We start from the raw sequence: 83,240 nt of genomic DNA, 5'->3' as shown, positions 1-83,240 counted from the left end.
CCGCGCGCGACGGCGGTCGGTCATCAAGGCGAGCCGCCGTCGCGCGTAGGAGCCGGTCGCGCGTCTACCGCACCGGCAGCAGGTCGGAGGGGCGTTCGGCCTCGTAGCGTCGGCGCTCCAGCTCCTCGCCCTCCTCGCGTTCGACGACCTCGGCGGCGATGCGGTCCAGCAGGCGGCTGACCGGCGCCTTGTAGATCACTTCGTCGAAGGAGCGTCCGTCGCGGTTCACGGCGTTCGGGTTGCGGTCGATCTCCTTGAATCCGAGCGACTCGTACATGTGGCGGGCGCGCAGGTTGAACGACCACACCTTGACGGTGATGGTCTTCGCTCCGAGCTGTTCGGCGGCGAGCCTGATGCCGAGCTTCATGGCCTGGCTGCCGTAGCCGTGGTCCTGGAAGTACGGTCCGATGAGAATCGCCATCGTGGGGTTGCGGTCCGGGTCGACGGAATCCCACGCGGCGATGTGCCCGACCGGGTTGCCGTTCGGGTCGAGGATCGTCCGGCCGAAGCGGTGGTCGGAATCCTCGTCGCTGAAGGAGTGGAACAGCTTGTCGACGGCGTCGCCGGGGATCGGAGCGGTGTCGGCGCGCGCCCCGTTGGCGACGTTCTGGTCGTTCCACCACTGCTCGAGCAGCGGGTAGTCATTCGGTTCGGTCTTGCGCAAGGTAACGGCGTTGTCTGTCATGATGACTCCCTTCGTGCGGCCATTGTATGCAGGGTGACGGCTCCGGCACGACGGCGTTAACCGGCTATTCACGTGCGGTTTGCAGCGAACCATTCTCAATATCGAACGTGTGAGGATTGACATTTCGTCAATCGCACACGAACAGTCGTCAAACGCCGGAATCTTAATGATTTCGGCCTATGTGCGATTGTTCGGAATCGTTCGGTTGGCTCACACTTTCATTATTGAGAACGGTTCGCTGTAATGACTGTTATGTTCTCGACCTTGACAGTTGGTCATAATAGATATACTGTTATATATAACAGCTAAACAGCTGGACGATAATCACACCTATGGAAAGAGGGCATGAATGAAGCTGATCATCTCATCCGTGTCCGGCGAACCCATCTACGAGCAGATCAAGACCCAGATCCGCACCGCCGTCTTGGACGGCGAGCTCAAGGCGGGGGAGGCGCTGCCCTCCCTGAGGAAGCTCGCCAAGGAACTGCGCATCTCCGTGCTCACCGTCACCAGGGCGTACAACGAACTGGCCGACGAGGGCGTGGTGCAGAACATCCAGGGCAAGGGCACGTTCGTCATGGACAAGGGCAACGAGCTGATGAGACGTCAGCTCGAAACCCGGGTGCGGGCGAGCCTCGCCGAGGCGGTCTCGGCCGCCAAGGCCGCGGGCCTGCCACTGGAACAGGTCGGGTCGATGCTCGTTCAGGAGTATCGCAGGCAGCGGTGACCGCGCCGCGCGCGCCACTGGCGTCGTGCGGGGTGGACACAGTCATATGAAAGGAGATACGCGATGAACACCGCGAATGTGAACGTCGTGTCCGGCGGTCCGGGCGGCGGGACGCCGATCCTGTCCGTCACCGGCGTCACGAAACACTATGATTCCGGGTTCACGCTCGACGGCGTGACCTTCGACCTGCCGGCCGGCTACATCATGGGACTCATCGGCCCGAATGGCGCCGGCAAGTCGACCCTCATCAGGCTCATCCTCAACATGGTCCGCCGAGACGCCGGCGAGATCCGGGTGTTCGGTCTCGACAGCATCGCCGACGAGGAGCGAGTCAAGGACCGGCTCGGCGTCGTCTTCGACTCCAGCTATCTCGTCGACCAGTGGCGTGTCGGCAAAGTCGGCCGCGCGATGGCGGATATGTACTCGACGTGGGACGCCGCCAAGTTCGACGGATACCTGAAGCGATTCGGCCTTGACCCGAACAAGCGCGTCAGTGAACTCTCCCGCGGCATGCAGATGAAGCTCATGCTCGCGATCGCCCTGGGCCACGACGCGAGACTCCTCATCCTCGACGAGCCGACCGCAGGACTCGACGTGCTCGCCCGCGACGACCTCATGGACCTGCTGCGCGACTTCGTCGCCGACGGCGAGCGCAGCGTCCTGTTCTCCACGCACATCACCGCCGACCTCGAACGCGCGGCCGACTTCATCACCTACATCACCGGCGGGCGGCTCTACTACACCGGCCCAAAGGACGAGTTCGAGGAGTCGTTCCGCATCGTCAAGGGCGGTCCCGACGATCTTGACGACGCGATGCGCGGCGCGGCCGTCGGCATCCACGCCTATGAGACGGGGTTCGACGCGCTGCTGCGCGCCGAGGGTGTCGACCGCGCGGTCCACGGACGGGTCGATCTCGGTGTCGAACCCGCGTCGATCGACGACATCATCAGACTCACCAACACGCGCGACGCGGAAGCCGCAGGGAAAGGATCGGAGCAATGAACCCCACGATGCGATCGGTTCTGCGGGCGTACCGCATGGACTGGCACAAGGTCTCCTCCCAGGGGTGGATGTGGGTCCCCGCCGCCGTGCTCGCCGTGCCGGTGCTGGTCACGGTCGGCGCCGCGGCCCATATGGAGTCCCTGACCGGCGGCGTGTTCGGCGCCGCCATATACATCTACGTGCTCATCCTGATGTACCCGTTCATGTACGAGCAGCAGGGTCATGGCGGCTGGCTGAACGGTCTGATGCCGGTGGCTCGCCGTCATCAGGTGATGGGGCGGTATCTGCTGTTGCTGACCTCCGCCGGCCTGCTGCTGGTCTCCTGTCTGCTCACGTGGGCTGGTCTGGCCGTCGTCGGTGCCGCGGGCGCGGGGTACTTCGGCGGGATCTGCGTCTGCCTGATATGGGTGTATCTCATCATGGTGTCCCTGCTCTGCCCGCTGATGTACCGGTTCTCCATCCAGAAGGTCGGGATCTGGTTCATGGTCGTCGTTCTGGTGCTCTGCTTCGCGGTGGTGGGCGGTCTCGCCGCGGTGGCGGCGCTGGTTCCCAAGGCCGTGCTCGACCGCGCCCTCGACGGGGTCGTTGCGTTGGCCGACAACATGATGCTGATCCCGATTCTTTACGTCATCGGCATCGCCACGGCCGTACTCGCGCTCGCGGTCTCGTTCCGAGTCTCCTGCCGGTTCTATCTCGCCAAGGAGCTGTAGTCTGGAGCTGTAGATTGACGTCAACGGTCAGCGATCAAGGAGAATACGATGAAGCGTGAACGCGGCTGGACGGCGACGGGGGCGAAACGCATGGCGGTCGTCGCCGACGACACGTTCGCGCGGCCGCTGTCGCTGTGGTGGGATCTCGTCTACGTCGTCATCATCGTGGCGACGATCGTCATCGGATATGCGGGGTACGGTGGCATGCCGCAGCGTGTGCCGATCCATACAAACGCCGCCGGGGTCGTCGACGGATGGGCCGATAAAAGCCCGTTCGTGATCTGGCTCGCGCCGCTTACGGAGCTGATCCTCGCCGCCGTGATGGTCGGCGCGCATGCGGCCGTCCTGCATGCGAATCGTCCGGTCGACGCGGACTCGCCGGTGCGTTCGGCGCGGCGGTACGCGGCGATGCTACGCGCGTGGAGCGTGTACGTGCTGGTCGTCGGCGTGGTCGTGACCGCGGGGATCGGCATGACCGTGCAGCTCGGCACGATCGGCGTGCTCGATCTCGGCACGGTCGGGCTGGCCGGTACGTTCGCCGGCATGCTCGCGCTCGTCGGCGGCATCGTGGTCGTGCTGTTCTACGGACAGAACGGCTCGCGGGTCGACGCTGGGGGAGCGGACGACGAGACGATGCCGTGGGACGAGGACCGTTACTGGTACGGCGGCGTCATCTACGCAAACCGTGACGACCCGGCAGTCTGGGTGCCCAAGCGTTTCGGCGTCGGCTGGACGGTCAACATGGCCCGTCCCGTCGTCTGGGTCGGCGCCGTCATCCTCCTGCTCGTCGTCATAGGCCTCCCCTTCGCCCTCAGCGCTTTGCTGTGAATGTGGGAGGGAACGGCATATCATAAAAGTGTCCATTCCCTCCCACGGAAAGGAGACGATGATGCCCGAGGAGAACGTGTTCATCATTGATGGGATCAAGACCCAATGGGACGACGACACGATGGTCGTCTCCGAATTGGGCTTCGATCGCACGGCGACATTGGACGATGATGGCAACATCCTGTCGTCCACGTTCGGCAAAGAGGGGGAGTCCTTCCTTCACCATTGGTTCGGCAAGATGAAGCCGATGATTGATGATTTCCGCGCCATCGACAGGGAATACACCAATGCCTGAGGTGTTCTTCCTCGCCGGATACAGCATCTATTTCAGCACGTTGGATCGTGATCATGGCATGCACGTGCATGTGGCGCGGGGAAACCAGCGGGATATGGCCCGGTTCGTCCTACACGAGGATCGGACCGTGACGCTGGCCCATAATCATGGGAAAATCCCCGCCAAACACATCCGCCTGATTCAGGCGGCCCTCGTCAGGGGTTTCGACGAAGTCGTCGATGCCTGGACGAGATTATTCGGCGGGGATATTCACTTCGATCGGTGATCGATCACAGGGCCTTGGCGGACTGCTCGACGAAGGACTCCATGCCGTCGATCGGGACGACCGTGTCGAAACGCACGTCGGCGGTCTCGAGGCCTCGCAGCGCGGCCGGGGCGGTGGTGCCGGTCTCGCGGGCGAGCACGTCCATGCACTCGAAATCGGTGCCGGTCGCGTCGAAGCCGAGCGCCTCGTTGACCACGCGCGGGAACTTGTACGGGCTTGCGGTCGCGAGGATCACGCGCGGGGTGAGCGGGTCGCGCGGCATCTGCTGCGCCACGAAGTACGCGCACGCGGTGTGCGGGTCGATGACGTAGCGGTTCCGCTTCCAGCAGTCGGCGATCATCTCGCGCACCTGGTCCTCGTTCGCCCAACCGCAGCCGAACAGCTGGCGGATCTTGGCCAGCAGGTCCTCCGGGATCTCGTACGTGCCCCAGTTCTTGAGGTCGTTCATGAGCATCGTGATCAGGCGCGTGTCGCCTTCGGAGAAGTAGTACAGCATGCGCTCGAGGTTCGAGGAGACGAGGATGTCCATCGACGGGCTGATCGTCTGGTAGAACGGGCGCTGGCGGTTGTACGTGCCGGTCGTCAGGAAGTCGAACAGCACGTTGTTCTTGTCGGAGGCGACCACGAGGTGCTTGACCGGCAGGCCGAGGAGCTTGGCGTAGTAGCCGGCGAGGATGTCGCCGAAGTTGCCGGTCGGCACGACGAACTCGACCTCGTCGCCCACGTTGATGATCTGGCGCTCAAGCAGCTGCGCGTACGCGGAGAAGTAGTAGACGACCTGCGGCACCAAACGGCCCACGTTGATCGAGTTCGCCGAGGAGAGCACGACGTGCGAGTCGGCGGCGAGGCGCGCGGCCAGCTCATGGTCGCCGAAGATGTTCTTGACGGCCGTCTGCGCGTCGTCGAAGTTGCCCTCGACCGCGGCGACGTTCACGTTGGCGCCCGACTGCGTGGTCATCTGCAGTTCCTGGACCTGGCTGACCTTGCCCTGGGGGTAGAAGACGGTGATCGCGGTGCCCGGCGCATCGGCGAAGCCCGCCAGCGCCGCCTTGCCGGTGTCGCCCGACGTGGCGGTCAGGATCATGATCCTCTCGTCCGCATCTCCTCCGGCCGGTGTGGTGTGTGCCATGAAGCGCGGCAGGATCTGCAGCGCCACGTCCTTGAACGCGGAGGTCGGGCCGTTGAACAGCTCGAGGATGTAGTCCTCGCCCAGCTCCTTCAGCGGGGTGATGCGATCGTCCGACCACTGGTCGCCGTACGCGTCGGCGATGCACTGGCCCAGCTCCTCGGCCGTGAAGTCGGGCAGCAGGGCGCCGAGCACTTCGGCGGCGATCTGCTGGTACGACTTGCCTGCGAGCGAGGCGACGTCCACCTTGGTCTTGCCCAGCTCGTCCGAGACGAACAGGCCGCCGTCATCGGCGATTCCCTTGCGGATCGCCTGCTTGGCGGTCAGCGAGTCGGTGGTGGAGCGTGTGGAATGGAAGGTGGTTGCCACGGTTGAATCCTTAATCCTTGAAATGACGAAAAGCCTTAAGGGGTGAACGAATCCCCACCAGTCTAGCGTGCGGCATGGGCGTAGACGGCCCGGCGTCTCGCATGACAGATCGTCCGGCAGACCGGATGGTCAACCGGCGTCAAGGAACGGTCAAGTCCATATGCCGAGACGGCATGTCCCGTGGTTTTCTGCCAATCGCCGGGACAATTCGTCCGATTCGGCACGTGCAGGAAACAGCATGGCCACAAACACGTCGTACACTCGACGCCCAAACGGCATGCCAGTCGTTGCCCACACCGACAAAGGAGCACAGATGACCGCTTCACCACTCGCCCAGAAAGCCACCGACGCCTTCAACGCGCCCATCAGCGCCGCCGACCCCGAGATCGCCGAGCTGCTCGACTCCGAGCTGCACCGCCAGCAGGACGGCCTCGAGATGATCGCCTCCGAGAACTTCGTGCCGCGCGCGGTCCTCCAGGCCCAGGGCTCCGTGCTCACCAACAAGTACGCCGAAGGCTATCCGGGACGCCGCTACTACGGCGGCTGCGAGTACGTCGACCAGATCGAGACCATCGCCCGCGAACGCGCCAAGAAGCTGTTCGGCGCCGAATACGCCAACGTCCAGCCGCACTCCGGCGCGCAGGCCAACGCCGCCGTTTACCAGGCGCTCGTCAAGCCCGGCGACACCGTCCTCGGCCTCGCCCTCGACCACGGCGGACACCTGACCCACGGCATGAAGATCAACTTCTCCGGCCGCTTCTACCACGCCGAAGCCTACGGCGTGAACCCCGAGACCTTCCGCATCGACCCGGAGATCATCCGCCAGCGCGCCCTCGAAACCCGCCCCGCCATGATCATCGGCGGCTGGTCCGCCTACCCGCGCATCGAGGACTTCAAGGCGATGAAGGAGATCGCCGACGAGGTCGGCGCCAAGTTCTGGGTCGACATGGCCCACTTCGCCGGACTCGTCGCCGCGGGACTCCACCCGAGCCCCGTGCCATACGCCGACGTCGTCTCCTCCACCGCGCACAAGACCCTCGGCGGCCCGCGCTCCGGCTTCATCCTCGCCAAGCAGGAGTACGCCAAGAAGCTCAACTCCTCCGTCTTCCCCGGCCAGCAGGGCGGTCCGCTCATGCACGTCATCGCCGGCAAGGCCGTCAGCTTCAAGGTCGCCGGCACCCCCGAATTCAAGGACCGCATGCAGCGCACCCTCGACGGCGCCAAGATCATCGCCGAGCGACTCCTCGCCGACGACGTCAAGGCCAACGGCATCACCGTCCTGACCGGCGGTACCGACGTGCACCTCGTCATGGTCGACCTGCGCAACAGCGAAATGGACGGCAAGCAGGGCGAGGACCTTCTCGCCGCCTGCGGCATCACCATCAACCGCAACACCGTGCCGTTCGACCCGCGCCCCGCATCCGTCGCCTCCGGCCTGAGGATCGGCGCCTCCGCGCTCGCCACCCGCGGCTTCGGACCCAAGGAGTACGAGGAGGTCGCCGACATCATCGGCACCGCGCTCGCCGCCGGCCCGTCCGCCGACGTCGACGCGCTGAAGGCCCGCGTCGACAAGCTCGTCGAGGACTTCCCGCTCTACCCGGATCTCGACCAGATCCACTGATCCACCGAGGCTCCGGTCACCGGGATTCCGGCCGATCCGTAGCCGATCGACGAGGCTCCCGTCAGCAGACGGGGGCCTCGCGGCATATTCGGCCCGACATCGGTGCATCAGGCCTCATACTGACCTCAACGTGCGCTAAGGTGGATGGTTATGACGAACAGTGAGGAAGCCATGATTCCGTCAACCGTGTTCGACGCGGTATGCGCCCGTGCCGACGCCGCCGCCCGCGCCCAACGATCGCTCGCGCAGGCCGACACCGACTCCAAGAACGCCCTGCTCAACGCGATCGCCGACGCGCTCGATGCCCGGGCCGGCGAGATCGCCGCCGCCAACGCGCTCGACATGGATTCGTCGCGCGAGGCAGGCATGGACGCGGGCAAGCTCGATCGTCTCCGCTTCGACGAGGCGCGTGTGAAGGCCGCCGCCGACGGCGTGCGCCACGTCGCCACGCTGCCCGATCCGATCGGCGAGATCGTGCGCGGCTACACCCTGCCCAACGGCCTGCGCCTCAATCAGACGCGCGTGCCGATCGGCGTCATCGGCATGATCTACGAGGCGCGACCCAACGTCACCGTCGACGTCGCGTCCCTGTGCCTCAAATCCGGCAACGCCGCGATCCTGCGCGGCGGCCACGCGGCCGAACGCACCAACGCCGCCACGCTCGCCGTCATCGGCGACGTGCTGCGCGCGCACGACTACGATCCGGCGCTCGTCGGTTCCGTCGACGATTTCGGACGCGACGGCGCCACCGCGATGATGGAAGCGCGCGGCCACATCGACCTGCTCGTGCCGAGGGGCGGCAAGGGTCTCATCCAGGCGGTCGTCGCCAACTCGAAGGTGCCCGTCATCGAGACCGGCGCCGGCAACGTGCACATCTACGTCGACGTCTCGGGCGACCCGGCCAAGGCCATCCCGATCCTCATCAACGCCAAGACGCAGCGCGTCGGCGTGTGCAACGCGGCCGAGAAGCTGCTCGTCCACGCCGACGTCGCCGACGTGTTCCTGCCCTACGCGGCCGCCGCCCTGTTCGAGCGAGGCGTCGAGATCCACGCCGACGAACGCGCCTACGCGATCATCGACGCCTCCGACCACCCGGCGGGCCTGCTCGTCCACGCGAATGACGAGGACTGGGACACCGAATACCTGGCCCTGAAGATCGGCGTCAAGGTCGTCGACTCGCTCGACGAGGCCATCGACCACATCAACATGCACTCCACCGGACACACCGAATCGATCATCGCCGAGGACTACACCGCCATCGAGGAGTTCACCTCGCGCATCGACTCCGCGGTCGTCATGGTCAACGCGTCCACGCGATTCACCGACGGCGGCGTGTTCGGCTTCGGCGCCGAACTGGGCATCTCCACGCAGAAGATGCACGCCCGCGGGCCGATGGGACTGACCGAGATGACCACGACGAAATGGATCGGCTACGGCCGGGGGCAGGTACGCGCATGAGCGGCAACGACACGACCACGACCACGACCACCAACGATATGAACGACGTGAGCGACAAGAACGACATGAACGATACCAACGGAACCGCTATCGACAATGCCGACGACGGCATGAGCGTGCCGATCACCGAACTGCGCACCGACCTCGATCTGGACGATCCGCGCTGCGGACTCAAGATCGCGGCCGAACGCCTGAGCATCGTACGCTACGTCTTCCTCGTGCAGATCGAGGACGGCATCGCCTCCGCCTCCCAACGTGCCTCCCTCGAGTACGCCGACGCGGTGCTCATCGGCTGGCCCGACGAGGACGCGCCCGACGTCGTCGACCTCGACGACGCCCAGCTCAAGGCCATGCGCGGCCACATGGAGATGATGGAGGAGTACATCGCCCGATTCTCCGCGCTCGAACGCGACGGCGACGTCGACGGCATGACCGACACCCTGATCCGCGTCACCGAACGCGTGGCCGAGGTGCGCCGCATGTTCCAGCCCGACTTCCCCCTGCCGACCTTCGCGGAGATCCGCCGCGTCGTGCAGGACGAATGGGACGAGGACATGGGCAAGATCGACCCGAAGGACGACGATCCGACGGCCGCCGACATCGAACAGGAGACCGAACAGGCCGAGGAGCGCGAATCGGACGGCACCACGGCAGGAGACGGCATCTACAAGGGGGAGCGAGCGTGAACGAGGAACGCCGGATGGCCGATCTGTCCGCCGACTCCGTGTCCGCCACGGCCAACATGTCCAGCGTCGGAGCACCCGGCACCGGTGGAGCCGAAGGCGTGGCTGGGCGTGCGGGCATGCGGCGCTCCGCACGCGGCAACTGGCACGCCACCCCGCGCATCGGCATCATGGGCGGCACCTTCGACCCGATCCACAACGGCCACCTGGTCGCCGCCTCCGAAGTCGCATGGGTGTACGACCTCGACGAAGTCATCTTCGTACCCACCGGACGGCCGGTGTTCAAGCTCGACAAGCACGTCACCAACGCCGAGGACCGCTATCTGATGACGGTCATCGCCACCGCCTCCAACCCGAAGTTCACCGTCAGCCGCGTCGACATCGACCGGCCCGGCGTCACCTACACGATCGACACGCTGCGCGACATCCGCGACCAGCATCCCGACGCCGACCTGTTCTTCATCACCGGCGCGGACGCGGTCGCCGAGATCATGCAGTGGAAGGACGCGGAGAAGATGTGGGATCTCGCACACTTCGTCGCGGTCACGCGTCCGGGCTACTCCTCGCCGGAGGGCGTGAAGCTGCCCGAGGGCAAGGTCGACACGCTCGAGATCCCGGCGCTGGCGATCAGCTCCACCGACGTGCGGCGGAGGGCCGAGCACGACGAGCCGGTGTGGTATCTCGTGCCCGACGGCGTCGTGCAGTACATCGGCAAGCACGGTCTGTATCGGGCGTAGTCGCGTTTCTACTCTACGTAATGATTTCGTACGTGGACGTGGCGGTCGGGCGTTCATCGTATTGCGACACGCTCCGGGCCGCTCTGGCCAAGTCTTTACGGTCTCAACACGATGAACGCCCGACCGCCACTTCGTTGGTCCCGGATGTTGCGTTTTTCCGCTAGGCCAGTCCCATTTGCACCTTAAGCCGCATGACGCGGGTGGCGGATTCGGTGACCTTCTGTGCGAACGTTTGATCCGCCTTCGCCCTCGCATTGAGGCCATCGAGGATGGGCGTGATGTCGGCGCTCTGACCGATGCAGGCGAGGTCGCCGCCGGCCTCGATGAATTTGACGCCCAGCTGGTCGGTGGGGATGTGGCCCACCGCTTCGGCCGACAGGGAGTCGGAGGTGACGACGCCGTCGAAGCCATGCGTGCCACGCAGCAGCCCGTCGACGATCGTCGGGGAGAACGCGGCCGGATTGTCGGGATCGATCTGCTGATAGGTTGCCAGCGACATCATTACCATCGCCGGTTTCGCCTGATCGAGCACCGTATGAAACGCGCCGATCTGCGTGCCGTCTGCGGTGGTGGTCGTGTCCAGAATGCCGTTCGCGGTGAAGTCGGTGTTACCTTGGACTGCGCCCAACCCCGGATAGTGCTTGATCGACGATTGGACGCCAGCGTCGCGCAACCCTTCCACGAACGCCGCGCCATGCGCCGCGTTGCCGGCGGCGTCGAGACCGAAGTCACGGTTCAGCGCGCCGACCGGCGCGTTCGACTTCCTCTCGATCGTCACCGTGCCGAGCACCGGTGCCAGGTCCACGTTGATGCCGGCGTCCTTGAGCTGAGCGCCCCAGACGCCGGCCGAACGGCGCAGCTCGTCAACCGGCATCGCGCCCTGCCTGACCGGACTCGGCATCGTGTCGAACCCCGCGCCTTTGAGATGCTGGACCAGACCGCCCTCCTGATCGGTGGCCATGATGAGCCGGTTGGTCTGCGGTGCATACGATTGCAGCGCGTCGGTGGCCTTGCGCACGCCCGTGACGCCGGATTTCCAGTTGCCGATGATCAGCACCGACCCGACATGACGCTCGGCGATCGCCGTCTTGAGCGTCGACGCATCGTCTCCGGCGAACAGTGGGGCCATCACCAGTTGCCCCACCCGTTCCTCGAGGCTCATATCCGCAACCAGCCTCCTCGCCTTCGTCAGAGCGGGGTCGGTGGGGGAGGGGACGGCGTCGCGCGATACGTCCGCGTTCGCCGTGCCTGTCGTGCCCGCGTTCGCGCCCGACGACTGGGATGACCGTGCCATGGCATCGGCGGCATCACCCGCATCGGCGAGGTCGAGCGTCCGACGCAACCCCGGCGAGACAAGAAACGCGACCACCAGCGCGACCGCGACGAGTGCCGCGACCAGCGTCAGGACGATTGCCACCCTGTGGCGGCGCGCGGGCCGACGGCGGCGTCCTGCACCCGTGCCCGCGATTCCGCGGACCTGCCGTACATGCCGTGGACGATCACCGTCGCCATCGTTGCCGGCGTACCTGCCGTCGCTCCTTCTACGCCCCGCCATACTTCGACCCCTCCCGTTCATTCCGTCTGCTCGTGGCAACGACGATACTCCGTCCCCTATTCCGTGGGCGATCGCAGTCCCATCAACGGCGGGCCTGACGTGCGGGCGCGGGGCCGTCGTCGCCTCCTTACCGAGCGTCATGTGGAATGTATCGTGTCTTGATGGACCTTGCCCGCGGCGAACGGCACATTATTGACATTCCTGACCTTTTTGTAGGCTGTAGTCATGTCTTTCTCAGATTTTCTCGGTATGTTCGATCCCGATTTCGATCCGCGTAACCCCCGCGGATCGCGCGGACCGCACGGGGGACGCAGCGGCAGCGGCAACGGACAGGCCGACGACGACCCCATCATCATCAACGTGGAGGCTGACGGCGACGAGCATCACGCCTCCGGCAATGCGAACGGCGGCGGTCGGCCTCCCCGCGGGCCGCAGTTCCCGCGCATCACGCGCCAGCCGAGCCGACCGTCCGGTTACGGCTCGAGCCGTGGCACGAAGGTCCTCATCGGACTCGTGCTCGTGCTCGTCATCCTCGTCGGACTCTTCTTCGGCCTCTCCCGCTTCATCACCGACCTCATGTGGTACGGCCAGCTCGGCTTCCAGTCGGTCGTGTGGGTCGAACTGGGCGTGAAGATCGGCCTGTGGGCCGCCTACGCCCTCGTCATGGCGATCGTCGGATTCGTCTCCGCATGGCTCGCCATCCGCGCCCGTCCCGACGCCTCCGACGGTTCGACGATCCGCATCAACGGCGACGTCGTCGAGGTCAAGCAGACCGTCAGTTCGAAGACCGCCCGACGCGTGGCGGTCGTCGTCTCCGCGATCGTCGGCGTCATGTTCGGCGCCCAGTTCAACGCGAACTGGTCCGACGTGCTGCTCATGTTCAACGCGCAGTCCTTCGGCGTGAAGGACCCCCAGTTCGGACTTGACAACGGCTTCTACGTGTTCATCCTGCCGGGGCTCAGGCTTGCTATCTCCGCCGTCTCGATGCTGCTGTTCATCGGCATCGTCTTCTCCGTCGCCACGCACGTGATGATGGGCGGCATCCGCCTGACCATGCCGGTCAAGGGCCGCGGCCTGTTCGCCATCACCAAACGAGCCCGCCGTCAGATCGGCATCTGGCTCATGCTCAACATGTTCGGCCTCGCCGCGCAGATGATCGTCGGCGTGTTCGCCAGCCTCACCGAACAGGGCAGCCGCATCACCGGTGCCACCTACACCACCGTCCACGCCACCATTCCGGTCACGTTCGTCATGGCCGCGCTCGTCGCCATTCTCGGCGTCGTGCTCGGCGTGTGGCTCATGCGCTCGCATGCGCTCGAAGGCAGCGCGCCGATCGGCGTGCGCGCCGCCGCCGCGCTCAGGGCGTGGCGCACCCCGGTCGTCGCGATCGCCGTCGTGGCCGTCGTCTCCATCGCGCTCACCGTGGTGTGGCCGACGCTGCTGCAGCGCTTCCGCGTCAACCCGAACGCGCAGGAGATGGAATCGACCTACATCCAGCGCAACATCGACGCCACTCGCGCCGCCTACGGTCTCGACAAGCTCAAGACCGAGAACTACAAGGTCGCCACGAAGGGCGAATCCGGCGCGCTGAGCTCCGAAGGCGAGACCACCGCGCAGATCCGACTGCTCGACCCGCAGGTCGTCTCCCCGACGTTCAAGCAGCTGCAGCAGTCCAAGCAGTACTACACCTTCGCCGACTCGCTTGCCGTCGACAAGTACGAGATCGACGGCAAGAGCCAGGACACGGTGATCGCCGCCCGCGAGCTCGACCTCGCCGGCAACGACAACCGCAACTGGGTCAACGACCACACCGTGTACACGCACGGCTACGGCATCGTCGCAGCCTACGGCAACAAGGTGACCCCCGACGGACAGCCGCAGTTCTTCGAATCCGGCATCCCCACCCAGGGCAAGCTCACCGAATCGCAGAAGTACGAGCCGCGCATCTACTTCTCTCCGAACATGAGCGAATACTCGATCGTCGGCGCGCCCAAGGGCACCGCCGCATGGGAGTTCGACTATCCGACCGGATCCAAGGGCGCCACCAACACCTTCGACGGCAACGGCGGTCCGTCGGTCGGCAACTTGTTCTCCCGCCTGCTCTACGCGATCCGCTTCGGCTCTGACCAGATCCTCTTCTCCGATCGCGTCACCAGCGAATCGCAGATTCTCTACGATCGCTCCCCGCGCGAACGCGTCGCCAAGGTGGCCCCGTATTTGACGCTCGACGGCCGCGTCTACCCGGCGGTGGTCGACGGGCGCGTCAAGTGGATCGTCGACGGCTACACCACCTCCGACGCCTACCCGTACTCCCAGATGACCGAACTCGGCTCGGCCACCAAGGACTCCACCACCGTCTCTTCGAACACGGTCAGGGGACTGGGATCGCAGCAGGCCAACTACATCCGCAACTCCGTCAAGGCCACCGTCGACGCGTACGACGGCTCGGTGGACCTGTACGTGTGGGATCAGAACGATCCGGTCATCAAGGCGTGGGAGCAGGTCTTCCCCGGCCAGTACCACCAGCTGTCCGAGATCTCCGGCGACCTGATGAGCCACATGCGCTACCCGGAGAACCTGTTCAAGGTGCAGCGCGAACTGCTCTCCAAGTACCACGTCACCTCCGCCAGCCAGTACTACTCCGGCGAGGACTTCTGGCAGACGCCGGTCGACCCGACCGAATCGCAGTCCCAGCAGAATCAGGACATCCTCCAGCCGCCCTACTATCTGACGCTGCAGACCGGCGGCACCAAGGAGCCGGTGTTCTCGCTGACCTCCTCGTACATCCCCGCCGGCACGTCCACGCGTGAGATCCTCACCGGCTTCCTCTCCGTCGACTCGGACGCCGGATCCACCAAGGGCAAGATCGGTCCGAACTACGGCACTCTGCGACTGCAGGAGCTGCCGAAGGACTCCAACGTGCCCGGCCCCGGACAGGCGCAGAACAACTTCAACGCGGACGCCGACGTGTCCAAGGAGCTGAACCTGCTGCAGTCCGGATCCACGCAGGTGGTGCGCGGCAACCTGCTGACGCTGCCGCTGGGCGGCGGCCTCGTCTACGTGCAGCCCGTGTACGTGAAGTCGTCGGGCGCCACGTCGTTCCCGCTGCTCAAGAAGGTGCTCGTCGCATTCGGCGATCAGGTCGGCTTCGACGACACGCTGACCGGCGCGCTCGACCAGGTGTTCGGGGGCGACTCCGGTGCCGCCGCGGGCGATGCCGAGAACGAGACCGGTGACGAGGGCTCGTCGTCGGCCGGCGATGACAAGACCGACGAAAAGACCGACTCCGGTTCCGAATCGTCGGCCGCCCGTAGTCCTGAACTCCAGCAGGCGCTGACCGACGCCTCGCAGGCGATGAAGGACTCGCAGGCCGCGATGAAGGACGGCGACTGGGCCTCCTACGGCGAAGCCCAGAAGCGTCTCGAGGAGGCCCTCAACAAGGCCCTCGAACTGGACAAGTGACCCTGATCTCGGGAGTCATGTCCGTGTCATCGCCGCCGTACCATTTCCGGGCCGCGGGGTCGGAGGACCTCGCGGCCATCACCGCCATCTACAACGCCTCGGTCATCGAGGGCGGATCCACCGCCGACCTGACTCCCCGCACCTTGGAGCAGCGCCGCCAGTGGGTCGAATCCCACAAGCCGCCCTATGGGGTGTTCATCGTCGAAGCCGATGACGGAAAGACCATCGCCTTCGGCGCGTTGTCGGTGTTCTACGACCGCGCCGGGTACGACGGCGTCACCGACCTCGCCTACTACATCGACCCCGCATGGCGAGGCAGGGGGGTGGGCACGTTCCTCTTGAGCCATCTCCTCGACGAGGCGAAGGGCCGGGGCATGCGCAAGGCGATCGGCGTCATCTTCGCCGACAATGCCGGATCGATCGCCCTGATGCGCCGGTTCGGCTTCACCGGATTCGGCGAACTGCCCGCCGCAGCCACCGATGCGAGAGGCGTGATGCACGATATGTCGTATTGGTATCTCGATCTCTAACGGGTTTCCGACGCTATGGGTACAATCCTTAAGGTTTTCAAGGAACATAAGGAGTGACATGGCATCGGATTTCTGGCTGATCGCAGGACTGGGCAATCCCGGCAAGAAATATGAGGGCACGCGCCACAACATGGGGTTCATGGCCGCGGACGTGCTGGCCGAACGCTGGTCGGTGAACTTCGCCGACCACAAGGGGCTCGCGATGCTTGGCCGTTCCGTCATGAACCTCGACGGACGCACCGTCAAGTTCTTCCTCGCCAAGCCCCTGACGTACATGAACGAGTCCGGCAACGCCGTCGCCTCGATCGCCGCCTACTATCAGATCGAACCCGACCACATCGTCGTCATCCACGACGACATGGATCTCGAGTTCGGCCGCATCAAGGTCAAGGCCGGCGGCTCCGCGGGCGGACATAACGGCATCAAGTCCATCGACCGCTCCCTCGGCACGCCGAAGTACGCGCGCGTGCGCATGGGCGTCGGCCATGCCAAGCGCGGCGCCAACGCGCACGACAACACCGTCAACTGGGTGCTCGGCGGCTTTGGCCCCGACCAGCGCAAGCAGCTGCCCGACTTCCTCGCCGACGGCGCCGACGCCGCCGAGGAGATCATCTTCCACGGACTGGCCAGGACCCAGGAGAAGTTCAATGGCCGCTGAGTCCGGCATCACTCCCGAGCAGACGCTCGTCAACGGCTCGCTCGCCGGCATTCTCGAATCCCTGAATCGAGACCCCGTCTTCGGCAAGGTCGTCTCCGGCGGCATCGACGAGACCGATGACATCGACGGTTCGATCGTCGTCGGCGCGCCCGAAGGCGTCCGTCCGGCCATCGCCGCCGCCATCGCACAGGGCGGCGCCGTCAAGCCCCGCCCGGTCGTGCTCGTCGTCGCCTCCGGCCGCGAGGCCGAGGAGATGGTCGGCTCTCTACGCTCCTGGTACGACGGCGATCCGAACGACATCGCCCAGCTCGAGGCGTGGGAGACGCTGCCGCATGAGAGGCTCAGTCCCCGCGCCGACACGGTCGCCGGCCGCATGGCCGTCTTCCGCAGGCTGAGGCATCCGAGCGACACGGATCCGATGTTCGGCCCCGTCCGCATCCTCGTCATGCCGGTCCGCTCGCTCATCCAGCCGGTCGTTTCGGGTCTCGCCGACGTCGAACCGCTCGTCTTCACGCGGGGGAATGACCTGCCGCTTGACGAGGCCGCGAAACGCCTGATCGAGAACGCGTACACGCGCGTCGACCTCGTCATGGACCGCGGCGAGTTCGCGGTGCGCGGCGGCATCCTCGACGTGTTCCCGCCGACCGCCCCGCATCCGGTGCGCATCGAGTTCTTCGGCGACGAGATCGACCAGATCAAGGAGTTCCACGCCTCCGACCAGCGTACGTACGGTGATGGCCTCAAGACCATCTGGGCGACGCCCTGCCGCGAGCTGCAGCTCACCGACAAGGTGCGCGCCCGCGCCAAGGCGCTGATCGGGTCGATCCCGAACGCCGAGGACATGCTCGAATCCATCGCCAACGCGATTCCCGTCGAAGGCATGGAATCGCTGATGCCGGCGCTGATCGACGACATGGAGCCCGTCTCCGCCATGCTGCCCGGGACGGCCGTCATCCTTCTGTCCGATCCGGAGAAGCTGCGCCGTGCCGCCGACGATCTGACCAAGACCGCCAACGAGTTCCTCGCGGCCAGCTGGCACGTCGCCGCCTCCGGTCACGGCGCGGGAGCCCCGATCAGCTTCGACCAGGCGAGCTTCCTCGACTTCGAGGAGACCGTGCGCAGCCTCAACCTCACCGGTCACGACGTCATCGACCTGACCAGCTTCACCGTCGACTCCACACGTCCCGGCCACGTGCAGATCGACGCCAAGAACCCGGCCGAGTACCGCGGCGACGAGTCGAAGGCGGCCGCCGGCATCGAAGGCCTGATCGACGAGGGGCTCAAGGTCGTCATCACCGCGGGCGCGAAGGGCACGCTCGCGCGTCTCAAGCGCGCCATCAACGAGACCGGCATCACCCGCTTCGAGACGATCCGCTCGCAGGCGCTCGACGGCTTCGTCGATCGGAGCGCCGGCGTCGCACTGCTCACCGAACGCGATCTGACCGGCCGCACGTCGGCCGTGGGCGTCGCGAAGACGCCGAAGCGCCGTCGCAAGGCCATCGACCTGATGGAGCTCAAGGCCGGCGACTACGTCGTACACGAGCAGCATGGCATCGGCCGGTTCGTCGAGATGCGCCAGCGCACGATCGGCACCGGCGCCAACAGGACGACGCGCGAGTACCTTGTCATCGAATACGCGCCGAGCAAGCGCGGCGCGCCGCCGGACAAGCTGTTCATCCCCACCGACCAGCTCGATCAGGTCAGCAAGTACATCGGCGCCGAAACCCCGAAACTCAACAAGCTCGGCGGCTCCGACTGGGCGGCCACCAAGGCGAAGGCGCGCAAGCACGTGCAGGAGATCGCCGACGATCTGGTCAAACTGTATTCGGCCCGTCAGCGCACTCCCGGATTCGCGTTCAGCCCGGACACGCCGTGGCAGAAGGAGCTGGAGGACGCGTTCCCGTATCAGGAGACGCCCGACCAGCTGACCACCATCGACGAGGTCAAGGCCGACATGGAGAAGCCGCGTCCGATGGACCGTCTGATCTGCGGCGACGTGGGCTTCGGCAAGACCGAGATCGCGGTGCGCGCCGCGTTCAAGGCCATCCAGGACGGCAAGCAGGTGGCCGTGCTCGTGCCCACCACGCTGCTCGTCCAGCAGCATTACGAGACGTTCACCGAACGCTACGAGGGGTTCCCCGTCACCGTCAGGGCGATGAGCCGCTTCCAGAAGCCCAAGGAGATCCAGGAGACCATCGACGGACTCGCCTCGGGCGGCGTCGACATCGTCATCGGCACGCACAAGCTGCTCAATCCGAAGATCAAGTTCAAGGATCTGGGACTCGTCATCATCGACGAGGAGCAGCGATTCGGCGTCGAGCACAAGGAGACGCTCAAGGCCCTGCGCACCAATGTGGACGTGCTCTCGCTCTCCGCGACGCCGATCCCGCGCACTCTGGAGATGGCCGTCACCGGCATCCGCGAGATGTCGACGCTCGCCACCCCGCCGGAGGACCGTCTGCCCGTGCTCACCTACGTGGGCGCGTACGAGGACGCGCAGGTCACGGCCGCGATCCGACGCGAGCTGCTGCGCGGCGGTCAGGTGTTCTACGTGCACAACCGCGTCGAGGACATCGCGCGCGTGGCGGACAGGATCCACACGCTCGTGCCCGAGGCGAGGGTCTCCGTCGCGCACGGCAAGATGGGGGAGAAGCAGCTCGATCAGGTGATCCGCGACTTCTGGCATCGTGACATCGACGTGCTCGTGTGCACGACGATCATCGAGACAGGACTTGACATCTCGAACGCGAACACGCTGATCGTCGATCATGCGGACCGCTTCGGTCTCTCCCAGCTGCATCAGCTGCGCGGTCGCGTCGGCCGCGGCCGCGAACGCGCGTACGCGTACTTCCTGTACGATCCGAGCCGGACGCTCACCCAGCAGTCGCACGACCGTCTCGCCACGATCGCGCAGAACACGGCACTCGGCTCCGGCTTCGACGTGGCGATGAAGGATCTGGAGCTGCGCGGCACCGGCAATCTGCTCGGCGATCAGCAGTCCGGACACATCGAGGGCGTTGGATTCGACCTGTACGTGCGCATGGTCTCCGAGGCGGTCGAGGCCTACAAGGAGCCGGACAAGGCTTCCGAACCGCTCAACGTATCCATTGACCTGCCCGTCGAGGCGTCGATCCCGGTCGACTACATCGACTCGGACAAGCTGCGTCTCGAGGCGTATCGCAAGCTCGCCGCCGCCCGCGACGAGCAGGATCTCAAGGAACTCGCCGAGGAGCTCACGGACCGCTACGGTCCGCTGCCGGAGGAGTTCGAGATGCTCTTCGGTGTGGCGAGGCTCAAGTTCAAGGCACGAAAGCTCGGCATCTCGGAGATCCTCGCCCAGTCGAACCGTCTGCGCGTCGGCCGCGTCGACCCGCCCGAGTCGATCCTGATGCGCATGTCTCGCATCTACAAGGGATTCCAGTACCGTCCGGTCACGCATCAGATGATCATCCCGACCCCGTTCGCCGGCACTCTCGGCGGCAAGCCCATGCCCGGCGAGCAGGTCATGGACTGGGTGAGCGACCTCCTCAACGACCTCGCATGGACACCGGCGTCAAGCAAACGGCAGAGCCGTTTGTAGCCGGTGTGTGAGGCGACAGCCGAGCCGGCAGGATGCGCGCGTAGCGTGTCCGAAGTTGCCGGACCGCCGGCGTCAAGCAAACGGCAGAGCCGTTTGTAGCCGGTGTGTGAGGCGACAGCCGAGCCGGCAGGATGCGCGCGTAGCGTGTCCGAAGTTGCCGGACCTCCGGCGTCAAGCAAACGGCGATGATCATTCGGCCTTGTCCGCGATGCCGAGCCGGGCGACCAGCGAGTCGGTGAGGGCGAACGAGCCGTCGGCGTTCCTTGAGACGGACGGCTCCTTCGCCGTCCTTCCCGTCACCGGGAACACGCTCAGGGCCGGCGTCATCTCGTAATATCCGTCTGCTTCCCCGGCTCCCGCGTCGAGGAAGAACACGTACCGTTCGCCGACAGTGAGCCTGCCCGCGCCGGATCCCTCGGCCGTGTACCCCCGAATGACGATGGTCTCGCCCGCGGGAGGCGGGTCGATCCGATCGGTCCGTTCCTCATCGTCTGCCGAAGCGCCGCCGAGCACCGCGGCGTTGATCACCGTGTCGTAGCCGGCGGTGTCGGTGTCGTCGCCTGCGCCGTCCGGCGCGGTGCATCCGGTGATCATCACATACGCGATGACGTCCGAAGCCTGCTCCAACTCATTGAGGGAGTCGTACCACGGCCAGTCGTACTGCGCGTCCGACTTCCGGCCGGTGCAGTACTCGTTGTCGACCAAGACGCCGCTGTAATCCTCGGCGCATCCCGTCAGGGCGGCGAGGCACAGGACGGCCGCCATCGTCGCGCCGATCGCCCTTGTAATGATGCCGGCTGTCGTTTTCGGGCCGGTCCGACCGGTTGCGTGTCTCATCGCCGTCTCCCTTCAGCGCGCGGATGGGTGGCATCTGCGTTGATGCCGTTCTCTTCCCATTATCCCGCGGAATGTACGCTTCCCACGCCCGCGTATGCATGCAGCCATCATGCGGTGTGAGAGTACATGAAGCGGTGAAATACCCATCAAGCGGTGACCGCATTTTGTGAATTGGCGGAATTAAGCCGTTTTGCGTCACCGCGTCATGGGCCAAACACCGCTCCATGGGGATTTCACCGCGTGATGTGGCGCGTTACCGCGGGATGGAAAACACCCGCGGGAGACACCGACGGAATTACAGGATCGTCTCCATGCCGATCTTGTAGGGCTTCAGGCCCATGGCCTCGTAGAACGCCTGCGCGCCGGGGTTGCATGACCACACGTTGAGGGTCACGTTGTAGCAGCCGTTCGCCTTGGCGAAGTCGATCACGTGCCGGTAGACCGCAGTGCCGACGCCTCGCCCACGCGCCGTCTCGTCGACGCAGATGTCGTCGATGTAGAGCGTCGTGATGTCGGTCAGGACATGATTGTGCTGCGGGCGCTGGAACACGCAGAACGCGTAGCCGAGCAATGTCGCGTCGTCATCGTCCGAGAAGACGCCGAACACGGGCGTCTCGTCATCCGAGACGATACGGGCCAGCTCCTCGTCCGTGTACTTCGTCGCGTTCGGCCTGAACAGGTCGGGTCGTCCGTTGTGGTGTACGTCGGCGACCTGACGCAACAACCGGTGCAGTTCGGGGATGTCGCGCTTCTGCGCGCGGCGGATATGCGATTCGTCCATATGGCCCAGTGTACCGATCGTATATCGGTGAACCGGCATTTTGCACCGGGAGGCACGCATTCATCGACCACCCCTCAGATCCGTTTCACGGGCCGGCTCCACTGATAAGAGGGGCTTGAACCTGATCGTCGAATGCTCGGCTTTGCCGTCATGTCCTTACCCCATCCAGACGAACGGCGAGGTAACATTAGGCGTAGTTTTGGTGTATTTCCAATAACTGTGAGCGCTCACAACACGCTTTGCGCCCCTCTTGCGCGTAGTCCACAAATCGCACTATTCTTGACGATGTCATCACAACATAACGTTAAAGGAGCAGTTGTGGCAGCAATTGAAAGCGTGTACGCGCGTCAGATTCTCGATTCCCGCGGCAACCCGACCGTCGAGGTCGTTCTCGACACCGAGGATGGCGCCCGTGGTCTTGGCCTGGTTCCGTCCGGCGCCTCCACCGGCGAGGCCGAGGCTTGGGAGCGTCGTGACGGCGACAAGTCCGTCTACGGCGGCAAGGGTGTCCTCAACGCGGTCAAGGCCGTCAACGAGGAGATCGCTCCGAAGGTCATCGGTCTGGACGCTTCCGACCAGCGCGCGCTCGATGATCTCATGATCGAGCTCGACGGCACCCCGAACAAGGGCCGTCTCGGCGCCAACGCCATCCTCGGCGTCTCCCTGGCCGCCCTGTACGCCTCCGCCGAGTCCGCGGACCTGCCGCTGTACCGCTACATCGGCGGCACCAACGGCCACATCCTGCCGGTCCCGAACATGAACATCATGAACGGTGGCGCCCACGCTGACTTCGCCACCGACATCCAGGAGTACATGATCTCCCCGTACGGCTTCGACTCCTTCCACGAGGCCCTGCGCGCCGGCGTCGAGGTCTACCACACCCTCAAGAACGTTCTGAAGAAGGAAGGCCTGAACACCGGCCTCGGCGACGAGGGCGGCTTCGCCCCGAAGCTGAAGTCCAACAAGGACTCCCTGAACTACATCGTCGACGCCATCTCCGCCGCCGGCTACGAGCCGGGCAAGCAGATCGGCATCTGCCTCGACGTGGCCTCCTCCGAGTTCTACAACAAGGAGACCGGCCTGTACCACTTCGAGGGCGACGAGCGCGACGCCGAGTACATGCTCGACTTCTACGAGCAGCTCATCGACGAGTACCCGATCGTCTCCATCGAGGACCCGTACCAGGAAGAGGGCTGGGACGACTGGGCGAAGATCACCGCCAAGCTCGGCGATCGCCTCCAGTTCGTCGGCGACGACCTGCTGGTCACCAACCCGAAGCGTCTGCAGAAGGGCATCGATCTGGGTGCGGCCAACTCCCTGCTGGTCAAGCTCAACCAGATCGGCTCCGTCACCGAGACCCTCGACGCCATCGAGCTGGCCACCGCCAACGGCTTCACCTCCATGGTTTCCCACCGTTCCGGCGAGACCCCGGACACCACCATCTCCGACCTCGCGGTTGCCAAGAACACCCGCCAGATCAAGACCGGTGCCCCGGCCCGTGGCGAGCGCGTTGCCAAGTACAACCGCCTGCTCGAGATCGAGGAGGAGCTCGGCTCCACCGCTCAGTACGCCGGCTACAGCGCCTTCAAGGCCTGCAAGAAGTACATCGCCAAGTGAGTCTGTGACGACTCGCCGAGCCGTACTCCGGCCGACTGAATAAGGCATCAGGTACCCGTCGCATTCGCCCGTCGAATGCGACGGGTATTTTTATATGCCATGAGCACACGGAACCGAAGCACACCGAAGGACGGCAAGGCCTCGAACGTGAAGAAGCGCCAACGCTCGGGCAACTTCGGACCGATCGCCTTCTTCGTCTCGCTGTTCATCGTGGCGGTCGGAGCGATCCAGCTCGTCTCCACGTTCAACACCTACGCCACCGATCTGGCGCATCTCAACAGTCTCAAGCGCGAGGAGGCCGCGCTCATCGCCCAGAAGCAGGAGCTCGAGAACAACATCTCCCGCTGGAACGACAAGAACTATGTGGCGGCTCAGGCCCGGGAACGCCTGGGATTCGTCTTCCCCGGCGAGCAGTCCGTGCTTGTGCAGCATCCCGAGGCCGTGACGGGAGACGACGCGGCCGAGGACGGCACAAGCGGGGAATCAGCATCGACAGGCACGGACACGTCGAAGCAGCTGCTTGGTACAGTGAACTGGCATATGCGTTCAAGAAGGCCGACGAGCCGGATGACCAAAGCGATCAGAACGACGATCAGGCCGATGGCCAGTTGGACAGCAGCCAGCAGACGAAGACCTCGAACAACCAGGACACGAAGGGACAGTAAGCAGTGAGCCACATCGATCCGTCCGCTCTGGCGGACGCCATCCTCGAGCACCCCGCCACCGACGAGGACTACGCCATCGTCGAACGGCAACTCGGGCGCTATCCGCGCGGCATGGTCGCCGTGGGCGCCCGGTGCGCGTGCGGCAGGCCGCTCGCGGTCGTCACCAGGCCCCTGCTGCCCGGGGGCGTGCCGTTCCCGACCACCTGCTATCTGACCAGCCCCGAGGCCGTCAAGGCCGCCTCGCATGTCGAGGCCGACGGCGCGATGCGCGACTACACCGAACTGGTCGAGCATGACGAGGACGTGAAGGCCGCCTACGAGCAGGCCCACCAGTACTATCTCGCGTTCCGTCACGAGATCGCGGTGAAGCTCGGCGACAGCGAGGAGCACATCGAAGGCACCTCCGCCGGCGGCATGCCCGTGCGCGTCAAGTGCCTGCACGCGCTCATCGCCCAGTCCCTCGTCATGGGCCCCGGCGCCAACCCGATCGGCGACATGGTCCTCGAGCGCGTCAGGGACGAGTTCGATCCGTCCGTATGCCGCTGCAGCGTGGAGTGATGCGGGGCGTCGGCAGACACTAGGTCATACGAACGAGAAAGCAATAGAAAAAGCAACGGCAAAGCACATAGCATAACCCATTACAGGAGGGCTCATCATGGGCAAGGCGGTAACCGTCGCAGGCGTCGACTGCGGCACCAACTCCATCCGGCTCAAGGTCGTGCGCGTCGACGAACACGGCATGACCGAGATCGTTCCGCGCGTACTGCGCGTCATCCGTCTCGGACAGGACGTCGACAAGACCCATCGATTCGCCGACGAGGCGCTCGAACGCGCCTACACCGCCGCCCGCGAGTTCGCCGGGATCCTCGCCGACCATCCGGTCGACGGCATCCGCTTCGTCGCCACCTCGGCCACGCGCGACGCCGAGAACCGCGAGGAGTTCGAGGACGGGATCGAACGGATCCTCGGCGTGCGCCCCGAGGTCATCCCTGGCACCGAGGAGGCCGATCTGAGCTTCCTCGGCGCCACGTCCGTCGTCAACCGCGGCGATCTGCCCGCCCCCTACCTCGTCGTCGATCTCGGCGGCGGCTCGACCGAACTGGTCCTCGGCGGGGATGGCGTGAACGAACCCGCCACGCGCGTCGAGGCCGCGTTCTCGATGAACATCGGATCGGTGCGCATGACCGAACGCCATCTCAGGACCGATCCGCCCACGCAGGAGGAGATCGACGAAGCCGTCGCCGACATCGACGAGCACATCGACGAGGCGTTCCGCACCGTTCCGGCCGGCCGCGCCCGCACCATCATCGGCGTGTCGGGCACCGTCACCACGATGACGGCGCTCGCCATGGGATTGAGGCAGTACGATCACACCGCCGTCGACGGGCATCGCATGTCGCTTGCGGACGCCTACGCCATCGACGACCGGTTCCTCAGGATGACCCGCGCCGAACGCCGCGAATACAAGACGATCCACCCCGGGCGCATCGACGTGGTGGGCGGCGGCGCGCTCGTGTGGAACCGCGTGCTCGCCAAGGTCAGCGAGGCCGCGAAGCGTACGCATGGCGAGACGATCGACTCGTACATCGCCAGCGAGCACGGCCTGCTTGACGGCATCGTCCTCGACTACGGTCGCCGTCTGCTCGCCGCGTAGACCGCAGTCGGAGTGTGACGTCGAGCACGAGCGTACGGTAGCGTACAATAGAACGGTTGGCCCTCGCGGCCAGCGCCTCCATGGCGAAATCGGTATACGCAGTCGACTTAAAATCGATCGCTTCGGCTTGCGGGTTCGAGTCCCGCTGGAGGCACCCAAGACCCGGACGGCCGCGTACATCACCGTCAACATACGTCGTCGAAACAATGGACGGATAACCTGCTGGCAGCTTCGTTACGAGAAAAAAGGAGAGACCCGCCATGCCGTCCAGCTGGACCACCGTCGACAAGGACACCGTCACCGGACTGCCGATCATGCTCGCGCAGAACATCATCGCCGGCACCGTGCTGAGCGTAGGGGCGATCGCCTGCTCCGGCTTCTACCTGTCGATGATCGGCAACGTGGCCTCGCTGGTGCCGTGGGCGCTCATGGTCGTGCTCGTCGCCGTCGCCTTCACCTACATCGTCGGATTCGCCCTGCTGTGGTGCGTCGAATCGTTCACGCTGCGCATGCGCGAGAAGTTCAGGCCGATCGCCTACGGTGTGGTCGGCGCGCTCGGCTACGGCGTGTGGGGCATGCTCGTGATGAGCAGCCTCATGAACTCGCTCGACCAGCCGCTCAACGGGGTCGTGCTCTCCAACGGCGACATCGCCGCCCTGACCGTCAATTACGCGGTGTTCGGCTTCATCGCCTACATGCTTGCGCAGGCGTACGGCAGGAGTCTCGCCTCGCGCAGGGGACTGGCCGTGGGGCTGCTCGTCGTGCAGATCGTGCTGGCGGCGCTCGGCATCGTCGTCGGCGCGATGATGTTCTCCGCGCTGGCCAGCTAGCCCCCGAGAAGAGACCGTCCAATCCCGTTCATCCCGTTAGTCCCGTCATCGGATTGAAAAGGAGGATCGCCATGTTCAGCGTGCTCGACATGTTCAAGATCGGCGTGGGGCCGAGCTCCTCGCACACCGTGGGGCCGATGGTCGCGGCCCACGCCTTCGTCTCCTCGATGCGGGACTCGGATCTCATCGACCGCACCGCCCGGGTCAAGGTCACGCTCTACGGATCCCTGTCCCTGACCGGTCTGGGCCACGGCACCGACCGCGCCGTCATGGCCGGACTCGAAGGCAACGTTCCCGCCACGGTCGATACGCAGCACATGCTGCGCATCCGCGAGACCTGTGCGCTTGACGACACGCTGAACCTCGCCGGCGTCAGACGCATCGGCTTCGACTACGACCGGGATATGGTCTTCGACCGCTGGCGCCGCATGGCCGCCCACCCCAACGGCATGCGATTCCAGGCGTTCGACGACGACGGCAACCTCGTCGACGAGCAGGTCTGGTACTCGATCGGCGGCGGATTCATCCGCCGTGGCGCGCCCGACGATCTCATGATCGGCATCCATGACAAGCCTCCCGAGGGCACGTCGTTCGCCGACCGGGACGAGGGCTCGTCCACCGACTTCGGCCCCGACGCCCCCTACCCGTTCTCCTCGGGCTCCGAACTCGTCGCCCTGTGCCGCGAACACCACCTGAGCATCGCCGAACTCGTCTGGGCCAACGAGACCGCCACCCGCTCCGCCGTGCAGGTCCGCGCCGACATCGACACGGTGTGGAGGGTCATGCGCGAATGCGTCGACCACGGATGCACATCCGCCGAACAGTCACTGCCCGGCGGACTCGACGTGCCGCGCCGCGCGCCGCGCATGTACGAGCGGCTCGCCTCCAACTCCGACGTGCTCAAGCGCGGACGCTCCCGGCGCGATGCCGTGCTCGAATCCTCCGACGCCGCATGGGTGAACCTGTTCGCGCTCGCCGTCTCCGAGGAGAACGCCGGGGGAGGGCGTATCGTGACCGCGCCCACCAACGGCTCGGCGGGCATCATTCCCGCGGTGCTCCACTACTACTGGCATTTCATGGACGACGCGAACGAGGAGGGCGTCGTCACGTTCCTGCTCACGGCAGGTGCGATCGGGTACCTGTTCAAGCGCAATGCCTCGATCTCCGGCGCCGAGGTCGGCTGCCAGGGCGAGGTCGGATCGGCCTGTTCGATGGCCGCGGCCGGACTCGCCGCCGTGCTGGGCGGGACCCCCGAGCAGGTGGAGAACGCGGCCGAGATCGGCATCGAACACAATCTGGGCCTGACCTGCGATCCGGTCGGCGGACTCGTGCAGATCCCCTGCATCGAACGCAACGCGATGGCGGCGAACACGGCGATCAACGCGGTGCGCATGGCCATGCTCGGCGACGGATCGCACATCGTCACGCTCGATCAGGCCATCGAGACGATGCGCGAGACCGGCGAGGACATGATGGCCAAGTACAAGGAGACGTCCAAGGGCGGTCTCGCGGTCAACGTAGTCGAATGCTGAACGGTTCGTCGATGCGGATAATCCATGGGCCGAAACGGTGCGGACCGTGCCGTTCGGTGCTATTATGAGCGACATTATGTCCAGTCGAGGACGCCATCCAAAGGCATCCTAAGGAGGAAACCCATGGCTGATATGCCTTCCGTGCAGGCCGAGTTCGGCTCCACGCCCGTCATCGAGTTCCCGGCCACCGAAGCGCCGGCCGGTCTCAAGGTCGTCGAGGTCGTCGAGGGCGACGGTCCGATCGTCCGTCGCGGCGACACCGTCACCGTGAACTACCACGGCGTCGTGTGGGGCAAGGACAAGCCGTTCGACTCCAGCTTCGATCGTCACCAGCCGGCCAGCTTCGGCATCGGCGTCGGACAGGTCATCAAGGGCTGGGATCAGACCGTGCCGGGTCACAACGTCGGCTCCCGTCTGATCGTCTCCATCCCGCCGGAGTACGGCTACGGCTCCCGTGGCGTCCCGCAGGCCGGCATCGGCGGCGGCGACACCCTGGTGTTCGTCATCGACATCATCTCCACGCGCTGAATTCGGGCCCATACAGCCGCATATCGGATTCGCTAGAAGTTTTCAGGGAAGGCGCCGGGAATGACATCCGGCGCTTTCTCGTATTGGTACGCATATCCACTTTCAAGAGAGGACAATCACGACTATGACCGAGGAAAAGACGATCCTGCTCACGCAGGAGGCCTACGACAAGATGAAGGAGGAGCTCGCCTGGCGCGAGGGCGAATACCGCGACGAGATCCTCGCCAAGGTGTCCGCGGCGCGCGCCGAGGGCGATCTGAGCGAGAACGGCGGCTATCAGGCCGCCCGTGAGGCCCAGCGCGTCAACCAAGGCCGCATCGACGAGCTCACCGTCAAGCTGCGTAACGCGAAGATCCTGACCGCCCCGCCGGAGGGCAAGGTCGGCGACGGCTCGCTGGTCACCCTCGACGTGATGGGCCGCGAGAAGGTCTTCGTGCTCGGCACGCGCGACCTCGCGATCGCGACCGACCACGACATCATCAGCCCGGAGTCGCCGATCGGCGCGGCCATCAACGGCGCCAACGCCGGCGACACCGTGAGCTACAAGGCCCCCAACGGCCGTGAGATCTCCGTGACCATCAAGGCCTCCAAGCCGCTGGTCTGATCGGCTTATTTCGGCCTATCGCATGAACCCCCGCCACCTGAAGGTGTCGGGGGTTCATGCGTATGCATCTGCCTATGTCGGCTTACACCTGCCGACTCACACCCACAGCGCCACGATCACCATGTAGATCGCGACCATGTGGCATGCGTATCCGGCGACGGTGCCGCAGTGGAAGATCTCGTGGAAGCCGAACACCTTCGGCCACGGGTCCGGCCGACGCAACGCATAGACGATCGCGCCGAGGATATAGCAGGCGCCGCCCGAGCACAGCAGGACCACGACGGCCGGGCCGGCATACGGCGAGGTCCAGAACAGCGCCATGAACGCCAGACCGTAGATGCCGAACACGATGTACACCAGCGTGTACAGCCATCGCGGCGCGTTGATCCAGATCACGTGGATGATGATCGCCACCGCCGTGCACGCCCACATCGAGATGATGATGAAGTTGCGCCAGAACGGCTGCAGCGCGAACGAGACCGGCGTGTACGTGCCGGCGATGAGCAGGAAGATGTTCACGTGGTCGATGCGTCGCAGCACGTCGGTGACGCGCGGGCTCCAGTCGCCCAGATGGTAGCAGGCCGAATTGGTGAACAGCACCAGCGAGGCGACCATGAACACCGCGCACGCCCACTTGAGCCCCGTCCCTTGCGCGAGGCAGATGAGCACGATGCCGGCCGCCAGCGACAGGGGAGCGGCGACCGCATGGATCCAGCCGCGCATCGCGGGCTTCGGACGGCCGTGCACGTCGAGACGGATCTTGCGCTCGACCTCGGCCGGCGCGATGCCCTCGAGCCGTGCCGCGCGCTCCTCGCCCTTGGCGATGATGTGCTTGGCTTTGGCCTCCGCCTTCGAACGGATGCGTTCGGCCTTGAGCTTCGCCTTCAGCCGCGCCGCATCGGCCCGGGCCTTGAGCGCCTGTTCCCTCGCCTCGGTCACCGCCTGCCGCCGTGCCTGGATCTCCTCGTCGGTCATCATCGTGTCGTCGCCTCCGGACTTGTCGTGATGTTGACGTTTTCGTAACTTACGTTACCGTAACCTACGATACCGTAGGTTACATCAAAGTCAAGCAGTGATCTGCGAACACGCAGGCCTCGCGTATCGTACGCAGCCTGTTGAACGTAACCCTATCGAACCGTGCGACGACGACGAGGAACGGCATGCGTATGATGGACGCATGGCAGATTTCTCACAGATACTCGCAACGCGCCCTGACCTCGATGACAGGGATCGTGAATGGCTGCACCAGCTGGTGGCCGACTGGCAGGTGATCGCCGACCTGAGCTTCGCCGACCTGCTGCTCATCATGCAGAACGGCGACGGCAGGTACGTGGTGGCGGAACAGTGCCGTCCCTCCACGGTGATGACCCTGCGCACCGACGACGTCGTCGGCGACATCATGCCCGAATCGATGACCGGCGAGCTCGACGCCGCCATGGAATCGGCGGTCGTCTTCCGCTCCACGGTGCTCAGGACCGTCGGCAAGTCCACCGTGTGCAACGTCTACGCGCCCGTGCGCCACAACGGCAAGACCCTGGGCCTCGTCGTGCGCGAGACCAACATGGCCACCCGCGAATCCAACGGCCGCTACGAATCCGAAAGCATCAACGCGGGCAAGCAGCTCTACGAGATGATCCCCCGCGGACAGTTCCCGTACTCCGATTCGGTGATGAGCCAACGCCATGTCGCGCGCGTCGCCGACGGCTTCATCGTCCTGACGATGGACGGCGTCGTACGCTACGCCTCGCCCAACGCCATCAGCTGTTTCCGCCGTCTGGGCCTGCTCATCACCATGCAGGGCCACTACCTGAGCGAACTGGGCACCGATCTGCTCGAGGAGCAGAAGGAGCAGGTCGACGAGCAGCTGCCGCTCGTGCTCAGCGGCAAGGCCGCCGTCGACTCCGAGATCACGACGAAGCGCTCCGCCGTCTCCGTGCGCTCGCTGCCGCTGTACGACATGAACGGACGCGTCGGCAGCATCGTGCTGTGTCGGGACGTCACCGAGCTGCGCCGGCGCGAACAGGAGCTGCAGACCAAGGACGCGGCGATCTCCGAGATCCACCACCGTGTGAAGAACAACCTGCAGGCCGTCTCCGCGCTGCTGCGACTGCAGGCGCGCAAGACCAAGTCCGAGGAGGTGCGCAAGGAGCTCAAGGAGGCGCAGCGCCGCGTACAGACCATCGCGATGGTGCACGAGGGCCTGAGCCAGACCGTCGACGAGGTCGTGGACTTCGACAAGGTGATCGCCGGGCTGCTCAAGATGGCCGTGGACGTGGCCACGATGCGCGACCAGCACATCTCCATCGACTTCGTCGGCAAGTTCGGCATGATGCCCGCCCAGGACGCGACGCCTCTGTCGCTGGTCCTCACCGAGCTCATCACCAACTCCGTCGAACACGGGTTCGAGGGACGTACGCAGGGCCATATCACGATCTCCGTGGGCCGTTCCGGCTCGAACCTCAACGTGGTCGTGGAGGACGACGGTACCGGTCTCGGCTCCGAATCGCAGGGCGGCATGGCCAAGTCCTCCGGTTCCGGCCTCGGCACGCAGATCATCAACACCTTCGTGACCAACGACTTCGGCGGCACCGTCAACTGGGAGCCCCGCCGCGGCGGCGGTACCCGAGTGGTCCTCAACATGATCCTCAGGGCCGCTCAAGCGGAGTAAGGAGTAAGTAAAAACCAAGGGGCTCCCGGTTCATCGGAACCGGGAGCCCCTTGACGATCCGTCAGCAGCTGTAGTGGCTGTGAGGGCGGATGTCAGACCTGCATCTGCATGGCCTGAGAGCGACGCAGGCGCATCGCCTTGCGCTTGAGCTGACGACGCTCGTCCTCGCTCAGGCCTCCCCACACGCCGTAATCCTGATTCGTGTCCAGTGCGCACTTGAGGCATGCGTCGATCACCTTGCAGGTACGGCACACGGCCTTGGCCTCCTCGATCTGCTGATAGGCCGCACCGGTGTTCCCCACCGGGAAGAACAATTCCGGATCCTTGTCACGGCACGCAGCCTTGGCACGCCAATCGAAAGCACTGCTCATCGTCGTTTCCTTTCCTGTCCGAGCCCTGAAATTCGCATCCAGTACGTACTACCTAAGCACGTTCAGGGTCGTTTTTCAAGACTTTCCCTTAAAAGAGATATTTCATGCGCCTCCCCGGGCGCGCCGGGCGGTTCGCGATTCGTCCGGCGCGCCCGGGGAGCGCCGCCGTTCACGCTGCCGATCCGGAGGCGGTCTGGCTCTCGGCGAGTGTGCCCACTGTGCCCGCCTTGTGCTTGCCGGAGGAGAGCTGCGAGAACAGTTCGAGGTTGCGCGAATCGTCCAGCAGCACCGAGGATCCGACGCCGGAGACGCGATAGTCGGGGTTGCTCCAGTACACGCTGCCGGTCACGCCTCCCGAACCGGTGGCCCCCTTGAACGCGATCGCCATCTGCACGAGCGTGAACGGGGACGTCGTGTCGTCCACGGTGAGCGCCGTGAGTCCCGCATCGGCGACCTTCGTGAGTCTGGCGGGGTTGGCGATCACCTCCGAGGAAGCGGCCTTTTTCACGATCGCGGCGATCACCTGACGCTGGCGCTGCGCACGGCCGAAATCGCCGTTCGCATCGGAATAGCGCATGCGGGAGAAGGCCAGTGCGGTGCCGCCATCGGCCATATGGCATCCGGACGTCCAGTTCAGGCCCGAATCAGGGTCGTTGACCGTGTGGTCATAGCACAGGTTCACGCCGCCGATCGCGTCCACCACGTTTTTCAGTCCGCCGAACTGGATCTTGGCGATGTGGTCGATGTGCTGTCCGGTGATCTGCTCGACCTCGCCGACCAGAGACTTGTACCCCTTGATCTGCGCGACGGCGTTGATCTTCATGTAGAGACCGTCCACCTGCGTCAGGGAGTCGCGGGGGATCGAGATCAGGGAGCTCGGTCCGTGCGAGGGCTTGGTGAGCACAAGGATCGTGTCGGTGCGGAAGCCCGGCGTGTCGTCGGCGGAGCCGCCGGCCGTGCCGTCGCGCTCGTCCGAGCCGAGGATGAGCCAGGATTCGCCGGTCGTGTTCGAGGAGCCGGTCAGCCAGCCGTCTTCCTTGTTGAGCCGTGAATCCACCCAGTGCCATGTGCCGAACATGGTGAGCAGTAGTGCCGCGACGAGCACCAGAATCACCATGCGGATGATCCTGCCGACAGGCACCGTACGGATCGGATGGACCTCTTGGTCGCCCTGTCTGAATGCGGATACGCCTAAAGCCGATGATCCGCCGGCGGGGCGGGAGAGGGACGGCCTTGCCGAGGGCGTTGCGCTGGTCGAGCCGGATGAGCGGCGTGGCGTGCGTGCGGGGGGTACCGATCCCGGCATGGACGAAGCCGAGGACGATGATGCCGACGCGCGTCCGGCCATGCGAGGAGAGGCGGAGGAGCGGTGCGCCCCCGATCTGCGGCGCGGGGTGAACGAGGCCGGCATCGCAGATGCGGAGGCGCCATGTTCGGCGGGGGAGTCCGCTGCATGGGTGCCTTGCGCGGCATCATGCGTGGTGCGCGTCGCATGCGTGCCCTGGGAGGTCCGCCGTGACTGGCCGGATCGGCGTGATCCGCGCGCGTCGGGGTTGAAGCTCGGCGGATTCGAGGTGATCGGGGCCGGCTCGTCCTCGGGGGTTCCGGCGTGGCGGCCCCCGGAGGCGTTGAGGGAGCCCGAGTCGATGATCGGACCGGTGGGCTGGGAGCGGCGGCGGGAACCCGAGGGGATGAAACTCGGAGGAATCTCCTGAGGGTTGGACCTATCGCCTTGCTGCACGCTATGCCTCCCCGTAACGAATCTGGACTTCTGTCACTGTTGCACATCGCGCCGCGCGGGAGGGCGACGCGATGGGTATTTTCTCATTTCCGGCACAAGTATGCGCCACGTGATCGGTGTGTGATTGGTCTGCGAGCGGCCTGTTCGGGAATCGGTCTACTTGACCTTGCACACCACGTTGTTGAGGTACGAGTCGGAAATGCCCATGACCACATTCGTGGTGGCGTTGTGGATGATGCCAGTCTTCGCGTCGATGATGCCGCCGGTGGCGGTGTCGATGAGCTGACCCTGCGCATTCTTCTCCACGCCGTCGGCCACCTTGGTGTTGGCCTGGGCGGGGGTCTGCGTCTGTGCGGACTGAGACTGGTCGGCACCTGACTGGCCCGACTGGTCGGCCTGCGTGGAGTCGGCGTTCTGCTGATCGGTGCTCTGCTGATCGCCGGAGGACTGGTCCGTCTGCGCGGAATCGCCCTTCGACGCGGAATCCGAGGAGTCGACGAACGGCTTGTCGTTGCGCATCTTCGCCCACAGCGTATCCGCCTCGGAGGTCCACACGACGCGGTTCGCGTCCCGCACCCAGTCGGTGACGGGCACCGTGCGCGTGTACAGGTTCGAGGTCTTGAAGTCCTTCATGCTCATCGCCAGACCGGCGAGCGTGGTGGTGTTGGCCAGACCGGTGGAGATGTTGAGCGACTTCAGCGCCGCCTTGGCGAGCTGGTAGAGGTCGCCCGATTGGGTGAACAGGTTCTTGGAGAGCGCCTGCGCGAGCAGCTGCTTGACCAGATACTGCTGGCGGGCGGTGCGTTCCATGTCGGTGCCGTCGGTGTCGGCGCCGTGGCGGCGACGCGCGTACTGCGTGGCGGTCAGGCCGTCGAGGTGCCTCCATCCGGCGTCGATGTTGATGCCGGTGTAGCCGTCGTAGACGTGCGTCGGCAGACAGACGTCCACGCCGCCGATCGCATCGATCATCGAGGTCAGTCCGGCGAAGTCGACGACGACGAAGTTCTGGATGTCGAGGCCGGTGAGCGAGTTGACGGCGTTCACCGTGCAGCTGGCCGCCGAGGCGAGATCGCCGCCGGTCTCGTAGGCGTTGGCGAAGATCGTGTTGAACATGACGTTGCGCTGCGCCTTGATCTCGCCCTTGGTGGTCGTGCAGCTGGGCACGTCCACGATCGAGTCGCGCGGGATCGACACCAGTTCGATGAACCTGCGGTCCGCGGAGACGTGCATCACCATCGCGGTGTCCGAATTGTGGTTCGATTCGAGGGTCGTGTCACTGCCGCCGATCGCGAGGTTCTCCTCGCCGGATCGCGTGTCCTGTCCGAGAATCAGGATGTCGAGCGGCTGACCGGCGTTCGGATCCACGATCGACGTGGCCACCGCCTCGCCGTTCTGTCCGATGAGATCGACCTTCTGCCCGTGGATGATGCCGTCGATGTTGACGTAGGTCGCCGCCGCGGCGGTGCTGACGAACACGAGCAGGGCGACGACGACGCATACCAGCGTGTTGCGCAGACGGTGCTGCACGCGGAACGCCGTGCCGCTGTGGCGCGGGGCTCCGTTCCAACTGTTGATATTGGGGACACCTGGGGCGGATCGCTTCGAACTCACGGGACGAAAACCTTCCTATCGGGGTCAAATCCTCTCGATTGTACGGCAGACGAGAGAAAACGACGTCTGAACGGGCGTTGCCTCGCGGATGCGGGAATCGACCTTCACCGAATTTCCCCGAAGTACGCAATACCGCCACCTTGTTCGATACCACATCCAAGAACGCCGTCCCGGACAGGCGTATGCGTACCGCGCCGGACCGTATTACAGTGGACAGACCGCACTCAAGCGGTGACGCCCGGGCTTATACCACACATCATGCCGAATGGTCGTACCAACACGGGTCCACTTGACAAACGGGAAATCGCATGTGTGTAATTTAGTGGCGTGAACAGGCCCGGCGAGGCTAAGGAGGATGATGCGCATGTGGGGGATTGCCGATGATTCCGCCGACGAGCCTTTGAACGAGCTACTGTGGGGGTTGTTCTCACCGGACGGCGACATCTCCTGGCAGCACAAGGCGCTATGCTCGCAGACCGATCCGGAGGCGTTCTTCCCCGAGAAGGGCGGCTCCACGCGCGACGCCAAGCGGGTGTGCGCGCAGTGCGAGGTACGTGAGCAGTGCCTCCAATGGGCCATCGACCATGACGAGCGCTTCGGCATCTGGGGCGGCATGAGCGAACGGGAACGCCGCCGGTACAAGAAGACCCACAAGGAGCAGGCGTGAGCGCGGATCGAGATGATCTCGGCACCGAACCGTCCGGCATTACCGGTATCAGCGGTATCAGCGGTGCGGACGGATCGAACGAAACGAACGGAGCCAACGGCGTGGCCGAACCCGGCATCGCGGCCGCAAGCGTGCGTCGCATCGTCAACGACGCCCTGTCCTCACGCCCCTACACGCATACGCAGAGCGTCGAACGATCCGTCGCCGCGCTGATCACCGTCGAAAGGGACCTACGCTTCCTGCCGGCCACACTGGCGGCCGTACTGCGTCAGAGCGTGCTTCCCGGCGCCATCATCATCGCCGACTGCACGGGAGAGACGTCGCATCCGATCGAACTGTCGTTCGAGGTCGTCTCGGCCGGTTCCGAACCGCTCGACAGCTTCCCGGAGGCCTCGTCCATCAGCGTGCAGCTGGTGCGCGCGCAGGGGGCGCGCTCCTTCGGCGAGGCCGTCTCACACGCGATCGAGCAGGCGAGGATCGACTACTCCACGCAGATGCTGTGGCTGCTGCACGACGACTCGCGTCCCGCCGACGACCGTTGCCTGGAGCAACTGGTCGAGACGTGGCGCAACACGCCGGGTGCCACGCTGATCGGCGCCAAGCAGCTCGACTGGGAGGGCACCCACCTGCACAACGTCGGCGCCTACGCGGCCGGTCACGGCACGCACACGCTCGTCGTGGACGGCGAACCCGATCAGGAGCAGTACGACACCCGAACCGACGTGTTCCGTGTCTCGATGGCCGGCGCGCTCGTCCCGCTGGACATCGCCCGATCCTCGAGGGGCCTGTCCAACTGGTTCACCACATACGCGCAGGGCGCGGACCTGTGCCGCAGAATCTGCCGTTCGGGAGGCCGCGTCGTCGTCGCCCCGCGCGCACGCATCGCCCACCGCCGCGCACGCTTCGAGGGACTGCGCACCCGCAACGGCGAGCCCGCCCAGGACGGCGAGCTCAACCCCTCGATGAGGGTGCTCGGCGCATGGCAGCGCTACCGCTACACCGACATCCCCATGCCCCTATGGCCGTTGGTGTGGGTGATTTCGCTCGTGACCGCCATCGGCCGGGCGCTCAGACGCTTTGCCGCGAAGCAGCCGTACGAGGGACTGTGCGAACTGTGCCTGCCCTGGCGTGCTCTGGCCGGCGTGATCGGCGGCGTCAACGCACGCCGGGCCGTGGCGTTGCAGACCTCGGTGACACATCGTCAGCTCGCCGTGCTGACCGTTACCCGCGACCAGCTGGCCCGCTGGCGCGAACGCGCACGCGCACTGGAGGAGCAGCGCGGCACCGTGCTGCTCAGCCCGCTGGTCCGATCCCATCTGCGCATGCGCCTGATCCGACGCTGGGGACTCGCCTGCGCGATGGCCGCCGTGGCGTTCCTCGTCGTGCTCGCGCTTGACTGGTCCCTGTTCCGTTCCGCGATGGGCGGCGGATCGCTGCACTCGGCGCAATGGCTGCCGACGAACGTCCCCTTTGGCGCACTGGCCGAGGCAGCGACGACCCAATGGGTGTGGGGCATCGGATCCGGCATCGCCGCCCCGCCCGCACCATGGCTGTGGGTGCTGCTCGCCGCCTCCGTCCTCACCGGCGGGCACGTCGCCGCGGCCACCACGCTGCTCTTCTTCCTGTCGGCCCCCATGGCCGCGTTCGCGTTCTGGGCGCTGGCGGGCATCTTCACCCGCTCCGACGCGGTACGCGTCATCACCGGACTCATGTGGGTGTCGTTCGCCCTGGCGCTCGGCCTGTACACGACCGCCAACCTGCCGATGCTCACCGTGATGGTGTTCCTGCCGGCCGCATTCGCCTTCACCTTCCGCGCCGTGGGCCTCTACCACACCGAGGACCGAATCCACCCGCACCGTTCCGTGCAGGCCGCCGCGGCCGCCGCACTGTGCTACATGCCGACGGTCGCCGCCGAACCCCAGCTGCTCATCCCGCTGCTGGCGGTCTTCCTCGTCTTCCTGCTGTTCGTGCCGCGCCACCGCCCGATGCTGCTGCTCATGCCGCTGCCGGCGGCCCTGCTCGCCGCACCCACGCTCGTCAACGCCATCCGCCACGCCGAAGCGGGCGAATGGCGCCAGCTGTTCGGCGACATGACGCTGCCGTTGTCCGATGTGAACGGACACCCGGCCGCACTGAACCTCACCGACGTCATCGTGCGCGCCTTCGGCTTCGACGAACACGCCGGATTCACGTGGACGGCGTTCATCGCCGACCCCTTCGCCTCCGCCACGTTCGTCGCGCTCGCACTGCTCGTCGCGCTCGCCGTCGTCTCGCTGTTCCTGCCGTTCGCGCTGCGCGCCTCCCGCATGATGTGGATCGTGATCGTGGCGGGCGGCGCTCTGAGCCTGCTGTCGGCGCGCGTCGCGATCGGCGTGGACCAGCGCGGTGCGATCGCCGGATCGGTGGTTCCCGGATTGGTGTTCGCGGTGCTCGGCGCGCTCTCCTGCGTGTGTCTGGTGGCCGGGGGCGCCGTACGACGCTTCGTCGAGCTGCGTGAATCCTCCACGCACGAGTCGACTCGCGTGGAGACACGCAGGAAGTCCGTCGAACGGGTCCGTCACGGATTCGTCGTCGCCGGACGCACACTGCTGTGCTGCGTGTTGGCCATAGGAACCGTCTCGTGGATCGGCTTCTCCACTGCGCGCCATATCTCCGGTGCGGTGTCGGTGAGCGATTCGGGACTGCCGATGGTCGCGATGGACGCGCTCGAACGGACGCCGAACCAGCGTGTGCTGGCGCTTGACGCCGAATCGCACACCGATGTCAGCTACGCCATCATGCACACCTCGCGCGGCGACCTGGTCGACTCCTCGCCCGCGTGGAGGGCGCGTCAGGCGGTCGGCCAGTATGACGGCGACGACCTGAAGATCGGCGAGCTCGCCTCGCGTCTGCTGTCGAACAGCGATTCCGATGCAATCAACGAGCTGACCGCCATGGGCTTCGGCGGACTCTTCGTCGTCACCGACGGCGCCGGTTCGTCCCAGCTGTCCACCAACATCACCGCCTCGGACGGCACGCAGGCCGTCGTCACCGACACGGACGGCACCTACTATCGTCTCACCGCCGCCGAAGGCAACGCGATAGGCGTCGACGAGACTCATCTCAACGAGATGCGCCGCAGCCCGTGGCGGTTCGCCTGGCTGACGAGTCTGGGCGTGATCACATTGCTGTACGTGCTCGTGGCGGCGCCACGCCGTCACGATGAAGCGCTCCGTCAGGAGCGTGAGGGGGAGGCATGAACCAGACCACATCACCCATCGCCTCGCGCCTATGGCGTGTCGCACGTGTCGTCCTCGCGACGTTGACCAGCGTCGTGCTGATCGCCGCCTTCGTCTGGCTGTCCATCGGGTCGATGCCGCAGTGGTTCGTCGATCGCGCCACATCGGGCGTCGTCGCCTCGCACCGCATCATCCAGCAGACGGTGCAGTCGTATTGCCCCGCCCGTATGACGCTGCCCGACGCCACCGATTGGGGCGACAGCGAATACCGCGCCTCTGACGGCGACCTGACCACCTCGGCGTCGTTCGCCGCGTTCGGATCGGTCTACGCCTCCACGGCCTCTCCGTTCAGCGCATCCTCCTCGGACGCCGTCCTCTCGCTCAAGGCCCCCGCCAATCCGCGCAGCACGGATGCCATGGTGGGACGCGACAAGGTCGACTCCGACCGTCTGCTCGAGACCAACCTGCTCGAGGCCTCCGAGGGATCCGGCCACGCCGGCGTCATCGCCTCGCACGCCTCCAAGGGCGACCTGCGCGGCATCTCCGCCGCCACCTGCGTCACTCCGTCGATGAGCAGCTCGTTCCTGCTGCCGGGTACCGGTACCGGTGCCAGCCGCCGCATGACGATCGCCAACCCGTCTTCGAAGGCCACGACCGTCTCGCTCAAGGTGATCGGTACGTCGTCCTCCGGCACGATGAGCCTGTCCACCTCCGGCACCGCCACCGTGGCGGCCGGCGGCACCACCGTCGTCGACCTGTCTGCGGCGGCCCCCGATCAGGACGGTCTGTATGTGACCATCACCAGCGACGTGATGCCCGTGGCCGCATACGTGGCCTCCGTCAACGCCGATGGGCTGACGCCGAAGGGCTCCGATTTCACGATGCCCTCCTCGGCCGCCTCGACGCTCAACGCGATTCCCTCGGTGTCGCAGGATGACGAGATCACACTGTATGCCTACGGCAGCAAGGCCGGGGATGTGAATCTCTCGTGGGTCACCGACGACGGCCTCTCCTCGATCGGCAGAAAGGCCCTCAAGGACGGGCGCGTCACCGTCCTCGACCTCGGCAAGGCCCCCAAGGGGGCCCGTGGCATCCTCGCCACCGGCGACGACGATTTCGTCGCCTCGGCCCGCGCCATCCGGTCCGGGGCCGACGGTCAGGAGGACTTCGCCTCCCTCGCCGCGGTCCCCGTGTCTCACTTCGACGGCGCCGCCCTGCCCGACGGGCTCGACGCGACGATCACCCTCATCAACACCACCAACAAGGAGACCACCGTCACGCTGACCTTCATGGACGACACCGGCAAGGCCGGCGACGCGAAGGACGTGACCATCAAGGCCAACGGCGCCTCCACGCTCAAGGGCGAGGGCGATGCCGTGCTCGTCGAAAGCGCGGACAGGGCGGTCGCATGGGGCGTGCGGCTGGGCGGCGGCGGACTCGACGGCGCCAAGGTGGCGGGTCTTGCCGCCTACGAACCGAGTTCGCTCACCGTGCGCGAGGCGACGATCCGCTCCACCCAGGACAACACCATCGTCCGCTAGACCCTACCACTCGAAGTCCGGATCGATCTCCTCGGGCCTGCGCCCGTACAGCTCCGCCAGCCGGATGACCAGTTCATCGCGGATCGCCCACTGCAGCTCATCGCGCCCCCGCGTACGCGACTGCAGCGGCATCCGGTAGAGCACGATACGCGCCGGCGCGCCATGATCGGCCGGGAACGCGCGCGAATTGAGACTCGGCTCCGTCTCCCACGGCACCGGATCGGACGGCGGCACGTCCTCCACGGCGAACTGCACCGGCTTGATCAGGTCCGGCCACGCCTCCGCGAGACGGCGGATGTGCGCGGCGACCAGATCGTCGAATATGCCGGAACGCGTACGGTATCGTGGCAAACGTGTGCCGAACATGGGGGTACGCGTGCCGCGTCCATGACGATTGCGGTAGACTCGTTCATTCCAAGGGGCATCAAGCATGCCCTCCACTGTAGGTCAAGGCGGCGAGGAACGCCCGATGCCGGTGCGGTTGCGCTAGGATACCGTTACAGCGGTGCAATCGCACGATGACACTGCGGGCGGTGGCGTTGCGGGTGGTGGCGTTGTGGATCGCGCCGGGAACCGGATGGGAGGTACGGTCGATGATCAAGCCGTGGAACGAATGGGATCTGGATGCTCTGGCTGCCCATACCCGACTTGTCGGATTCGATCTGGACAACACGCTTGCCAATTCCAAGCTGCCGATGAAGCCTCAGATGGCCTCCCGGTTCTCCGAACTCACCCGTCGCATTCCGGTGGCGGTCATCACCGGCGGACGATACTCACTCGTCGTCAGCCAGATCCTCGACGTGCTGGAGGATCGGGCGATCCTCGCGAATCTTCATCTGATGCCCACCAGCGGCACCCGATATCTGCGCTGGAACGGGCACGAGTGGTCCTGCGTCTTCAGCCATGATCTCGATGCCGACCAGCGTGCCCGCGCCGCCGCCAGTCTGGAGCGTCACGCACGCGAGCAGGGACTGTGGCTCGAGCACGTCTGGGGCGAACGCATCGAGGACCGCGGCTCGCAGATCACGTTCTCCGTGCTCGGCCAGCAGGCCCCGCTCGAGGCCAAGCAGGCATTCGACCCGACCGGTGAGCTCAAGGAGCGTCTGGCCCGGGCCGTGGCCGACGACCTGCCCGATCTCAAGGTGCATGCGGGCGGCTACACCAGCGTCGACGTGGCTGGCCGTGGCATCGACAAGGCGTTCGCCATTCGCGAGCTCGCCGCATGCACCGGCATTCAGGTGGCGGATATCGTCTTCGTCGGCGACCGTATGACGCCTGGCGGCAATGATTACCCCGCCGCCGAAGCAGGTGCGATGGGCGTCGCAGTCTCCTGTCCGGCCGATACGATCCGCTTCGTCGACGGTCTGCTCGAACGTCTGCCTGAATGGCATCCCGAACAGCCGCCGCGTCAGGCGTAGTCGCTGATCATGAACGGGGGAAGCGGCGTATCCGGCAGAACATCCGGCGTGTTCGTGAGCATGCTGGGATTGCTGCTGCCGCGCGGATGCGCAGGCTGCGATCGGCCCGACGAAACGCTCTGCCCCTCATGCCGAGACCTGTTCGACCAGGTGATCGCCCTGCCGTTCCCCGCAGCCGTGACGGGATATGCCTACGCCGGCGCCGTCTATGGCGGAAACGTCCGTCGTGCGATTCTCGCATGGAAGGATCACGGCGATGAGGAATGCGACCGCGAGTTCGCGCAGTGCATCGTCGCGCTCGCACGTCGCGCGCTGCCGATCGAGGGGGTGGCCTTGGACGGCGCGCTGCTCGTCGTTCCCGCGCCCTCATCGGCCAGTTCCTTGGCCGAACGCGGACGGCGTCATCTGATGCCGCTGGCGAGGGCCGTCGCGGCCTACTACCGATCGTCGGGTCTTGATGCACGGGTGGATCCGGCATTGCGGATCGCCGCCCGCGTCGTCGACGGCAAGGCCGTGGAGACCGCCGGCGCGGATCAGCGCGCCTCACGAATGGGCGGGCGATTGACGGTGCGCAATCGTTCCTTGAGCCGGGTGGCTGGACGAACGGTCGTCATCGTCGACGATATCGTGACGACTGGTGCCACGATGCGCGCCTGTGCCGTCGCATTGGAGACGGCGGGCGCGCGGGTTCTGGCGGGGTTGGCGCTGGCCGCGACCCCGCACTATGACTCCGACTCTCCCGCGTCGTGATGCTTCGGCAGGACGATCTCGAAATCGGCGCCACGCACGTCATCGACCACCCGTACGGTGCCACCGTGCAGCTGCGCGGCCCATCGTGCGATCGACAGTCCCAGACCGGTGCCGCCTGACTCGGTGCCGGGACCGGATTTGCCCTTGACGAACCGGCGGAAGATGTCGGAACGGATCTCGGGAGCGATACGCGAGCCGAAATTGACGACGTTCGTGACCACGGTGCCGTGTCCGACGTCCTCGTGCACCTCGACAAGCACCGTCGTGCCGTCGGGGGAGTGCTTGAGCGCATTGCCGATGATATTGGTGAACAGCTGCCTCAGACGGTCCTGATCGCCCTCCATCTCGATGTCGTCGTTCACCCGTACGTGGATGTCGTGCGCGTGCCCGCCGTCCGCCAGCTCCAGCGGTTCGATCGTATCGTCGAGGAAGTCGGCGAAGTTGAACCGTTCGATCTCGAGGCTCGCGGCGCCCGCCTCCATACGGCTCAGATCGAGCAGGAAGGCGATGAGATCGGTGAGCCGCTGCGTCTGGTCGAGGATGCCTTCGAGATTCGCGGGCGTGGGGTCGGTCACGCCGTCGGCCATGTTCTCGACCTGAGCCTGCAGGGCGGAGACCGGCGTGCGCAGCTCGTGGCTGACGTTGGCGATGAGGTCGCGGCGGGTCTGATCGGCGTGCTGGAGTTCGGCGGCCATCTCATTGAATGATCGGGCCAGCTGGCCCACCTCGTCGTGGCTGGACTCGTCCATGGGAACGCGCACGGTGTAGTCGCCGTCGGCCATCGCCTCGGCGGCGTCGCGCAGCTGGCGCAGACGTGCGGTGAGCCCGCGTGAGAAGTAGTAGGTGATGCCGAGCGCCACGATGAGGGCGACTGGCATGGCGATCCATCCGCTCCAGCCGAATTTGAGCAGGAACCAGCACATCGCGAATGCGATGGCGGTGGCGATGACGATCAGTGCGCCCAGTTCGAGCTTGAGCGAGGAGAACATGCCGAGAGGGCGCACGCGGCGAACGCGTGCGCCCTCTCTTACGGGGTAGTGTGGTGCGGCCATGGGCTTGGAGCTCACTTGCCGGGCTGTTCGGATGCGGTCTCGGTCTGCGGTGCCGGAGGCTCGAAGGCGTATCCGACGCCGTGGACGGTGCGGATCATGTCCGGGCCGAGCTTGTGGCGCAGTGCCTTGACATGGCTGTCGACGGTGCGGGTGCCCGAGGCATCGACCCAGTCCCAGACCTCCTCGAGCAGCTGTTCGCGCTTGAGGACCGACTTGGGCTTGCGCGCCAGCGTGGCCAGCAGGTCGAACTCGGTGGGGGTCAGGTGCACGAAGGTGCCGTTGACGCTCACCGTACGCTGCGCAGGATCGATGACCAGCGAGCCGAAGTCGAGGATCTTCTCGTTCTCCGCGTTCTTGGCGATGACCTTGGCGCGTTCGACGCGGCGCAGCAACGCCTTGCATCGGGCGATGAGCTCGCGCATCGAGAACGGTTTGGTCATGTAGTCGTCCGCGCCGGCGCCCAGACCGATGACCTTGTCCGCCTCGTCGTCGCGGGCGGTGAGGATGAGCACCGGCACCGGACGGGCGGCCACGATGCGCTTGGTGGCCTCCAGTCCGTCCATCACCGGCAGCATGATGTCCATGATCACCAGATCGGGCTTGAGCTGACTGGCCGCCTGAACGGCGCTGGCGCCGTCACCGGCAACGCGTGCGGTCCACCCTTCGGTGGCCAGGCGTTGCGCGATGGCGGTCGCCAGCGTGGGTTCGTCCTCGACGACCAGCACGGTGCGCGGCGTTGTCTGTTGACGTGCCGTGGTATTGAGCATGGTTTCTGTTTCCGCCTTTCGACTGTGTATGAATCAGTCTTCTGGCTTCAAGAATACAGCTCCAAGCGCGGGGACGGTGATTTTCGCCGAGGCCGGACGCGAATGGTATTCGCCGGCATCCGCCTCGAAGGTGCCGTTGGAGATGCCTGAACCGCCGTACTTCTTGTCGTCGGTGGTGAACACCTCGGTCCACTTGCCGCCCTTGGGCAGGGCCACCTGATAGTCCTGCCACGCCTCGCCGGCGAAGTTGACGACCACCGCGAGCTGCTCGCCCTTCGAACCGATGCGCAGGAAGCTCAGCGTGTTGTGGTCGGCGTCGTCGCTGGTGAGCCACTGGAAGCCCTCGGGGGTGAAGTCCTGGGTCCACAGGGCCGGGTGCTTCTTGTAGAACTCGTTGAGGTCGGCGACCATCTGCTGCACGCCGATGTGGTCCTGCCAGTCGAGGCACGCCCAGTCGATGGAGTTGTTGTAGTCCCATTCGCCCCACTGCGCGAGCTCGTTGCCCATGAACGTGAGCTTCTTGCCCGGATGCGCCCACTGGTAGGCGAACAGGGAGCGCACGCCGGCGTACTTGTCCCAGCCGTTGCCCGGCATCTTGCCGTACAGCGAGCCCTTGCCGTACACGACCTCGTCGTGGCTCAGCGGCAGCACGTAGTGCTCGGAGTAGGCGTACACCATCGAGAAGGTGATTTCGTTGTGGTGCCACTTGCGGTTGATCGGCGTCTCGTGCAGGTACTCGAGCGTGTCGTGCATCCAGCCCATGTTCCACTTGAGGCCGAAGCCGACGCCGCCGGCGCTCGTCGGGGCGGTGATGCCCGCGTACGCGGTGGACTCCTCGGCGATCATCATGATGCCCGGGTTGTTCTTGTACGCGGTGGCGTTGGCCTCCTTGAGGAAGTCGATGGCCTCGAGGTTCTCGCGGCCGCCGTAGATGTTCGGGTGCCACTGGCCGGGCTGGCGGCTGTAGTCGAGGTAGAGCATCGAGCTGACGGCGTCGACGCGCAGCGCGTCGACGTGGTATTCGCCCAGCCAGAAGCAGGCGTCGGCCACGAGGAAGTTCCTCACCTCGTTGCGCCCGAAGTTGAAGATGTAGGTGCCCCAGTCCGGGTGCTCGCCACGGGTCGGATCCGGATCCTCGTACAGCGGGGTGCCGTCGAAGCGTCCGAGCGCGAAGGAGTCCTTCGGGAAGTGGGCCGGGACCCAGTCCATGATCACGCCGATGCCGGCCTCGTGCAGCTTGTCGACGAGGTACTTGAAGTCGTCCGGGGAGCCCAGACGGGAGTCGACCGCGTAGTAGCCGGTGACCTGATAGCCCCAGGAGCCAGTGAACGGGTACTGCGTCAGCGGCATGAACTCCACGTGGGTGAAGCCGAGCTTGGTGACGTAGGGGACCAGCTTGTCGGCCAGCTCGCGGTAGTTCTTCACGTCCTTGCGCCAGCTGTGCGCGTTCATCTCGTAGATCGCGATCGGACGGTCCATCGGATCGGTGACGCGGCGGTGGTCCATCCATGCGTCATCGCCCCATTCATGCTGCGATTCGACGACGATCGAACCGGTCGCCGGCGGCACCTCGTGGGAGCGCTCCATCGGGTCGGCCTTCTCGACCCATTCGTGGTTGGCGTTGAGGATCTGGTACTTGTACACCTCGCCGGCCTTGACGCCCGGGATGAAGATCTCCCACACGCCGGAGGAGCCGAGCTCGCGCATCGCGTGGCGGCGGCCGTTCCAACCGTTGAAGTTGCCGATCACGCGCACCGCGTGGGCGTTCGGCGCCCACACGGCGAAGGAGACGCCCTCGACCTGCTCGCCGGGCGTGCCGTCGGCGCCGCCCATCGGATCGTCATAGCGCAACACGTGCGCGCCGAGCATGTCCCACAGACGCTCGTGGCGGCCCTCGCCGAACAGGTACATGTCCATGTCGCCGACGGTGGGCAGGTAGCGGTACGGATCGTCCTCGACGTGCTCGACGCCGTCCTCGTACGAGTACTTGATGCGGTAGACGGGCACGCCGTAGCCGTCCTCCGTCTTGAGGGACGGCACCACGGCCACGAATACGCCGTTGTACTCGTGCACGGCGGGGAATTCGGCGTTCTGGGTCAGGACGGAGACGGACTTCGCATTCGGGCACAGGACTCGAATGGTCGTGTATGCGGCGAACTTGTCCTCTCCCAGATGTCCGCCGAGGACCTCGTGGGGGTTGTAGTACTCCGCGTTGCTGACCTGGGTGAGCGCACCCTGGTCAACGGGCACTGCAAAGGAATCGTCATTGATGTTTGTGTTAGTAGCCATGCCCATAGTGTACGGCTACAAACGTTATCATCGTGGAATTGGCGCGTCGCATCGTGGACGTTTCCGGCTCAATACGCAGGTCCACGGGGTGTGGCATACTTTTTCAGGTTTTTTCTGCAGTCTGCTCCAGCGGAGGTTTCATGGGTTACAAGGTCGGCGATATGGTCGTCTATCCGCGTCATGGCGCGGCGAGGGTCGAGGCGGTCACCGAACGAACCGTGAGAGGGGTCACCCGCGAATACCTGCAGCTGTCGGTGCTGTCCTCCGACGGCCTGGTGATCAACGTGCCGGTCGACAACGCGAAGAAGGTCGGCGTCCGAGACATCGTCGACGCGAACGAGGTCGCCACGGTGTTCGAGATCCTGCGCACCCCCATCGTCGAGAAGGAGATGAACTGGTCCCGTCGCTACAAGCTGAACGTCGAGAAGATCGCCACCGGTGACGTCAACAAGATCGCCGAGGTGGTGCGTGATCTGGCGCAGCGCGACGTGGACGAGCACGGTCTGTCCGCGGGCGAGAAGCGCATGCTGACCAAGGCCCGTTCCATCCTCACCTCGGAGATCTCCCTGTCCGAGAAGATCGACGAGGAAGAGGCCCAGCGTCTGCTCGACGTGAATCTGGGCTACAGCGAGCCGAAGCCCGGCGATGAGAAGCATCACACCAAGGCCCCCGAGGAGGCGGCCTCGGAGACGATGGCCCGCATCGACGCCGAGAAGAAAAAGACCCGCAAGCGCTGATGCGCATCGGTCAGGGTTTCGACGCCCATCGTTTCGCCTCCGCTGACGCCGCGGAGGCCGTTGTACGCCCGTTGTGGCTCGCCGGCATCGAATGGCCCGGCGAGGGCAGCGGCATCGAGGGGGATTCCGACGGCGACGTAGCCGCGCACGCGCTGATCGACGCGCTGCTGTCGGCTTCCGGGCTCGGTGATATCGGTTCGTTGTTCGGCGTCGGGTCGAACGCTCACGGTGCCGGCATGCATGGTGTGGCCATGCTGCGCGAGACCGTCGCCTATCTTCAATCACATGGCTTCACGCCGTTCTCGGCGTCCGTCGCCATCATCGGCAACCGTCCGAAGATCGGCCGTCACCGTGCCGAGGCCGTTCGCGCGTTGTCCGAAGCGGTCGGATGCCCGGTATCCGTAACTGCCACCACCACCGACCGCATGGGATTCACCGGCCGAGGCGAAGGCATCGCCGCCATCGCCTCGGCTCTGGTTGAGGAGTGCGAATAACCTACCTGTGCCGCGCCGATTCGATCGCCTTGGCCACGGCCCAGATCAGGGTGGAGATCGTCACGATGATGAAGCTCGGGGGAGCGGGGAACATCGCGGCGAGCGCCAATCCGCCCCAGATCGAGATCAGGCAGATCACGCCGGAGACGATCATCGCCTTGAGCGGCGAGGCGACGAGGATGTTCGCCGCCGCCGCCGGGGTGATCACCAGCGCGAAGATGAGCAGCGTGCCCACCGCTGGCACGGCGATGGTGATGACGCCGGCCATGATCGCCATGAACGCGACGTTCATCCAGCCGATCGGCACGCCCTTGGCCTGCGCCACCTGCTCGTCGAGCGAGCTGAACAGCAGCGGACGGTAGATGATCGCCAGTGCCGCGAGCAGCACGACGTCGAAGATCGCGAATCCGAGGATCTGACCGTTGGTGATGGTCAGAATCGAACCGAACAGGATCGACTGCATCTGCTGGGATGCGGACGACGACAGTCGGGCGAAGAACAGGCCCAGACCGGTGGCGAACGCGAGCACCGTGCCGGTGGCGATCTCGCGTTCCGAAACGCGTTTGCCGAGCGCGCCGATGACGAGCGCGCCGCCGAGCGCGAACGCGCCCAGACCCACCGAGACCGGCAATCCGAGCAGGACCGCGCCAGTCGCGCCGGGCAGGCCGATGTGGGCCAACGCGTGCGCGGCGAACGTCGAATGGCGGGCGATGGTGAAGTAGCCCATCACGCCGGCCGCGAACGCGATGCACAGGCCGGCGAGAAACGCGTTGGTCATGAACGGCGCGGTGAGCGTGTCCATCCAATTGGGGTCGAAGCTGAAACTGATATGGCTCATCGTCACTCCTTTATGATGCCCTGATGTCAGATGCCCTTGATGCCCTTGATGTCTTGAGTGGCGTCCTGCGACGCGTCGTGCTCCGCGTACTGCGCATGGTGCATCGACGGCGTATGCGCGTGATGGTGCAGCTCGGCCACCTCGTCGACCGTGTGCATGTCCATCGGCTGGCCTTCCGGCTCGTCGAGCGAGGGGGTGACGAACATGTCGCCCTGCGGAGTGGTCACGACCTGCACGTTGGTGCCGTACAGGTGAGTGAGCAGCTGTGAGTCGAGCACCTTGCGCATGTCCGCGTAGTGGGGGTGCCCATCCAGCAGATAGACGGCTCCCGTCAGGATCGGCAGCAGCATGTTGAGGTCATGCGCCACGATCTGGATGGTCATGCCGAGCTCCTGGTTGAGACGGGCGAGCAGATGGGCCACCGAATGCTGGGACGCCAGATCGAGATTGGCAAGCGGCTCGTCGAGCATGAGCAGCTTGGGGTCGGAGACGATGGCCTGTGCGATGGCGACGCGCTGGCGCAGACCTCCCGAGAGCTCGGACAGACGGTATCCGGACTTGTCGTCGATGCCGACGAAGGCCATCGCCTGATGCGCCCGCGCACGCTGGGCTCTGGTGATCGGATGGATGCCGAAACGCGTGCCGGTCAGACCCAGCAGCACCGACTGTTCGGCCGTGAGGTTCGAGTCGATACCCGATGTGTAGCTCTGCGGCACGTAGCCGATGAGCCGGTTCGCCTCGCCCGCCGGTTTGCCGAGCACCGTGACCGAGCCCGAGGCGAGTGGGATCAGTCCCAGCTCCGCCTTCATCATCGTGGTCTTTCCCGTGCCGTTCGTGCCGACGATCGCGGTGACAGATCCGGCGGGGATGGCGAAGTCGCCATGCTGCCAGATCATCCTGTCACCGCGCCTGATCGCGGCGTCACGGAACACGATGGCGTCGGTGGGTGTGCTGGCGCCGGCGTCGCTGTGCCGATCGTTCATGCGATTCTCCTTCGCGGATCTGCCAGCGAATTCCTGCCGCTGGTCACTGTCCTGCCGAAAGGGGATTATCGCAAATGATGTTGACAACCGTTCTCAATAGCCCTGCTTGAGCCCTACTTGCCGGGGTCCTGCTGGCCGGCGTTGGAGCCGTCGTCGCCTCCGGTGCAGTCGCCGGTGCCGTCGCCGTTCGAGCAGCCGGTGGTCGCCGATCCGTCCGACTGGTCCTGGCTGGACTGGTCTCCGGACTGGTCCTGTCCGTCGGCTGGCGCGTCCGGATCGGTCTGCCCGTCGTTGGAGTCGTCGTCGTATTCCGGATCGACGGCCGTGAAGATCCTCTCGGTCAGATCCTCGATCCAGTCATCGAGCGTGTCGTACTTGTCGGGCATCTGCTCGCTGACATCCACCACCGGCACATCGGCCCTGCCGGCGGCGCCGGTGAGCATGTTCGTCGCGTCCGTGGCCTCCTGCGTGTTGTTGATCAGCACGTCGAGCTTCTTGTCCTCGACAAGCTTCTGGAAGGTCTGCAGATCCGCTGGCGCGATCTCGCCGCCGTTGGCCACCGCCTGCTCGTATCCGCGCGGGGTGACGTCCTCGAAGGACATGTCGCTCATCAGGTAGTAGACCACCGCCTCGGTGGCTGCGTAGCTGGCGTTCGGATGCGCCTTGGCGAACTTCGTCATCGCGGCGTCGAGATCGTCCTCCTCGGCCTGCCACGCCTTGAGACGCTTGGCGAATTCGGCCTTCTTCTTCGGCCGCGCCTTCGAGAACGCATCCGCCAGCTCCTTGGCCATGCCGCTGCGCGCGTCCTTCGAGAACCACAGATGCGGATTGTCGCCGTCCATCGCGCCGACGATCTGCGCCGCCGAGACGAGCGTGGAGTCGGAGGCGCGCGATTTCGTGGCCCACGTGTCGTACCCGGCACCGTTGGCCACGACGATCTCCGCCTTGCTCAGCGCGGCGAGATCCGAGGTCTTCGGCTCGAAGTCGTGCGCGTCCACGCCCGTCGAACTGAGCACCGAAGTGACCTTCACGTCGTCGCCGCCGATCTCCTCGGCGAGGGATCCCCACTGGTTGATCGATGCTACCACGGTGATTGCGCCGGTCTTCTCCTGCGTCTTCGTCTGGGAATCCGGCTGCTCGACCTGCGTGGTGTTCGAGGTGCCGCACGCTCCGGCTGCGAACAGCAGCGCCGATGCGATCAGCGCGGCCAGCGCCCCTCTCGTGGCCCGAGTGCGATGATTCCTGCTCATGTCTGCCGCCCTTTCCGATACTTGGAGTCCACTTCGACGAAACCGATCCGATACCTTATGGTCTTTATCGTAGTAGCATCCCGGTCCGTTCGATGGAGGTTTCCCGGTGAATCCGAACCGACCTGACAATCGACCTGAAAACCAACCTGACAAGAGGTGAGCGAGATATGGCCATACGACTTGACGGCAAAGCGGTGTCGGCGCAGATCAAGGAAGGGCTCCGGGCGCGCGTGGAACGGCTGAAGGCCGCCGGCGTCGAGCCGGGGCTGGGCACCCTGCTGGTGGGATCGGACCCCGGTTCGGTCAAGTACGTGGCCGGCAAGCACGCCGACTGCGCCGAGGTGGGCATCCGATCGATCAAGCACGAGCTGCCAGCCGACGCGAGCTTCGACGACATCGCCGCAGCCGTGAGGGACATGAACGAGGACCCCGCATGCACCGGATACATCGTGCAGCTGCCGCTGCCGCGCGGGATCGACGAGAACGCGATCATCGACCTGATCGACCCGGCCAAGGACGCCGACGGCATGCACCCGTACAATCTGGGCGAACTCGTGCTGCACGTGCGCGAGGACGTCACGACCCCGCTGCCGTGCACGCCGCGAGGCGTCATCGAACTGCTCGGCGCGTATGACATCGATCTCGCCGGCAAGGAGGTGTGCGTGCTCGGCCGCGGCATCACCATCGGCCGCACCATCGGGCTCATGCTCACGCGTCGTGCCGTCAACGCCACCGTCACGCTGTGCCACACCGGCACGCGCGACGTCGTCGACCATATGCGCCGCGCCGACGTGATCGTCGCCGCCATGGGCTCCGCCGGATTCGTCAAGCCGGACATGATCGCCGATGGCGCCGTGCTGCTCGATGTGGGCGTCTCTCGCGTCTACGACGATGAGGCCGGCCGCTGGCGCGTGAAGGGCGACATCGACAAGGCCTGCTACGACAAGGCCTCCGCCTACTCGCCGAACCCCGGGGGAGTGGGCCCCATGACCCGCGCCATGCTCCTGGCCAACGTCGTCGAGATGGCCGAACGGCAACTGCGACACGCCTAGGATTTCGCTCATATTTTGGGCAGGGCTGGCGGTATTGTAGACGTTTGTGTGCCTTTAGGGGTGCGCGAATAACTTAAGAACGAGTAATTATCCATCCAACTATTAGAAACCATACATTTACATGGCAGAGAACAACACTGAGGTCACCAAGGTCGCCATCAACGACATCGGCACCGAAGAGGACTTCATCAAGGCAGTCGATTCCACCATCAAGAACTTCGATGATGGTGATCTGGTCGAGGGTACCGTCGTCAAGATCGATCACGACGAGGTCCTCCTGGATATCGGCTACAAGACCGAGGGCGTCATCCCCTCCCGCGAGCTTTCCATCAAGAAGGACGTCGATCCCGACGAGGTCGTCAAGGTCGGCGACACCGTCGAGGCCCTTGTCGTCACCAAGGAAGACAAGGAAGGCCGTCTGATCCTGTCCAAGAAGCGTGCCCAGTACGAGCGCGCCTGGGGCGACATCGAGAAGATCAAGGAAGCTGACGGCGTTGTCGAGGGCACCGTCATCGAAGCCGTCAAGGGCGGCCTCATCGTCGACATCGGTCTGCGTGGCTTCCTGCCGGCTTCCCTGGTCGAGATGCGTCGCGTCCGCGACCTCTCCCCGTACATCGGCCAGAAGATCCAGGCCAAGATTCTGGAGCTCGACAAGAACCGCAACAACGTGGTCCTGTCCCGCCGTCAGTACCTCGAGGAGACCCAGTCCGAGGTTCGCGAGACCTTCCTGTCCCAGCTCAAGAAGGGCCAGATCCGCGAGGGTGTCGTGTCCTCCATCGTCAACTTCGGCGCCTTCGTCGATCTCGGCGGTGTCGACGGCCTCATCCACGTCTCCGAGCTGTCCTGGAAGCACATCGACCACCCGTCCGAGGTCGTCAAGGTCGGTGACAAGGTCACCGTCGAGGTCCTGGACGTCGATCTGGACCGCGAGCGCATCTCCCTGTCGCTCAAGGCCACCCAGGAGGATCCGTGGCAGCGCTTCGCCCGCACCCACGTCCCCGGCCAGATCGTCAAGGGCAAGGTCACCAAGATCGTCCAGTTCGGCGTGTTCATCTCCGTCGAGGACGGCATCGAGGGCCTGGTGCACATCTCCGAGCTCGCCAACCGTCACGTCGAGAACCCGGAGACCGTGGTCAAGCCGGGCGAGACCGTGTTCGTCAAGGTGATCGACGTCGATCTCGATCGTCGCCGCATCTCCCTGTCCCTCAAGCAGGCCAACGACTCCGTCGATCCGGCCTCCGAGGACTTCGATCCGGCGCTGTACGGCATGCCGGCCGAGTACGACGAGCAGGGCAACTACAAGTACCCCGAAGGCTTCGACCCGAACACCAACGAGTGGATCGCTGGCTACGAGAAGCAGCGTGAGGAGTGGGAGGCCCAGTACGCGGCCGCCCACCAGCTGTGGGAGGAGCACAAGGAGTTCGTCGCCAAGGAACTTGAGCACGCGGACGAGTCCGCTGCCGCCGACGGCCAGGCTCCGAAGGAAGAGAAGGTCGAAGAGGTGTCCAACTACTCCTCCGAGTCCACTTCCGCCGGCACCCTCGCCGACTCCGATCAGCTCGCCGCCCTGCGCGACCAGCTCCTCGGCAAGTGAGTTCCGCCTCGTCGCTGAACTTGTGGCGTAACGCCTAGGAAAACCCCGGTTCTTCCCGAAAGGGAGCCGGGGTTTTCTCGTATGCTCGTACGTTTTTCTTCGTAGAATGGCGAGTCATGATACGAATCGGACTGACCGGCGGCATTGCGGCGGGCAAGAGCACCGTCGCCGCGCATCTCGTCGAGCTCGGCGCGCTGCACATCGACTATGACGTTCTGGCGCGCAGGGTCGTCGAGCCCGGGGGAGCGGCGCTGCCGCGGATCGCACGGGAGTTCGGTCCCGACGCGCTCAATCCGGACGGGTCGATGAACCGTGCGTGGGTGGCCGAGCACGTCTTCGGCGACACCGCCGAACCCGGTGCGCGTGAGCGGCTCGACGCCATCGAGCATCCGCTGATCTATAAGGAGGCTGCACGCATCGAGCGTGATCACCCCGAGGCGCGCGTCGTCGTGCATGATGTGCCACTGCTCGCCGAGGTGATCGGCGAGATCCCGTTCCGGTTTGACTGGATCATCACCGTCGAGGCGCCGGTCGAGACCCGGATAGAACGCATGGTCTCGACGCGAGGCATGACGCGTACGCAGGCCGAGGCGCGTATCCGCAGCCAGTCGACCCGTGCCGAGCGCGAGGCCATCGCCGACGTCGTCATCGATTCTTCGCGGCCCGTGGGCGAGATGATGGCCGCGGTTGATCGGTGGGCGAACGCGGAACAGCTACTATAAGGCCTTATGGGATTCAACATCGAGCGCACGAACAAGCCGTTCGTCGTCAAATCACCGTACAAACCGTCCGGCGATCAGCCTCAGGCCATCGAGGAGCTCGCCAGACGCATCGAGGACGGTGAGAACGACGTCGTGCTCATGGGCGCCACCGGCACCGGCAAGACCGCCACCACCGCGTGGCTCATTGAACGTCTCCAGCGGCCGACCCTCATCATCGAACCGAACAAGACGCTCGCCGCGCAGCTGTGCGCCGAATTCCGCGAGCTCATGCCCGACAACGCCGTCAGCTACTTCGTCAGCTACTACGACTACTACCAGCCTGAGGCGTACATCCCGCAGACCGACACCTATATCGAAAAGGACTCCAACATCAACGACGATGTGGAGCGACTGCGTCACGCCGCCACCGCGAACCTGCTCACCCGACGCGATTGCGTGGTCGTCGCCACCGTCTCGTGCATCTACGGCCTCGGTACGCCCGAGGAATACGCGGGGCGCATGCTGCTGCTTCGCGAGGGCATGCAGATCGACCGCGACCAGCTGCTGCGCCGGTTCGTCGACATGCAGTACAAGCGCAACGACATCGCCTTCACCCGCGGCACGTTCCGCGTGCGCGGCGACACCGTCGAAATCATCCCCGTCTACGAGGAGCTCGCCGTGCGCATCGAGTTCTTCGGCGACGAGATTGACCGCATCTCAACGCTCCATCCGTTGACCGGCGACGTCATCGCCCATGAGGAACAGGTCCACATCTTCCCGGCCTCGCACTACGTGGCCGGCCCCGAACGCATGGAACGGGCGCTGAAGACCATCCGCGAGGAGCTCGACGAGCGCGTCGCCGAACTCAGGAAACAGGGCAAGGATCTGGAGGCGCAGCGGCTGACGATGCGCACCACCTACGATCTGGAGATGCTCACGCAGGTGGGCGTGTGCTCCGGCATCGAGAACTATTCACGGCACTTCGACGGCCGCGCCCCCGGTACGCCTCCGCACACGCTGCTCGACTTCTTCCCCGACGACTTCCTGCTTGTCATCGACGAAAGCCACGTGACCGTCCCGCAGATCGGCGCGATGTACGAGGGGGACGCCTCACGCAAGCGCACGCTCGTCGAACACGGCTTCCGCCTGCCCTCCGCGATGGACAACCGTCCGCTCAAATGGCCGGAGTTCCTGGAGCGCGTCGGCCAGACCGTCTACCTGTCCGCCACCCCCGGCGACTACGAGCTTGGACTGTCCGACGGGGTGGTCGAGCAGATCATCCGTCCGACCGGCCTGCTCGATCCGAAGGTCGAGGTGCGGCCGACCAAGGGGCAGATCGACGATCTGCTGGCCGAGATCAAGGACCGCGTCTCGCGCAACGAGCGCGCGCTGGTGACGACTCTCACCAAGAAGATGGCGGAGGATCTGACCGACTACCTGATCGAACGCGGCATCAAGGTCGAATACCTGCATTCCGACGTGGACACGCTGCGCCGCGTCGAGCTGCTGCGTATGCTGCGCGAGGGCAAGATCGACGTGATCGTCGGCATCAACCTGCTTCGCGAGGGCCTCGACCTGCCGGAGGTGTCGCTCGTCGCGATCCTCGACGCCGACAAGGAGGGCTTCCTGCGCTCCTATCGCTCACTCATCCAGACGATCGGCCGCGCCGCGCGAAACGTGTCCGGCACCGTCATCATGTACGCCGACGAGACCACCGACGCGATGCGCAAGGCGATCGACGAGACCGAACGCCGCCGCGCCAAGCAGATCGCGTACAACAAGGAGCACCATATCGACCCCAAGCCGCTGATCAAGAAGATCAGCGACGTCAACGACATGCTCGCCAAGGAGGACGTCGATACCCAGACCCTGCTCGAAGGCGGCTATCGCAACGCCGGCAAAGCGGGCAACACGCATCTCGGCGTGCCGGTGTACGACCCGACAGAGGCGGACAGGCGCCATGAGGAGATCCTCAAGGCGGGGCTGCCGGCGCAGGATCTCGCCGATCTGATCCGCCAGCTGAGCGAGCAGATGCACACCGCCGCCGAGCAGCTCCAGTTCGAGCTCGCCGCGCGCCTGCGCGACGAGATCCGCGACCTCAAGAAGGAGCTGCGGCAGATGACCGAGGCCGGCAAGTAGGTTTCCGGAAAGGCCCGGCCGGGAGACCTCAGGTAGCTCGCCGGGAGATCGGGATGGAGGTCGAGATGATGGGCATGAGACGGGGTGGAAGACGGGGTGGAACAGGACACATAGGCGTCAACATGATGGGTTAGGGTAGTGAATCATGGCCGAAACCCCTCTTGCTTTTGAAATCGCCACGTTCGTGGTGCTTGCCCTGTTCTTCATCGTCGACCTGTTCGTCATCGGACGGCGGCCGCATGTACCCTCCACGAAGGAATGCGTGCAGCATATCGCCTTCTTCGTGGTGATGGCGCTGATCTTCGGCGGATTCATCTGGTACTTCGCCGGTTCGAAGCCCGCCATCGAGTTCTACTCCGGATGGCTCACCGAATACTCGTTGTCGGTCGACAACCTGTTCGTGTTCGTCATCATCATGTCGAACTTCGCCGTGCCGAAGCAGCTGCAGAAGTTCGTGCTGTCGGTCGGCATCACCGTCGCGCTGATCTTCCGAGGCATCTTCATCCTCATCGGCGCCGCGCTCATCACCCGCTTCACTTGGGTGTTCTTCATCTTTGGCGTGTTCCTGATCTACACCGCCATCAAGCTCATCGCCGGGGGAGACGATGACGAGGAATACAAGGAGAACGGCATCATCCGCACGCTGCGCAAGGTGATCCGCATCTCCAACGAATACGACGGCGAGAAGCTGCGTACCACCAAGAACGGCGTTCGCTACTGGACGCCGATGCTCATCGTCTTCCTCGCGATCGGCACCACCGACGTGATGTTCGCGTTCGACTCGATCCCCGCGATCTTCGGCCTGACCAAGGACCCGTTCCTCGTGTTCACCTCGAACGTGTTCGCGCTGTTGGGTCTGCAGCAGCTGTACTTCCTGCTCGGCGCACTGCTCGACAAGCTCGTCTACCTGCCCGCCGGCCTGTCGATCGTGCTGGGCTTCATCGGCGTCAAGCTCATCATGGAGGCCCTGCACGGCAACACCCTGCCGTTCATCAACGGCGGTCAGGGCGTCCACTGGGTGCCCGAGGTGCCGACCTGGCTGTCGCTGGCGGTCATCGTCGTGGCGATCGGCGGCGCCGCGATCGCGTCCGTCGTCAAGATGAAGCAGGTGGAGGGGAAGTCCGCTGCCTCGTCCAAGTGACGGCGTGGCCGGAGGCGGAACCGCCGCCGGCCAAGGGACGGATGCGATGTTTACCGCATCGTGAACGCTATGGGAACGCTCACGGAATTGCCTTGGAAGGGCTGATTCCGTGAGCGTTCCCATTGTTGCGGCCATTGGGTTGTGAGCGCTAACAACACGCCTTGTGAAAAACTGGATTCACCGGAGGGAACCTAGTACACTGCTGTAGTGGAAAACGGAGCCATTCCGGTTCCGTCCGTTGCAAAGTTAGGAATAGGCAACATGCGCAAAGCCAAGATCGTCGACACCATCGGCCCCGCCAGCGAGTCCCTTGAAGGCATCACCAGCCTCGTTGAGGCCGGCATGGACGTGGCCCGTCTGAACCGTTCCCACGGCACGCCTGAGGACCACCTCAAGGTCTACAACAACGTGCGTCAGGCCTCCAAGGCCGCCGGCCGCAACGTGGCCGTGCTGGTCGATCTGCAGGGCCCGAAGATCCGCTGCGGCTGGTTCAAGAAGAACGCCGAGGGCGAGGACAAGGTCGAGCTCAAGGAAGGCCAGGAGTTCGTCATCACCACCGACGACGTCGAGGGCGACGAGCACATCACTTCCACCACCTTCAAGGGCCTGCCGGGCGATTGCCACCCGGGCGATCCGATCCTGATCGATGACGGCAAGGTCCGCCTCGAGGTCACCAAGGTCGAGGGCAACAACGTCCACACCAAGGTCGTCGTCGCCGGACCGGTCTCCTCCCACAAGGGCATCAACCTGCCGGGCGTCGCCGTCTCCCTGCCGGCTCTGACTGAGAAGGACGAGGAGGACCTGCGCTGGGCCATCCGCACCGGCGCCGACATCATCGCCATGTCCTTCGTGCGCTTCGCCACCGACATCGACCGCGCCCACGAGATCATGGACGAGGAAGGCCGTCGCATCCCGATCGTCGCCAAGATCGAGAAGCCGCAGGCTCTGGAGAACCTCGAGGACATCGTCAAGACCTTCGACGGCATCATGGCCGCCCGTGGCGATATGGCCGTCGAGTGCCCGCTCGAGGAGGTCCCGCTGGCCACCAAGCGCATCATCGAGCTCTCCCGCCAGTACGCCAAGCCGGTCATCGTGGCCACCGAGGTCCTCGGCTCCATGGTCCACTCCCCGGTTCCGTCCCGCGCTGAGGCCTCCGACTGCGCCAACGCCGTCCTCGACGGCGCCGACGCCACCATGACCTCCAACGAGACCGCCGTCGGCGAGTACCCGGCCGTCACCGTCTCCACCATGGCCCGTATCTCCGGCTTCGCCACCGAGCACGGTTTCGACCGTATCCCGGCTCTGAAGAACCTGGACATGTCCTCCACCGGCGCCGTCTCCTCCGCCGCCGTCGACCTGGCCGACAAGCTCAACGCCAAGGCCATCGTCGCCTACACCCAGACCGGCAACACCGTGCACCGCGTCTCCCGCGAGCGTCCGGCCGCCCCGATCTACGGCATCACCAACAACGAGCACACCTACCACTGGCTGGCTCTGTCCTGGGGCACCGAGGCGTTCCTGCTCGACGAGGACTACCACGACAAGTCCCGCAAGGATCTCATGGTCTTCACCGACAAGATCCTGCGCGAGGCCGGCAAGGTCTCCGACGGCGACAAGGTCGTCATCCTGAGCTCCGCCCAGGGTCTGCACCAGCCGGGCAGCACCGACTCCATCTACGTCCACACCGTCGGCGCCTGCGACTGATCAGCGCCAACCGCACCGCCGTCAGTCAGACCGGAGGAATGAGCCGTCTGCACTGACTGCGGTCCGCATGATCTGATGGATATGAGTGATCCCCCATCCGTTAGGGTGGGGGATCACTCGTTGATGCGTTGATACGCACGCACGTGCACGCCGTCAGTGTACGACGGTCACGGTCGACTCGGCGAAGTTGACGATCTGACGGGAGACCGATCCAAGGAAGTGCGCGTCCAGACCGCTCAGGCCGCGCGAACCGACCACCAGATGGCTGGCGTAGCGCGAGGCGGCGATCAGGCCCTTCGAGGCGGGGATGTGGAACGCATGCGTCTGGACGGCCAGTCCCTCCGGCACCGCGGTATCGCTCATCAGAGCATTGAGCAGCTCCTCGGCTCGGCGCTGCCCGACCTCGATCGGGGCCACCGAGTTCTCATACCCTTCGATGTGGCCGAGATCGCGCAGCTGCCAGCAGAACAGCACATGCAGCGGCGAATCGTGGACCTGCGCCTCGTGCATCGCGAACTTCAGCGCGCGCTTCGAGGTTTCGGAGCCGTCCACGCCGACCACGATCGGACGACGCGACTCCTCGACCACGCCCTCGCTGGGCACGTAATGCACCTTCTCCTCGACCGGCGTCAGGGCGTTGGCGATGTCGTCGGTCACGGTCTCGTCCTCGCTGCCGGCGATACGCACCACCGTCACCGGCACCTCCGCCTCCTCGGCGAGCGAGGCGGACAGGGATCCCATGAACCAGCGCGCCACACGTCCCAGCGAACGACGGCCGACCACGATCTGCTGCGAATCCTTGCCGATCTGCAGCAGCGCGGACGTGCTGGACGCCTTCACCGAGGTGAGCTTCAAATGCTCGGGATCGAAGTCGATGCCCTCAGACGCCTTATCCACCCACTGCCGCAGCTGGGTGGCGATGTCGTGGCGCATCTGGGCCCACGCCTCCTCGCTGTCCGGCTCGGAACCCATATCCCACGATTGCGTCCAGCCGAACACGGCGTTGATCGTCTGCCCGGTCAGAGCCGCTTCGCGCATCGCCCACTTCAACGCCGCGAACGACTCGTCGGAGCCATCGACACCGACGACGATGTCGGCGTCAAACTGCTGTGTGGTCATCATGTGCCTCCTATCAATGTGGCTATACCATCAGCATAATGGCCGTGGATACGTTTTGAGCGGAATATGGGCGGTAAGTCGCCAAACGTCATCGCGAATCGCTAGAGTGAACCACAGTGTCAATTGAGGAAGGACAAGTATGTTCGAACGGTTTACAGACCGTGCGCGGCGCGTGATCGTGTTGGCGCAGGAAGAGGCGCGAGCCCTTCAGCACAACTACATCGGCACCGAACATCTGTTGCTCGGCCTGATCCGCGAGGGTGAGGGCGTGGCGGCCAAGGCGCTCGCCGCGAAGGGCGTCGAGCTGGACGCCACCCGCAAGCAGGTCGAGGAGATGATCGGCAAGGGCAACGCGACGTCCAACGGTCACATCCCCTTCACCACGCACGCCAAGCAGGTGCTCGAACTGAGCCTGCGCGAGGCGCTGCAGCTCGGCCACAGCTACATCGGCACCGAGCACATCCTCCTTGGTCTCATCCGCGAGGGTGAGGGCGTGGGCACCCAGGTGCTCATCAAGATGGACGTCGATCTGGGCGAGCTGCGCTCGACCACCATCGACATGATCCGCGGCAACTCGGGCACCGCCGATGCCAAGGGCGATCTGGCGAACGCCGGCGGCGTGGCCGACAAGTCCAACAAGACCGGCTCCGCCATCCTCGACCAGTTCGGCCGCAACCTGACGCAGGAGGCCGCCGAGGGCAAGCTCGATCCGGTCATCGGCCGCTCCAAGGAGATCGAGCGCGTGATGGTGGTCCTGAGCCGCCGCACGAAGAACAACCCGGTGTTGATCGGCGAGCCCGGCGTCGGCAAGACCGCCGTCGTCGAGGGCCTCGCCCAGAAGATCCAGGCCGGAGACGTGCCGGAGACCTTGAAGGGCAAGCAGGTCTACTCGCTGGACCTCGGCTCCATGGTGGCCGGCTCCCGCTACCGCGGCGACTTCGAGGAGCGTCTGAAGAAGGTCCTCAAGGAGATCAAGACCCGCGGCGACATCGTGCTGTTCATCGACGAGATCCACACGATCGTCGGCGCCGGCTCGGCCGACGGCGCGCTCGGCGCGTCCGACATGTTGAAGCCGATGCTCGCGCGTGGCGAGCTCCAGACCATCGGCGCGACCACGACCGACGAGTACCGCAAGTACATCGAGAAGGACGCGGCCCTCGAACGTCGTTTCCAGCCGATCCAGGTGCACGAGCCGACCGTGGCCGAGACCATCGAGATCCTCAAGGGTCTGCGTGGCCGCTACGAGAACCACCACCACGTGACCATCACCGACGGCGCCCTGCAGGCGGCCGCCGAGCTGTCGGCGCGCTACATCCAGGACCGCAACCTGCCGGACAAGGCCATCGACCTGATCGACGAGGCCGGCGCGCGTCTGCGCATCAAGCGTCTGACCACGCCTCCGGAGCTCAAGGAGCTCGAGGACAAGGTCACCAAGGTCTCCGCCGAGAAGGAGCAGGCCGTCAAGGACCAGGACTTCGAGAAGGCCGCGTCGCTGCGTGACAGCCTCGAGAAGATGCAGGCCGATCTCAAGGCCAGGCAGACCGCATGGCATGAGGGCGAATCCGACTCCAAGATGGTCGTGGACGAGGACGTGATCGCCGAGGTCATCTCCTCCTCCACCGGCATCCCGGTGTTCAAGCTCACCCAGGCCGAGTCGAAGAAGCTGCTCAACATGGAGGCCGAGCTGCACAAGCGCATCATCGGTCAGGACGAGGCGGTCTCCGCACTGTCCCGTTCGATCCGCCGCACGCGCGTGGGCCTCAAGGATCCGAAGCGTCCGTCCGGCTCGTTCATCTTCGCCGGCCCGACCGGCGTGGGCAAGACCGAGCTGGCCAAGACCCTCGCCGAGTTCCTGTTCGACGACGAGGACGCGCTGATCCGCGTCGACATGTCCGAATTCTCCGAGAAGTACGCCGCCTCGCGTCTCTTCGGTGCGCCTCCGGGGTACGTCGGCTACGAGGAGGGCGGCGAGCTCACCGAGAAGGTGCGCCGCAAGCCGTTCTCCGTCGTCCTGTTCGACGAGATCGAGAAGGCCCATCCGGACATCTTCAACACGCTGCTGCAGGTGCTCGACGACGGCCATCTGACCGACGGCCAGGGCCGCAAGGTGGACTTCAAGAACACGATCATCATCCTGACGACCAACCTCGGCACGCGAGACATCGCCAAGGCCGCCAACACCGGCTTCAACCTCGGCTCCAACACCGAGTCGAGCTACCAGCGCATGAAGGAGCAGGTGAGCGCCGAACTCAAGCAGCAGTTCCGCCCCGAGTTCCTCAACCGTCTGGACGACATCATCGTCTTCAAGCAGCTCACCGAGCCGCAGGTGCGCCAGATCGTCGATCTCGACATCAAGCAGCTCAACGATCGTCTGTTCGAGCGTCACATGTCGCTCGAACTCACCGACTCCGCCAAGGACCTGCTCGCGCAGAAGGGCTTCGACCCGCTGCTCGGCGCCCGTCCGCTACGTCGCGTGATCCAGCGCGACATCGAGGACGCCATCTCGGAGAAGATCCTCATGGGCGATCTCAAGGACGGTCAGCGCGTGGTGGTCGACTCCGAGGGCGAGGGCATCCTGGGTGAATTCACCTTCAAGGGCGAGGCGTTCGAGGAGCCGAAGGCCGACGGTGCCGAGGGCGAGGACGACAAGCCCGAGCTGGTCGGTGCGTCCGCGTCCGCTCCGGCTGCGTCCGGTGACGCCCCGGCCCAGGCCGACGGCGCCGACGCTCCTCAGGAGTGATCTTCTCAGCTCCCTAAATAGCCGATGAGGTCCCTGATTCCAAGGAATCAGGGACCTCATGTCGTTTCGGGACCGATCGGCTGATCGGACCCCACCATCGCTCAGCCGCTGAAATCGACCTCGCCGAGCTTGTCGATGAGCTTCATGTTCTCCGAATAGTCGACCGGGCAGGCGATGATGTCGATGCCCGACCCCGAGCGCAGCGCCGCGCGCAGCACGGGGTAGAGCTCGTCCGCCGATTCGATCAGATGGCCCTTCGCGCCGAAGCTCATGCCGAGCGCGACCACATCCGGATTGTTGAAGTCGACGTATTCGTGCGCCCCGTCATGGATGTCCATCTTCCACTTGATCAGACCGTACGCCTCGTCCACCCACACGAGGATCACGATGCGCGCGCCCACGCGCACCGCCGTCTCGATCTCCTGCACGTTCATCATGAACGAGCCGTCGCCCATCACCGCGAGCACGGGCCTGCCCGGATGCTCGAGCGAGGCGGACACCGCGCCGGGCAGCGTCCACGCCATCGTGGAGAGCGAATTGTCGATCACGCATGTGTTGGAATAGTAGGTGGGGTAGAGGCGCGCCATCCACATCTTCAGCGCGCCCGTATCGACCAGTGCGATGTCGGTGCCCGTCTCCATCGCGCGGCGCGTGTCGGCGACGATGCGCTGCGGCTTCATCGGGAACGAGTCATCGTGAAGATACGCGTCGTACTCGTCCGTGAGCAGCTCGTGGATCTTCGGATGCGATACGCCGAACGTGATCCGGTGCTCGCGCAGCGCGGCGATCAACGCCTTCAACGTGGCGTCGATGTTGCCCATGATGTTCAGGGCCGTCGAATAGTGCGCGTCCGTGTCCTCGATGAACGTGTTGATGTGGATGATCGTCTTGTCGTCGTTCGGATTGATCTTCTTCGGATCGAACTGCTGGATCGAGAAGCCGACCGCGATGATGAGGTCCGCCTCGTCGAACGCGAAGTTCTCGTAGTCGTGACGCATGAATCCGACCACGCCGAGCGCCAGCGGGATACGATCGGAGATCACGCCCTTGCCCTCGAACGTCGTCGCCACCGGCACGTTGAGCTGTTCGGCGAGCTCGAGCAGACGGTTCTCGGCGTGACCTCGCGCCACGCCGTTGCCGGCGAGGATGATCGGATGCTTCGCGCTGCGGATGATGTCGACCGCGCGCGCGATCGTGTCCTCGGTCGGCGCGAAGTCCATCGGATCGGGCAGCGGCAGCGGATGCGCGTCCTCGGGCGCCGGCATCTCGGCCACATCCTCCGGCAGGATCAGGCAGGTCGCACCCGGGCGGTTGCGCTGCGCGATCGAGAACGCCTTGCGCACCATCTCCGGCACTGACGCCGGCTCCACCACCATCGACGTCCACTGCGTGAGCGGACGGAACACTGAGACCAGATCGACGATCTGATGCGACTCCTTATACAGGCGCGTCACATTGCCCTGCGCGCAGATCGCCACCAACGGCACGGTGCTCGCATTCGCCTGCGCGACCGGCAGCGTCAGATTGAGCGCCCCTGGCCCGAGCGTCGCCAGACACACGCCCGGTCTGCCGGTCAGATGCGCCTGCGTGGCCGCCATGAAACCGGCCCCCTGCTCGTGGCGCGTCAGAATGAATCGGATGCGTCCGTCGCGGGCGATCGCCTCCATCAGCGGGATGTTCTCCTCGCCGGGGATGCCGTACATCGTCTTCACGCCCTCGTTGACGAGGCATTCGACGAACAGATCGGCCACCGTGCGCACATGCGTCCTGGACTTCGAAGCGGTGTGCGACGTGTCCGTGACGTCGTTGTCAATGTTGTTGTTCCGGGTGCTGCAGTGCTGTTCCTGCACTTGTTCCTCAACTGCTGATGTCATGCAAGAGGAATCTAAACGGACAATGTTACGTATGCGTGTTGCCTATCACGAGCGGAAATGGTGTGCCACCGTCGTCGCACCGATGCGTCGGCGGAAATTCACCTCGGAGTTGCGTATGGCACCACATGCGTTCAATCGCCGGGCATAGCGTTGCAAACGTGAGCAGGATGAAGTTGGGCCGGCGCACAATGGCCGGCAGGCGACCGGGGGTCGTCATCGCAGTCGTCATCGCATTGGCCGCAACGGCCTTCATCGTTCCCCGCGCCTCCGCGACAAACCCGGGAATCACACTCTTCCCCGGGGCCGGCGCATCCGACACGCGCACGGTGACCATCGCCGACATCACCGATTTCCACGGACACGTCGAACGCGGCGAGGACAACGCCTCGGCGTTCGAGCTCGCCGAAGCCCACAACCCGGGAGCCATGGTGAAGGTCTCCGCCGGCGATCTGGTCGGCGGCAGCCCGTACGAATCCGCGTTCGAGCAGGATCGCCCGACGCTCGACATGGCCCGCGCATGGGGGCTGACGATCTCCGCGATGGGCAACCACGAGCTGGACCGCGGCGTGAAGGACTTCAACGACCGCATCGCGGACCCGGCCAACGGCATCGACTGGTTGTGCGCGAACATCTCCGCCGCCAACAAATCCCCGAACGGCAAGCTGAGCCGCGTCAAGGACTACGTGATCCGCAAGGTCAACGGCAAGCGCATCGCATTCGTCGGCGCGCTGACCGACGCGCTCGGCGCCGTGGCCACTCCTCAGATCACCAAGGACGCCGATCTGACCGAGGACGCCGTCCACGCGATCAACCGCGTGGCGGACAGGCTGCGCGACGGCAGCGAGGCCAACGGCGAGGCCGATGCGGTGGTCGCGCTCCTGCACGCCGACGCCAGCGCCGCTGAAGGCACGAAGCGCGGCGAGGCGATCGACGGCAACGTGGATCTGGTCTACACCGGCCACAGCCACGCCATCAAGCGCGGACGCACCGCCGCCGGCGCGCCGGTCATCGAGGCGGGGTCGTTCGGCAGACAGATGGCCGTGCAGGATCTGGTCATCACCGGTTCCGGACGCCACGCCAAGGTCGAGGTGCGCGACGTGGACCTCGGCAACGGCATGACCCAGACCGCCAACGCCAAGGGCGTCTACGATCTGAAGGGACTCGTGGAGGGCTGGAACGGCGCGCATGTGGGGCAGGCGGCATGGCAGTCGGCGGGAGCCGACGACGCCGCGCCCATCGTCAGGCGCACGGACGACATCTACGCCGACGCCGCGGATCGGGCCGATCGGGTCGGCTCGCGAGTGGTCGGCACCATCGCCAAGGGCGCGTACTTCGGCAAGGTGGCGTCGCGCGGCACCGAAAGCGCGCTCGGCATGCTGGTCGCCGACGCCGAACGCGACGCGGTACGACGTGCCTTCTACGCGGGCGACCGCATCCCCGTCATCGGCTTCTCCAACGACGGCAGCCTGCGCACCGACAACCTTGACCTGAACGGCGACGGCAAGATCAGCCTGCGCGAGGTGGACAGCATGATGGCCCTGCAGTTCAAGGTGGCCAAGCGCGTGCTCACCGGACGCCAGCTCAAGACGGTGCTCGCCCAGCAGTGGAGGGGCAAGGCCGGCCGGCTCGTCGTCTCTCGTCTCGGCGTGTCGTCGAACGTCTCCTACCGGTACACCACAGACGGCAAGTCGCCGCTGGTGCCGGGGGAGAGCGTCGAGGACGCCGGCAGCGTCTCGATCGTCGACCTGAAGATCGACGGCAGGCCGATCGACGACGACGATCTGGTCATCGCGGCATCCAACTCGTTCCTCCTGCAGGGAGGCGACCGATATACCGCCTTCCGTGCCGGCACCGACTACCGGGAGCTCGACAAGGGATACGGGCAGGCGCTCGTCGATTATCTCTCGCGTCATCCGAAGGTCGGATTCTCGGCGCCCGTGACCGGCACCGTGCTGGTGTGAACCATCCCGTCGCGTCCATTCCGCGGTAAACGCAGGATGGACGGTGATACCATGGCCATGTAAGTGGTCCGATGAGTGAATGTCGGTCATTACATGGGGCATGCATGACGGCCGTGTGCTCGTGGCACGTATCGGCACGTCAAGGAGACGATGTGGAGCAAGGGTTTACCGCGTGGTATCGCACACGGTTCAGTGTTCGGCTCAGTGTACCGCGGCCTGCGGGAGAGGGGCGCAGCAGACTCATCCACGCCATCGTCTGGTCGGTGCGCGACTGGTTGGAGGACACGTACGGCAAGGACGCCTCACCGTATTCCGTGGAGTATCTCAACGCCATGTTCTGGCCCAAACGGTACTGGAATTCATGGGAGATGGGCGGTGACCTGCCGAAGATGACCTTCGTGAGCACGCTGCGTCACGCCCGATCCGACGTGCAGGGCACCGCCTGCAGCATCAGGGGAGCGGACGGCGAGATCGAAACGTGGGCGTGCCGTGTGCAGGAGCGGGTCACGGTCATGGACCCCGACGAGTCGCTGCGTCGGTTCCCGCGGATGTGGCGCACCGACATCGCGTTGTCCGAGCCGGACGACGGTGCGGCCCGTCACGCCCGTTCGCTGGTCATGGATATCGCGGTCTCGTATCGTGACGAGCGATCCGGCTTCGGCGTCGCGCAGGACCTTCCCGATCCCCGTCCGCCGCGCCTGCTGCGGTTCCTGATCGACAATGAACGCCTGATCTGCGAATGCTCCAGCGTGCCGCTGACGATGATGGATCTGACCGTGACGGCACAGTCGGCCGCGCCTGATGCGGACGAGAGGGACGGCGTCGTGCAGGACGGAACGCGCTCCCGCATCAGCGCGCACGACCTGTGGGACATCGTGTCCGATCCCAAGCGCGACGTGCCGCTGGCGGTCGTCGGCCTCGACGCCGGTACGCGGCGTCCTCTGATCGACGTCGATGCGCTGCACGACATGCTGTTTCCGGACATGATGGTGTGCGTGCCGCGCGATATGCGCGCCATCGGCGAGATCCGCCGCGTCTTCGACGCACGGATGCCGGGCTCGTCACCGCGCGCCGACGCCGTGCGCGTCTACGCGGCGCATCCCGCATTTCCGGCATGTGATGACGATCCGGACGAGGATCCGAAGCTGGCGCGACTGATCACGGCCGAACTGGGCCGGCATCCGAGCGTGACCCGCGTGCAGATCGACGCGTATCGGAGCCTCACGCGGTCCGTCGCGGATGTTGCGGATGCTGCGGATACTACGGATACGCGGACTGACGGGACGACGTGGCGCGACGCCATCTGGCCGCCGACCGACGGCACCCGGACCCGGGACGCGGCGACGCTGCTGCTGCGCGACCTGCTCGAAGAGCGGATTCCGGACATGACGGTGGACGTGGACTCCATCCTGCGTGTGCGAAACCGGCATGAGGAGACGGCGAAATCGGTGCGTCTTGAGCGCCAGCTCAAGGAGGCGACGAACAGGATCGAACGACTGGGGCGGCAGACGGAACGCGAACGGGCCACATACGACGACAGAATCCGCGATCTGGAGAAGGACAACGACCGTCTCTCACGCCGGCAGAACCTGATGGACGAGGAACGCGATCTGCTCGAACGGTCGATGATGCGTCTGCGCGCCGACAAGATCGCACTCAAGGGGCGCGCGAACAAGGCGGAACGTGAGCTGCGGGCCATGACGGCGCAACACAGTCAGGTCGAAGTCGCGGCGAACGGCAACGGCGCGACGGGCGGAACGGGCGTCACTGGCATGCGCACCATGGCGGACCAGAACGAGGACGCGCAGATCATCGCCCTGCTCAACGACGACAACCGACGGCTCGAACACGAGACGCGCGAATACGAACGACGGATGGGCGAGCTGACCCGCAAGAACGAGCAGCTGAGGCAGCGCATCATGGCGCGTGTGGCGGGATCCGCCGGCGTGGCGGCGGAACTCGAGGCCGCACGCGGACTGCTTTCGGCGAAGCTGCCCGCGAAGCTCGTCTCGAACAGCCGGGTGTCCAACAGTCGGTACGATCAGGACATCGTCCGCTTCTACGAGACGTTGTATCCGGATCGCATCAGCGTGCATGACAACGCATGGCGCACGCTGCGCGAATGCGTCACCAAACCGTCTCTGGTCTGGCAGGCCATGCAACTGATGTGCACGGCGGTCTACGACATCTACGCCACCGGTCAGGGCAGCGGCAATCCGGGCGACCGGTTCAGGACGTACCCGGACGTGGGAGGGTTCGAACTGGCCGAGAACGAAGGTCAGCAGACGCATCGCGACGCCAAGTTCATGCGATTGCGTCAGATCGAGGACCATGGCCGGACCCTGCTCATGGAGCCTCATCTGCGCATCGGCAACCGGGAGGACGATGCCTCGCTGCGCGTCTACTTCGCGTGGAACCCGGACACCGGACGCATCGTGATCGGGGCGATCGGACGACATCTGGAGAACTACACGACCCGCACCCGCAAGCGCTAGCCTTCCGAAACGACATCTTCCGAGACGACATCCGAAACGACGAATGGCCGGTCGGCGCATCCTACGCCGACCGGCCATTCGTCTTGGCGAACCTGTGATCACACGATTGATCGTGTGATGCCGGACATCACTTCACCGCGTTGAGCCACTGCTCCTTGGTGGCCTTCTCGGCCTCCAGCTTGGCCTTCTTCTTCGGATCCGACTCGGCGGCGATCTTCTGATCGAGCTCGGCCAGCTGCGCGTTGAGCTGCTCCTCGAAGCTCGACTTGCGGGCGTCGGCCTCAGGATCGGACTGCTTCCATGCGGCGTCCTCGACGGCCTTGATCTGCTTGTCGACGGCGTCGAGACGGCCCTCGATGCGGCGCATGTCGTCACGCGGCACGTAGCCGATCTGATCCCACTCCTCCTGGATCTTCGCCAGCTCCTGACGGGCGTGCTTGGCGGCCTTCTCGTCGGCGACGGGGACCAGCGCCTCGGCCTTGACGAGCAGCTCCTCCTTGGCGGCGAGGTTCTGCTTCTCGTCGGCGGAGATCTGATCGCGATCGGCCTGACGCGCGTTGAAGAACGCGTCGGCGGCCTCGCGGAACTGTGCCCACAGCTCGTCGTCCTCGTTGCGGCCGGCACGGCCCGCCTGCTTCCAGCGATCCATCAGCTCCTGGAACCTGTGGGAGGTCTCACCCCAGGCGGTCGAGTCCTTGAGCTCGTTCGCCTCCTTGATGATCTCCTCCTTGACGGTGCGGGCCTCCTTGCGCTCGTTGTCGCGCGCCTGGGCCCACTTGCGACGTCCCTGGTTGAACGTGGTGCGCGCGGCGGAGAAGCGCTTCCACAGCTCGTCGGCGTCCTTCTTGTCGATGCGCACGTTGTTGCGCTGGTGGGCCTGCCACTCGTCGAACAGGGCACGGAACTTGTCGGCGGTGGAACGCCAGTTCGTGTTCTCGCCCAGCGAGGCGGCCAGCGCCTCGGCCTTCTCGACGATGGCGGTGCGGCCCTCGATGGCCTTGGCCATGGCGGCCTTGCGCGCCTCCGAGATCTCGGCCTTCTTGGCCTCGCCGGCGGTCTTGAGCGCCTCGAACTGGGCCTTGAGGGAGGAGATGTCGCCCACGACGGCCGGGGCCTCGGTCTCCTCGGCGAGCATCTTGATCGAGTCGTCGATCTCGCGCGGCTTGATGTTCTTGGACTTCAGGCGCGCCTCGAGCGTGTCGAGCTTGGCCTTGAGATCCAGATAGCGACGGGCGTACAGCGCCAGCGCCTCCTCCTTGGAGACGTCCGGGAACTGGCCGACCTCGCGCTCGGACTCGCCCTCCTTGACGAACACGGTGCCGTTGTCGTCCACGCGGCCGAAGGTCTCGGCCTGCTTGATGTCCGCCTCCGAGAACCCGGCGGGGGAGGGGGCGGCGACATGCGCGGCCGGAGCCTTCTTCGCAAAGGCGGCCGGGGAGGGCGCATGCGGTTTCGGCATGGCGCTCGGCTTGGGCGCAGCGGGCTTCACTGCCTGCTCGGTCGTCTCGGTGGTGTTCACGGGTTCGGTGGCGTTTTCGTCGGCCATGGCCAGCTCCTTACAGCTTGGAAGTATGTGCGGTGTACGTCCCTACGTCATGGAGGAATTCCACAACGTTGACGCAACCCTCACCTATTATATTGATTTCGTGGCTAAAGGCGCATCAATATCAGGATTTCCAGAGTGGCTCCCCTCTGAACGCGTTGTGGAGCAGCGTGTCATCGACACGCTCCGTGAAGTTTTCGAGCTCAACGGCTTCCTCGGCATCGAGACTCGTGCCGTGGAAACCGGGGCATCGCTGCTGAAGAAGGGCGAGACCAGCAAGGAGATCTACCTGCTGTCCCGTCTGCAGGAGGTCGGGCATGAATCCGACACTCCGATCGAGGAGCGGCTCGGCCTGCACTTCGATCTGACCGTGCCGCTGAGCCGGTACGTGGTCGAGCACTCCGGCCAGCTGGCGTTCCCGTTCAAGCGGTGGCAGATCCAGAAGGTCTGGCGTGGCGAGCGCCCGCAGGAGGGCCGCTTCCGCGAGTTCGTCCAGGCCGACATCGACGTGATCGGCGCCGGCGAGCTGCCCGACCACTACGAGGTCGAGCTGCCGCTGGTCATGGTCTCCGCGCTCGAGCGCCTGCGCGCGTTCGGCCTGCCCAAGGCCACCGTGCACGCGAACAACCGCAAGCTGTCCGAGGGCTTCTACCGCGGACTGGGCCTGACCGACATCGAGGGCGTGCTGCGCGAGATCGACAAGCTCGACAAGATCGGCGCCGACGAGGTGTCCCGTCTGCTCGTCGAGAACTGCGGCGCGGACGAGTCGCAGGCCCGTGCCTGCCTCGAACTGGCCGAGCTGACCGCCGCCGACGGCGCCGAGCTCTCCTCCCGGTTCGACGCCCTGTGCGCGTCGCACGGCATCGCCACCGACTCCGAGGCGTACGCGCTGGCCCGCGAGGGCCTCGCCACGCTCGCGATGATCGTCGACGAGGCCGCGGCCATCCGCCCCGGCTCCGTGATCGCCGATCTGAAGATCGCGCGCGGACTCGACTACTACACCGGCTCCGTCTACGAGACGTTCCTCGACGGCGCCGCCTCCCTCGGCTCGATCTGCTCCGGCGGACGCTACGACAACCTCGCCTCGCAGGGCAGCCGCAAGTACCCGGGCGTCGGCCTGTCCATCGGCCTGAGCCGACTCGTCAGCTACATGCTGCACACCGCGGGCGCGCACGCCAGCCGCGTCTCCCCGGCCAGCGTGCTCGTGGCCGTGTGGGACGAGGCCGATCGCGCCGCGTCCAACCGGATCGCGGCAGAGCTGCGTTCGCGCGGCATCGCCGCCGACGTGGCGCCCACCGCGGCCAAGCTCGGCAAGCAGATCAAGTACGCCGACAAGCTCGGCATCCCCTACGTGTGGTTCCCCGGTCAGGAGGGCGCGGGAGACGAGGTCAAGAACATCGTCACCGGCGATCAGGCCACGGCCGACGCCACGTCGTGGGAGCCGGATACTGTTAATGCCCGGCAAACCGTTGTCATTGGCTGATTTTTCATGTCTCCGTGCCCTGCGCGCGGCGGAAAAACCAACATTGTGATCACTGAAAACTGAATCACTGAAAGAGGAAGCATGAGCCAGACGGCTTACAGAACACACCATGCGACCGAGGTCACCGAGGCCCTGGTCGGTCAGAAGGTCACCCTTGCCGGTTGGGTCGACCGTCGTCGCGACCACGGCGGCGTCGCCTTCATCGATCTTCGCGATTCCACCGGTCTCGTGCAGGTCGTCATCTACGACGAGGAGGTGGCCCGCCCGCTGCGTAGCGAGTTCGTCATCCGCGTCACCGGCGAGGTCCGCCTGCGCCCGGACGGCAACGAGAACACCCATCTGGCCACCGGCAAGATCGAGGTCGTGGCCGAGAACATCGAGATCCTCGCCAAGGCCGACGCGCTGCCGTTCCAGGTGTCCACCGCCCTCGAGAACGAGTCCGAGAACAAGCTGCCCGGCGAGGACGTGCGTCTCAAGTACCGCTACCTCGACCTGCGCCGCCCGTCCATGCAGTACAACCTCAAGCTGCGCTCCGACATGACCAAGGCCGCCCGCCACGCGCTCGAGGAGATGGACTTCACCGAGGTCGAGACCCCGACCTTCATCAAGTCCACCCCGGAGGGCGCGCGCGACTTCGTCGTGCCGGCCCGTCTCGTGCCCGGCTCCTGGTACGCGCTGCCGCAGTCCCCGCAGCTCCTGAAGCAGCTGCTCATGGTCTCCGGCGTCGAGCGCTACTACCAGCTGGCCCGCTGCTACCGCGACGAGGACTTCCGCGCCGACCGCCAGCCCGAGTTCACCCAGCTCGACATGGAGATGGCGTTCGTCGATCAGGAGGACGTCATGGCCATGGCCGAGAAGGTCATCGCCGCCATCTGGAAGTCCGCAGGCTACGAGGTCACGCTGCCGCTGCCGCGCATCACCTGGCAGGACGCGATGGACAAGTACGGCTCCGACAAGCCGGATCTGCGCTTCGGCAACCCGCTCGTCGAGCTCACCGACTACTTCAAGGGCACGCCGTTCCGCGTGTTCCAGGCCCCGTACGTGGGCGCGGTCCTGTTCAAGGGCGGCGCCTCCACGCCGCGTCGCCAGTTCGACGCATGGCAGGAGTGGGCCAAGCAGCGCGGCGCCAAGGGTCTTGCGTACGTGTCCTTCGCCGATGACGGCGAGCTCAAGGGACCCGTCGCCAAGAACCTGTCCGAGGAGGAGCGCAACGGCCTCAAGGAGGCCGTCGGCGCCGAGAACGGCGACGCCGTGTTCTTCGCCGCCGGCTCCCGCGAGTCCTCCCAGCTGCTGCTGGGCGCCGTGCGAGTCGAGCTCGCCCGCCGTGAGGGCCTGCTCGATCCGAAGAAGTTCGCCTTCACGTGGGTCGTCGACTTCCCGCTGTTCAAGCCCACCGACGATCCGGATGACGACGACGTGGCGGTCGGCCACTCCAAGTGGACCTCCATGCACCACCCGTTCACCATGCCGAGCAAGGACTGGATCGACAAGTTCGACAAGGATCCCGAGCACGCCATGTCCGACTCCTACGACATCGTCTGCAACGGCGAGGAGATGGGCGGCGGCTCCGTGCGTATCCACCGCGACGACATCCAGGATCGCGTCCTGAACGTCCTCGGCATTGGCTCCGAGGAGGCTCAGGAGAAGTTCGGCTTCCTGCTCGACGCCTTCAAGTACGGCGCCCCGCCGCACGCGGGCATCGCCCTCGGCTGGGATCGCACCGTGTCGATCCTCGCCGGCGCCGACTCGATCCGCGACGTCATCGCCTTCCCGAAGGCCGGTGGCGGCCGTGACCCGCTGACCGGCGCCCCGGCCCCGATCTCGGCCGAGCAGCGTGCCGAGACCGGCGTCGACTACGACCCGGACGAGGATCAGGACTGATCCGTTTCGCCATTAGGGAATGAAAGGTGAGGTCATGCATAGTGCATGGCCTCACCTTTTTCGTATGCCTCCTCGTATGCCTCCTCGTATGCCTCCTCGTATGCCTCCTCGTATGCCTCCTCGTATGCCTCCTCGTATGCCTCCTCGTATGCCTCCTCGTATGCCTCCTTCGCACCTCCTGTTACCCTCGTTACCTTCTGTTGCTTTCGTTGCCTTCGTTACCTCCTGCTACTTCCCGTCACTTTGCACAGTCACCATCTCCTCCTGTTACCTCGTTACCCCGTTACCCTGCACAGTTACCATCTCCTCCCGTACTTCGTTACTTCGTTACTCCTGTTATCTCCCTTCATCTCCCGTTACTTTCCATTACCTCCTGTCACACTGTCACCCCCCATCCCTAAACCCTTTTACTCACATCCCCATCGAGTCCTTGGAGTGCCCATGACGCGGTGACTTGCCCATGAAGTAGTGACCTGTCCATGAAGCGGTGATGAAAAACGGCTTTATTCCGCCGTTTCTCAAAAACGCCTCACCGCTTCATGGGAAAGTCACTGCTTCATGGGGAACGAGATCGCGCGATGGGGGAGTGTCTCGGTAAGTGTAACTGGTCTTGGTCGCCGGTCGGGGCCATCACGCTATGTGATCGTCGGGCGACGGATGCACGACACGCCGTGCCATCACCTCCCGCGTGCGTTTCCCCGCGCCCGGGTCGCTCTTGCATACTCGCCCTTGCGCGCGTGTATGGCGAGTTTCGGGTCGGTAAGTGCCCGATATGCGAGTTGAGGTCTTCCCGGCAGGGGCGTTTTCAATGCGTCGGCGACCTGCTGCGCGAAATCACGCTGAACTGTTTCGGTCAGCAGATCATCGGCGAACACTTCGATGACGGTCCATCCCATCTGACGCAGACGCCGGCGCTTCTGCTGGTCCCGCACGTACTGGGCCCGAAACCGGCGATGATGGTCGCCGTCGTATTCGATGGCGACCTTGCCTTGCGGATACGCCATATCGACCGTATATCGTGCGTTGTTGACCGGATCGACGATGACGTGCAGGATGGTCGGCGCGGACAGGCCAAATCGAAGCAGGGCGAGTCGTGCGCGAGTCTCCTGAACCGAATCCGACGATTGGGCGATGTGAAGCGCCGCCTCACACCGTTTGCGTCCCACGATTCTGCGAAACGCCGGTAATCGGTTGGTGAAGGCGTCGATCGGATATCTGCATCGTCTGCTGATCGCCTCGAGCAGGACGATCAGCTCGTCGACGTTCAGATATTGTGCGAACTGTATCCATACGTCGATGGGATGCATGCAGGACACTCCATTGGGGAACGTATGCACCCTGAACGGCTGATCCCATATGTGGAACGATACATCGGCGAAGGTCGATCGCTGTTTGCCTTTTCTCACGGTGACGTAGAAGCTGCTGTTCGGCAGCGTGCTGCGTTGCGGCCTTTCGATCCTGCACAGCTCGAGCGCGGTATGCAATGAGAACCAGACCTTCCTGTCGGTACGGAAACGGGACATGAGCTCCCAGCATTGCGAGAGCTTTGCCGTCGCCTGCGCGTCGAGTCCATTGCGCACGTAGTCGCGTACCTCGCCGTTCTGCGGCACCGCGTTGTAACCGTTCATGTGGGAGAGGATAGTTGTCCGAGACGGACGTGTCGAATGACCGAATCGATGATGTGCATAAGCCTCTCCCGATGTGGATCGTGGAGACGGAAGACAACCGAATGCCGCGCGACTCATGCAACAACCATCGATTCTCACCCTCAACGGCATCGCCTTCACCTATCCGAACGCGCCGGAACCGTTGTTCGACAGTGTCAACGTATCGTTCCCGACCGGCTGGAGCGCGGTGCTCGACGACAACGGCATCGTCGTCTCGCACGACGCGACGCTCATCGATCGCACCTGCGGGCGATGCGTCGTCTTCTCGCGCCGGCATGTCGTCTCGCACAACGTGACCGTCGTCGACACGTATCCGGGTGGATATGTTCAGGTCTCGGCGTGGATCGCCGAGGAACGCGAGTCCGATGCTTCCCATCGAGCCCTTACGAGGGCCATGACGCGGTGACTTGCTCATCGAGTAGTGACCTGCCCATGGAGCGGTGATGGAAAACGGCTGTATTCCGCCGTTTCCTGAAATCACCTCACCGCTTCATGGGCAAGTCACCGCGCGATGGGGTTCCAGTTCGCGCGATGGGTGGGTGGATGGGTGGCGATGGGTGATTGGTGAGTTGCGGACTGGCGATGGTGAGTTGCGTATGGATGATAGGCGAGTGACGAGTGGGTGATAGGTGATGGATGGTGGGCGGGTTGTGGATGGAGGGGAGTCGACTCGGGAACCGGCTATAGGCAATCCCTATAGGAAAGTCGGTGTGCCAAGGCGGCCCGTCGTTATGCTTGGGCGCAACATCATGAGCGTATGGAGGGGGAAATATGGCGTTGGAGATTCTGGACTGGCATGACGGGTCATTGCTCGCCAAGCCGGTGTTCGACAAGTTGAACGAGCTGGTCGCGTCGGGCGTGCCCGAGAGCAAGATCCTCGGGGTGACGATCAATTCGGACGAGGAGTCGGACACCGACCTGTGGTGCCCGAAGTACGATATCCCGTTCAACATCACCGGCAACGTGGTGGTCGTCCACACGCACAAGACCCGCAAGGCGCCGCCGCAGTTCGCCGCCGCGTTCGTCACGGCCGACACGCGCGCCGACCTCAACGGCGTGGTCAAGCACACGCTCGAGGTGTCGAAGGTGAGCTTCGCGCCGATCGACGCGGCCGTGGAGGCCACCGGCATGGAGTCGGGCGGCATGTCGCCGATCGGCTTGCCAGAGGGATGGCCGCTGCTCGTCGACCAGCACATCCTGTCGATTCCGAAGCTGTATCTGGGTTCCGGCATCCGACCGTCGAAGCTCGTGGTCGACGGGTCGATCTTCGCTGACCTCCCCGGCGTCACGTTCGTGCCGACGCTCGGCAAGCCGCGTGCCGCATGATGAGATGAGCGGCGTGGCCGAGGTCTCAGGCAAGTAAAGGGATGTGAGCGATCACACTCGCATATCACCCCGATCGACGTCCGCCGATGGTCTCACATAGTGAACGCATGGGGGATGGCGGATGTTACGCAGGTAACACAGCATGGTTATACTGCCCGACTATGGCAGAAAAGCAAGAAGAAGAAACGCGCCCCGTGGCGCCGCTGGTGCCGGGCAACGATACCGGCCGACCACTCGTCGAACTGACCCACGTCGAAAAGCACTTCGGCGACCTGCACGTCCTCAAGGACATCAACCTCACGGTCAACAAGGGCGAGGTGCTCGTCGTCGTCGGCCCGTCCGGCTCCGGCAAGTCCACCATGTGCCGCACCATCAACCGCCTCGAGACCATCGATTCGGGCGACATCCGCATCGATGGCAAGGCGTTGCCGCAGGAGGGTCGCGAGCTCGCGAACCTGCGCGCCGAGGTCGGCATGGTGTTCCAGTCGTTCAACCTGTTCGCCAACAAGACGATCCTCGACAACGTCACCCTCGCCCCCATCAAGGTCCGTCACATGGACAGGAAGGAGGCCGAGAAGCTCGCCATGGACCTGCTGGCGCGCGTCGGCGTCGACAGTCAGGCGAACAAGATGCCGTCCCAGCTCTCCGGCGGCCAGCAGCAGCGCGTCGCCATCGCCCGCGCACTCGCCATGCGTCCGAAGGTCATGCTCTTCGACGAGCCGACCTCCGCGCTCGACCCGGAAATGGTCAACGAGGTGCTCGACGTCATGGTCGAACTCGCCCACGAGGGCATGACGATGATCTGCGTGACCCACGAGATGGGCTTCGCCCGCAAGGCCGCAGATCGCATCGTGTTCATGGCCAACGGCCAGATCCTCGAGGAGAACACCCCCGACGAGTTCTTCGACCATCCGAAGACCGAACGCGCCAAGGACTTCCTGTCGAAGATCCTCACCCACTGATCGATAGGGGAGGGCAGACACGACATGACATTCACATTCAACACGCATATGAAACGGACGGCGCGTCGCGTGATCGCCGCCGTCGCCGCGCTCGCCTGCACGCTGTCCCTGGCCGCGTGCGGCGAGAGCGAGGAGGGCAAGATCCGCATCGGCATCAAGTTCGACCAGCCGGGCCTGGGCTTCAAGAAGTCCGGCACGTACGTCGGCTTCGACGTGGACGTGGCCAAGTACATCGCCAAGAAGCTCGGCTACTCCGAGGACGAGATCGTCTGGAAGGAGGCTCCGTCCAAGCAACGCGAGGCCATGCTCCAGAACGGCGACGTCGACATGATCCTCGCCACGTACTCGATCACCGACGAGCGCAAGAAGGCGGTCTCCTTCGCCGGCCCGTACTTCGTGGCCGGACAGGACCTGCTGGTGCGCAAGGATGACCATTCGATCAACGGTCCGGAGGACCTGAACGGCAAGCGCCTGTGCTCGGTGACCGGTTCGACCTCCGCCGCCACCGTCAAGGAGAAGTTCGCCTCCGAGGTGCAGCTCATGGAGCAGCCCGGATACGCCGAATGCGCGACCGCCCTGTTCTCCGGCATCGTCGACGCGGTGACCACCGACGACATCATCCTCGCCGGTCTCGCCTCCGCCTCGCGCGGGAAGCTCAGGGTCGTGGGCAAGCCGTTCACGCAGGAGTACTACGGCGTCGGCATCAAGAAGGGCGATACCAAGTTCGCCACGCAGATCAACAACGCGATCGTCGACATGATCCAGGACGGCTCGTGGAAGCGAGCCGTCGCCGACAACACCAAGGGCACCTCGTACACGCCCGACGTGCGCTACAACCCGCCGACGCCGAACGAAGGGGAGGAGGAGTAGACGATGAACGGATTCATCGAACTGTTCAGCCAGTATGACGTGCTCGGCGCGTTCCTCGTCAACATCGAGCTGACCCTGTGGTCGGCCCTGTTCTCGACCATTCTGGGCGTCATCCTCGTGATGATGCGCATCTCGCCGATCTCCTCCCTGCGCGCCGTGGCCGGCGCGTACGTGGAGCTGTTCAAGAACCTGCCACTGACGATCATCATGGTGTTCATGGTGCTCGGCGCCTACGCGCAGCTGAAGCTCACGTTCTCCGACACGTTCGCCACGAACTTCTTCTGGCTGGCCGTCACCGGCCTGAGCCTGTACACGGCGGCGTTCGTGTGCGAGTCGCTGCGAAGCGGCATCAACACGGTGCCGCTCGGCCAGGCCGAGGCGGCGCGCGCGCTGGGCCTCGACTTCATGCAGTCGGCCACCGAGATCATCCTGCCGCAGGCGTTCCGCGGTTCGGTCGCGCCGCTCGGCAACACGCTGATCGCGCTGCTCAAGAACTCGACCGTAGCCGCCGCCGCGTCCGTCTCCACCGAGACGTCGTCGCTGATGAGCCAGATGATCGAGTTCCGTCCGGACGTCATCATCCAGATCTTCCTGATCTTCGCGTTCGGCTACGTGATCCTGATCATCCCGATCGGCATGCTCACCACGTACCTGTCCAACAAGCTCGCGGTCAGGAGGTGACCGACATGGCCGATACTTCGAATTCCGTCCTCTTCGACGCGCCCGGTCCCAAGGGCCGCCGTCGCATCCGCATCCTCAACTGGGTGGCGGGCGTCATCTTCGCGATCGTCATCGTCCTGATCCTCATGCGACTGCACAACCCGCCGGACGGCGAGAACCAGCTGAGCTGGGAGCTGTGGAAGCCGGCCGTCGACCAGGAGGCGTGGACCGACTTCTACCTGCCGGGCCTGCTGATGACCCTGCAGGCCACCGTCGTCGCCGTGATCGGCGCCGTGCTCTTCGGCCTCGTCTTCGGTGTGGGGCGACTCCTGCCGAACGTGGTGCTGCGCGGCGTCTCCGGCGTGATCGTCGAGTTCTGCCGTGCCGTGCCGGTGCTGCTGCTCATGATCTTCTTCTGGCGATGGTTCGCGTTCGCCGGTATGCAGAGCCCCTCCTACTGGGCGGTTGTGATCGCGCTGATCCTGTACAACGGTTCGGTCGTGGCCGAGCTGGTGCGTTCCGGCGTCGGCAACCTGCCGAACGGCCAGCGTGAGGCGTCCCTTGCGCTGGGCCTGACCGAAACGCAGTCGCTCCTGTCGATCGAGGTGCCGCAGGCCGTCTACGCGATGCTGCCCGCCGCCGTCACCCAGCTGGTCGTCGTTTTGAAGGACACCGCCCTGGGCTCGATCATCATGTACACTGACCTGCTGCAGGAGTCGCGTCGACTCGGCTCGATGTACTTCAACATCCTGCAGACGTTGGTCATGGCCGCGGTGATCTACTTCATCGCCTGCTGGCTGCTCTCTCGCCTCGCCGAATGGCTGCCCGAGCGCATGCAGGAGAGGACCGCCGCCCCCGCCGAACCGGAACCGGTCGCCCCGATCGCGATCATGGACCCGTCCAACGTCAACCAGATCGCCGTGGCCAAGGAGGTCGAGGAGCTGCCGCTCGGCGGCGCGCCGCGCAAGTACCACGTGCATCACCGCGGCACCAACGCCTCGATCCGCAACTGGCGCCGCACCCGCTACGAGCAGGGCTACGACGAGACGCATCCCGAAAGCCAGGTGGACCCGGAGACCGGCGTGCCGTTCCGCGAGGAGCAGGCGCGCAAGGCCAAGGCCGCCAGGGACGCCAAGGCCGAGCACGATGGTCGCGGTCACGAGCAGCATGACCAGTACGGCCACGGCGAGAAGCACGACCGCGCCGTATTCAAGCCGCACAACGACATCGGCAAGGGTCACCCCGATCTGGGTGGCCGGCCGAAGATCTGAGCGGAGTCGCCTGAGTGAGGCTCGGATGGCGCTAACCCGGCACGAAGAGTTCACCCAGAGTTCGGTCGGACTCCGCGCTACGTAGCGAAACGGCGGATAGGTTAGGGAACGTGAAGTTCCCCAGCCTATCCGCCGTTGCCGTATCCTCCCGCGTGATCGCCGCGCTGTGCGTCATTCTGACGATTGCGCCACTCACGCTCGCCGCCCTCGCCGCGCCACTGCCCGCCGCACAGGCCGACCAGCTGCCCAACCCCGACTGGGTTGCGCTCCTCGCGGACTACGAGAAGGACTACTGGCAGGCACCGAAGGACAAAGCCAACGGCGGCAAGGTGCTCGACGTCGCCACGATGAAACGCGACGAGGACCTCGCCGTCGAGATCAACCATCTCGGCGCAGAGAACGCCGACGAGAACGGGCTCACCCCGCAGCGCAAACGCGCCCTCATCGACTCCGACCTCTACCCGCGGGAAACCATGCCCGATTCTCTCGGTCCGGTCCTTGGCCGCTACATGAGCGAAGGCATCAACCAGCACAAGCTGGGGCTGGTCGTCAACCTGTTCAAGTTCAACGTTGCCTCCACCTACCAGTCGAAACGCGCCGCCATGCACCCCAGACCCTACCTCGACCGCTCCGTGAGCACCTACGACGGCACCAACGACCTCGCAGGGCTCCCCGCGACCCTCGATATCAAGGAATCACCCTCCTGGCTCGAACACATCCCCGGATACTCGAACCTGCAGAAGAACAGCTCCTACCCGTCCGGGCACACCACCTCCGCCTACTCGTGGGGCGTGGCGCTCGCCGGCATGATTCCAGAGCTCGCGCCGCAGATCATGGCGCGCACCTCCGAGGCGGGCAACAACCGCATCGTGCTCGGCGTCCACTACCCGCTCGACATCATGGGCGGGCGCATCGGCGGATCGGCGCAGAACGGCCAGTACTGGCACAACGACTTCTCCGACGCCGTCGTGCCCGCTGCGAACCAGCTGCGCGGGTACCTTACCGAACGCTGCAAGGCGGATGGGCACGGCTCCACGCTGGGCGAATGCATCACGAACCTCAAGGCTGCTTCGAGCGGCGGCTACACGAACGACTTCCTCGACACCGTGGCCACCGAACCGGTCAGGGACCAGGCATCCGCCGTACGCGTCTACACGGCGCGCATGACCTACGGCTTCCCGCAGGACAAGAGCGAGGCCGGCAAGGCGTTCACCGCTCCGCGCGGTGCCGCCGACGTGCTGCGACTCGCATACCCGCAACTCCACGCCGACCAGAGGAACGCGATTCTGAAGGCCACGGCGCTCGACTCGGGATACCCTCTGT

The 83,240-nt window shown here is 65.0% G+C and carries 68 protein-coding genes, 1 tRNA gene and 1 pseudogene (1 of these 70 running past the window's edge); 50 read left to right on the top strand and 20 right to left on the bottom strand.

Annotation, left to right across the window (positions count from 1 at the left end; genetic code table 11):
* Positions 1–64: 64 nt before the first annotated feature.
* Positions 65–685, bottom strand: coding sequence for a GNAT family N-acetyltransferase (locus BCAL_RS04275; protein WP_081887235.1), 621 nt, complete (start codon positions 683–685; stop codon positions 65–67).
* 349 nt (positions 686–1,034) lie between these two features.
* Between BCAL_RS04275 and BCAL_RS04270 the strand changes: the two genes are divergently transcribed.
* The 6 genes from BCAL_RS04270 (at position 1,035) to BCAL_RS04245 (ending at position 4,512) form a co-directional block, all read left to right on the top strand.
* Complete coding sequence (locus tag BCAL_RS04270) at positions 1,035–1,412, top strand: GntR family transcriptional regulator (RefSeq protein ID WP_043165441.1); 378 nt, start codon at positions 1,035–1,037, stop codon at positions 1,410–1,412.
* A 63-nt stretch (positions 1,413–1,475) separates the two neighbouring features.
* Complete coding sequence (locus tag BCAL_RS04265) at positions 1,476–2,414, top strand: ABC transporter ATP-binding protein (protein ID WP_052119096.1); 939 nt, start codon at positions 1,476–1,478, stop codon at positions 2,412–2,414.
* Positions 2,411–3,124, top strand: coding sequence for an ABC-2 transporter permease (locus BCAL_RS04260; protein ID WP_043165440.1), 714 nt, complete (start codon positions 2,411–2,413; stop codon positions 3,122–3,124). Before BCAL_RS04265 ends, BCAL_RS04260 begins: the two co-directional genes overlap by 4 nt.
* A 48-nt stretch (positions 3,125–3,172) precedes the next feature.
* The gene (locus tag BCAL_RS04255) at positions 3,173–3,952 is read left to right on the top strand and encodes a DUF1648 domain-containing protein (RefSeq protein ID WP_052119095.1); all 780 of its coding nucleotides are present in this window, start codon (positions 3,173–3,175) and stop codon (positions 3,950–3,952) included.
* Positions 3,953–4,013: 61 nt separating this feature from the next.
* A complete protein-coding gene (locus tag BCAL_RS04250; protein ID WP_151915842.1) occupies positions 4,014–4,247 on the top strand; it encodes a hypothetical protein in 234 nt (77 codons plus the stop codon).
* Positions 4,240–4,512 carry a DUF4160 domain-containing protein gene (locus BCAL_RS04245; protein ID WP_043165437.1) on the top strand — a complete coding sequence of 91 codons (273 nt, stop codon included), beginning with the start codon at positions 4,240–4,242 and terminating at the stop codon, positions 4,510–4,512. The genes BCAL_RS04250 and BCAL_RS04245 overlap by 8 nt, the downstream gene beginning before the upstream one ends.
* 4 nt (positions 4,513–4,516) lie before the next feature.
* On the opposite strand, the gene thrC is transcribed toward BCAL_RS04245, so the two are convergent.
* On the bottom strand, positions 4,517–6,007 hold the full coding sequence (thrC, locus tag BCAL_RS04240) for a threonine synthase (RefSeq protein ID WP_043165436.1): 1,491 nt from the start codon (positions 6,005–6,007) through the stop codon (positions 4,517–4,519).
* A gap of 313 nt (positions 6,008–6,320) precedes the next feature.
* On the opposite strand from thrC, the gene glyA reads away from it, so the two are divergent.
* From glyA to nadD, 4 genes are all read left to right on the top strand, one after another.
* A complete protein-coding gene (gene glyA / locus BCAL_RS04235) occupies positions 6,321–7,628 on the top strand; it encodes a serine hydroxymethyltransferase (protein WP_043165434.1) in 1,308 nt (435 codons plus the stop codon).
* Positions 7,629–7,799: 171 nt separating this feature from the next.
* Positions 7,800–9,086 carry a glutamate-5-semialdehyde dehydrogenase gene (locus BCAL_RS04230; protein WP_420796806.1) on the top strand — a complete coding sequence of 429 codons (1,287 nt, stop codon included), beginning with the start codon at positions 7,800–7,802 and terminating at the stop codon, positions 9,084–9,086.
* Between the two features lie 110 nt (positions 9,087–9,196).
* On the top strand, positions 9,197–9,772 hold the full coding sequence (locus BCAL_RS04225; RefSeq protein ID WP_052119104.1) for a hypothetical protein: 576 nt from the start codon (positions 9,197–9,199) through the stop codon (positions 9,770–9,772).
* A gap of 14 nt (positions 9,773–9,786) precedes the next feature.
* Positions 9,787–10,506 carry a nicotinate-nucleotide adenylyltransferase gene (gene nadD, locus BCAL_RS04220; RefSeq protein WP_420796809.1) on the top strand — a complete coding sequence of 240 codons (720 nt, stop codon included), beginning with the start codon at positions 9,787–9,789 and terminating at the stop codon, positions 10,504–10,506.
* Positions 10,507–10,666: 160 nt separating this feature from the next.
* Here the strand turns inward: nadD and BCAL_RS04215 are convergent, their stop codons facing one another.
* Entirely contained in the window at positions 10,667–12,061 is a 1,395-nt protein-coding gene (locus BCAL_RS04215) for a glycoside hydrolase family 3 N-terminal domain-containing protein (protein ID WP_081887233.1), read from the bottom strand.
* A gap of 225 nt (positions 12,062–12,286) precedes the next feature.
* On the opposite strand from BCAL_RS04215, the gene BCAL_RS04210 reads away from it, so the two are divergent.
* The 4 genes from BCAL_RS04210 to mfd are packed head-to-tail and all read left to right on the top strand — an operon-like array spanning position 12,287 to position 20,291.
* Positions 12,287–15,523: a UPF0182 family membrane protein gene (locus BCAL_RS04210; protein ID WP_043165429.1), complete on the top strand. Its 3,237-nt coding sequence runs from the start codon at positions 12,287–12,289 to the stop codon at positions 15,521–15,523.
* A 17-nt stretch (positions 15,524–15,540) separates the two neighbouring features.
* Entirely contained in the window at positions 15,541–16,053 is a 513-nt protein-coding gene (locus BCAL_RS04205; RefSeq protein WP_043165522.1) for a GNAT family N-acetyltransferase, read from the top strand.
* A 58-nt stretch (positions 16,054–16,111) separates the two neighbouring features.
* Entirely contained in the window at positions 16,112–16,711 is a 600-nt protein-coding gene (gene pth / locus BCAL_RS04200; protein ID WP_043165427.1) for an aminoacyl-tRNA hydrolase, read from the top strand.
* Entirely contained in the window at positions 16,701–20,291 is a 3,591-nt protein-coding gene (gene mfd, locus BCAL_RS04195; RefSeq protein WP_052119092.1) for a transcription-repair coupling factor, read from the top strand. Before pth ends, mfd begins: the two co-directional genes overlap by 11 nt.
* A gap of 189 nt (positions 20,292–20,480) precedes the next feature.
* Here the strand turns inward: mfd and BCAL_RS04190 are convergent, their stop codons facing one another.
* Positions 20,481–21,128, bottom strand: a complete 648-nt coding sequence (locus BCAL_RS04190; RefSeq protein ID WP_043165425.1) for a hypothetical protein — start codon at positions 21,126–21,128, stop codon at positions 20,481–20,483.
* A 295-nt stretch (positions 21,129–21,423) separates the two neighbouring features.
* Positions 21,424–21,909: a GNAT family N-acetyltransferase gene (locus BCAL_RS04185; protein WP_043165423.1), complete on the bottom strand. Its 486-nt coding sequence runs from the start codon at positions 21,907–21,909 to the stop codon at positions 21,424–21,426.
* Positions 21,910–22,227: 318 nt separating this feature from the next.
* Between BCAL_RS04185 and eno the strand changes: the two genes are divergently transcribed.
* The 9 genes and pseudogenes from eno (at position 22,228) to BCAL_RS04140 (ending at position 29,339) form a co-directional block, all read left to right on the top strand.
* A complete protein-coding gene (gene eno, locus BCAL_RS04180) occupies positions 22,228–23,526 on the top strand; it encodes a phosphopyruvate hydratase (protein WP_043165421.1) in 1,299 nt (432 codons plus the stop codon).
* Positions 23,527–23,625: 99 nt separating this feature from the next.
* A pseudogene (locus BCAL_RS04175) lies at positions 23,626–24,191 on the top strand (FtsB family cell division protein).
* A gap of 3 nt (positions 24,192–24,194) precedes the next feature.
* Complete coding sequence (locus BCAL_RS04170; RefSeq protein WP_043165417.1) at positions 24,195–24,749, top strand: DUF501 domain-containing protein; 555 nt, start codon at positions 24,195–24,197, stop codon at positions 24,747–24,749.
* A gap of 97 nt (positions 24,750–24,846) precedes the next feature.
* A complete protein-coding gene (locus BCAL_RS04165; protein ID WP_043165415.1) occupies positions 24,847–25,845 on the top strand; it encodes a Ppx/GppA phosphatase family protein in 999 nt (332 codons plus the stop codon).
* A 74-nt stretch (positions 25,846–25,919) separates the two neighbouring features.
* Positions 25,920–25,999 (top strand) — tRNA-Leu (locus tag BCAL_RS04160).
* Between the two features lie 106 nt (positions 26,000–26,105).
* Positions 26,106–26,675, top strand: coding sequence for a hypothetical protein (locus tag BCAL_RS04155; protein ID WP_043165413.1), 570 nt, complete (start codon positions 26,106–26,108; stop codon positions 26,673–26,675).
* Positions 26,676–26,746: 71 nt separating this feature from the next.
* Positions 26,747–28,207, top strand: coding sequence for an L-serine ammonia-lyase (locus BCAL_RS04150; protein WP_043165410.1), 1,461 nt, complete (start codon positions 26,747–26,749; stop codon positions 28,205–28,207).
* Positions 28,208–28,330: 123 nt separating this feature from the next.
* On the top strand, positions 28,331–28,735 hold the full coding sequence (locus tag BCAL_RS04145) for an FKBP-type peptidyl-prolyl cis-trans isomerase (RefSeq protein WP_043165408.1): 405 nt from the start codon (positions 28,331–28,333) through the stop codon (positions 28,733–28,735).
* A gap of 124 nt (positions 28,736–28,859) precedes the next feature.
* A complete protein-coding gene (locus BCAL_RS04140; RefSeq protein WP_043165406.1) occupies positions 28,860–29,339 on the top strand; it encodes a GreA/GreB family elongation factor in 480 nt (159 codons plus the stop codon).
* 96 nt (positions 29,340–29,435) lie between these two features.
* Here BCAL_RS04140 and trhA read toward each other — a convergent pair whose 3' ends face one another.
* Positions 29,436–30,314 (bottom strand): PAQR family membrane homeostasis protein TrhA, encoded by an 879-nt coding sequence (trhA, locus tag BCAL_RS04135; RefSeq protein ID WP_043165519.1) that lies wholly within the window; start codon positions 30,312–30,314, stop codon positions 29,436–29,438.
* A gap of 202 nt (positions 30,315–30,516) precedes the next feature.
* On the opposite strand from trhA, the gene BCAL_RS04130 reads away from it, so the two are divergent.
* Positions 30,517–32,007, top strand: coding sequence for a sensor histidine kinase (locus BCAL_RS04130; RefSeq protein WP_043165404.1), 1,491 nt, complete (start codon positions 30,517–30,519; stop codon positions 32,005–32,007).
* Positions 32,008–32,099: 92 nt separating this feature from the next.
* Here BCAL_RS04130 and BCAL_RS04125 read toward each other — a convergent pair whose 3' ends face one another.
* Both BCAL_RS04125 and BCAL_RS13710 read right to left on the bottom strand, forming a co-directional pair.
* The gene (locus BCAL_RS04125) at positions 32,100–32,378 is read right to left on the bottom strand and encodes a WhiB family transcriptional regulator (protein ID WP_043165403.1); all 279 of its coding nucleotides are present in this window, start codon (positions 32,376–32,378) and stop codon (positions 32,100–32,102) included.
* 169 nt (positions 32,379–32,547) lie between these two features.
* Positions 32,548–33,495 carry an LCP family protein gene (locus BCAL_RS13710; RefSeq protein ID WP_043165401.1) on the bottom strand — a complete coding sequence of 316 codons (948 nt, stop codon included), beginning with the start codon at positions 33,493–33,495 and terminating at the stop codon, positions 32,548–32,550.
* 187 nt (positions 33,496–33,682) lie between these two features.
* On the opposite strand from BCAL_RS13710, the gene BCAL_RS13705 reads away from it, so the two are divergent.
* Positions 33,683–34,093 (top strand): hypothetical protein, encoded by a 411-nt coding sequence (locus BCAL_RS13705; protein ID WP_156101958.1) that lies wholly within the window; start codon positions 33,683–33,685, stop codon positions 34,091–34,093.
* Between the two features lie 182 nt (positions 34,094–34,275).
* Here the strand turns inward: BCAL_RS13705 and BCAL_RS04110 are convergent, their stop codons facing one another.
* Positions 34,276–35,730: an LCP family protein gene (locus tag BCAL_RS04110; protein ID WP_081887231.1), complete on the bottom strand. Its 1,455-nt coding sequence runs from the start codon at positions 35,728–35,730 to the stop codon at positions 34,276–34,278.
* 364 nt (positions 35,731–36,094) lie between these two features.
* Here BCAL_RS04110 and BCAL_RS04105 point away from each other — a divergent pair, with 364 nt between their 5' ends.
* The 3 genes from BCAL_RS04105 (at position 36,095) to BCAL_RS04095 (ending at position 41,156) form a co-directional block, all read left to right on the top strand.
* Positions 36,095–36,397, top strand: coding sequence for a WhiB family transcriptional regulator (locus BCAL_RS04105; protein WP_043165517.1), 303 nt, complete (start codon positions 36,095–36,097; stop codon positions 36,395–36,397).
* A 101-nt stretch (positions 36,398–36,498) separates the two neighbouring features.
* Positions 36,499–39,636, top strand: coding sequence for a glycosyltransferase family 2 protein (locus BCAL_RS04100; protein ID WP_420796808.1), 3,138 nt, complete (start codon positions 36,499–36,501; stop codon positions 39,634–39,636).
* A complete protein-coding gene (locus BCAL_RS04095) occupies positions 39,633–41,156 on the top strand; it encodes a DUF5719 family protein (protein WP_052119090.1) in 1,524 nt (507 codons plus the stop codon). Before BCAL_RS04100 ends, BCAL_RS04095 begins: the two co-directional genes overlap by 4 nt.
* Positions 41,157–41,159: 3 nt before the next feature.
* Here the strand turns inward: BCAL_RS04095 and BCAL_RS04090 are convergent, their stop codons facing one another.
* The gene (locus tag BCAL_RS04090) at positions 41,160–41,588 is read right to left on the bottom strand and encodes a metallopeptidase family protein (protein WP_081887230.1); all 429 of its coding nucleotides are present in this window, start codon (positions 41,586–41,588) and stop codon (positions 41,160–41,162) included.
* Positions 41,589–41,749: 161 nt separating this feature from the next.
* Between BCAL_RS04090 and BCAL_RS04085 the strand changes: the two genes are divergently transcribed.
* Both BCAL_RS04085 and BCAL_RS04080 read left to right on the top strand, forming a co-directional pair.
* Positions 41,750–42,574 (top strand): HAD-IIB family hydrolase, encoded by an 825-nt coding sequence (locus BCAL_RS04085; RefSeq protein ID WP_052119089.1) that lies wholly within the window; start codon positions 41,750–41,752, stop codon positions 42,572–42,574.
* Positions 42,575–42,634: 60 nt separating this feature from the next.
* Complete coding sequence (locus tag BCAL_RS04080) at positions 42,635–43,324, top strand: ComF family protein (protein WP_081887243.1); 690 nt, start codon at positions 42,635–42,637, stop codon at positions 43,322–43,324.
* On the opposite strand, the gene BCAL_RS04075 is transcribed toward BCAL_RS04080, so the two are convergent.
* From BCAL_RS04075 to glgB, 3 genes are read right to left on the bottom strand one after another with little or no spacing between them, the layout of a single operon-like run.
* The gene (locus BCAL_RS04075; protein WP_043165395.1) at positions 43,297–44,376 is read right to left on the bottom strand and encodes a sensor histidine kinase; all 1,080 of its coding nucleotides are present in this window, start codon (positions 44,374–44,376) and stop codon (positions 43,297–43,299) included. The two genes, BCAL_RS04080 and BCAL_RS04075, sit on opposite strands and share 28 nt — an antisense overlap.
* 11 nt (positions 44,377–44,387) lie before the next feature.
* Complete coding sequence (locus BCAL_RS04070) at positions 44,388–45,143, bottom strand: response regulator transcription factor (RefSeq protein WP_043165393.1); 756 nt, start codon at positions 45,141–45,143, stop codon at positions 44,388–44,390.
* Between the two features lie 33 nt (positions 45,144–45,176).
* Positions 45,177–47,432, bottom strand: a complete 2,256-nt coding sequence (glgB, locus tag BCAL_RS04065) for a 1,4-alpha-glucan branching protein GlgB (protein ID WP_043165509.1) — start codon at positions 47,430–47,432, stop codon at positions 45,177–45,179.
* A 140-nt stretch (positions 47,433–47,572) separates the two neighbouring features.
* Between glgB and BCAL_RS04060 the strand changes: the two genes are divergently transcribed.
* Both BCAL_RS04060 and ispF read left to right on the top strand, forming a co-directional pair.
* Positions 47,573–48,169 (top strand): CarD family transcriptional regulator, encoded by a 597-nt coding sequence (locus tag BCAL_RS04060; protein WP_043165390.1) that lies wholly within the window; start codon positions 47,573–47,575, stop codon positions 48,167–48,169.
* Positions 48,169–48,663 carry a 2-C-methyl-D-erythritol 2,4-cyclodiphosphate synthase gene (gene ispF / locus BCAL_RS04055; RefSeq protein WP_043165388.1) on the top strand — a complete coding sequence of 165 codons (495 nt, stop codon included), beginning with the start codon at positions 48,169–48,171 and terminating at the stop codon, positions 48,661–48,663. The genes BCAL_RS04060 and ispF overlap by 1 nt, the downstream gene beginning before the upstream one ends.
* 1 nt (position 48,664) lies before the next feature.
* Here the strand turns inward: ispF and BCAL_RS04050 are convergent, their stop codons facing one another.
* From BCAL_RS04050 to BCAL_RS04040, 3 genes are all read right to left on the bottom strand, one after another.
* Positions 48,665–49,501 (bottom strand): metal ABC transporter permease, encoded by an 837-nt coding sequence (locus BCAL_RS04050; RefSeq protein WP_043165386.1) that lies wholly within the window; start codon positions 49,499–49,501, stop codon positions 48,665–48,667.
* 26 nt (positions 49,502–49,527) lie between these two features.
* Complete coding sequence (locus BCAL_RS04045) at positions 49,528–50,484, bottom strand: ABC transporter ATP-binding protein (RefSeq protein ID WP_052119087.1); 957 nt, start codon at positions 50,482–50,484, stop codon at positions 49,528–49,530.
* Positions 50,485–50,597: 113 nt separating this feature from the next.
* Entirely contained in the window at positions 50,598–51,734 is a 1,137-nt protein-coding gene (locus tag BCAL_RS04040) for a metal ABC transporter solute-binding protein, Zn/Mn family (RefSeq protein ID WP_052119086.1), read from the bottom strand.
* A 167-nt stretch (positions 51,735–51,901) separates the two neighbouring features.
* Here BCAL_RS04040 and BCAL_RS04035 point away from each other — a divergent pair, with 167 nt between their 5' ends.
* The 6 genes from BCAL_RS04035 (at position 51,902) to pyk (ending at position 60,065) form a co-directional block, all read left to right on the top strand.
* Positions 51,902–52,786 carry a bifunctional methylenetetrahydrofolate dehydrogenase/methenyltetrahydrofolate cyclohydrolase gene (locus tag BCAL_RS04035; RefSeq protein ID WP_043165384.1) on the top strand — a complete coding sequence of 295 codons (885 nt, stop codon included), beginning with the start codon at positions 51,902–51,904 and terminating at the stop codon, positions 52,784–52,786.
* Positions 52,787–52,907: 121 nt separating this feature from the next.
* Entirely contained in the window at positions 52,908–54,380 is a 1,473-nt protein-coding gene (rpsA, locus tag BCAL_RS04030; protein WP_043165382.1) for a 30S ribosomal protein S1, read from the top strand.
* 116 nt (positions 54,381–54,496) lie between these two features.
* Complete coding sequence (gene coaE, locus BCAL_RS13105; RefSeq protein ID WP_043165380.1) at positions 54,497–55,102, top strand: dephospho-CoA kinase; 606 nt, start codon at positions 54,497–54,499, stop codon at positions 55,100–55,102.
* A gap of 6 nt (positions 55,103–55,108) precedes the next feature.
* Entirely contained in the window at positions 55,109–57,220 is a 2,112-nt protein-coding gene (gene uvrB / locus BCAL_RS04020) for an excinuclease ABC subunit UvrB (RefSeq protein ID WP_043165378.1), read from the top strand.
* 145 nt (positions 57,221–57,365) lie between these two features.
* Positions 57,366–58,361, top strand: coding sequence for a TerC family protein (locus tag BCAL_RS04015; RefSeq protein WP_043165376.1), 996 nt, complete (start codon positions 57,366–57,368; stop codon positions 58,359–58,361).
* 261 nt (positions 58,362–58,622) lie between these two features.
* The gene (gene pyk, locus BCAL_RS04010) at positions 58,623–60,065 is read left to right on the top strand and encodes a pyruvate kinase (RefSeq protein WP_043165374.1); all 1,443 of its coding nucleotides are present in this window, start codon (positions 58,623–58,625) and stop codon (positions 60,063–60,065) included.
* Positions 60,066–60,218: 153 nt separating this feature from the next.
* Here pyk and BCAL_RS04005 read toward each other — a convergent pair whose 3' ends face one another.
* Positions 60,219–61,184: a universal stress protein gene (locus tag BCAL_RS04005; protein ID WP_043165503.1), complete on the bottom strand. Its 966-nt coding sequence runs from the start codon at positions 61,182–61,184 to the stop codon at positions 60,219–60,221.
* 139 nt (positions 61,185–61,323) lie between these two features.
* Here BCAL_RS04005 and BCAL_RS04000 point away from each other — a divergent pair, with 139 nt between their 5' ends.
* Entirely contained in the window at positions 61,324–63,924 is a 2,601-nt protein-coding gene (locus BCAL_RS04000; protein WP_043165372.1) for an ATP-dependent Clp protease ATP-binding subunit, read from the top strand.
* A gap of 101 nt (positions 63,925–64,025) precedes the next feature.
* Here the strand turns inward: BCAL_RS04000 and BCAL_RS03995 are convergent, their stop codons facing one another.
* Complete coding sequence (locus tag BCAL_RS03995; RefSeq protein WP_081887229.1) at positions 64,026–65,798, bottom strand: acetolactate synthase large subunit; 1,773 nt, start codon at positions 65,796–65,798, stop codon at positions 64,026–64,028.
* 167 nt (positions 65,799–65,965) lie between these two features.
* Here BCAL_RS03995 and BCAL_RS03990 point away from each other — a divergent pair, with 167 nt between their 5' ends.
* Together BCAL_RS03990 and BCAL_RS03985 are read left to right on the top strand one after the other, a co-directional pair.
* Complete coding sequence (locus BCAL_RS03990; RefSeq protein WP_043165370.1) at positions 65,966–67,759, top strand: bifunctional metallophosphatase/5'-nucleotidase; 1,794 nt, start codon at positions 65,966–65,968, stop codon at positions 67,757–67,759.
* A 263-nt stretch (positions 67,760–68,022) separates the two neighbouring features.
* A complete protein-coding gene (locus BCAL_RS03985) occupies positions 68,023–70,254 on the top strand; it encodes a hypothetical protein (protein WP_043165368.1) in 2,232 nt (743 codons plus the stop codon).
* 127 nt (positions 70,255–70,381) lie between these two features.
* On the opposite strand, the gene BCAL_RS03980 is transcribed toward BCAL_RS03985, so the two are convergent.
* Positions 70,382–71,800, bottom strand: coding sequence for a DUF349 domain-containing protein (locus BCAL_RS03980; protein WP_043165366.1), 1,419 nt, complete (start codon positions 71,798–71,800; stop codon positions 70,382–70,384).
* 157 nt (positions 71,801–71,957) lie between these two features.
* Between BCAL_RS03980 and hisS the strand changes: the two genes are divergently transcribed.
* Both hisS and aspS read left to right on the top strand, forming a co-directional pair.
* Positions 71,958–73,280, top strand: a complete 1,323-nt coding sequence (hisS, locus tag BCAL_RS03975; RefSeq protein ID WP_238549612.1) for a histidine--tRNA ligase — start codon at positions 71,958–71,960, stop codon at positions 73,278–73,280.
* Between the two features lie 81 nt (positions 73,281–73,361).
* Positions 73,362–75,161 (top strand): aspartate--tRNA ligase, encoded by a 1,800-nt coding sequence (gene aspS, locus BCAL_RS03970; protein ID WP_043165364.1) that lies wholly within the window; start codon positions 73,362–73,364, stop codon positions 75,159–75,161.
* Between the two features lie 677 nt (positions 75,162–75,838).
* Here aspS and BCAL_RS03965 read toward each other — a convergent pair.
* Positions 75,839–76,789, bottom strand: a complete 951-nt coding sequence (locus tag BCAL_RS03965; protein ID WP_043165360.1) for a DUF559 domain-containing protein — start codon at positions 76,787–76,789, stop codon at positions 75,839–75,841.
* A 115-nt stretch (positions 76,790–76,904) separates the two neighbouring features.
* On the opposite strand from BCAL_RS03965, the gene BCAL_RS03960 reads away from it, so the two are divergent.
* The 7 genes from BCAL_RS03960 to BCAL_RS03930 form a co-directional block, all read left to right on the top strand.
* Entirely contained in the window at positions 76,905–77,234 is a 330-nt protein-coding gene (locus BCAL_RS03960; protein ID WP_043165358.1) for a hypothetical protein, read from the top strand.
* Positions 77,235–77,599: 365 nt separating this feature from the next.
* A complete protein-coding gene (locus BCAL_RS03955) occupies positions 77,600–78,154 on the top strand; it encodes a YbaK/EbsC family protein (RefSeq protein WP_043165356.1) in 555 nt (184 codons plus the stop codon).
* A gap of 161 nt (positions 78,155–78,315) precedes the next feature.
* Positions 78,316–79,116: an amino acid ABC transporter ATP-binding protein gene (locus BCAL_RS03950; RefSeq protein WP_043165354.1), complete on the top strand. Its 801-nt coding sequence runs from the start codon at positions 78,316–78,318 to the stop codon at positions 79,114–79,116.
* A 24-nt stretch (positions 79,117–79,140) separates the two neighbouring features.
* Positions 79,141–79,986, top strand: a complete 846-nt coding sequence (locus BCAL_RS03945) for a glutamate ABC transporter substrate-binding protein (protein WP_043165352.1) — start codon at positions 79,141–79,143, stop codon at positions 79,984–79,986.
* Positions 79,987–79,989: 3 nt separating this feature from the next.
* Positions 79,990–80,667 (top strand): amino acid ABC transporter permease, encoded by a 678-nt coding sequence (locus BCAL_RS03940; RefSeq protein WP_043165351.1) that lies wholly within the window; start codon positions 79,990–79,992, stop codon positions 80,665–80,667.
* Between the two features lie 5 nt (positions 80,668–80,672).
* A complete protein-coding gene (locus BCAL_RS03935) occupies positions 80,673–81,917 on the top strand; it encodes an amino acid ABC transporter permease (protein ID WP_081887242.1) in 1,245 nt (414 codons plus the stop codon).
* 110 nt (positions 81,918–82,027) lie between these two features.
* A protein-coding gene (locus BCAL_RS03930; RefSeq protein WP_052119085.1) for an acid phosphatase crosses the window boundary here: on the top strand, positions 82,028–83,240 show its 5' portion. Its footprint extends 347 nt past the window's final position; only the first 1,213 of its 1,560 coding nucleotides appear in the window; its start codon is at positions 82,028–82,030; its stop codon lies beyond the right edge, outside the window.

Origin of the sequence: Bifidobacterium callitrichos DSM 23973, from assembly GCF_000741175.1 — a bacterium.
Lineage (GTDB): Bacteria > Actinomycetota > Actinomycetes > Actinomycetales > Bifidobacteriaceae > Bifidobacterium > Bifidobacterium callitrichos.
Note: the sequence above shows the minus strand (reverse complement) of the source record. Positions and strands in the feature narration are given on the sequence as shown.

Excerpts from the sequence above, each read along its gene's own strand:
- BCAL_RS03980 (WP_043165366.1), bottom strand. The coding sequence starts at position 71,800 with ATGGCCGACGAAAACGCCACCGAACCCGTGAACACCACCGAGACGACC.
- BCAL_RS04205 (WP_043165522.1), top strand. The coding sequence starts at position 15,541 with ATGTCCGTGTCATCGCCGCCGTACCATTTCCGGGCCGCGGGGTCGGAG.
- BCAL_RS04275 (WP_081887235.1), bottom strand. The coding sequence starts at position 685 with ATGACAGACAACGCCGTTACCTTGCGCAAGACCGAACCGAATGACTAC.
- BCAL_RS03965 (WP_043165360.1), bottom strand. The coding sequence starts at position 76,789 with ATGAACGGTTACAACGCGGTGCCGCAGAACGGCGAGGTACGCGACTAC.
- BCAL_RS04070 (WP_043165393.1), bottom strand. The coding sequence starts at position 45,143 with ATGCTCAATACCACGGCACGTCAACAGACAACGCCGCGCACCGTGCTG.
- BCAL_RS04250 (WP_151915842.1), top strand. The coding sequence starts at position 4,014 with ATGCCCGAGGAGAACGTGTTCATCATTGATGGGATCAAGACCCAATGG.
- BCAL_RS04245 (WP_043165437.1), top strand. The coding sequence starts at position 4,240 with ATGCCTGAGGTGTTCTTCCTCGCCGGATACAGCATCTATTTCAGCACG.
- BCAL_RS04190 (WP_043165425.1), bottom strand. The coding sequence starts at position 21,128 with ATGAGACACGCAACCGGTCGGACCGGCCCGAAAACGACAGCCGGCATC.
- BCAL_RS04140 (WP_043165406.1), top strand. The coding sequence starts at position 28,860 with ATGACCGAGGAAAAGACGATCCTGCTCACGCAGGAGGCCTACGACAAG.
- pyk (WP_043165374.1), top strand. The coding sequence starts at position 58,623 with ATGCGCAAAGCCAAGATCGTCGACACCATCGGCCCCGCCAGCGAGTCC.
- trhA (WP_043165519.1), bottom strand. The coding sequence starts at position 30,314 with ATGACCGACGAGGAGATCCAGGCACGGCGGCAGGCGGTGACCGAGGCG.
- glyA (WP_043165434.1), top strand. The coding sequence starts at position 6,321 with ATGACCGCTTCACCACTCGCCCAGAAAGCCACCGACGCCTTCAACGCG.
- BCAL_RS04005 (WP_043165503.1), bottom strand. The coding sequence starts at position 61,184 with ATGACCACACAGCAGTTTGACGCCGACATCGTCGTCGGTGTCGATGGC.
- BCAL_RS03950 (WP_043165354.1), top strand. The coding sequence starts at position 78,316 with ATGGCAGAAAAGCAAGAAGAAGAAACGCGCCCCGTGGCGCCGCTGGTG.
- BCAL_RS04130 (WP_043165404.1), top strand. The coding sequence starts at position 30,517 with ATGGCAGATTTCTCACAGATACTCGCAACGCGCCCTGACCTCGATGAC.
- BCAL_RS04215 (WP_081887233.1), bottom strand. The coding sequence starts at position 12,061 with ATGGCGGGGCGTAGAAGGAGCGACGGCAGGTACGCCGGCAACGATGGC.
- BCAL_RS04225 (WP_052119104.1), top strand. The coding sequence starts at position 9,197 with ATGAGCGTGCCGATCACCGAACTGCGCACCGACCTCGATCTGGACGAT.
- BCAL_RS04050 (WP_043165386.1), bottom strand. The coding sequence starts at position 49,501 with ATGAGCCATATCAGTTTCAGCTTCGACCCCAATTGGATGGACACGCTC.
- BCAL_RS04075 (WP_043165395.1), bottom strand. The coding sequence starts at position 44,376 with ATGGCCGCACCACACTACCCCGTAAGAGAGGGCGCACGCGTTCGCCGC.
- BCAL_RS04080 (WP_081887243.1), top strand. The coding sequence starts at position 42,635 with ATGCTGGGATTGCTGCTGCCGCGCGGATGCGCAGGCTGCGATCGGCCC.
- BCAL_RS03995 (WP_081887229.1), bottom strand. The coding sequence starts at position 65,798 with ATGACATCAGCAGTTGAGGAACAAGTGCAGGAACAGCACTGCAGCACC.
- BCAL_RS04045 (WP_052119087.1), bottom strand. The coding sequence starts at position 50,484 with ATGAACGATCGGCACAGCGACGCCGGCGCCAGCACACCCACCGACGCC.
- BCAL_RS03960 (WP_043165358.1), top strand. The coding sequence starts at position 76,905 with ATGCAACAACCATCGATTCTCACCCTCAACGGCATCGCCTTCACCTAT.
- BCAL_RS04035 (WP_043165384.1), top strand. The coding sequence starts at position 51,902 with ATGGCCATACGACTTGACGGCAAAGCGGTGTCGGCGCAGATCAAGGAA.
- uvrB (WP_043165378.1), top strand. The coding sequence starts at position 55,109 with ATGGGATTCAACATCGAGCGCACGAACAAGCCGTTCGTCGTCAAATCA.
- BCAL_RS03955 (WP_043165356.1), top strand. The coding sequence starts at position 77,600 with ATGGCGTTGGAGATTCTGGACTGGCATGACGGGTCATTGCTCGCCAAG.
- BCAL_RS04040 (WP_052119086.1), bottom strand. The coding sequence starts at position 51,734 with ATGAGCAGGAATCATCGCACTCGGGCCACGAGAGGGGCGCTGGCCGCG.
- BCAL_RS04150 (WP_043165410.1), top strand. The coding sequence starts at position 26,747 with ATGTTCAGCGTGCTCGACATGTTCAAGATCGGCGTGGGGCCGAGCTCC.
- BCAL_RS04105 (WP_043165517.1), top strand. The coding sequence starts at position 36,095 with ATGTGGGGGATTGCCGATGATTCCGCCGACGAGCCTTTGAACGAGCTA.
- mfd (WP_052119092.1), top strand. The coding sequence starts at position 16,701 with ATGGCCGCTGAGTCCGGCATCACTCCCGAGCAGACGCTCGTCAACGGC.
- BCAL_RS04230 (WP_420796806.1), top strand. The coding sequence starts at position 7,800 with ATGATTCCGTCAACCGTGTTCGACGCGGTATGCGCCCGTGCCGACGCC.
- coaE (WP_043165380.1), top strand. The coding sequence starts at position 54,497 with ATGATACGAATCGGACTGACCGGCGGCATTGCGGCGGGCAAGAGCACC.
- BCAL_RS04015 (WP_043165376.1), top strand. The coding sequence starts at position 57,366 with ATGGCCGAAACCCCTCTTGCTTTTGAAATCGCCACGTTCGTGGTGCTT.
- BCAL_RS04090 (WP_081887230.1), bottom strand. The coding sequence starts at position 41,588 with ATGCTTGATGCCCCTTGGAATGAACGAGTCTACCGCAATCGTCATGGA.
- BCAL_RS04260 (WP_043165440.1), top strand. The coding sequence starts at position 2,411 with ATGAACCCCACGATGCGATCGGTTCTGCGGGCGTACCGCATGGACTGG.
- BCAL_RS04185 (WP_043165423.1), bottom strand. The coding sequence starts at position 21,909 with ATGGACGAATCGCATATCCGCCGCGCGCAGAAGCGCGACATCCCCGAA.
- BCAL_RS04255 (WP_052119095.1), top strand. The coding sequence starts at position 3,173 with ATGAAGCGTGAACGCGGCTGGACGGCGACGGGGGCGAAACGCATGGCG.
- BCAL_RS04210 (WP_043165429.1), top strand. The coding sequence starts at position 12,287 with ATGTCTTTCTCAGATTTTCTCGGTATGTTCGATCCCGATTTCGATCCG.
- BCAL_RS04265 (WP_052119096.1), top strand. The coding sequence starts at position 1,476 with ATGAACACCGCGAATGTGAACGTCGTGTCCGGCGGTCCGGGCGGCGGG.
- BCAL_RS04125 (WP_043165403.1), bottom strand. The coding sequence starts at position 32,378 with ATGAGCAGTGCTTTCGATTGGCGTGCCAAGGCTGCGTGCCGTGACAAG.
- aspS (WP_043165364.1), top strand. The coding sequence starts at position 73,362 with ATGAGCCAGACGGCTTACAGAACACACCATGCGACCGAGGTCACCGAG.
- BCAL_RS04165 (WP_043165415.1), top strand. The coding sequence starts at position 24,847 with ATGGGCAAGGCGGTAACCGTCGCAGGCGTCGACTGCGGCACCAACTCC.
- BCAL_RS03945 (WP_043165352.1), top strand. The coding sequence starts at position 79,141 with ATGACATTCACATTCAACACGCATATGAAACGGACGGCGCGTCGCGTG.
- BCAL_RS03940 (WP_043165351.1), top strand. The coding sequence starts at position 79,990 with ATGAACGGATTCATCGAACTGTTCAGCCAGTATGACGTGCTCGGCGCG.
- nadD (WP_420796809.1), top strand. The coding sequence starts at position 9,787 with ATGGCCGATCTGTCCGCCGACTCCGTGTCCGCCACGGCCAACATGTCC.
- BCAL_RS04145 (WP_043165408.1), top strand. The coding sequence starts at position 28,331 with ATGGCTGATATGCCTTCCGTGCAGGCCGAGTTCGGCTCCACGCCCGTC.
- BCAL_RS04000 (WP_043165372.1), top strand. The coding sequence starts at position 61,324 with ATGTTCGAACGGTTTACAGACCGTGCGCGGCGCGTGATCGTGTTGGCG.
- ispF (WP_043165388.1), top strand. The coding sequence starts at position 48,169 with ATGCGCATCGGTCAGGGTTTCGACGCCCATCGTTTCGCCTCCGCTGAC.
- BCAL_RS13710 (WP_043165401.1), bottom strand. The coding sequence starts at position 33,495 with ATGGTGATTCTGGTGCTCGTCGCGGCACTACTGCTCACCATGTTCGGC.
- BCAL_RS04270 (WP_043165441.1), top strand. The coding sequence starts at position 1,035 with ATGAAGCTGATCATCTCATCCGTGTCCGGCGAACCCATCTACGAGCAG.
- BCAL_RS03935 (WP_081887242.1), top strand. The coding sequence starts at position 80,673 with ATGGCCGATACTTCGAATTCCGTCCTCTTCGACGCGCCCGGTCCCAAG.
- BCAL_RS03990 (WP_043165370.1), top strand. The coding sequence starts at position 65,966 with ATGAAGTTGGGCCGGCGCACAATGGCCGGCAGGCGACCGGGGGTCGTC.
- BCAL_RS04155 (WP_043165413.1), top strand. The coding sequence starts at position 26,106 with ATGCCGTCCAGCTGGACCACCGTCGACAAGGACACCGTCACCGGACTG.
- pth (WP_043165427.1), top strand. The coding sequence starts at position 16,112 with ATGGCATCGGATTTCTGGCTGATCGCAGGACTGGGCAATCCCGGCAAG.
- BCAL_RS04095 (WP_052119090.1), top strand. The coding sequence starts at position 39,633 with ATGAACCAGACCACATCACCCATCGCCTCGCGCCTATGGCGTGTCGCA.
- glgB (WP_043165509.1), bottom strand. The coding sequence starts at position 47,432 with ATGGCTACTAACACAAACATCAATGACGATTCCTTTGCAGTGCCCGTT.
- rpsA (WP_043165382.1), top strand. The coding sequence starts at position 52,908 with ATGGCAGAGAACAACACTGAGGTCACCAAGGTCGCCATCAACGACATC.
- BCAL_RS13705 (WP_156101958.1), top strand. The coding sequence starts at position 33,683 with ATGGACGAAGCCGAGGACGATGATGCCGACGCGCGTCCGGCCATGCGA.
- BCAL_RS04085 (WP_052119089.1), top strand. The coding sequence starts at position 41,750 with ATGATCAAGCCGTGGAACGAATGGGATCTGGATGCTCTGGCTGCCCAT.
- BCAL_RS04060 (WP_043165390.1), top strand. The coding sequence starts at position 47,573 with ATGGGTTACAAGGTCGGCGATATGGTCGTCTATCCGCGTCATGGCGCG.